General features: G+C 56.5%; 99 protein-coding genes, 3 tRNA genes and 1 pseudogene (2 of these 103 only partly in view). 48 read left to right on the top strand and 55 right to left on the bottom strand.

The features are described 5' to 3' along the window. Positions 1-82: the start of a lipocalin-like domain-containing protein gene (locus tag CPY64_RS12885; protein ID WP_042487112.1), read on the bottom strand. It extends 344 nt beyond the left edge of the window; the window shows 82 of its 426 coding nt (coding positions 1-82); it begins with the start codon at positions 80-82; its stop codon lies beyond the left edge, outside the window. Positions 83-201: 119 nt separating this feature from the next. Beyond that, on the bottom strand, positions 202-1,626 hold the full coding sequence (locus CPY64_RS12880) for an aminotransferase-like domain-containing protein (protein WP_042487115.1): 1,425 nt from the start codon (positions 1,624-1,626) through the stop codon (positions 202-204). 233 nt (positions 1,627-1,859) lie between these two features. Between CPY64_RS12880 and CPY64_RS12875 the strand changes: the two genes are divergently transcribed. The 3 genes from CPY64_RS12875 to CPY64_RS12865 are packed head-to-tail and all read left to right on the top strand — an operon-like array spanning position 1,860 to position 4,712. Further along, positions 1,860-3,512 carry a cbb3-type cytochrome c oxidase subunit I gene (locus CPY64_RS12875; RefSeq protein WP_042487118.1) on the top strand — a complete coding sequence of 551 codons (1,653 nt, stop codon included), beginning with the start codon at positions 1,860-1,862 and terminating at the stop codon, positions 3,510-3,512. Between the two features lie 4 nt (positions 3,513-3,516). Further along, positions 3,517-4,125 carry a cbb3-type cytochrome c oxidase subunit II gene (locus CPY64_RS12870; protein ID WP_042487120.1) on the top strand — a complete coding sequence of 203 codons (609 nt, stop codon included), beginning with the start codon at positions 3,517-3,519 and terminating at the stop codon, positions 4,123-4,125. Further along, positions 4,122-4,712: a c-type cytochrome gene (locus CPY64_RS12865; RefSeq protein WP_042487122.1), complete on the top strand. Its 591-nt coding sequence runs from the start codon at positions 4,122-4,124 to the stop codon at positions 4,710-4,712. The genes CPY64_RS12870 and CPY64_RS12865 overlap by 4 nt, the downstream gene beginning before the upstream one ends. 1,097 nt (positions 4,713-5,809) lie before the next feature. Here CPY64_RS12865 and CPY64_RS12855 read toward each other — a convergent pair. After that, positions 5,810-6,670 carry a DMT family transporter gene (locus CPY64_RS12855; protein ID WP_042487127.1) on the bottom strand — a complete coding sequence of 287 codons (861 nt, stop codon included), beginning with the start codon at positions 6,668-6,670 and terminating at the stop codon, positions 5,810-5,812. 677 nt (positions 6,671-7,347) lie between these two features. Here CPY64_RS12855 and CPY64_RS12850 point away from each other — a divergent pair. The 4 genes from CPY64_RS12850 to CPY64_RS12835 all read left to right on the top strand — a co-directional run bounded on the left by CPY64_RS12850 (position 7,348) and on the right by CPY64_RS12835 (position 10,410). Then, positions 7,348-7,830 (top strand): AmiS/UreI family transporter, encoded by a 483-nt coding sequence (locus CPY64_RS12850; protein ID WP_042487129.1) that lies wholly within the window; start codon positions 7,348-7,350, stop codon positions 7,828-7,830. A 132-nt stretch (positions 7,831-7,962) separates the two neighbouring features. Continuing rightward, entirely contained in the window at positions 7,963-9,117 is a 1,155-nt protein-coding gene (locus tag CPY64_RS12845; protein WP_226791378.1) for a transporter substrate-binding domain-containing protein, read from the top strand. 3 nt (positions 9,118-9,120) lie between these two features. After that, on the top strand, positions 9,121-9,810 hold the full coding sequence (locus CPY64_RS12840) for an ANTAR domain-containing response regulator (protein ID WP_052362995.1): 690 nt from the start codon (positions 9,121-9,123) through the stop codon (positions 9,808-9,810). 180 nt (positions 9,811-9,990) lie between these two features. Next, positions 9,991-10,410: a hypothetical protein gene (locus tag CPY64_RS12835; RefSeq protein ID WP_042487135.1), complete on the top strand. Its 420-nt coding sequence runs from the start codon at positions 9,991-9,993 to the stop codon at positions 10,408-10,410. Positions 10,411-10,412: 2 nt separating this feature from the next. Here the strand turns inward: CPY64_RS12835 and CPY64_RS12830 are convergent, their stop codons facing one another. Genes CPY64_RS12830 through CPY64_RS12820 form a run of 3 tightly spaced genes read right to left on the bottom strand, consistent with a single transcriptional unit; the run spans position 10,413 to position 16,029 of the window. After that, entirely contained in the window at positions 10,413-11,846 is a 1,434-nt protein-coding gene (locus tag CPY64_RS12830; protein WP_042487138.1) for an efflux transporter outer membrane subunit, read from the bottom strand. Further along, on the bottom strand, positions 11,843-14,959 hold the full coding sequence (locus CPY64_RS12825; protein ID WP_042487141.1) for a MexW/MexI family multidrug efflux RND transporter permease subunit: 3,117 nt from the start codon (positions 14,957-14,959) through the stop codon (positions 11,843-11,845). Before CPY64_RS12825 ends, CPY64_RS12830 begins: the two co-directional genes overlap by 4 nt. Continuing rightward, positions 14,956-16,029: an efflux RND transporter periplasmic adaptor subunit gene (locus tag CPY64_RS12820; protein ID WP_052362996.1), complete on the bottom strand. Its 1,074-nt coding sequence runs from the start codon at positions 16,027-16,029 to the stop codon at positions 14,956-14,958. Before CPY64_RS12820 ends, CPY64_RS12825 begins: the two co-directional genes overlap by 4 nt. Positions 16,030-16,310: 281 nt before the next feature. Between CPY64_RS12820 and soxR the strand changes: the two genes are divergently transcribed. Beyond that, complete coding sequence (gene soxR, locus CPY64_RS12815; RefSeq protein WP_026484650.1) at positions 16,311-16,787, top strand: redox-sensitive transcriptional activator SoxR; 477 nt, start codon at positions 16,311-16,313, stop codon at positions 16,785-16,787. Here soxR and CPY64_RS12810 read toward each other — a convergent pair. The 5 genes from CPY64_RS12810 to CPY64_RS12790 form a co-directional block, all read right to left on the bottom strand. Then, the gene (locus CPY64_RS12810; RefSeq protein WP_042487145.1) at positions 16,784-18,775 is read right to left on the bottom strand and encodes a BCCT family transporter; all 1,992 of its coding nucleotides are present in this window, start codon (positions 18,773-18,775) and stop codon (positions 16,784-16,786) included. The two genes, soxR and CPY64_RS12810, sit on opposite strands and share 4 nt — an antisense overlap. A gap of 85 nt (positions 18,776-18,860) precedes the next feature. Beyond that, positions 18,861-19,727, bottom strand: coding sequence for a pyridoxine/pyridoxal/pyridoxamine kinase (gene pdxK / locus CPY64_RS12805; RefSeq protein ID WP_042487148.1), 867 nt, complete (start codon positions 19,725-19,727; stop codon positions 18,861-18,863). Next, positions 19,724-20,446: a glutamine amidotransferase gene (locus CPY64_RS12800; RefSeq protein ID WP_026484647.1), complete on the bottom strand. Its 723-nt coding sequence runs from the start codon at positions 20,444-20,446 to the stop codon at positions 19,724-19,726. Before CPY64_RS12800 ends, pdxK begins: the two co-directional genes overlap by 4 nt. Positions 20,447-20,478: 32 nt before the next feature. Further along, positions 20,479-21,531 carry a 2Fe-2S iron-sulfur cluster-binding protein gene (locus tag CPY64_RS12795; RefSeq protein WP_042487151.1) on the bottom strand — a complete coding sequence of 351 codons (1,053 nt, stop codon included), beginning with the start codon at positions 21,529-21,531 and terminating at the stop codon, positions 20,479-20,481. Beyond that, positions 21,528-22,481 carry an AurF N-oxygenase family protein gene (locus CPY64_RS12790; RefSeq protein ID WP_042487153.1) on the bottom strand — a complete coding sequence of 318 codons (954 nt, stop codon included), beginning with the start codon at positions 22,479-22,481 and terminating at the stop codon, positions 21,528-21,530. The genes CPY64_RS12795 and CPY64_RS12790 overlap by 4 nt, the downstream gene beginning before the upstream one ends. 664 nt (positions 22,482-23,145) lie before the next feature. Between CPY64_RS12790 and CPY64_RS12785 the strand changes: the two genes are divergently transcribed. Then, entirely contained in the window at positions 23,146-24,441 is a 1,296-nt protein-coding gene (locus CPY64_RS12785) for a serine hydroxymethyltransferase (RefSeq protein WP_035275287.1), read from the top strand. A gap of 11 nt (positions 24,442-24,452) precedes the next feature. Here CPY64_RS12785 and pdxR read toward each other — a convergent pair whose 3' ends face one another. Then, entirely contained in the window at positions 24,453-25,958 is a 1,506-nt protein-coding gene (pdxR, locus tag CPY64_RS12780; RefSeq protein WP_042487158.1) for a MocR-like pyridoxine biosynthesis transcription factor PdxR, read from the bottom strand. A 125-nt stretch (positions 25,959-26,083) separates the two neighbouring features. On the opposite strand from pdxR, the gene serC reads away from it, so the two are divergent. Both serC and glyA read left to right on the top strand, forming a co-directional pair. After that, positions 26,084-27,166, top strand: coding sequence for a 3-phosphoserine/phosphohydroxythreonine transaminase (serC, locus tag CPY64_RS12775; RefSeq protein ID WP_042487159.1), 1,083 nt, complete (start codon positions 26,084-26,086; stop codon positions 27,164-27,166). A gap of 73 nt (positions 27,167-27,239) precedes the next feature. Beyond that, complete coding sequence (gene glyA, locus CPY64_RS12770; protein ID WP_042487161.1) at positions 27,240-28,529, top strand: serine hydroxymethyltransferase; 1,290 nt, start codon at positions 27,240-27,242, stop codon at positions 28,527-28,529. Between the two features lie 89 nt (positions 28,530-28,618). On the opposite strand, the gene queC is transcribed toward glyA, so the two are convergent. The 3 genes from queC to CPY64_RS12755 all read right to left on the bottom strand — a co-directional run bounded on the left by queC (position 28,619) and on the right by CPY64_RS12755 (position 30,941). Further along, complete coding sequence (queC, locus tag CPY64_RS12765) at positions 28,619-29,350, bottom strand: 7-cyano-7-deazaguanine synthase QueC (RefSeq protein WP_042487163.1); 732 nt, start codon at positions 29,348-29,350, stop codon at positions 28,619-28,621. Beyond that, on the bottom strand, positions 29,347-30,021 hold the full coding sequence (locus CPY64_RS12760) for a 7-cyano-7-deazaguanine/7-aminomethyl-7-deazaguanine transporter (protein ID WP_042487166.1): 675 nt from the start codon (positions 30,019-30,021) through the stop codon (positions 29,347-29,349). The genes queC and CPY64_RS12760 overlap by 4 nt, the downstream gene beginning before the upstream one ends. 254 nt (positions 30,022-30,275) lie before the next feature. Next, positions 30,276-30,941 (bottom strand): TetR/AcrR family transcriptional regulator, encoded by a 666-nt coding sequence (locus CPY64_RS12755; RefSeq protein ID WP_042487170.1) that lies wholly within the window; start codon positions 30,939-30,941, stop codon positions 30,276-30,278. Positions 30,942-31,412: 471 nt separating this feature from the next. Here CPY64_RS12755 and CPY64_RS12750 point away from each other — a divergent pair, with 471 nt between their 5' ends. The 11 genes from CPY64_RS12750 (at position 31,413) to CPY64_RS12700 (ending at position 46,641) form a co-directional block, all read left to right on the top strand. Next, on the top strand, positions 31,413-33,167 hold the full coding sequence (locus CPY64_RS12750; protein ID WP_042487173.1) for a PHA/PHB synthase family protein: 1,755 nt from the start codon (positions 31,413-31,415) through the stop codon (positions 33,165-33,167). Positions 33,168-33,303: 136 nt separating this feature from the next. Continuing rightward, entirely contained in the window at positions 33,304-34,809 is a 1,506-nt protein-coding gene (locus CPY64_RS12745; protein ID WP_080723811.1) for an efflux transporter outer membrane subunit, read from the top strand. Beyond that, the gene (locus CPY64_RS12740) at positions 34,806-35,885 is read left to right on the top strand and encodes an HlyD family secretion protein (RefSeq protein ID WP_042487176.1); all 1,080 of its coding nucleotides are present in this window, start codon (positions 34,806-34,808) and stop codon (positions 35,883-35,885) included. The genes CPY64_RS12745 and CPY64_RS12740 overlap by 4 nt, the downstream gene beginning before the upstream one ends. A 3-nt stretch (positions 35,886-35,888) precedes the next feature. Beyond that, on the top strand, positions 35,889-38,630 hold the full coding sequence (rbbA, locus tag CPY64_RS12735; RefSeq protein WP_042487179.1) for a ribosome-associated ATPase/putative transporter RbbA: 2,742 nt from the start codon (positions 35,889-35,891) through the stop codon (positions 38,628-38,630). A 1-nt stretch (position 38,631) separates the two neighbouring features. Next, complete coding sequence (locus CPY64_RS12730) at positions 38,632-39,756, top strand: ABC transporter permease (RefSeq protein ID WP_042487182.1); 1,125 nt, start codon at positions 38,632-38,634, stop codon at positions 39,754-39,756. 54 nt (positions 39,757-39,810) lie between these two features. Further along, positions 39,811-40,251, top strand: a complete 441-nt coding sequence (locus tag CPY64_RS12725) for a phasin family protein (RefSeq protein ID WP_373862643.1) — start codon at positions 39,811-39,813, stop codon at positions 40,249-40,251. A 5-nt stretch (positions 40,252-40,256) separates the two neighbouring features. After that, entirely contained in the window at positions 40,257-41,003 is a 747-nt protein-coding gene (gene phbB, locus CPY64_RS12720; RefSeq protein WP_042487188.1) for an acetoacetyl-CoA reductase, read from the top strand. A gap of 70 nt (positions 41,004-41,073) precedes the next feature. Then, on the top strand, positions 41,074-42,258 hold the full coding sequence (locus CPY64_RS12715) for an acetyl-CoA C-acetyltransferase (RefSeq protein ID WP_042487192.1): 1,185 nt from the start codon (positions 41,074-41,076) through the stop codon (positions 42,256-42,258). 28 nt (positions 42,259-42,286) lie between these two features. Further along, positions 42,287-44,986, top strand: a complete 2,700-nt coding sequence (locus tag CPY64_RS12710) for a DUF3141 domain-containing protein (protein ID WP_410171130.1) — start codon at positions 42,287-42,289, stop codon at positions 44,984-44,986. Between the two features lie 37 nt (positions 44,987-45,023). Further along, a complete protein-coding gene (locus tag CPY64_RS12705) occupies positions 45,024-45,776 on the top strand; it encodes an SDR family NAD(P)-dependent oxidoreductase (protein WP_042487196.1) in 753 nt (250 codons plus the stop codon). A gap of 112 nt (positions 45,777-45,888) precedes the next feature. Continuing rightward, on the top strand, positions 45,889-46,641 hold the full coding sequence (locus CPY64_RS12700; RefSeq protein ID WP_042487199.1) for an SDR family NAD(P)-dependent oxidoreductase: 753 nt from the start codon (positions 45,889-45,891) through the stop codon (positions 46,639-46,641). Positions 46,642-46,792: 151 nt separating this feature from the next. Here CPY64_RS12700 and CPY64_RS12695 read toward each other — a convergent pair whose 3' ends face one another. Further along, on the bottom strand, positions 46,793-47,989 hold the full coding sequence (locus CPY64_RS12695; protein WP_042487201.1) for an MFS transporter: 1,197 nt from the start codon (positions 47,987-47,989) through the stop codon (positions 46,793-46,795). 202 nt (positions 47,990-48,191) lie between these two features. On the opposite strand from CPY64_RS12695, the gene CPY64_RS12690 reads away from it, so the two are divergent. Beyond that, the gene (locus tag CPY64_RS12690) at positions 48,192-49,529 is read left to right on the top strand and encodes an aminotransferase-like domain-containing protein (protein ID WP_042487204.1); all 1,338 of its coding nucleotides are present in this window, start codon (positions 48,192-48,194) and stop codon (positions 49,527-49,529) included. Between the two features lie 719 nt (positions 49,530-50,248). Here CPY64_RS12690 and CPY64_RS12685 read toward each other — a convergent pair. The 14 genes from CPY64_RS12685 to hcaE all read right to left on the bottom strand — a co-directional run bounded on the left by CPY64_RS12685 (position 50,249) and on the right by hcaE (position 63,706). Then, on the bottom strand, positions 50,249-51,661 hold the full coding sequence (locus CPY64_RS12685; RefSeq protein WP_042487207.1) for an amidase: 1,413 nt from the start codon (positions 51,659-51,661) through the stop codon (positions 50,249-50,251). Then, positions 51,654-51,836: a hypothetical protein gene (locus tag CPY64_RS12680; protein ID WP_042487209.1), complete on the bottom strand. Its 183-nt coding sequence runs from the start codon at positions 51,834-51,836 to the stop codon at positions 51,654-51,656. Before CPY64_RS12680 ends, CPY64_RS12685 begins: the two co-directional genes overlap by 8 nt. Before the next feature lie 505 nt (positions 51,837-52,341). Continuing rightward, positions 52,342-52,959 carry a hypothetical protein gene (locus tag CPY64_RS12675; protein WP_042487212.1) on the bottom strand — a complete coding sequence of 206 codons (618 nt, stop codon included), beginning with the start codon at positions 52,957-52,959 and terminating at the stop codon, positions 52,342-52,344. Between the two features lie 331 nt (positions 52,960-53,290). Further along, positions 53,291-54,535, bottom strand: coding sequence for a 3-(3-hydroxy-phenyl)propionate transporter MhpT (gene mhpT, locus CPY64_RS12670; protein ID WP_042487215.1), 1,245 nt, complete (start codon positions 54,533-54,535; stop codon positions 53,291-53,293). Positions 54,536-54,674: 139 nt separating this feature from the next. Next, positions 54,675-55,709, bottom strand: coding sequence for a 4-hydroxy-2-oxovalerate aldolase (gene dmpG / locus CPY64_RS12665; RefSeq protein WP_042487218.1), 1,035 nt, complete (start codon positions 55,707-55,709; stop codon positions 54,675-54,677). A 17-nt stretch (positions 55,710-55,726) separates the two neighbouring features. Further along, positions 55,727-56,674, bottom strand: coding sequence for an acetaldehyde dehydrogenase (acetylating) (locus CPY64_RS12660; RefSeq protein ID WP_042487221.1), 948 nt, complete (start codon positions 56,672-56,674; stop codon positions 55,727-55,729). Positions 56,675-56,699: 25 nt separating this feature from the next. Next, the gene (gene mhpD, locus CPY64_RS12655; protein ID WP_042487224.1) at positions 56,700-57,497 is read right to left on the bottom strand and encodes a 2-keto-4-pentenoate hydratase; all 798 of its coding nucleotides are present in this window, start codon (positions 57,495-57,497) and stop codon (positions 56,700-56,702) included. Position 57,498: 1 nt separating this feature from the next. Next, positions 57,499-58,353, bottom strand: coding sequence for an alpha/beta fold hydrolase (locus tag CPY64_RS12650; RefSeq protein WP_042487227.1), 855 nt, complete (start codon positions 58,351-58,353; stop codon positions 57,499-57,501). Positions 58,354-58,385: 32 nt separating this feature from the next. Further along, complete coding sequence (locus CPY64_RS12645; RefSeq protein WP_042487230.1) at positions 58,386-59,333, bottom strand: 3-carboxyethylcatechol 2,3-dioxygenase; 948 nt, start codon at positions 59,331-59,333, stop codon at positions 58,386-58,388. A gap of 19 nt (positions 59,334-59,352) precedes the next feature. After that, positions 59,353-60,642: a 3-phenylpropionate/cinnamic acid dioxygenase ferredoxin--NAD(+) reductase subunit gene (hcaD, locus tag CPY64_RS12640; protein WP_042487231.1), complete on the bottom strand. Its 1,290-nt coding sequence runs from the start codon at positions 60,640-60,642 to the stop codon at positions 59,353-59,355. Further along, positions 60,642-61,457 carry a 3-phenylpropionate-dihydrodiol/cinnamic acid-dihydrodiol dehydrogenase gene (gene hcaB / locus CPY64_RS12635; protein ID WP_042487233.1) on the bottom strand — a complete coding sequence of 272 codons (816 nt, stop codon included), beginning with the start codon at positions 61,455-61,457 and terminating at the stop codon, positions 60,642-60,644. The genes hcaD and hcaB overlap by 1 nt, the downstream gene beginning before the upstream one ends. Next, a complete protein-coding gene (gene hcaC, locus CPY64_RS12630) occupies positions 61,454-61,774 on the bottom strand; it encodes a 3-phenylpropionate/cinnamic acid dioxygenase ferredoxin subunit (RefSeq protein WP_026484793.1) in 321 nt (106 codons plus the stop codon). Before hcaC ends, hcaB begins: the two co-directional genes overlap by 4 nt. Before the next feature lie 28 nt (positions 61,775-61,802). Continuing rightward, positions 61,803-62,351, bottom strand: coding sequence for a 3-phenylpropionate/cinnamic acid dioxygenase subunit beta (gene hcaF / locus CPY64_RS12625; protein WP_042487236.1), 549 nt, complete (start codon positions 62,349-62,351; stop codon positions 61,803-61,805). Then, positions 62,348-63,706, bottom strand: a complete 1,359-nt coding sequence (gene hcaE / locus CPY64_RS12620) for a 3-phenylpropionate/cinnamic acid dioxygenase subunit alpha (RefSeq protein WP_042487239.1) — start codon at positions 63,704-63,706, stop codon at positions 62,348-62,350. Before hcaE ends, hcaF begins: the two co-directional genes overlap by 4 nt. Before the next feature lie 386 nt (positions 63,707-64,092). Here hcaE and CPY64_RS12615 point away from each other — a divergent pair, with 386 nt between their 5' ends. Further along, positions 64,093-65,046 carry a LysR substrate-binding domain-containing protein gene (locus CPY64_RS12615; protein WP_042487243.1) on the top strand — a complete coding sequence of 318 codons (954 nt, stop codon included), beginning with the start codon at positions 64,093-64,095 and terminating at the stop codon, positions 65,044-65,046. Between the two features lie 91 nt (positions 65,047-65,137). Here CPY64_RS12615 and CPY64_RS12610 read toward each other — a convergent pair whose 3' ends face one another. From CPY64_RS12610 to CPY64_RS12595, 4 genes are read right to left on the bottom strand one after another with little or no spacing between them, the layout of a single operon-like run. Beyond that, entirely contained in the window at positions 65,138-65,443 is a 306-nt protein-coding gene (locus tag CPY64_RS12610) for an addiction module antidote protein (RefSeq protein ID WP_042487247.1), read from the bottom strand. 12 nt (positions 65,444-65,455) lie between these two features. Then, positions 65,456-65,746, bottom strand: coding sequence for a type II toxin-antitoxin system RelE/ParE family toxin (locus CPY64_RS12605; protein WP_042487248.1), 291 nt, complete (start codon positions 65,744-65,746; stop codon positions 65,456-65,458). Between the two features lie 49 nt (positions 65,747-65,795). Beyond that, positions 65,796-67,196, bottom strand: coding sequence for an ATP-dependent RNA helicase DbpA (gene dbpA / locus CPY64_RS12600; RefSeq protein ID WP_042487328.1), 1,401 nt, complete (start codon positions 67,194-67,196; stop codon positions 65,796-65,798). Between the two features lie 45 nt (positions 67,197-67,241). Next, positions 67,242-68,015 carry an IclR family transcriptional regulator gene (locus CPY64_RS12595; protein WP_042487251.1) on the bottom strand — a complete coding sequence of 258 codons (774 nt, stop codon included), beginning with the start codon at positions 68,013-68,015 and terminating at the stop codon, positions 67,242-67,244. A 316-nt stretch (positions 68,016-68,331) separates the two neighbouring features. Between CPY64_RS12595 and CPY64_RS12590 the strand changes: the two genes are divergently transcribed. From CPY64_RS12590 to CPY64_RS12545, 10 genes are all read left to right on the top strand, one after another. Further along, complete coding sequence (locus tag CPY64_RS12590) at positions 68,332-69,807, top strand: NAD-dependent succinate-semialdehyde dehydrogenase (RefSeq protein WP_042487254.1); 1,476 nt, start codon at positions 68,332-68,334, stop codon at positions 69,805-69,807. 100 nt (positions 69,808-69,907) lie between these two features. After that, complete coding sequence (locus tag CPY64_RS12585; RefSeq protein ID WP_042487257.1) at positions 69,908-71,206, top strand: ABC transporter substrate-binding protein; 1,299 nt, start codon at positions 69,908-69,910, stop codon at positions 71,204-71,206. A 173-nt stretch (positions 71,207-71,379) separates the two neighbouring features. Beyond that, positions 71,380-72,276: a branched-chain amino acid ABC transporter permease gene (locus tag CPY64_RS12580; protein ID WP_035272061.1), complete on the top strand. Its 897-nt coding sequence runs from the start codon at positions 71,380-71,382 to the stop codon at positions 72,274-72,276. After that, positions 72,273-73,259 carry a branched-chain amino acid ABC transporter permease gene (locus CPY64_RS12575; RefSeq protein ID WP_042487261.1) on the top strand — a complete coding sequence of 329 codons (987 nt, stop codon included), beginning with the start codon at positions 72,273-72,275 and terminating at the stop codon, positions 73,257-73,259. Before CPY64_RS12580 ends, CPY64_RS12575 begins: the two co-directional genes overlap by 4 nt. Continuing rightward, positions 73,256-74,005, top strand: a complete 750-nt coding sequence (locus CPY64_RS12570) for an ABC transporter ATP-binding protein (RefSeq protein ID WP_042487266.1) — start codon at positions 73,256-73,258, stop codon at positions 74,003-74,005. Before CPY64_RS12575 ends, CPY64_RS12570 begins: the two co-directional genes overlap by 4 nt. After that, positions 73,995-74,657, top strand: coding sequence for an ABC transporter ATP-binding protein (locus CPY64_RS12565; RefSeq protein WP_042487268.1), 663 nt, complete (start codon positions 73,995-73,997; stop codon positions 74,655-74,657). Before CPY64_RS12570 ends, CPY64_RS12565 begins: the two co-directional genes overlap by 11 nt. 11 nt (positions 74,658-74,668) lie before the next feature. Further along, positions 74,669-75,823, top strand: a complete 1,155-nt coding sequence (locus CPY64_RS12560; RefSeq protein WP_042487271.1) for an iron-containing alcohol dehydrogenase — start codon at positions 74,669-74,671, stop codon at positions 75,821-75,823. Between the two features lie 317 nt (positions 75,824-76,140). Next, on the top strand, positions 76,141-76,815 hold the full coding sequence (locus CPY64_RS12555) for a hypothetical protein (RefSeq protein WP_042487274.1): 675 nt from the start codon (positions 76,141-76,143) through the stop codon (positions 76,813-76,815). After that, positions 76,808-77,512 carry an RES family NAD+ phosphorylase gene (locus tag CPY64_RS12550; protein ID WP_042487277.1) on the top strand — a complete coding sequence of 235 codons (705 nt, stop codon included), beginning with the start codon at positions 76,808-76,810 and terminating at the stop codon, positions 77,510-77,512. The genes CPY64_RS12555 and CPY64_RS12550 overlap by 8 nt, the downstream gene beginning before the upstream one ends. 193 nt (positions 77,513-77,705) lie before the next feature. Continuing rightward, positions 77,706-79,457 (top strand): DUF4153 domain-containing protein, encoded by a 1,752-nt coding sequence (locus tag CPY64_RS12545; protein ID WP_080723813.1) that lies wholly within the window; start codon positions 77,706-77,708, stop codon positions 79,455-79,457. 51 nt (positions 79,458-79,508) lie between these two features. Here the strand turns inward: CPY64_RS12545 and CPY64_RS12540 are convergent, their stop codons facing one another. After that, positions 79,509-80,411, bottom strand: coding sequence for an alpha/beta hydrolase (locus tag CPY64_RS12540; protein ID WP_052362998.1), 903 nt, complete (start codon positions 80,409-80,411; stop codon positions 79,509-79,511). A gap of 481 nt (positions 80,412-80,892) precedes the next feature. Between CPY64_RS12540 and CPY64_RS12530 the strand changes: the two genes are divergently transcribed. The 4 genes from CPY64_RS12530 to CPY64_RS12515 all read left to right on the top strand — a co-directional run bounded on the left by CPY64_RS12530 (position 80,893) and on the right by CPY64_RS12515 (position 85,962). After that, positions 80,893-81,837: a helix-turn-helix transcriptional regulator gene (locus CPY64_RS12530; protein ID WP_042487333.1), complete on the top strand. Its 945-nt coding sequence runs from the start codon at positions 80,893-80,895 to the stop codon at positions 81,835-81,837. 147 nt (positions 81,838-81,984) lie between these two features. After that, the gene (locus CPY64_RS12525) at positions 81,985-83,160 is read left to right on the top strand and encodes a multidrug effflux MFS transporter (RefSeq protein ID WP_042487288.1); all 1,176 of its coding nucleotides are present in this window, start codon (positions 81,985-81,987) and stop codon (positions 83,158-83,160) included. Between the two features lie 106 nt (positions 83,161-83,266). Beyond that, positions 83,267-85,465, top strand: coding sequence for a TonB-dependent alcaligin siderophore receptor FauA (gene fauA / locus CPY64_RS12520; RefSeq protein ID WP_042487291.1), 2,199 nt, complete (start codon positions 83,267-83,269; stop codon positions 85,463-85,465). 236 nt (positions 85,466-85,701) lie between these two features. Next, entirely contained in the window at positions 85,702-85,962 is a 261-nt protein-coding gene (locus CPY64_RS12515) for a helix-turn-helix transcriptional regulator (protein WP_080723815.1), read from the top strand. Between the two features lie 131 nt (positions 85,963-86,093). Here CPY64_RS12515 and CPY64_RS12510 read toward each other — a convergent pair whose 3' ends face one another. Beyond that, positions 86,094-86,618, bottom strand: a complete 525-nt coding sequence (locus tag CPY64_RS12510; protein WP_042487293.1) for a DinB family protein — start codon at positions 86,616-86,618, stop codon at positions 86,094-86,096. 117 nt (positions 86,619-86,735) lie between these two features. After that, positions 86,736-87,974 carry an MFS transporter gene (locus CPY64_RS12505; RefSeq protein ID WP_226791508.1) on the bottom strand — a complete coding sequence of 413 codons (1,239 nt, stop codon included), beginning with the start codon at positions 87,972-87,974 and terminating at the stop codon, positions 86,736-86,738. Between the two features lie 301 nt (positions 87,975-88,275). Here CPY64_RS12505 and CPY64_RS12500 point away from each other — a divergent pair, with 301 nt between their 5' ends. The 4 genes from CPY64_RS12500 to CPY64_RS12485 are packed head-to-tail and all read left to right on the top strand — an operon-like array spanning position 88,276 to position 93,127. Next, the gene (locus CPY64_RS12500; RefSeq protein WP_042487299.1) at positions 88,276-88,875 is read left to right on the top strand and encodes a TetR/AcrR family transcriptional regulator; all 600 of its coding nucleotides are present in this window, start codon (positions 88,276-88,278) and stop codon (positions 88,873-88,875) included. After that, positions 88,872-90,524, top strand: a complete 1,653-nt coding sequence (locus CPY64_RS12495) for an MFS transporter (RefSeq protein ID WP_042487302.1) — start codon at positions 88,872-88,874, stop codon at positions 90,522-90,524. The genes CPY64_RS12500 and CPY64_RS12495 overlap by 4 nt, the downstream gene beginning before the upstream one ends. A 15-nt stretch (positions 90,525-90,539) precedes the next feature. Continuing rightward, the gene (locus CPY64_RS12490) at positions 90,540-91,721 is read left to right on the top strand and encodes an HlyD family secretion protein (RefSeq protein ID WP_042487305.1); all 1,182 of its coding nucleotides are present in this window, start codon (positions 90,540-90,542) and stop codon (positions 91,719-91,721) included. Positions 91,722-91,747: 26 nt separating this feature from the next. Continuing rightward, the gene (locus CPY64_RS12485; protein WP_226791377.1) at positions 91,748-93,127 is read left to right on the top strand and encodes an efflux transporter outer membrane subunit; all 1,380 of its coding nucleotides are present in this window, start codon (positions 91,748-91,750) and stop codon (positions 93,125-93,127) included. Positions 93,128-93,261: 134 nt separating this feature from the next. On the opposite strand, the gene CPY64_RS12480 is transcribed toward CPY64_RS12485, so the two are convergent. Further along, entirely contained in the window at positions 93,262-95,172 is a 1,911-nt protein-coding gene (locus tag CPY64_RS12480; protein ID WP_226791376.1) for an esterase/lipase family protein, read from the bottom strand. Between the two features lie 280 nt (positions 95,173-95,452). Here CPY64_RS12480 and CPY64_RS12475 point away from each other — a divergent pair, with 280 nt between their 5' ends. Further along, the gene (locus tag CPY64_RS12475; RefSeq protein ID WP_123794768.1) at positions 95,453-96,625 is read left to right on the top strand and encodes a hypothetical protein; all 1,173 of its coding nucleotides are present in this window, start codon (positions 95,453-95,455) and stop codon (positions 96,623-96,625) included. Between the two features lie 143 nt (positions 96,626-96,768). Here the strand turns inward: CPY64_RS12475 and CPY64_RS12470 are convergent. The 3 genes from CPY64_RS12470 to CPY64_RS12460 form a co-directional block, all read right to left on the bottom strand. Next, positions 96,769-96,844: transfer RNA gene (locus tag CPY64_RS12470), tRNA-Gly, on the bottom strand. 37 nt (positions 96,845-96,881) lie between these two features. Continuing rightward, positions 96,882-96,955 (bottom strand) — tRNA-Cys (locus tag CPY64_RS12465). Positions 96,956-96,997: 42 nt separating this feature from the next. Continuing rightward, positions 96,998-97,073, bottom strand: a tRNA-Gly gene (locus tag CPY64_RS12460). A 314-nt stretch (positions 97,074-97,387) separates the two neighbouring features. Between CPY64_RS12460 and murB the strand changes: the two genes are divergently transcribed. Continuing rightward, entirely contained in the window at positions 97,388-98,398 is a 1,011-nt protein-coding gene (gene murB, locus CPY64_RS12455) for a UDP-N-acetylmuramate dehydrogenase (protein ID WP_080723817.1), read from the top strand. On the opposite strand, the gene CPY64_RS12450 is transcribed toward murB, so the two are convergent. After that, a complete protein-coding gene (locus CPY64_RS12450) occupies positions 98,395-99,066 on the bottom strand; it encodes a GntR family transcriptional regulator (protein ID WP_042487314.1) in 672 nt (223 codons plus the stop codon). The genes murB and CPY64_RS12450 overlap by 4 nt on opposite strands. A 230-nt stretch (positions 99,067-99,296) precedes the next feature. Continuing rightward, the gene (locus CPY64_RS12445) at positions 99,297-100,265 is read right to left on the bottom strand and encodes an IS5 family transposase (RefSeq protein ID WP_054513305.1); all 969 of its coding nucleotides are present in this window, start codon (positions 100,263-100,265) and stop codon (positions 99,297-99,299) included. 241 nt (positions 100,266-100,506) lie between these two features. On the opposite strand from CPY64_RS12445, the gene CPY64_RS12440 reads away from it, so the two are divergent. Both CPY64_RS12440 and CPY64_RS12435 read left to right on the top strand, forming a co-directional pair. Next, positions 100,507-101,118 (top strand): DUF937 domain-containing protein, encoded by a 612-nt coding sequence (locus CPY64_RS12440; protein WP_042489548.1) that lies wholly within the window; start codon positions 100,507-100,509, stop codon positions 101,116-101,118. 51 nt (positions 101,119-101,169) lie between these two features. Then, entirely contained in the window at positions 101,170-101,706 is a 537-nt protein-coding gene (locus CPY64_RS12435; protein WP_042489547.1) for a DUF2058 domain-containing protein, read from the top strand. An 89-nt stretch (positions 101,707-101,795) separates the two neighbouring features. Here CPY64_RS12435 and CPY64_RS12430 read toward each other — a convergent pair whose 3' ends face one another. The 7 genes and pseudogenes from CPY64_RS12430 to CPY64_RS12400 form a co-directional block, all read right to left on the bottom strand. Beyond that, a complete protein-coding gene (locus CPY64_RS12430) occupies positions 101,796-102,920 on the bottom strand; it encodes a GGDEF domain-containing protein (RefSeq protein ID WP_042489545.1) in 1,125 nt (374 codons plus the stop codon). Beyond that, complete coding sequence (locus CPY64_RS12425) at positions 102,920-103,813, bottom strand: amino acid ABC transporter substrate-binding protein (protein ID WP_123794763.1); 894 nt, start codon at positions 103,811-103,813, stop codon at positions 102,920-102,922. Before CPY64_RS12425 ends, CPY64_RS12430 begins: the two co-directional genes overlap by 1 nt. Before the next feature lie 135 nt (positions 103,814-103,948). Next, entirely contained in the window at positions 103,949-104,266 is a 318-nt protein-coding gene (locus CPY64_RS12420) for a cupin domain-containing protein (RefSeq protein ID WP_042489543.1), read from the bottom strand. Positions 104,267-104,298: 32 nt separating this feature from the next. Further along, positions 104,299-105,000: pseudogene (locus CPY64_RS12415) on the bottom strand (IS5 family transposase); the annotation flags it as partial. A 377-nt stretch (positions 105,001-105,377) separates the two neighbouring features. Continuing rightward, positions 105,378-106,739, bottom strand: a complete 1,362-nt coding sequence (locus CPY64_RS12410) for an MFS transporter (protein ID WP_042488489.1) — start codon at positions 106,737-106,739, stop codon at positions 105,378-105,380. A 154-nt stretch (positions 106,740-106,893) separates the two neighbouring features. Next, on the bottom strand, positions 106,894-108,141 hold the full coding sequence (locus CPY64_RS12405; RefSeq protein ID WP_042488486.1) for an iron-containing alcohol dehydrogenase: 1,248 nt from the start codon (positions 108,139-108,141) through the stop codon (positions 106,894-106,896). Beyond that, positions 108,138-108,863 carry an alpha/beta fold hydrolase gene (locus CPY64_RS12400; protein WP_042488483.1) on the bottom strand — a complete coding sequence of 242 codons (726 nt, stop codon included), beginning with the start codon at positions 108,861-108,863 and terminating at the stop codon, positions 108,138-108,140. The genes CPY64_RS12405 and CPY64_RS12400 overlap by 4 nt, the downstream gene beginning before the upstream one ends. Before the next feature lie 136 nt (positions 108,864-108,999). Between CPY64_RS12400 and CPY64_RS12395 the strand changes: the two genes are divergently transcribed. Next, on the top strand, positions 109,000-109,722 hold the full coding sequence (locus tag CPY64_RS12395; protein WP_042488478.1) for a GntR family transcriptional regulator: 723 nt from the start codon (positions 109,000-109,002) through the stop codon (positions 109,720-109,722). Positions 109,723-109,742: 20 nt separating this feature from the next. On the opposite strand, the gene CPY64_RS12390 is transcribed toward CPY64_RS12395, so the two are convergent. The 3 genes from CPY64_RS12390 to CPY64_RS12380 all read right to left on the bottom strand — a co-directional run bounded on the left by CPY64_RS12390 (position 109,743) and on the right by CPY64_RS12380 (position 112,348). Further along, positions 109,743-110,558: a sterol desaturase family protein gene (locus tag CPY64_RS12390; RefSeq protein WP_042488474.1), complete on the bottom strand. Its 816-nt coding sequence runs from the start codon at positions 110,556-110,558 to the stop codon at positions 109,743-109,745. 472 nt (positions 110,559-111,030) lie between these two features. Continuing rightward, positions 111,031-111,822, bottom strand: coding sequence for a 4-hydroxy-tetrahydrodipicolinate reductase (gene dapB / locus CPY64_RS12385; protein WP_042488472.1), 792 nt, complete (start codon positions 111,820-111,822; stop codon positions 111,031-111,033). 25 nt (positions 111,823-111,847) lie between these two features. Continuing rightward, entirely contained in the window at positions 111,848-112,348 is a 501-nt protein-coding gene (locus CPY64_RS12380) for an outer membrane protein assembly factor BamE (RefSeq protein WP_196784070.1), read from the bottom strand. A 113-nt stretch (positions 112,349-112,461) separates the two neighbouring features. On the opposite strand from CPY64_RS12380, the gene fur reads away from it, so the two are divergent. Further along, on the top strand, positions 112,462-112,917 hold the full coding sequence (fur, locus tag CPY64_RS12375; RefSeq protein WP_042488469.1) for a ferric iron uptake transcriptional regulator: 456 nt from the start codon (positions 112,462-112,464) through the stop codon (positions 112,915-112,917). 176 nt (positions 112,918-113,093) lie between these two features. On the opposite strand, the gene recN is transcribed toward fur, so the two are convergent. After that, positions 113,094-114,743 carry a DNA repair protein RecN gene (recN, locus tag CPY64_RS12370; protein ID WP_042488466.1) on the bottom strand — a complete coding sequence of 550 codons (1,650 nt, stop codon included), beginning with the start codon at positions 114,741-114,743 and terminating at the stop codon, positions 113,094-113,096. A 6-nt stretch (positions 114,744-114,749) separates the two neighbouring features. Then, positions 114,750-115,343 carry the 3' portion of an NAD kinase gene (locus CPY64_RS12365; protein ID WP_042488463.1) on the bottom strand. Its footprint extends 306 nt past the window's final position, so the window shows 594 of its 900 coding nt (coding positions 307-900); its start codon lies beyond the right edge, outside the window; the stop codon is at positions 114,750-114,752.

Genomic DNA, 115,343 nt, shown 5'->3' with positions numbered 1-115,343 from the left:
TGGGTGAACCATCCTCCGGGACAAATTCAAAGGACTTCAGTTGCCAGACACCGATCAGCTTGCTACGTAAGGTATGGGCCATCAAAAACTCCTGAGCAGACAGTATTGTTGCGTGGTGTAACTGCGCAATCATGCTGTCTTTTCTTTTGTCATTCAATGACTTGCCGATTCTTATTTTCTATCGTCCGATTCTACGTGTCGTTACTTTTTAAGCAGCAATGGTCGGCATAAATTGCCCAGAATTTCCAGGGCCTGCTCACTGTGTTCCGTCCAGGGATGACCAAAGTTAAGGCGCAGACAATGGCTGTAGTTCTGGGTGGTTGAGAAGATGGTACCGGGCGCCAGACTGATGCCTTGAGACAGGGCCTGGCGATGCAATTCCAGGGTTTGCACGCTTTTTTCCAGCTCTACCCACAAGAAGTAGCCACCTTCGGGGCGGGTCGCCCGTGTGCCTGCGGGGAAGTGGCGTCCCAGGGCTTTGGAGAATTGTCCATACTGGTTTTTTAACTGGGTACGTAAACGGCGCAGGTGCTGGTCATACGCGCCTTTTTCCAGGTAGCTTGCCAGGGCTAGTTGAGTAGGGACGGGGGAAGTCAGGGTGGTGGTCAGTTTGGCCTGGGCGACTTCGCGTAAATAGCGTCCCGGCACAGCCCAGCCGATGCGATAGCCGGGTGCCAGGGTTTTGGAGAAAGAAGAGCAGTGCATCACCAGGCCCTGGCGGTCAAAGGCCTTGGCGGGGCGGGGGCGTTCTGTGTCGAAGTACAGCTCGCCGTAAACATCGTCCTCGATCAAGGGGATTTCATAGCGGGCCAGCAACCCGACCAATTGGGATTTTTTTGCGTCGGGCATCAGGCTGCCCAGTGGATTCTGGAAATTGGTCATCAGCCAGCAGGCTTTGGGGGCGTGCTGCTTGATGGCTTGCTCCAGCGCTTCCAGATCAATGCCTTCGCGCGGGTGGGTGGGCACTTCAAGAGCCTGCAGCTTCATGCGTTCCAGCGACTGCAGGGCGGCATAAAAGGTGGGCGACTCCACCAACACAATGTCACCTGGCTGAGTGACCGCGGCAAGACATAGGTTCAGTGCTTCCAGAGCTCCGTTGGTAATCACAATATCGTTGGCATTGATCGCCATGCCCTGAGCCAGATAACGCAAGGCAATCTGGCGGCGCAAGGGGGCGTGGCCTTGGGTCAGGTCATCCACGCTGGCCCAAGGATCCTGTTGTTTCAGACTGGCTGATAAAAATCGGCCCAGCCGCTCCAGAGGAAAGAGCAGTGGGCTGGGAAAGGCCGATCCCAGCGGTGCAACGGAACGCTCGGAGCTGGACTGCAGGATCGCCATGATCAGGTCGCTGTTGTTGACGCTGGTGGCTTGCAGAGGTGGCTGGGAGGCTGTGTCTGCTTCCAGCGTATGAGGAGCCAGACTGGAGCACACGTAATAGCCTGAACGCGGTCGAGCCTTGATCAGGCCTTGTGCTTCCAGTCGGTAATACGCCTGGAAAATCGTCGAGGCACTGATCTTGTGCTTATCCATCAATTGACGCACGGAGGGCATGCGCTCGCCCGCAGCGACGGTGCCATCCAGAATGGCCTGGGCCAGTTCCTTGGCCAGAGTCTCGTATAGTTTCATGCCGCTCTGTGCTCCATCTGATACGGTAATTTTAATAAATATGGTTTTTTTATTATCTGATGGGTATGTCTTCAAGCACAAGCAAGTCGCGATTTACGCGGCTTTCAAGTCAACTGATAGGGTTTTTTAAGCTTTAACTGATTCTTGGAATGCTCTGTACCGACAGGTAGCCTTGCCGGGTGTTTTCGTCCGTGCCCCTGTGGGCTGCGGGCCTATCTAATCAGAGGAATACCATGAACCCGACGGCGCTTTTGCTTGCCGCATTCATCCTGTCGATTGCCGGGCTTTTTGCCTTTATCTGGTCCCTGCGCAAGGGCCTGTTCGATGCTGACGTCAGTGGTGCACGCACTATTTTTCACAAGGGCGAAATCGGCCAGCCCGAAGAGCCTTCTGCCGGTGATGCCCAACGGCAAGCTCTGAGTCTGGCTGCTGCCGGTCACGTGGCAGAAAACCATGGTCAGCAGACCAGTGCCGTAGAAATGGAGGCGCGCGAGCAGGCTGACCGTTCCAGCTCCATGCCTGCTTTTTTGTTGATTGTCTGTGCGGTGGTCTGGCTGGTTGTAGCCTCGTTTGCAGGCTTGATCAGCTCCTTGAAATTGCACTGGCCCGAGTTTCTGGGGGATGTGTCCTGGTTGAGCTTCGGCCGTCTGCGCACGATTCACCTGAACGGTGTGGCGTATGGCTGGGCCCCTATGGGCTTGTTGGGTCTGACGATCTGGATGTTGCCGCGCTTGTTGCAAACCCCTTTGTTGGGTGGCCGTTTGGTGATGGTGGGCGGTCTGGTCTGGAACGCAGCGCTGGTTGCGGGGATGGGTGCTTTGGCCATCGGCTTGAACGCCGGTCTGGAGTGGCTGGAAATCCCCTGGCAAATCGGTGTGCTGTTCGCCTTTGGCGGCATGATGATCGGCATGCCGCTGGCTTTGATGCTCTCGCAACGCAAGGTCAAGCACCTGTATGTGTCGGTTTGGTACATCGGCGCGGCGCTGTTCTGGTTCCCGATTCTGTATCTGGTAGCCAAGGTTCCTGGCGTGCACTTCGGGGTGGAGCAAGCCACCATGAACTGGTGGTTCGGGCATAACGTACTGGGCCTGTTCTACACCCCCATGTCGATTGCCGCCATTTACTACTTCTTGCCCAAAGTCATCGGGCGGCCCGTGCGCTCCTACAACTTGTCGCTGCTGGGTTTCTGGACCTTGGCCTTCTTCTACGGACAGGTCGGTGCGCACCATTTGATTGGTGGCCCTATTCCCGAGTGGCTGATTACCTTGTCCATCGTGCAAAGCGTGATGATGGTGATTCCGGTGCTGGCCTTCTCGGCCAACCAGCACTTGACCTTGAAAGGTCATTTCAGTGCGCTGCGTCACTCGCCGGTTCTGCGTTTCATTGTCTTTGGCGCCATGATGTACACCGTCGCGTCCCTGCAAGGCTCTGCTGAAGCGCTGCGTTCGCTGAACTCCATTACTCATTTCACGCATTTCACCGTGGCTCACGCTCATCTGGGCATGTACGGCTTTGTGACCATGGTGATCTTTGGTGGCGTGTACTTTGCCTTGCCACGCATTCTGAACACCGCCTGGCCTCGTCCCGCCTTGATCTCCTGGCACTTCTGGTTGGTAGTGGCTGGCTTTGCTGTCTACATGATTACGCTCAGCATTGGTGGCGTGTTGCAAGGTTTGGCCCTGCTGGATCCTGCTCGTGGCTTTATGGAGTCGGTGGCGGTCACCATGCCGTGGCTGCAAGGTCGTTCCATTGGTGGCGCCATGATGACGCTGGGCCATCTGGTTTTTGCCCTGCACGTGTTGCTGATGATTGTGAAGTCGGGTGCGTTTGCCTTGACCGAGTCCCGCTCGGCTGCTGTGCGCCGTACCGCTGAGCTGGAGGTTTAAGGACATGGAAAACGAACTGAAGTTGATTATCGGGTCCATGGTGACCTTGTCCCTGGCAACGGCGGCCATGATTGTGGTGCCGTTTCTGCAGCTGAAAGACGAGCCTGCCCCGGAAGGTTTGTCGCCTTATACCAGTCAGGAAATACGGGGTCGGGCGGTGTATCGGGGCAATGGCTGCATTACTTGTCACACGCAGCAGCCCAGCACGACGGGCGCGGGTGTGGCCGATGCCAGCCGTGGTTGGGGGCGTGCTTCGGTCGCGGGGGATTATCACTACGACGATCCGCCTTTGCTGGGCACCATGCGCACGGGGCCTGATCTGTTCAATATTGGTGTGCGTCAGCCTAGTCAGGATTGGCATTTGGGGCACTTGTATGATCCGCGTGCTTACTCGCCGGGCAGCAATATGCCTCCCTATCGTTTTCTGTTTGAAGCCAAAAACCCGGATCAGGTACAGCCTGATGAGCGCGTCGTGAGTCTGCCGCCGGGTGTGGCACCGGAGGGCAAGGTGTTGGTAGCCCGTCCAGAGGCCTTGGATCTGGTGGTGTATTTGCAGTCACTCAAGCATGTGTATCCGATCTTGAGTGCGGATGCAGTGGGAGGTGAGGAATGAGTCGCCCTGTGCAAAGTCGTCAAAGCGAGAATGCGGATCCTCACGAGCAATACAACCCGGTTCCGCGAGTGGTGATTTTGGTGATTTTGGCCTTGCTGGCCTGGGCGGTGTATTACATCGTCTCCGCCCAGCCCAACAGCTCGCCGCGCTTAGGGGATCAGCGTCCTTTGGCGGTTCTGGCTCCTGCCCCTGGCAGTGCGTCTGCGGATGGCAAGCAGCTATATGCCAATGCCTGTATGGCGTGCCACCAGGCAAGCGGGCAAGGTTTGCCGGGGGTGTTTCCGCCTTTGGCTGACTCTGAATGGGTGAAGGGCGAATCCAAAGTGTTAGCTCAGTTGGTGCTGCATGGCATTAACGGGCCTATCACGGTGAAAGGGCAGCAATATCAGGGAGCGATGCCTGCTTTTGCGGAGCAGTTCAGTGATGCGGAGCTAGCTGCCGTGTTTAATTTCATTCGCCATGAGTGGGGGAATGAGGCCGAGGCGGTCACTCCCGAACTGGTTGCCGAGGCGCGTGCGGCTAGTGCTGATCGAAGCCAACCCTGGCAAGGGGAGAAGGAATTGCAGGACTGGATTGCGGCGCAGTGAGACGGCTGGGATTGGTTCTTCTGGAATTAATAATTAGAAGCACGTTTTGAAACGGTAGCACGCCGGGAACAGGCCCCCGGCTTTTGAACCGATATCTCGCCCGACCCCAGGGTTGGAGATGTCGGTTTTTTTTGTTTGGTGTCTCTGTGGGGACGCCGCTTGGGGGCCGGGTCCAGGGGGGTGGGCTTGACTACTTGCCGATGCTGCGCATCGGTGCCCTTGTCGATTCTGATATCCGGGCGCCCTGTGAACTCGCCCGGTGATTGGTCCCCCGGACCAATCACAAGCGTCGGGCTCAAGCAGCACAGGGCTTGCATCCCGGATATCAGAACCGCCTGCGGCAAGCAGTCTGAATCGCCCACCCCCCTGGACCCGGCCCCCAAGCGGCTCACAACGGAGAAATATAAAAAAAACCGATTTTGGACGGGAGAAAGTGCTGGTTGTAGAGAGGACAGGGGGCTGTGTTGCGTTTTTTGGCTTGGCGCTTGGTGGGCTTGGGTGTCTTGTCGGCCAAGTTGTTGAGATGGATTGAAGGGCTACTGCGACTGAGCGCAGTGAGGCTAGTTGAAAAAGCCCAAAAGTAATCATCAATGATGATCAGCATGCTTGCAGTACTTATACGTTGATGACTCGTATCTATCTGTATGTAGCGAGAACTCGTAAATCAGGGGCTTTTAGAGGGGGGCTTTGAGGGCTGCTGCTTAAAAATAGAGAGCTAGGCATTGAGATCTGTCTCTGAGCATCTGGATCTTGGAAGTAAACCGGCTTGAATCGTGGATATGCATCACTGTGAACCACTTGGGTCCCTCTGCAGGGATTGGGCGGATCAGAGTACTTGCCGCGGTCAGGAGATAGCGTAGGGATGCAAGCACCCTGTTGTTTGACCGGGGCGCTTGTGGTTCGTCCGGGGGACGAACCACCCCGGGAGTTCAGGGTGCGCCCGTAGCTATCTCCTGACAAGGGCACCGGTGCGCAGCACCGGCAAGTTCTCAGCCCAATCCCTGCAGAGGGCCCCAAGTGGTGGCTTCACGGAGACCGATCTCATCATTCAAAGACCGATTTAACTCTCTGTGAAACCCCACTTATAAAAAGCAGACTTACGCCGCTTTCTTCCGTAGTGTCAGCCACAGACCAGCCAAGATAGCCACCAGTCCCAACCCCGCGCGAGCCGCCAAGGTATTCCCTAGAATCAGGAAATCCAGCCCGGCTGTCACCACAGGAACCAGATAAAACAGGCTAGTGACATTGACCAGATTCCCGCTGCGAATCATGCGATACAGCAGCAACTGGGCCAGCACGGAAATCACCAGGCCAAGCCACACCACCGGTCCCCAAAAGCCCAGCGTGTTCTCCCAGCGGATTTCCTGTCCCAAACCCAGGGACACCAGAATAAACAAGACCAGAGACAAGGAGTATTGCAAGGGCATGCCCTGCAACGCCCCCACAGGCTGACGCTTTTGAACAATCGTCCCGACGGTAATGCTTAACAAAGCAGCAATCGCAAACACCAGACCCATTACGGACAAGCGGCTGACGATCAGGCTTTGATACACCACCAGAATCAGTCCTGTCAGCGATAGTGCAAAACCGGCCACACGGGTTAGGGAAAAACGCCGCTCGGTCAAAGCCAAAGTCAGAATTGGCTGTACCCCCAGAATCGTGGCCAGCAGACCAGGCGTGATCCCTTGGGCCAGAGTTTCAAAATAGAAAAACGAATACAGCCCGATCATCAGCAAACCGCTGATAGCCGGCAGCAGACGTTGCCCTTTGGGCGGTAGCCAGCCGCCATTGAAGTGCCCCAGCATAATCACCATAGGCAGGGCAATGGCAAAACGCAGAATCAGCATGGCCATAACCGAGCCATGATCCAAACCGATACGAGTGAAAATACCCGCGCTGCCCCAAAGCAGCACGAACAGGGCAATAGCACCCCCTTGGGCGCGAGAAGAAGAAATCATGATGTTCTTTATCTGTCTAAATAAATTAGGTTTGTCTGCAAAGACATTCCAGGCGCATCAAGAGCGCAGGAAAAGAAAAAGAGGTCTTAGGAGCAGACGCTGTAGACGCGTGTGTCGACGACGACGTCGGACACGACTGCGGCTTGATTGACGACGCCCGGGGCGACGACAGTCAACAGCAAGACAGATGGAGGAGAGCCCGCCCGCAGCGACGCGGCCCGCGACAGGGGCAGAGTGCTTGGCAAAGAAGATGCGGGGCGGTTCATGGAATAGGGATCAGATCGTTAAATCGATGGGCTACTGTAGCACAAAATATATTTAGGACGCCAATCGTCAGCCGCTAGGGTAATCGCTAGTACAGACGATCGTCCGGGCTATGTAAGAATTGCACCGATCGCGATTTCAGATCGCTGCGACATTTCCGAATAGACGCGACATCCGCTGCCAATGCTGCCAGCGCCGATGTTGGGCAAAAAGGCCCAGACCGGTTCATTACCTGAACCGGTCTGGGCCTTTTTGTTTGCCTGAAATAAATCCGACCTCGTAATTAGGGCGCGAACTATTCGGACCATGCCTCCCGGCAATAAGCCATCGCGATACACAGAGCTCACGCAGCGCCAGGAGGTTCCTGACGCCAGCCAGGCCGGAATCGTCACCTTGTTTTGGAGGCTTATGCCATGTTGGGTGTTGCGCTTTTCTTTATTGGGGCTGTGCTGATTGTGAATGGTGTGGGTTTGACTGGACGTATTGAAAGTCGGGACCTGGCCCCCTTTAACTTGCTGGTGGGGCTGTTGGCCCTGTTCATCAATTTGCTGGGCTTGCAGCGCGGCGAGCAAATGGCAGATTACTTTGCCGTCGCCGGTGGATTGCTGTTCGCCTTTACCTATCTGTATCTGGCTGTGGTGCAGTGGTATGGGCTGAAAGGAGCGGGCTTTGGCTGGTATTGCCTGTTTGTTGCCATCAGTGCCTTGGCCTTTGCCGGGTCTGCCAGCGATCCACGTTTGATCACCATGTGGCTCTTATGGTCCAGCCTGTGGTTTCTGTTTTTCCTGGCCTTGGGACTGGGACGGTCCTTGCGTATCTTGCCTGCGTATACCGTCTTGGTCGGGGCCTTGACCTGCTGGTTGCCCGGCACCCTGATCATGATGGATGCCTGGTAGTTTTCATAGGAGTGCAAGCGTGGTGGGGAGCCAGAGTAATGCCGTTTTTTGGAGTAACCTGATGCTCGCTCGTAGTGTTTACCGGCAGGTCTGTCGACCTGCGCCCCTACCATGCTAGACAGGAGATGGACTTTGGCTCACAACGAACCCGTACGCGTCGGCGTTCTTTATTCTGCAACCGGCATGACCTCTACCATTGGTCAGTCGCAGTGGCAGGGCACCAAGCTGGCGATTGAGGAAATCAACGAGGCCGGTGGCCTGCTCGGGCGCGAGCTGGTGGCGGTGTGCTATGACCCGGCGTCCAGGCCCGCTTGCTACGCTGAACAGGCCGAGCGGCTGATTGTGCAGGACCGCGTCAATGTGATCTTTGGCTGCTATATGTCCAGCAGCCGCAAGGCGGTGATCCCGATTGTGGAGAAGTGGAACAAGCTGCTGTTCTACCCCACCTTGTACGAGGGCTTCGAGTTTTCGGGCAATGTGATCTATACCGGTGCTGCCCCCAATCAGAACAGTGTGCAGCTGGCCCATTTCATGACCAGTAATTTTGGCGCGCGGGTCTATATGATTGGCTCGGACTATATCTACCCCTACGAGTCCAACCGCATCATGCGCGAGCTGGTCATGCAGCATCCTGATAGCCAAGTGCTGGGCGAGCACTATCTGCCTCTGGACGCCAGCGAGAGCGATTACAGCCGGATCATGGAAGATATACGCCAGAAGCAGCCGGACTTTATCTTCTCCACCGTGGTGGGGGACTCCACCGCCAATCTGTATCGAGCCTATGCCAATGCGGGCTTTAATCCGCAGACCATGCCTATTGCCAGCCTGACCACCTCCGAGGCCGAGGTCGCGCAGATGGGGGCCGATATTGCCTGTGGGCACTTCACCGCTGCACCGTATTTTCAATCTATCGAGTCAGAGGTCAATGCGCGTTGCCTGGCCAGTTTGCGCAAGCGTTTTGGGGCCGACTGCCACCCTAATCTGTGTTGGGAAGCGGCCTATTCACAGATGCATTTGTTCGCCAATGCGTATCGGCAGTCCGCCAGTGATGCGATCGGGGATTTGCTGCCCTACCTGCTAGGCAGTGAACTGGACGCGCCCCAGGGGCGGATCAAGATCGATCCCAATAATCACCACACTTGGCTTTATCCTCGGATTGGCCGCATCAATGCCGACGGCGAATTTGCGATTGTGCGCCAGGCAACGCGCCCGGTCTCGCCCGACCCGTATCTGGTCACCCATTCCTTGGGTGACTGGACTGCCAAGCTGGATACTTTGGAGACATAAAGCGTGGCCAACTCCTCTTCCTACGGTGATGAGCCGGCAAACAAGCCCTTGCGAGCGCGGAATCGTTTTCCGCATGCCACCTCGCCGCAGCTCAAGGAACTGCGGCAATTGACGATGGTGGTCATGCATCCGGACGATAGCGATGGCCGCTTGCTGACCCAGCAACTGCAGCGTATCGGGTGTTCGGTCCAGACGATCTGGCCGCCCACGCAAAACCTGCCTTCAGGAACGGATTTGGTGTTTCTGGCTGTGCAGCCTGATCTTTTGCACCTGCGCCTGGATTGGGTCTGCGAGGAGGATGCCCCCACAGTGATTGCCGTGGTCAATTATGAAAACCCCACGATAGTTTCCGCTGTGCTGGATTTGAATATTCAGGCGATCCTGCCTGCACCGATTCGTTCTTTTGGTTTGTTGTCCACGGTGGTACTGGCACGCAAATACCATAAGGAACTACGCCAGCAGCGTCGCCTGATCAGCAAGCTGCAGACCAAGCTGATGGGGCAGCGGCATGTGGCTCAGGCCAAGACGATCTTGATGCGTACCCATCAGGTGTCGGAGGATCAGGCCTATGATCTGATCCGCGAGCAGGCCATGAACAAACGCAGCACAATTGAAGATATTTCGATTGCCATTGTGAACGCCAGTGAGGTGCTGTCCCTGGGGCAGAAAGGCTCATCCTTGCTGGGGAACTAGCCATGTTTTCTGGCTGTTCTGATGGGCGGTGGGTAGCGAGAGCAGGCGGGGCATGGCGTGATGTGCTTGAAGTGATAGACATAGGCTGGCTTGATAAAGAAAAAGACAGAAACACTCCCTGTTTTCATTCCTCCTACAATAGTGTTTTTCTAGAGCACTCCGCTGTCAGGCGTAGAGATAATGAGCAATCAGGAGCATGAACCAGGCAGGCCGGTGACACAGGAGCAGCGCGCCGCCTGGGCACAGTTGAAAAAAGACCGTGATCAACTGAGCGAGCAAGTAGAGACTCTGGAGCGTGGTCACCAGGACTTGAGTAAATTTCTGCTCAAAGCCAAGCGCAATAACTGGATTGCCTGCACCTTGGTGGTGATTTTTACCGCTGCAGGCTGGCTGCTGGATGCTTCGGCCTGGCTGCGTTGGTATGTATTGCCGATTACGCTTTTCTGCTGCGCCTTGTTGTGGTTTGGCGGTAAGCTGTTGGAGCGGCTGATGCAAAGCAAGATTGCGAATCTATCCGAGTTTCTGCAACAGACGGACGCTCAAATAGAAAAGGGGCGGCCCATCTTTGAGACAGACCACCCCCAATCCCATCAAGCCTGAAATTACTCAGGGCTGCTTGGCGTCGCTATTCCCCAACCCAAGGCCTGATACAAGGCAATCACATTCAGGTACGAGCCGGTTTCGGCAATCGCCAGCTCTTGTCGGGTCTGGTTCAGGCTGCGCTGATTTTCCAGCACTTGCTGATAGGCTCCAGCCCCCACTTCATAACGCGTCAAGGCACGCTCATGGGCATTTTCCAGGTGTGACGCCGCTCGAGTCAGGCTAAGCAGGCTCTCCTGATGTTGAGTCAGCCTTTGCAAAGAGCCCTGAATTTCTTCCTGAGCTTGCAGCAGCACTTGTTGATAGTGCAGGCGTGATTCATCAGCCACGGCTTCCATGCCACGCAAGCGCGCTCTGGCATGACCCAGGCGCAGGGCAGGCCATTGCATGGCGGGTGATACATCGAAGGCGCGGGCAGCATGGCCCAGGTCGCTACCCCGCAGAGCAAAGAAGCCGATAAAGCCAGCCAGATCCAGACGGGGGTACAGCTCGGCGGTGGCGGCGGCCACTTCGTGCGAACTGGCCAGGATTTCCTGTCGAGCGGCACGTACGTCAGGCCGGTTGAACAGCATGGCGTTGACATCGCCCAAAGGCAGGGACGCCGCTAAAGGAGCTTTGGAGCTAGGCAGCGGTGTATCAATGATCTTGGCTTGTCCGCCGCTGAGCACCTGGATGCGCAAACGAGCCAGTTCCAGATCGCTGCGCAGTTGAGGCACCAGGGTTTTGGCTCGTTCCAGACCAGCCTGGGCATTGTCCAGATTCTCCGGCAGTTCCCGGCCCAGCGACACACCAGCCTGCACCAGCTTGATCGTATGTTCCCAACTGCGTACGTCGTCCTCAGCCAGCGCCAGTCGCCGTTGCAAACCCTGGGCTTGTACGTACTGACGTGCCAGTTCAGCCGCGATAGCCTGGCGAGTCAGATCCAGTTGGTCTGCACTGGCTTCGCTGCGAGCCTGGGCAGAACGGGCCAACTGTTCCAGACGACCGAACAGATCAATCTCCCACGTGGCCTGCATGCCCAGGCGCCAGTTTTCGCTGATGCCATGGTCAATGGAGCCATCGGGCGCGGCAAACTGTGAACCGCTACGGTTGTAGCTGGCGTGGGCCGTGACGGCCGGCAGGCGGTCGTGCTGGCGCTCGTCGATCAGGGCACGGGAGGCCCGCCAGCGGGCCTGTGCCTGGGCAATATCCAGGTTGTGATCCAGGGCCTTGGCAATCAGGGCGTCCAGTTGCGGGTCTTGCAGCAAGGTCCACCAGTTTTCGCGTTGCTCGGTGGTTTGAGCGAACTGACTGTTCCAGTTGGTGTCGACCAAGCTTGGGGCGGTGGGAATGGAGGTGTCCAGACCCACCGCACAACCGCTCAGGATCAGGCTGGGGATCACCAGTCGCAGAGCACGCGCCACAGGCGCTAGCCTGTTTGATAGTTGTGGCGTCATGATGAGTGTTCTCCAGTCGAAGGGCGCAGGGCCTGAGCCAAATCGCGCGCCCGCGGGGTGTCTGCTTGATGGGCGTGATCACGCGCCAGCAAGGTATACAAAGTCGGCAAGATAAACAGGGTGAATATTGTGCCGATCAACATGCCCGAGACCAGCACCACACCCAGGCCAAAGCGGCTGTTCGCACCCGCACCGGAGGCAAACAGAAGAGGCACCAGACCAAAGACCATGGCTCCGGTTGTCATCAGCACAGGGCGCAAACGAATGCGGGCGGCTTGCAAGATGGCTTCAGGCTTTTTCAAGCCCTCTTTGAATTGCAGTTCATTGGCAAACTCCACCATCAGAATGCCGTGCTTGCTGATCAGCCCGACCAGCGTTAACAGACCTATCTGGGTGTAGATGTTGAGCGTGCCAAACCCCAGGGCCAAAGGCAGCAGGGCGCCGCACAGGGACAAGGGCACCGTCACCAGAATGATGATGGGGTCCACCAGGCTTTCGTACTGCGCGGCCAGTACCAGATAAATCACCACCAGCGCGGCCAGGAAGGCCCACACCAGAGACTGACTTTCCTGGGTGAATTGGCGCGACTCGGATTGCCAGTCATGCGTAAAGCCTGCGGGCAATTGCCGGGCGATGTCGTCCAGATAGCCCACTGCTTGCCCCAGCGTTACGCCCGGAGCGGGAATGGCTTGCAACGTGGCCGAGTTTTGCTGGTTGAATTGGCGCAGGCTGTTCGGTTCCACTTCGCTGTGGATTTGAACCATGGTCGACAAGGGCACCAGCTCGCCATTGGCACTGCGTACAAACTGGCGTGTCAGGGCTTGAGCCGTCAGGCGCAGTTCACGCTGGCTTTGCGGAATGACGTCGTACGAGCGGCCATCCAGCGAGAAGCGGTTCAGGTAGTTCTCGCCCACCAGTACAGCCAAAGAGTCGGCAATATCACGCAGGCTGATGCCCATGCTGGCGGCTTTGCTGCGGTCAATTTCCACGCGGGAAACCGGCTTGTTGTAGTCCAGGTCGCTATCCACTACAACGAACAAGCCACTTTCACGGGCTTGCTGCTTCACCCATTCCATCGTGTCGTACACCGTGCGGTAGTCGCCGGGACTGCGCAGTACCAGTTGTACCGGCAGACCGCCGCTGGAACCGGGCAAGGGGGCAAGCTGGAAAGCAAAGATGCTGCTGCCGGGAATCGCGCTGACGCGTCCTTGCAGTTCGCCCTGTACGGCGCTGGCATCGCGGTCGCGCTTGCTCCAGTCCTTCAGGTTGATTCCGCCAAAGCTGGCGGCCGGGCCGTCTGTCCCCACAATCAACCAGGTGCTTTCGGTTTCGGCCACTTCACGATACGTGTCATCCAGCAGCTTGCCGTCGCGCTCGGCATAGGCCAGGTTGGCATTTTGCGGAGCTTTCACGGCTGTCAGCACGCTGGCCTGATCCTCAATGGGAGCCAGTTCGCTGTGCGTCATTTGATAGAGCACGGGCAGGCTGATAAAGACCAGCAAGGCGACCGCGCCGGTAATCCAGCGATGACGCAGGGAGCGGGCCAGCAAGTGGCCATAGCGGGCCGACAGACCACCAAAGAAGCTCTCTGCCATGTGAGCCACGCGGCCTTCATCTTGCTGGGAGGGCAGCAGCAAGGAACTCATCACTGGGGACAAGGTCAAGGCTACAACCCCGGATACCAGCACGGCACCGGCCAGGGTCAGGGCAAACTCCTTGAAGAGTGCCCCAGTCAGGCCACCCATCAGACCAATCGGGGCATAAACCGCAGCCAGCGTCAGCGTCATGGCGATTACAGGACCAGCCACTTCACGCGCGCCCAGCAGGGCGGCCACCACGGGCGAACGCCCGGCAGCAATATGACGGTGTACGTTTTCAACCACCACAATCGCGTCGTCCACGACCAGACCAATAGCCAGCACCATGGCCAGCAAGGTCAGCAAGTTGATGCTGAAGCCAAAGGCCAGCATCAAGGCCGCGGCTCCCAGCATGGACAAGGGAATGGTGGCCAGGGGAATCAACACGCTGCGGAACGAACCCAGGCACAGGTAAATCACCAGCACCACGATAATCATGGCTTCGGTCAGGGTCTTGAGTACCTCATCAATCGAGGCCTGGATGAAGCGGGCGGTTTCAAAAGCCAAGGCCACTTCTACGCCGGGTGGCAAGGTCGCCTCAATAGCGGGCAGGCGGTCACGAATGCCTTCCACAATGCGCAAGGGATTGCCGCCGGGAGTAGGGAACAAACCCAGGTGAATCGCGGGCAGACCATCCATCAAGGCGCTGGTTTCAGTTGCCGCTGCCCCCAGTTCTACCTTGCCTATGTCGCGCAGTCGTACCAACGAGGTGCCATCCTCACGCACGATCAGGTCCTGAAATTCGGCCACGCTGGTCAGGTCCGAGTTGAGTTGAATATTGCTCAAGACATGCTGGCCTTTGACCATGCCGGGAGCGGCCTGATAGTTGTTGGCGCGTACAGCCTGGGCAATATCGGCAGCAGTCAGGCCATAGCCAGCCATGCGGTCCGAATCCAGCCACAGTCGCATGGCCAGTTTTTGGCCGCCAAAGGTTTGGATTTTCGCCACGCCATCAATGGTGGAGAACATGGGCTCCACCACGCGGGACAAATAATCGTTTAGTTCCGGGATGGAGATCGACGTCGTGGAAAAGCCCACATAGGCCACGGCGGTGGAGTCCCCGGAGGAGCGTTCCACAACCGGGTCATACGCGCCTTCAGGCAGGCGATAGCGCACCTGGCTGACCTTGCTCATGACTTCGGTCAATGCCTGGGTAGAGTCGCGGTTCAGTTCCATGCGCAAGGTCACGACACTGCGGCTTTGCACGGAGTTGGAGGACAGATAATCCACCCCTTCCACCGAGGCCAGTGCCTGGGCGATCGGTTGGGTGACAAAGCCTTGCATCAGTTGTGCAGAGGCGCCGGGGTACTCGGTGGTAATCGTGATGGTGGAGTTCTCCAGCAGGGGATACTGCCGGATGGGCAGCTTGTCCAGGGAGAACAGACCCAACATCAGGAGCAAGGCGCTGACCACCAGGGCAAGTACCGGCCGACGAACGAACAAGTCGGTAAAGCCGGGACGGGAGGTGGTGTTCATACGGGCTCCTTGTCCTTGGCGGCCTGTACCGTGGAGCCGTCCTGAATCTTGATCTGACCGGCGCTGACAACCTGGTCGCCTTCTTTCAGGCCATCAATGATCTCGACACGCTCATCCCATTGCTCGCCGGTTTGTACCGCCACACGTTTGACCTGCCACAGACCCTGATCCGTGGGGGAGGCCACAAACACGGTCTGGCCGTAGGCGGTGTAGGTCAGTGCCGTCTCCGGTACGGTCAGCACAGGCGCCTCAGCCGGGCGCTTCAATTGAGCGCGGGCGTACATCCCCGCTTTCAGACGATTGTCGGGGTTGGGCAGCAGCGCTTGCAGGCGTATGGTGCGCGAATCGCCAATCAAGGGATCGATAGCGCTGATTTCAGCCTGGAAGTTCTCGCCCGGCCAGGCGTCCACCTGTACTTGCAGTGTCTGGCCGACCTTCAGATCCGGCAGGCTTTGCTCTGGCACGGTCAGGTTTACGCGCAATTGGCTGTCATCGACCAGGCTGGCAATGGGCTGGCCGGGTTGCAAGTAGTGGCCCTGGTGCAGGCTGGTGATGCCGATGCGGCCCGAGAAGGGGGCGGCAATCTGTTTCAAGGCCAGTTCAGCACGTTGATATTGCAGCTGAGCCTGGGCGACGGCGTGATCGGCCTGGGCTTGATCCAACTGTTCCTGGGTAGCGGCCTGCTGCTCTTTGAGCTTGCGCACCCGCGTGAGCTGAATGGCGGCCTGTTTGACCTGTGCCTGCTCGCGGCGCACGCTGGCTTGCTCCAGTTCGTCATTGAGCAAAACCAATGGCTGGCCTGCTTTGACGTGCTGTCCGGAGGTGAAATCAATCTTGCGAATACGGCCACTGGTCTCTGCGCTCAGCAACACTTGCTGCCAGGCTTCCAATGCACCGACCGCATGCAAAAGACGAGGAGCGGTCTGGAACTCCACACTGGCCAGTTCGACAACGGCAGGAGGATAGCCTCCCCCTGCCTGCGCTTCTTGCGAGGCTGGCAGCAAACGCCAGCCTATGGCCAATACGCCGGCCAAAACGGGAATCATGATCCAAGTACGACGCGAACTCATGCTGCTTGTCCTCCGCTTATCGAGGAGGGCCAAAGGGGCTGCTTGTTTGGCAGAGTCCACCCGAATCGCTGATCGCTTTGAGACCAGTCTTCAGGTTTGAAGTAGGTGGCTGACACAAGCAAGGCTTGCCGCAACCATGACAGCGGTCCGGCAAACAGAATCCAAATGAGGGGAGGCATGGCAGGTTCCTGTGACAACAAAGAGGCAGCCAACATGGCTTGCCTTAATTAGGTACCTGGACTATAAAACCTCAAGTTAACTTGAGGTCAAGGGGTGTCGAGATGGCAAAAACAGTGGATTTCAGTCGTGCTTTGACGGTGGGGGAAGTGGCCAAACGCAGTGGTGTACCCGTGTCCACCGTGCATTTTTATGAAGCCAAAGGCTTGATTGCCAGCACCCGCAACAGTGGTAACCAGCGTCGTTTTGATTCGGTGGTTTTACGCTACATTGCGATCATCAAAGTGGCGCAGCGTACCGGCATTCCTCTGGAAGAAATCCACGAGGCCTTGCGTGGTTTGCCACCGGGCAGCAAGCCATCCAGCAAACAATGGCGGGCCATGTCCAGTCGTTGGCAAGCCAGTTTGAATGATCGAATTGAGCAATTGACGCGATTGCGTGATGAGCTGACCCACTGTATTGGCTGTGGGTGCTTGTCCATGAGTGAATGTCCCTTGCGTAACCCGGCCGATATCCTGGGCCAGCAAGGGCCCGGCCCCCAGATTCTGGAAAGAAAGCTGGAGGCCGGATCAGAGGTTTAGGTTGGGTCGGGCGACTGCGCGTACAGGGCTGTCGCCTCGGAGGTGACCAGCGACTGATAGCGCTCGAAGTGGTTCAGGATGTCGTTGATGACCTGGCTGGAAGACAAGCCCATCAGGTCATAACCCCGACTGCCATCGGCAAAGACAGTGCGCACTTGCCATTCCTGAGGTCGAGCCTGCTCGTTGCGAGCAGCCGCTGCCGTAAAGCTGGCAACCCGACGTGCACGCAATTCCACGCCATAGACAAAGTTGCGCTGGTTGTCGGCCTGAATGGTCAGTTGCGCCGTATCCGGCTCGCCCGTTTCCAGGCTGACATTCAGGTTGCGTTTACTCAGCTCGTCTGCCACAGCCTGCAAGGCGGGAACCACGGTCTCACCCATGAAGCGACGGGCATCACGCTGGTTGGGCGTGTGCAGAATGGTCGAGAGGCGGCGGCGCCAGGACACTTCCGAACCCGGTGCCGGGCCGGACATGGGACCTTGACGACGCAATCGTGACATATCTGCCTTCATGCCTTTGAACAGCCCCAGAATCAACAAGAACATGATGATGGCAAAGGGCAGGGCACTGACTAGCGTCACGGTTTGCAAGGCAGTCAGACCACCGGCCAGCAAGAGCAGCGAGGCGGCGGTACCTTCAAGCGCGCACCAGTAAATGCGTTGCCAGACTGGAGCGTCTTCCACGCCGCCGGCGGCCAAGGTATCGATAACCAAAGAGCCCGAGTCAGCCGAGGTCACAAAGAAAATGGCGACCAGAATAATGGCCAGCGTCGAGGTCACATTGGACCAGGGCAGGTATTCCAGGAACTCGAACAGCGCCACGGATGCATTGGCGGCAGCGTCCTGAGCCAGTTGACCCGCGGCCACACCCATATCCAGGAAGATGGCGGTGTTGCCAAAAACGGTCATCCAGAAGAAGGTGAAGACGGTGGGCACCAGCAATACGCCCAGCACAAATTCACGCACGGTGCGACCACGCGAGATGCGGGCGATGAACATGCCGACAAAAGGCGACCATGCGATCCACCAGGCCCAGTAAAACAAGGTCCAGGCTTTCATCCAGCTTTGCCCGCGGAATGCTTGTGTACTAAATGAGCGTGCAAAGAAGTTATCGAGATAACCACCGATATTCTGTACAAAAGCATTCATCAAAAAGGCTGTGGGGCCCACGGCGAGCACAAACAGCATCAAGGCAATGGCAACCAGCAAATTCAGTTCGGACAGGCGGCGAATGCCAACATCCAGTCCACTGACAACAGATAAGGTAGCCAGTGAGGTAACCACCACAATCAGGACAATTTGCAGCCAGGTTTCCTGTGGCCAGCCAAATAAATGCTCCAGACCGGCATTGATTTGAAGCACACCCAAACCCATGGAGGTGGCAATACCAAATAGCGTGCCGCAAACGGCGAAAATATCCACGCTATCGCCAATCCAGCCTTCAATGCGCTTGCCAAATAAGGGATACAGGCCCGAGCGAATCGTTAACGGCAGGTTGTAGCGAAAGCAGAAATAGGCCAGCGACAAACCCACGACCGCATAGACGGCCCAGGCATGAACGCCCCAGTGAAAGAAGGTGATGATCTGCGCCTGATGGGCGGCTTCCACTGTGCTGGCCAGACCCGAGGGTGGGGCCGAGAAGTGTTGCAGTGGTTCGGCCACGGCAAAGAACATCAAACCAATACCCATACCGGCGGCAAATAGCATTGCCATCCAGGTGAGATACGGGTAGTCAGGTTCCGAGTCGTCCGGCCCTAATTTCAAGTTGCCGTAGCGGCTTAATGCCAGATAGACGACGGCAAAGAAAAACAAGGCCACAGCCAGGATATAGAACCAGCCGAAACTTTTGATGACCCAGTTTTGTAACTGCTCAAAAATAAGTGCGGCGTCTTTAGGGAAAATAATCCCGATCAGCAAAAAGACCAGGACGATAAAGGTAGATCCCCAGAACACCCGTGGATGTAGCGTGCTTTTAAAAGGCAGCCCCATGTCATGCTCCGTTTGTAACTAAGAGGGCACAGCTTAACGAGAACGACTGCCTGTTGAAAGGTTTGTTAGATTAAGAAATATTTGCTCAGGCTCGGAAAGGATCTATCGGCAAAATTAATTCCTGATGTCCGGCCTGTCGGGTCAACTCCAATTGAAGCAGCACACTGGCACTGGCTGTATGCACCGCCGAATGCAGGTCTGCACCCAAAATCAGGTGGGCCAGCAAGGTGGAGGCAAACAGGTCGCCGGTGCCTTTGGCGGCACAATCGACGCGAGGATGGCTAAGCAGGGTGTCGGCGCGGGGTTCTTTGCGCGACATTAATAATTTGATCTGGCCATCCTGCCAGGAGTCGGGAGCGGCGCTGGTAGCAATGACCCATTCGGTACGGCCATTTAGCAAGGCGTGCGCGGCGCTTGAACTGCCCTGGATGGTGTCGCAAGGCTGTTGGGACAGCAAGGACAGCTCGTAGTTATTGGGAGTCAGGCCCGTGGCCAGCGGCAGCAAGGTTTCGTGATAGGCGGGAATCAGCGCCGGGTCTACGTAGACTCCTACATCCAGATCGCCTATGACCGGGTCCACGATGACCAGAGTGTCCGGATGGTCTTGCAACAAGGCCTTCAGCCAGTTCGCAATGATGACGGCCTGATTGGCGCTGCCCAGATAACCGATCAGGACAGCGCGCACCTTGTCCAGCGCACCACGCAGCACCAGGTCATCCAGAAAGCCTTTCAGCCATTCATCGGGGACGGCACCGCCGTGCACGGTGGGGTATTGCGGGTTGTTGCTGAGCAACACGGTGGGAACGGCGGCGACTTTAAAGCCGTGCCTACGTAAGGTCGGGCCGGCAACATTGTTGCCCACCCGACCGTAGACCACTTGAGACTGAATCGAAACGACATCCACATGGTAGGGATGTCGTTCGCGATCAACAAACGTTACAGCAGTGTTCATGCAGCACAATCAGCGGAACTGGCTTGTTTAAGTTGGCTGAGCCAGTTGGTCAGGACCGTAGCAGCAGCGGCGTGCAGGCGTTTTTGTACCGCCATGGCTTCCAGACGCAGCATCTGCGGGTCGATATCCGCTTGTCCCAGTTCGTTGGCATGACCAACCAGCCAGCGTTCCAGCTTGCTGGTGTCGGCCTCCAGGTGAAATTGCAGACCCAATACCTGGCTTCCAAAGGAGAAGGCCTGGTTGGGGCCTACGTCCGTGCTGGCCAGGTGAATGGCTCCATCGGGAATGTCGAACTGATCCCCGTGCCAGTGCAGGACGGGAATGCCGCTGACGGCGGCCAGGGGCGATTCTTTGCCCGCTTCACTCAGTTTCAGGGGAGAGAAACCGATTTCTTTCACACCCAGCGGATACACATTGGCTCCCAGAGCACGAGCAATCAGTTGCGCGCCCAGGCAAATGCCCAGCAGGGGTTTTCCTGCCAGCAAGAACTTGTTGATCAGTTCCAGCTCATCGGACAGGAAGGGGTAAATCTTTTCGTCGTAGGCGCCGATTGGCCCGCCCAATACAACCAGCAGGTCAGCGTCCTGTTCACCCACATGGCGTAGTGACTCGACGGAAGGGTCAATATATTGAACTTGGTAGCCCTGTTCGATCAGAACAGGTTCCAGTGTGCCCAAGTCTTCAAAATGGATATGACGCAGTGCGATGACTTTCTTCATAAGAGTTTCTTTCAATCCAGATGGTAAGGATGTCAGCTCGTGGTACCGATGTCTACATTAATGGCACCCGACAGGGGGAAGGTGCAACACGCCAGCGCATGGCCCTGGGCCTTGTCCTGATCACTCAGGCAAAAGTCCGGTTCGGAGCGGTATTCGCCCTCCGATATCTGTACCCGGCAAGCGCCGCAAATGCCCGAACGGCATTGGCTGCGAATAGGCACATCGCCTGCTTCCAGCATTTCCAGCAGGCTGCTGCCCGGCTCAGGGTTGAGCGTTTGTCCGGTGCTGCGTACATTGATTTGCAAGGGGGCACTGCCTGCTTCAGGCAGGATTTCCACACCCGCTTTGGCCGGTGGGGAGAAGGCTTCAATCAACATGTGCGAGATGGGGTGCGCCTGAATGGTGTATTCGCGCAAGGCCTGGGCAAACCCATGGCTGCCGCAAATCACCACGGCCTGCGGGTCTTTCAATTGCTCCATATTCTCAAAAGAGGGGCGTCCCACTTTGAAATGAGCGCTTTCGCGGATTTTTTCCTGCGTGACAAACACCGTCAGTGTGAACCAGCTGGTGCCCAGGTCCAGCTGCAGCAGCTCGTGCAGGAAAGGAATGTCGGCAATACGGGCAATACTGAGCAGCAAATGTACTTGTGGTACAGGCAAGCCGTCCTGGGCTCGCGCCGCCAATTCACGCAGCAAGGCAATGGGCAGGGTAATGCCAATGCCGCCGGCGATCATGGCGATACGCTGGTAACCCACAATCGAGTCCACCGAGATCTCACCCGCCACATATTGCAGGGGCACACTCATGCCCTCGCGCAAGGTGGCATGCAGATGATCGGAGACGCTATTGCGGCCCGACCCTTTCACGGCAATTTCAATCAGGTCTGGATCGGCCACACGGGTGATCGAATACATACGCTGTTGAATGGTGCCGCCGGTATCGGGGTAGCTCAGGGCGACATGCTTGCCTGCCCGCAAGGCGCTCAGAAAATCAAAGTGGCCACTTTGCACTCGCAAGGTAAACACTTTGACGTTCCCGGCCTCGGGGCGAACGGTCTCGCAGCGCGCCTGAATCATGGCTGTCATTGCAGCGCCTCCTGCTGTTCGGCCTCGGGCTGGGCCTTGCCGGATTTGCTGTTCAAGCCAATGCGCTCGATCAGGCTTTCTACCGAGCCGGTGTACACACCAATTTCGTTGGAGTCGCCGGTGTCGTGCAAGATGTCGCGAGCGTTGGGGAAGTTCACCATGGAGAAGACCTTTTCCCAGGCACCCATTTCATTGTTGGCGAACATTTCCACGGTGCGCAAAATCACGGCACGCATGTGCTCGCGCTCTTTCTGGCTCAGGCCGTGAATGATGTCGGAGGCCACAAAGCTGAACACGCTGGAATGGCTCCACTCGTCCATGGCGTGAGTGCGGGTGACTTCATGGCACACGGTCTGGATGCTCTTGTCCTCGGCCATGGTCTTCAGATAGTCGGTAATCAGGGTCTCGGAGGCGCAGGCAATGGCAAAGCGGGTCAGGCGACGCTCGGATTCGGAGCTGCACTGGCTCAGGATGTCATTGCGCCACTGCACCAGGTTGAAATTGGTGAAATCCAGGGGCGTCAAACCACGCATGGAGTAGATGTAGTTGCAGGCCATGATCGACATGCGCGTGTGCAGGGCCTCGTCCAGCAAAGCCTGGGACATCACATCTTGCAGCAGATTGCGGTTGGCGCTTGGGGGCGGGGTCTTGATGATGTCTTCGCAAGAAGGGGTGACCACGTTGCATTCAACATAAATGGTCTTGAGGTTGTAAATGCCCCAAGCGTAGGACAAGCACTGCGATTTCAATTCTTCAGGTGCTTCCAGCCAGGCCTGATGCTCGCGGAACGGCAAGAGGCATTCGCTGAAGTCAGCCTTGTTGGGATCGAACGCCAGATTGTTGTAGTCCGGCAGCTCCTGATTCACGGCAGCCCGGTTTTTCCAAAGTACAGACAGCTTTTGCAGCATATTACGTACGGCGTCATCAGTTTCGTAGCTTTTGATTGTCATTTCAAACTTCCTTGCTGTTGATTGCGATCTGTTCGAAATGAACAGGTCGTTTCTTTATTCCACCCATCTTTATTTCCAAATGGAAATTCGCAGGCTTAAAAGGATTTGCCGATTCTTATGGACAAGGCCCAAAAAAATCCCGTTGCCGGGTTTCTCAAACCGTGGGGATCAGCGTGGTTGAACTGCCGTTAAAGCAATGGAGTTTCCTGTAGTCGTGGGAAAACTGAGGATGTTTTTATCGTGCGCAGATAGAGAAAGGTGATAATCTGCTTGAGCGTTTAGAAGTATGGGTCTTGAGTATTCGTTGGCTGCATTCTAATGATCCTATGACAATAAATGACAGACCATTTTTCGGCTATTTAACAGACCACTTAATAATAAAAATTTGAATCTTGTTTTAATTGTTGACAAGAATAATCGGGATTGGCTTTATAGCTTGGTTTCAGGTGATTTTTAATTCTTTATGCTTTGAATGTTTATTCAAATAACAATAATTAAAAGTGGTCTGGTGGATTTATTTTTAATGGACTGTTTGATAGGTCGATAAACAGAATAGGATGTTTATCTTTCGCCCTTGGAATCGTCATGCCAGGGCTGCACTTTTGCCTGTGTTTGAAAAGTCTGCACGGTGGCAACAGTAGCCAATTTCTAAACAGGAACTCCCATGAAGAGTCTTGCCGGTGGCGACACCCCCCACCTGCCTCTGGTGGGTTCGCAATTTCTACAGCAAAGCGATCGCAATCTTTGGGACATCATCGAAGCCGAACGGCGTCGCCAACAACACACCATTGAGCTGATCGCTTCCGAGAATTACCTGAGCCGCTCCGTTCTGGACGTGCAGGGCTCCTTGCTCAGCAACAAGCAGGCGCAAGGCTATCCTGGGCAACGGATTTACGGCGGGTGCGAACAAGCCGATCAAACTGAAGAGCTGGCCATCGAGCGGGCCAAGGCGGTTTTTGGGGCCTCCTATGCCAATGTGCAGGCGCACTCGGGCAGTCAGGCTAATCTGGCGGTGTATCTGGCCTTGCTCTCACCGGGCGACACGATTCTGGCGCTGGACCAAAGTGCGGGTGGGCACCTTAGCCATGGCTCGCATTTCAATGTGTCCGGACGCTGGTTTCAGACCTGCTCGTATGGGGTGGATCGTCAGACGCAATGGGTGGACATGGATGAAGTCCGCGCTCTGGCTCACAAGGAACGACCACGGCTGATCATTGCCGGAGGATCGTCTTATTCACGGACCCCGAATTTTGCCGAGTTCAGAAATATCGCCAACGAGGTCAATGCCTACCTGATGGTGGATTTGGCGCACAGTGCGGGACTGGTTGCTGCGGGGCTGATGGAGTCGCCCGTCAAGCATGCGCACGTTACGACTTTCTCCACGCATGGCACCTTGCGCGGTCCGCGTGGCGGGATCATCCTGAGCAATGAACCCAAGCTGGCCGAGCGCTTGAGCCAGGCGGTGTATCCAGGGCTGCAAGGCGGGCCTTTGCTGAACATTCTGGCGGCCAAGGCCGTGGCCTTGGGTGAGGCGATGAGTCCGTCCTATAAGGCCTATGCCCAGTCCGTCATCATCAATGCGCGCAGCTTGTGTCGTCGTTTGGCCGAAGGTGGGCTGACAGTGGTATCAGGCGGTACAGACTGTCATTTTGGTGTGGTGGATTTGCGCCCTTGGGACTTGTCCGGGCCTTTGGTGGAGCGGGTTCTGGCTCAGTTAGGCATTAGCTTGAGCAAGCACCGGGTGCCTTATGAGCAGGTCACTGGTGCGTACTCGGGGGTGCGTGTGGGCAGCGCCGCCTGTACCACGCGCGGTTTGGGCGAGGACGATTTCAAGGAAATCGGCGACATGATTCTGGCCTTGCTGGGCGGGGTGCGCAGTGGTTCGCGCAATCCCCGCACCGAGAATGCCATTCTGGAAGGGGTTGCCGACTTGAACCGGCGATTCCCCTTGATGTACTGATTTTTCCTGACCTAGCCTTTGCCCTGGCGGAGTGCGTTGGCCAGACGCAACATGGCGGATTCGATCTCGTAGGCGGTCAGGGATGCATAGCCCAGCAACCAGCCCTGTTGTTTTTCCTCACCAATGTACAGACGGCTCAAACCTGGCAGTTGAACGCCCGCACTCAAAGCGCGGCGCAGCGTGTGTTCTTCTGACCAGCCCGGCTCCAGAAAGCAGGGAATCTGCAAACCACCTTCAGGTCGAGCTGCACGGACTATGCCTTGCAAGTGCTGCTCGATGGCTTCCAGCATGATTTCTCGTCGCCCGGCATACAGTTTGCGCATGGCGCGAATATGAGAGTTGTAATGCCCGTCTTCCATAAAGCGCGCCAGCGTCAGTTGCAGGATTTGCGGTGTATGGCCATCCATGATGCTGCGGGCTTGGGTAAAGGGTTTGACCAGCTCGGGCGGCAAGGCCATATAGCCCATGCGCAGGCCCGGATACAGGGTTTTGCTGAAGGTGCCCAGGTAGATGGTGCGCTGGTATTTATCCAGACCTTGCACACATGCCGTGGGTAGCCCGTCGTAATGAAATTCGCTGTCGTAGTCGTCTTCCATAATCCAGCGGCCATTTTCTGCTGCCCAGTGTATGAGTTCCAGACGACGCTCCAGGGACATGGTAGCCCCGGTGGGATACTGGTGCGAGGGCGTTACATAAATACAGTTTGCGCCGCTGCGATCTTCATTGAGCAAATCGGTGCGCAAACCTTGTTCGTCTACACCAATCGGTACCACACGGGCCTCGGCCGCTTCAAAGGCTTTGCGGGCGCCGAAGTAGCCGGGGTTCTCGACCAGAATGGGTTTGCCAGCATCGACCAGCAATTGCGCACACAGGAACAGGGCTTGGCGCGTGCTGCTCAGAATCAAAATTTGATCGGCAGAGACTTTCGCACCACGCTCCAGATTCAGGTACACGGCAATCGCTTTACGCAGGGACTCGGTGCCTTGCGGGTCGCCATGCAGCAGGATGTTGGCCCGGTAGTCTTTCATGGCCTGACGTTGCAGGCGCTCCCACACATCGGTGGGGAAGTTGCGGGTTTCTGGCAAACCCGTGGCAAAGGCCTTGATGGTCTGTTGATCGGCAATGCCGCCACTTTCAAACACGGCGCGACCCCGGCGGCTTAAACCCGTGCCGGGTTCCATCACGCTGCGTTTCAGATCCTGGGCTTTGATGCGACGGTAGGCACTGCCGCGCAGCTCCGTGCCGACCGATTCAGAAACATAGCTGCCTGAGCCTTCACGTCGCACGATAAAGCCGTCGCGATGCAGCTGAACATAGGCGTTTTCAACCGTATCGCGGGCCATGCTCAGAGATTTGGCCAGGGAGCGTGTGGCAGGCAGCTTGACCCCGGGACCCAGGGCGCCATCCAGAATCAATGCCCGCAAGGCACGCTGAATGCGCTGGTGAAGATCCAGGGATTGAAGTTCGTCATCGTTAAGACGCATCTTCAAGGTGTCCAGTTCAAACGAACGCGTCATGCGGTCTGCTCCAGAGAATATTAATGGTCTGACTAATCAGACCATTGTGCTCGTAGACTTGATTGTCATTGCCGAAATAGGGGGGCCTGTTCCGGCGTTCAGGTTTGTACAGGATCTCAGCAAGTATGTCCCGACCCTTTAATTTCAGCGCAGGGCCCAGCGCCTTGCCAATGGATGTTCTATTGCAAATACGTGATGAGCTGCTTGATTTTGCGGGCACAGGGGTGTCCGTGATGGAAATCAGCCATCGTTCCCAGCCTTTCATGGATTTTGCCCATCGTACCGACGCCGCTGTGCGTCGTGTCCTGGCTGTTCCATCGGATTATCACGTCTTGCTCCTGCAAGGGGGTTCGTACCTGCAGTTTTCTCAAATACCGATGAACTTGTTTCATCGAACAAACACAGCGGACTATATACATACGGGTTTATGGTCGGAACAAGCAGCTAATGCTGCCAGGCAATATGGGAATGCCAGAATCATAGCCAGCTCTTATGAAACTGGATTTGATCGTATTCCCGAGATTAATGAATCTAATATTAATCGGGATGCGGCTTATTTGCATTACACGGAAAATGAAACCGCACAGGGCTTGCAATTTTCAAAACCGCCCAAGTCGCCTATTCCATTAGTCTGTGATGCCTGCTCCAGCCTGATGTCAAAACCGCTTGATATCTCGTCTCACGCTTTGGTTTACGCCTCAGCCCAGAAGAATATGGGAATTGCCGGTGTCACGCTGGTATTGCTTGATCCCGCTATTTTAGACAAGCCTTTGGCTAGTACGCCACAAGCTTTGGATTTTTCCATTCAGGCAAAAAAACAATCACTATTAAATACGCCATCTACCTTTTCCTGGTATGTGCTGGGTTTGATGCTGGAATGGATTGAGCGCGTTGGTGGAATAGAAGTATTGCACAAAATAAATAAGAAAAAATCGCAAGTGCTCTATGAGCTTATTGATGGTAGTGATGGTTTTTATATCAATAATGTTTTACCTGATTATCGATCCATCAATAATGTTCCATTTCATATTGCTGAAACTAATTTAGATAATTTATTTGCCGAAGAAGCGCAAAAGAATGGCTTTCACGGCTTGAAGGGCCATCAATCAACGGGGGGCTTGCGCGCCAGCATCTACAACGCCGTCACCTTGGATGCGGTACAGGCGCTGGCAGAGTTCATGCGTGAGTTCAAGCGCACGCACGGTTAGGGCGTGCGCCTGCTTTGCAACGCGGCCAAGCAGGTAGCCGCGACGTGGATAGAAATTTTTTTAAGGAAAAGCGATGTACGACAACACACTCAGCCTGGCTGAATTCGACAAGGAATTGGCTCAGGCCATTCAGGGCGAAGAAAGCCGTCAGGAAGATCACGTAGAACTGATTGCATCAGAAAACTACGCCAGCCCTTTGGTTATGCAGGTTCAGAACTCCGTGTTTACCAACAAATACGCCGAGGGTTACCCGGACAAGCGTTACTACGCCGGTTGCGAGTTTGTGGACGTGGCCGAACGTCTGGCTATCGAGCGCCTGAAAGCCGTGTTCGATTGCGACTACGCCAACGTGCAGCCTCACGCCGGAGCGCAGGCCAATACTGCTGTGTTCCTGGCTTTGCTTAAACCGGGCGATACGGTGATGGGGATGAACCTCGCTCAGGGCGGGCACCTGACACACGGCAACCCCATCAATATTTCCGGGCGTCTCTACAATATTGTTCCTTACGGGGTGGATATCCAAACCGGGCTGATCGATTACGACGAGATGGAACGTATCGCTGTCGAGACCAAGCCCAAAATGTTGATTGGTGGCTTCTCCGCCTATTCGCGTGTGAAGGATTGGGCGCGCATGCGTCAGATAGCCGACAAAGTGGGTGCCTGGTTCTGGGTTGATATGGCCCACGTGGCGGGCCTGGTGGCGGCGGGTGAGTACCCCAGCCCCTTGCCATACGCGCATGTGGTCACCAGCACGACACACAAAACCCTGCGCGGTCCACGCGGTGGCGTGATCATGGCTAAAGGGCAAAGCGACGATTTCTACAAGCGCCTTAACTCCGCGGTTTTCCCTGGCGTGCAAGGTGGCCCCCTGATGCACTTGATTGCGGCCAAAGCCATTGCTTTCAAAGAGGCTCTGCAGCCGGAATTCCGTACCTATCAGCAAAACGTGGTCCGTAATGCCCGCGCCATGGCGGCGGTATTGATGCAGCGTGGCCATAACATCGTCTCAGGCGGGACCGATAACCACATGATGCTGATCAACTTGTCGGCCAAACCCTACACCGGGCAAGAGGCCAGTGATGCCTTGGCAGATGCCTACATCACCGTAAACAAGAACTCGGTGCCCAACGATCCGCGCTCGCCCATGGTGACCTCGGGTATCCGTATCGGAACGCCCGCCGTGACGACACGCGGCTTTACGGTGGCGGACTGCGAGCAGCTGGCGCATTACTTGTGTGATGTGCTCGATGCCTATGAGGCTGGCACCCTGGATACGATCAAGCACGAGATCCGTGAAAAAATCGTGACCTTGTGTCGAAGCTATCCCGTGTATCAAGTGCAGACGGAGCCAGCACAGCTGTAATTCAAAGAAAAAGCCCAGGTGTTTTAACGTTTGGGCTTTTCTGTATTCATTCTGCTTGAAACGCAGGGCTGCCTTATTGAATATAGGCGTTATGGGTGGCGTGTTGCCTCGCCTTGCGCTTGCCAGTCTGTATATCCCCGGGCCCGCAGTTCACAAGCAGGGCATTGCCCACAGCCATATCCCCAGTCATGCAGGGTTTCCCGCTCGTTCTGGTAGCAGGTATGGCTGTCTTCCTGGATCAGCTTCACTAAAGCATCCGAGCCCAACTGGTGGGCCAGTTCCCAGGTATCTGCTTTATCCAGCCACATCAGTGGGGTTTCCACGGTCAGTGGACGCTCGATCCCCAGGCTCAATGCCACTTGCAGTGCTTTGAGCGTGTTGTCACGGCAATCCGGGTAGCCGGAATAGTCGGTTTCAGACATGCCGCCAACCAGCGTATCCAGTCCCCGACGGTAGGCCAGGGCGCCAGCCAGAGTAAAGAACAGCAGGTTTCGACCCGGCACAAAGGTATTGGGCAGACCGTCCTCTTGCATGGCGATCGTCATGGACTCGGTCATGGCGCTGCCGCCTATCTGAGCCAGGACGCTGGCATCGAGCACATGGTCTTGCCCCAGGCGTTCAGCCCAATGCGGGAATTGCTGGCAGAGTTTTTCTCGGAGCGTCTGGCGACACTGCAATTCCGAATGGTTGCGCTGGCCGTAGTCAAAGCCCACGGTTTCCACAAAGGCAAAGCGGTCCAAGGCCCAGGCCAGGCAAGTGGCTGAATCCTGTCCGCCCGAAAATAAAACCAGTGCCCGGCGGCGGGGAGTGTGCGGTTTCATGCTTTGGCCTGTGCAGTGCTCAGGGCGCGGCGCTTCATGGTGCTGATCAGGGAGTTGAGCAGCACGCCGTACATGGGCACAAACAGCAGCAGGCTGACGCCCAGTTTGATGACGTAATCGACAACGGCGATCTCGCCCCAGTGCTCGGCCATGAAGGGGTTGCTGCTGCGCCAGAAGGCGATGCCGAAAAAGGCCAGCGTATCCAGCGCCTGGCCAAAGACGGAAGCCGCGGCCGGAGCAATCCACCATTGCTTGTAGTCGCGACGGATACGATCAAACACCTGCACGTCCAGCAACTGCCCCAGGACGTAGGCGGCAAAACTGGCCAAGGCAATACGGAATACAAAACTGTTGAATTCGCCCAGTGCCTGCAAGCCATTGAACTGGCCTTCATTAAAGAGTACTGAGACTACATAAGAGGCGATCAGGGCCGGGAACATGGCGCGGGTAATCACGCGCCGCGCTTCGGACTTGCCCATCAAGCGCACGGTCAGGTCGGTAGCCAGAAAAACAAAGGGAAAGCTGAAGGCTCCCCAGGTGCTATGGAAGCCGAACAGTTCAATGGGAAGTTGAACCAGGTAATTGCTGGCAATCACAATAAAAATGTGAAAGGCAATCAGAAGTCGCAAATAGAACGACAGCCGTGAAGACGGCACGGTAGGCAGAGTCATGTCTGGACCTTTTTGGTGGATGGGGTGAGGGAACCCATTGAAAATGGACTGCAACCGACTATTGTACGGGCAGTTGCGGTTCGAGGGAATGATTGACGGGCACAAGTGTAGCGCGCCGCAGCACTGCGCTTATACGTCTGCCTTGATGAGGCTTATGGCACATCAGAGGGGGAGGGGCCTTGTAGAGGCTCAAACAAGCTCGCTTGCCAACGTAAACGAGCTTGTGCGGCCTCTATCTGAATGAACAGTGCTTATCAGGCAGATGTAGGTTGCAGACACTCTATCAGCAAGCGTTTGTGTAACTGGTGCACTTGTTCAAAGGGCACGGGCGAGTTCTGTGGACCCAGAACCAGCAAGACCATCAACCACATCAGGGAAGGGGAGGCGGCCAGGATGTAGTCGGACGAGCTGACGTCGGGGCGGATGAGACCTCGCTGTATGCCCAGATCGAAAAACGCCTGATTGGCCGTGTAGTTCTGGCTCAGGAGTTGTTTGCCCCAATAATGGGCCAGATCCGGCACGCGGCCGCTTTCTGTCATCAAGAGCCTGAACATGGCTTGCACGTCCGGGTTGGACAGGCGTTCATACAACTGGTGCAGGTACTCATCCACGATACAGGACAGAGTGTCTGCCTCGGAAGTATCGGACAGCTCAAAGGTATTGCCATCGGGTGGTAGCAGTGTGCTGTGGAGCATGTCCTCGAACACTTCATCTTTGCTGCTGTAGTGCGCGTAAATTCCGGACTTGGAGATACCGGCGCGTGCGGCGATGCGTTCCAGCGAGGTACCCAGAAAACCCCGGTGTGAAAATTCTTCAAAAGCGGCTTTCAGAATTTCACGTTTTCGCTCGGCCGACGGCAGGTAACGTCGCTTGTTTGTGCTTTCGTTTTTTGGAGGTTTATTTTGGTGCGTGTCTGTCATGTCATCCTGTGTGGATGGGCAAGATATGGGGCTTGCAGTATATCAGGCCGCTTGTCTGGGGCTGATGGCAAGCCATGTTGGCTGCGGTTTGAGGGCTTGACGCGGCGCTGTGCTTGTTTTGTCACATGGCTGGAGAAATAATAGTTCTGCTATGTGTTTGAGTTACCTCTTGTTTCACTGAATTGCAGCATCTTTGTTTTTTTTTAAAAGCCTTTCCTTTTCAAGGAAGCTTTATTTGTTTTTTGGCTGTTTTTCATTTCCCTATTTCATATCAAGCACGGTATAACAACGAATGCAACTTGGGCGGACGGTTTTTTATCTGTCATGAACTTGATCTACCGCAAAGGTTTTTTATCGCTCTTTGTTAAAAGGCCTGCATGCAAAAAGTTTAGATGTAAACTGGTGTATTATTAAAAAGACTAAGCAGTCGTATCTGCTTTTTTCTTGATATGTACTTTTTGCGGAGTGGCAATGGTTAGCAGGCAGTCCCTTGATCAGACTGAGCAGTTAGACGCATCCGCACGAGCCGCCTGGGCTCGTATCTGGAGTTCCATCTCCCCCGAATCGCAGTTTCTTGCCTGGATGGACTGGATACGCCATCTGGCCCTTAGTCCCGGCAAACAAGAGCAGCTACGACAGTTGGCCCAAAATCAGTGGGAACAGCTGTTTCGCGAATGGAGCGAAGAGCTGGCTGCATCAGCGCAGCTGTCCTCGCAACGCTCAGAACAAGCCCCCGCCCCTGCCTATACCGACCGTCGTTTTTCCGATCCCGCCTGGGATCGTTGGCCTTTTAATTTGCTGCGCCAAACCTATAAGGCACAGCAACAGTGGTGGCAAAGCGCCACGGAAGGTGTGGCCGGTGTTGAACCCCATCATCAAAAGCTGATTGCCTTCGGTGCCGAGCAATGGCTGAACATGCTCAGCCCCAGCAACTTCGCCTGGACCAACCCTCTGGTGTGGGATAAAACCCTTGCAGAACAAGGGGATAACTTCAGCCGTGGCCTGGAAAACTGGCAGCAGGATATGCAGGCCCAGTTTGCAGGCGAACCGCCCGTAGGCACAGAGGATTTCGTGGTAGGTAAAGATGTTGCCGTCACGCCGGGCAAGGTGGTGCTGCGCAACGAGCTGGTTGAACTGATTCAGTACACACCCGCCACCAAGCAGGTTCATCCCGAGCCTGTCCTGATCGTGCCGGCCTGGATCATGAAATACTACATTCTGGATCTGTCCGAGCAAAACTCCCTGATCAAATACCTGGTGGATCAAGGCCATACGGTGTTTTGCCTGTCCTGGAAAAACCCGCTAGCCGAAGACCATGCCTTCGGCATGGACGACTACATTCGCCTGGGCTGGAAGGCCAGCCTGGATGCGGTCAACGCCATTGTCCCCGGCCAGAAAATCCACGCGACCGGCTATTGCCTGGGCGGTACCTTGCTGGCCATTGCGGCTGCCGCGATGGCACGTGATGGTGACGACAGGCTTGCTTCCCTGACTTTCTTTGCGGCTCAAACCGACTTTTCCGAGCCGGGCGATCTGTCCCTGTTCATTGACGAAAGCCAGGTCAGCTTGCTGGAAGCCCAGATGGCCGACGAGGGTTACTTGCGCGCCAATCAGATGGAAGCGGCTTTTCAAATGCTGCGCTCCGCTGATTTATTGTGGGCGCCCATGGTCAATAAATATTTATTAGGCGAACGTCGTCCTTTAAATGATTTGATGGCATGGAATGCCGATGCTACGCGTATGCCCGCCACCATGCATTCGCAATATTTGCGTCGCATGTATTTGAATAATGATTTAAGTCAAAACCGTTATCCGGTTGAAGGCCGTATCGTTTCTCTGGCGCAGGTTAATTTGCCTGTTTTTTGCGTTGGCACGGTTTCCGATCACGTTGCACCTTGGCGTTCTGTTTACAAGCTGCATTATCTGGTGCCTTCCGAGATCACCTTTGTATTGACCACCGGCGGGCATAACGCCGGCATTGTCAGCACGCCGGGTCATCCGCGTCGCAAATACCAGATACATACCCGTGCAGCCGGTACCGCCCCCGTTCTGGTGGACGACTGGCAAGCGCAAGCGGCCTCGCATCAGGGTTCCTGGTGGCCCGCGTGGACTGAGTGGTTGAAAGCGCGCTCGGGTGCGGAGGTCAAACCACCGCAAATGGGTGCGGCCAAACAGGGCTACGCCCCCGTTTGCCCGGCACCCGGTCAATACGTATTAGTGAAATAAGCAGTCAGCTTGTACAGGCCCGCCAAGCAGTGGGCTTGCCACTCTGTTTTATGTCGGCAACAGGCGCAAAGCCTGTCGCTGACGTGCTGTTTTGCCTTGACGGCAGTTCTCCTTTTTCTCATTAGGCATTTTTCCAATGGCCCCACAGACCTACGATTTGAGTATCAAGCACCGAAGCGCTGCGCGTCGCCCTCATTTCGCGCTGGCTGCCTTGCTGCTTGCCCTGGCGGGTTGTGCCTCGATGGCACCCGATTACGAACAGCCCGCTTCCCCCGTTCCACAAGCCTACCCGGACCTGTCCGCGGGTCAGGCCAATGCGGTGCGAGCGCGTGATCTGGGCTGGCGTGAATACTTTAAAGATCCGGTTCTGAGCAAGCTCATTGAGACTGCGCTGGAAAATAACCGCGATATGCGGGTGGCGGTGTTACGGGTGGACGAAGCCCGTGCCATGTTGAATTTGCAGCGCAGCGAACGCTTTCCTGAGTTCACTTTGAATGGTCAGACTGCACGTTCGCGTGTGCCCGGTGATATGAACCCCAGCGGCCAGGCCGTGACGGGTGGCGATTACCGTGCCCAGGTCGGCCTGACCAGTTGGGAGCTGGATTTGTGGGGCCGTGTACGTAGCCTGGAAGATGCCGCCTTGCAAGGTTGGCTGGCTACCGAGGCAGGCCGACAAGCCGTGCATGTGGCTTTGGTCTCGCAAGTGGCCAATAACTATATTGTGGTGCGCGAGCTGGACGAGCGTGTGCGGATTGCCCGCAAAAGCGTAGAGACTCGCCAGGAGTCCTACCGCATTTTCTCCCGTCGCTATGAAGTAGGCGCAACGTCCAAGCTGGATGTGACGCAAGTGCAAACCTTGCTGACGCAGGCCCAGTCCATGCTGGCCCAGCTGGAACAGCAACGTGCGGTGCAACTGCATGCTCTACAACAGCTGCTGGGCGCCGATCCGGGTGTGTCCCCAACAGGCGCGCCTTTGAATGAAAACATCATGCTGGCCGAGCTGGCGCCCGGCTTGCCGTCGGATTTGATGGTCTGGCGTCCTGACATTATTGCGGCTGAACACAAGCTGCGTGCTGCCAACGCCAACATCGGTGCAGCCCGTGCCGCCTTCTTCCCCCGCATTGCCTTGACCGGCAATTTTGGTACCGCCAGCGCCGAGCTGGATGGTCTGTTTGACTCCGGCAGCAAAGCCTGGATGTTCGCTCCTACGATTTCCCTGCCTATCTTTGATGGTGGCCGTCGCAGCGCCAATCTGGATGTCTCTTACGTGCGTCGTGACATGCGTATCGCGGAGTACGAGAAAGCCATTCAAACGGCCTTCCGTGAAGTGTCGGATGCCTTGTCGACTCGCCATTGGTTAAGCCAGCAGCTGGAAGTTCAACTGGTGGCCCGTGGCGCCCAGACCGAGCGCGCCCGGCTGGCGCAGATGCGTTACGACAACGGTTCGGCTGCCTATCTGGAAGTGCTGGATGCGCAGCGTGACTTGCTGGATGTGGAGCAGCAAGTGGTGCAAACGCGCCGTGCGCTCCTGGCCAGCCAGATTGCCATGTACAGCGCCCTGGGCGGTGGGCTGGACCCCGCCGAGCCCCTGACCAACACCCATACCTCCTCTAATTCGGATCCATCCTCGAGCCAGCTATGAGCAAACAATCTTCTTTGAAAAAAAATCTTGTTCCTGTCCTAATCGTTGCCGGGGTTCTGGGCCTGGGCTGGTGGGCATGGCAGAAAATGTCCAACACCGGCCCTGGCGATGGCTTTGTCAGCGGCAATGGCCGTATCGAGGCGACCGAGATTGATATCTCCACCAAATTTGCCGGACGTATCCAGAGCATTGCCGCTCACGAGGGTGACTTTGTGAAAGAAGGCGAAGTGCTGGCCATCATGCAGCAGGACAGCCTTGAAGCGGCTCGTGATGAAGCGGTGGCCGGTTTGCGTCAGGCTGAAAACAATGTGGCGGCTTCTCAGGCTCAAGTGGCCTTGCGCGAAAGCGATGCCATCGCTGCCAAAGCCTTGATTGGTCAGCGTGAGTCGGAACTGGATGCGGCTCAACGTCGTCTGGCCCGTTCTACTACCTTGTCCAAAGAAGGTGCGGCTTCGGCTCAGGAACTGGATGATGACCGTGCCCGTGTGCGGGGTGCTCAGGCTGCCGTTGCCGCTACCAAGGCTCAGGCCAATGCCGCAGAAGCCGCCATTAATGCTGCCAAGGCTCAGTTGATTGGTGCCCAGTCTGCCGTGGAAGCCGCCAAGGCGGCTGTGGCTCGTATCGAAGCCGACTTGCGCGACAGTGAGCTGGTCAGCCCCCGCGATGGCCGTGTGCAATTCCGTGTTGCCCAACCCGGTGAAGTGCTGGGTGCCGGTGGCCGTGTGCTGAATGTGCTGGACCTGTCCGATGTATACATGACCTTCTTCCTGCCTAGCGAAGTGGCCGGCAAGGTGGCCTTGGGTACGGAGGTGCGACTGGTTCTGGATGCCATTCCTGATATGCCGGTTCCAGCAACTGTGTCTTTTGTGGCCAGCTCCGCCCAGTTCACCCCCAAGAGTGTGGAAACGGCTTCGGAGCGTCAAAAGCTGATGTTTCGCGTCAAGGCTCAGATCGCCCCCGAGCTGCTGAAAAAGCACCTGGAGCAAGTCAAGACCGGCTTGCCCGGCGTGGCCTGGGTCAAGCTGGACCCCAATGCCAGCTGGCCTGAGTCGCTGACTTCTACCTTGACGGAGTAAACCATGCCCAAGCAGCAAGCGGCGGCCGTTGCTCGCGTTGTTGAGCTGAGTCAGCGTTATGGCGACACGCTCGCACTGGATCGTTTAAGCCTGGATGTTCCTGCCGCTTGCATGGTCGGACTGATTGGTCCTGACGGCGTGGGCAAGTCCAGCTTGCTGTCCCTGCTGGCCGGTGCCCGCGTGATTCAGGAAGGCCGTATTGAAGTGCTGGGTGGCGATATGGCGGAAAAAAGCCATCGCGACCAGATTTGTCCGCGCATTGCCTACATGCCTCAAGGCTTGGGCAAGAACTTGTACCCCACCTTGTCGGTGGAAGAAAACCTGCAGTTTTTTGGCCGTCTGTTCGGGCATGATGCTGCCGAGCGCCGTCGTCGAATTGACGATCTGACGCGTAGCACGGGTCTGCATCCTTTTCTGACACGGCCCGCAGGCAAGTTATCAGGCGGTATGAAGCAAAAGCTGGGTCTGTGCTGCGCATTGATTCACGATCCGGATTTTTTGCTGCTGGATGAACCGACGACAGGCGTAGACCCCTTGGCCCGTAAGCAGTTCTGGGACTTGATCGAGCGCATTCGTATCGAACGCCCCAGCATGAGCGTGATCGTGGCCACCGCCTATATGGACGAAGCCCAACGCTTTGATTGGTTGGTCGCCATGGATGACGGCAAGATTCTGGCAACGGGTTCGCCTAACGAGTTGCTGGAACGCACGGAGAGCAAGAGTCTGGAGCAGGCTTTTATCCGCCTTTTGCCTGAGGACAAGCGCCAAGGCCATAAGGCCGTAGAAATCCCTCCGCTGGATGTGGATGCAGACGATATCGCCATTGAAGCCGAAGGGCTGACGATTCGTTTTGGCGACTTTACCGCCGTGGACAATGTGTCCTTCCGTATTCGTCGTGGCGAGATTTTTGGCTTTCTGGGATCAAATGGTTGCGGCAAGTCCACCACCATGAAGATGCTGACCGGCTTGCTGCCCGCATCCGAGGGTCAGGCCTGGCTGTTCGGCCACGAGGTGAATCCCAAAGATATTGATACCCGCCGTCGCGTGGGCTATATGTCGCAGGCTTTCTCCCTGTACAGCGAGCTGACGGTTCGACAAAACCTGGTGCTGCACGCCCAGTTGTTCCACGTCCCCGAGGACGAGGTGGAGGGCCGGGTAGCTGAAATGGTGGAACGCTTTGAACTGGGCCAGATTCTGGACCGCCTGCCCGATGCCATTCCTCTGGGCATGCGTCAGCGTTTGTCCTTGGCCGTGGCCATGGTGCACAAGCCAGAGCTGCTGATTCTGGACGAGCCGACCTCCGGGGTGGACCCGGTGGCGCGCGATAACTTCTGGCGTTTGCTGATCGAGCTGTCCCGCCGCGACAAGGTCACGATTTTCATTTCCACCCACTTCATGAACGAGGCGGAGCGTTGTGACCGCATGTCCATGATGCACGCCGGCAAGGTGCTCGATAGCGACACGCCTGCCAATCTGGTGAAAAAGCGGGGTGCCGCGAATCTGGAAGAAGCCTTTATCGGCTATTTGCTGGAAGCCAGTGGTCCGGAACCTGAAGTGGAGCCCGCTACAGAACAAGTCGTCGCAGCCCAAGGGCAGGAGCATAGCGACAAGCGCGATCGCTTTAGCCTGCAACGTTTGTTGAGCTACACCTGGCGCGAAGCGCTGGAACTGCGCCGCGATCCGGTGCGTGCCACCTTGGCCTTGGCCGGCTCCTTGATTCTGCTGTTCGTGATGGGCTTTGGTATTACGCTGGACGTAGAGGATTTGCGCTACGCCGTGCTGGACCGTGACCAAACCAGCATCAGCCAGAACTACGCCTTGAACCTGTCCGGTTCACGCTATTTTCTGGAGCAGCCTCCGTTGACGGACTATCAGGATCTGGATAACAGGATGCGGCGCGGCAAGATCGCGCTGGCCATTGAGATTCCCCCCGGTTTCGGGCGCGATGTTCTACGTGGCAGCAATCCTGAAATTGCCGCCTGGGTAGATGGCTCCATGCCTACCCGTGCCGAGACTATCCAGGGTTATGTGAAAGCCATGCACCAGCAATGGCTGGTGACACAGGCCAAGGAACGCTTGGGGGCGGGGGCCCTGGTGGTACCGGCCAGTATCCAGGACCGTTACCGCTACAACCCGGACGTCAAGAGCTTGCCGGCCATGGTTCCCGCCGTGATTCCGGTGCTCTTGCTGATGCTGCCGGCCATGCTGACGGCGCTATCGGTGGTGCGCGAGAAAGAACTGGGTTCCATCATCAATCTGTACGTCACGCCGGTGACGCGTGTGGAGTTCTTGCTGGGCAAGCAGATTCCCTACATTGGCCTGGCGATGATCAACTTTCTATGCATGTGTTTGCTGGCGATCACGGTTTTTGATGTTCCGATCAAGGGTAGCTTCCTGACCCTTAGCCTGGCCACCTTGATGTTCTGTGTGATTTCAACCGGCATGGGCCTGGTTGCGTCTACCGTCACCAAGAGTCAGATCGCTGCCATGTTCTTTGCCATGATCGGCACCATGCTGCCTGCCACACAACTGTCTGGTTTGTTGAACCCGGTGTCCTCCATGGAAGGAATCAGCCGCTGGGCGGGCGAGATCTACCCGGCCACGCATATGTTCAACATCAGCCGCGGTGTGTTCAACAAGGCCTTGGCTTTCTCGGACTTGCATGGTGCCTTGTTCGCTTTGTTGTTGGCGATTCCGGTGGTCCTGGGCGCGGCAGTCATGCTGCTGAAAAAGCAGGAGAAGTGAGATGAGAAAACTCAAGAATGTACTGTTGTTGGGGCGCAAGGAACTATGGAGTCTGGCCCGCGACCCCATGATGCTGCTGCTCATCGTGTATGTGTTTTCGGTCTCGATCTACACCTCGGCAACGGCTCAGCCCGAAACCCTGAACAATGCGCCCATTGCGATTGTGGATCAGGACCAAAGCCCCTTGTCGGCCCGGATCAGCTCGGCCTTTTATCCGCCGGAATTCATTCATCCGCGCATGATCGAGTACGGAGAAATGGACTCGGGCATGGATACCGGAGAGTTTACGTTTGTGCTGAACATTCCGCCTGGTTTCCAGCGTGATGTGCTGGCTGGACGTAGTCCCGAAGTGCAGTTGAACATTGATGCCACCCGCATGAGTCAGGCCTTTACCGGCAATAACTACATCCAGCAGGTGGTCATGGGCGAGGTCAACGAGTTCGTGCGGCGTTACCGCAGTGTGGACACCTTGCCGGTGGATCTGGCCTTGCGCGTGCGCTTTAACCCCACGCTGGAAAAAGCCTGGTTTGGCAGTATTGCCGAGGTCATCAACTCGGTGGCGATGCTGTCCATCATCCTGACCGGCGCCGCCCTGATTCGGGAGCGCGAGCATGGCACGATCGAACACTTGCTGGTGATGCCTGTCACGCCAGGCGAGATCATGGCGTCCAAGGTAACGGCCATGGGGCTGGTCGTGCTGGTGGCGACGGCGGCTTCGCTGAACTTTGTGGTGCGGGGCCTGTTGGGCGTACCGATTGAAGGCTCCATCCTGCTGTTCTTGTGCGGCGCGGTGTTGTGCTTGTTTGCCATGACTTCCATGGGGATTTATCTGGCCACCTTGTCGCGCAGCATGCCGCAATTCGGTTTGCTTCTGATGCTGACCTTGCTGCCCATGAACTTGCTCTCGGGTGGACGCACCCCCCGCGAAAGCATGCCTGAAATTGTTCAGAACCTGATGCAGCTGGCTCCCACCACGCACTTTGTGTCCTTGGGTCAGGCCATTTTGTTCCGTGGCGCAGGGATTGAAACCGTATGGCAACCCTTTTTAGCCCTGCTGGTGATCGGGACAGCGTTGTTCCTTCTGTCACTGCGGCGTTTTCGTAACACCATCTCTCAGATGGCTTGATGGACTGGGCCCCGTCAGGGGGCACTTTTTTCCTTTAAGGAGATTTCGATGAGCATGGAAACACTTCCCCTGGATCTGTACAAGGCCAATGTCGAGTTGCAATTGCGTATCACCCGCCTGCTGCAGGAAGGTGGTCATCGCTGGCTGGAATCCGTACAGAAAAGCAATTTGCGCAGCATGGAGCAGACCACGGCTGAAATCGAGGGCTTGCTGCAAACCGGCAACTGGCAATCCTTGGCCACCTTGCCCGCCGACACGTTCTGGCGCTTGTTCCAGTATGGGGTCAACGACAGCCAGACCATCAATCAATTGGCGATTCAGAACCAGACCGAGTTCACCTCCGGTTTGCAGCAAGCGCTGGAAGCCTGGCAAAAGTCGGTGATGGCGGTCGTCAGTGACACCAGTGCAGCCGTGCCTATGATGGATATTTTCAAGCAGTGGGGCGCACCTTGGGCAAATGCTGCCAGCGCCTCTGACACTAAAAAGGGAGCATGAGCAGTATGTCTACGGTTAAACGCACGGCGTTGGTGACAGGTGGGATGGGCGGTCTGGGTCAAGAGATTGCCCGTGCCCTGCATGATGCGGGCCACGAAGTCCTGGTGACTCACTCGCGCAGTGAGGCCGATGCCCAGGTCTGGCTAAAAGAGCAGGCCGATGCAGGTTACGTGTTCCAGGGCTATCACGTTGACGTGGCCGATTTCGAGTCGTGCCAGCAAATGGCGCAAGCCATCGAGAAGGATGGCCTGCAGGTCGACATCCTGATCAATAACGCCGGTATCACGCGCGACGGTACGTTCCGCAAGCTCAGCAAAGACAAGTGGGACGATGTGCTGCGCGTCAATCTGGACTCGGTGTTCAACGTGACCAAGCCCTTTATCGACGGCATGCTGGAGCGTACCTGGGGCCGGATCATCAACATCTCGTCCATCAATGGCAGCAAGGGCCAGTTCGGCCAAACCAATTACTCGGCCGCCAAGGCAGGGATGCACGGCTTTACCAAGGCGCTGGCTCAGGAAGTGGCGCGCAAGGGCGTGACGGTAAACACGATTTCCCCCGGTTATCTGGCCACGAAAATGGTCATGGCCGTGCCTGAAGATGTGCGTAACAGCATTATCGCGGGCATTCCTGTTGGCCGTTTGGGCAAGCCCGAGGAAATTGCCGCTCTGGTGACTTTTATCGCCAGCGAAGCAGCTGGATTTATGACAGGTAGTAATGTCGCCATGAATGGCGGCCAGCATATGTATTAAGCCCGACCCGGTTCGGCTGCTGCCTGTATGGGCCCGCTTGTCGGGCCTGCGACTTATGAAAGGAATGGATATGCACAAAGATATCGCCATTGTTGCTGCGACTCGTAGTCCCATCGGCCGTTTTCAAGGAGGGCTGTCTACGGTGCCCGCCCACGATTTGAGCGCACAACTGATTCGTGCCGTGCTCCAGAGTACGGGCGTTGCAGCCGAACAGATTGATGAAGTTATTTTGGGCCAGATTCTGACCGCCGGCGCTGGTCAGAACCCGGCCCGTCAGGCCGCCGTGAACGCCGGCCTGCCTTATGAAGTTCCCTCCATGTCCCTGAACAAGCTGTGCGGCTCGGGTTTGAAAGCCGTGCATCTGGCGGCGCAGGCTATCGCATTGGGCGATGCCGATCTGGTGCTGGCCGGTGGTCAGGAAAGCATGAGTCTGGCTCCCTTTGTCGTGCACAAGGCACGTACCGGCCTGGGTCTGGGCCACGCCATGATGGACGACACCTTGCTGCGTGACGGCCTGACCGACGCTTTCCATAACTACCACATGGGTATCACGGCAGAAAACCTGGCCGAGCGTTACGGCATCACCCGTGAACAGCAGGATGCGTTTGCGGTGGAGTCCCAGCGTAAAGCGGTCGCGGCCATGGAAGCAGGGCGCTTCAAGGACGAGATCACCCCGATCGACGTGCCCCAGCGCAAGGGCGACCCAGTCCGTGTCGAGGCCGACGAGCAGCCACGTGCACAAACCACCCTGGAATCCTTGGCCAAGCTGCGTCCTGCCTTCAAGAAAGAGGGCACGGTTACAGCGGGCAATGCATCTACCATTAACGATGGCGCTGCCGTGCTATTGCTGGCCAGTGCAGAAAAAGCCAAGGAACTGGGCCTGCCCGTTCTGGCCTGGATTCGTGGCTGGGCGAGCACGGGCGTAGACCCGGCCATCATGGGTATTGGTCCTGTCTCGGCCAGCCGCAAGGTCTTGAAGAAGGTAGGTTGGGAACTGGATCAACTGGACCTGATCGAAGCCAATGAAGCCTTTGCCGCCCAGTCTCTGGCGGTAGCCAAAGACTTGCAGTGGGATATGAACAAGGTCAACGTCAATGGCGGTGCCATTGCTTTGGGTCATCCTATTGGTGCTTCCGGGGCGCGCGTGCTGGTGACGCTGGTTCATGAAATGCGTCGCCGTGGAACCCAGAAAGGTCTGGCCACTTTGTGCATTGGCGGTGGTCAAGGCGTAGCGATTGCTATTGAGGCCGCTTGAACAGATAGCTGATTGAAGGGAGAAGATGATGACAGATAAGTCTCGTGACGACAGCACGGCTTGGTCCCCTTGGATGATGAATCCCTGGAACCTGGGTCAGACCGTCTCCTCGTACCTGGTGGACGCCTGGCAGCGCGCCATTCTGTATGCCGATATCGAGCGTCAGGTCGGGGATCAGTACCAGGCCCAACGCAAAGTTGAGGTGCCGAATGTGCTGAACTTTCCGGCTGAACTGGTCATGTCGGGTCTGAGTCTTCCCCGACCCGTTAACTATCTGATGGTGCGCATTCTGGCACCGGAAGATCAGCCTACCGATCCCGGCAAACGTCCTTTCCTGGTGGTAGACCCCAGGGCAGGGCACGGACCGGGGATCGGTGGCTTCAAGTCCGACAGTGAAATCGGTGCTGCGCTGCAAGCCGGGCACCCTTGTTACTTTGTTGGCTTTCTACCGGACCCCGTCCCCGGCCAGACCGTCGAGGATGTGATGCGTGCCCATGCTGCCTTTGTCAGCAAAGCGGCAGAGCTGCATCCGGAAAGTCAGGGCAAGCCGGTGGTGATTGGCAATTGTCAGGCGGGCTGGCAGGTCATGATGGCCGCCGCCGTCTGGCCGGAGCTGTTTGGCCCGCTGATTCTGGCTGGTGCACCTGTGTCTTACTGGGCTGGTCGCAACCCCATGCGTTATGCCGGTGGTTTGCTGGGCGGCAGCTGGTTGACTGCCATGACCAGCGACCTGGGCAATGGCCGTTTTGACGGCGCGTGGCTGGTCAAGAATTTCGAGAATCTGGACCCGGCCAATACCTTGTGGACCAAGCAGTACAACGTGTATGCCAAGGCGGACACCGAGGCCGAACGCTATATCGGCTTCGAGAAGTACTGGGGTGGTTATGTATTCCTGAACGATGTAGAAATGCAGTACATCGTGGACAATCTGTTTATCGGCAACAAGTTGTCTACGGCTCAGTTGATGACCTCGGACGGTATCCGCATCGACCTGCGCAATATCCGCTCGCCTATTGTGGTGTTCAGCTCCTTTGGCGACAACATCACGCCGCCTGCACAGGCTTTGGGCTGGATCACCGATCTGTATCTGGACGACGATGATGTACGCAGTCACGACCAGACCATTGTGTTCACAACCCATGATCGTATCGGGCACTTGGGTATTTTTGTGTCCGGCAGTGTGGGCAGCAAAGAGCACCGTAAGTTTGCCAGCACCATTGATCAAATTGATCTGCTGCCTGCTGGCATTTATCGGGCCACGGTTGAAGAAACACCTGATGACGACACCTTGCTGAATGACCCGTATTTGATGTCGGTGCGTCAAAGCAGCCTGGCTGAAATTACGGAGATTGTGCAGCCTGATCCCGAGTCTGATCGCCGCTTTGCTGCCGCTGCTCGTCTGTCGGAGATCAATCTGGCTTTTTACAAGAGCACCTTGCAGCCTTGGGTAAAAGCTTTGTCTACGCCTTATACCGCCGCGCTGCTGGAAGCATTGCATCCCATGCGCTTGTCTTACGAGTCCTGGACCAGCGCCCACCCCTGGGCCGCCACGATTCACCAATGGGCCGAGAATATCGCGCAGCAGCGCCAGACTGTGGACGAAGATAATCTGTTCCTGGAAGCGCAGGAGAATTTCTCCCAGGCCATGGAACGGGCCTTGAATAATTACCGTGACCGTCGCGACAGCATCTACCAGATCTGGTTCGACACGGTATACGGCTCGCCCTTGCTGATGGCGCTGGCGGGCCACGCTCCGGGGGATTCTGCGCCGGCACGCCCGCATCCTGGCAGCTCCCCCGAGCATCTGGCTTTTGTGCGTCAGCAAATGCACAGACTGGACGGTTTGTTGAACGAAGGCGGTTTGCTGGAGGCAGCACTGCGCGGTTTGTTCCATATTGCCAAGCAGCGCAACAGCGTGGACGAGCGTTATCACCATGCCGCCATGCGCTTGCGCGAGCAGTACGATGCTGGCAAGTTTGATATTGAAAAAATGCGCGCTGCGATTCGCGAGCAGGCCTTGGTGCTGGCGCATCATGGTCATAAAGCTGTGGAAGCGATTCCGCACTTGTTGAGCAAACATACGCCAGAGGAAATCCGTCTGGTGGCGTCCCTGATCAAGAAACTGATCAGCGCCATTGATGAGCAGGATGCGGCTCCCGAGGCCGTGGTCAAGGCGTCGGAAGAAGTGTTGGGCTTGTTCGAGGCGGCCGCCAAACAGCAGGAGCAGGGCGGGAAGTCGAGCAGTGCAGACACCCAGCCCGTTGCTAAAACAGCAAGCAAGGTTGCAACGAAAGCCGCTGTTAAAACGACGCCAGCAGTGGCTAGTAAGTCGACCGCTCCTGCTTCAGTAAAGCCAACGACGGCCCAGCCGGTAAAGAAAACGGCTGCGAAATCGACGGGTACATCGTCAACAGGCACGAGCGCTAAAACAGCTGCAACAGCGCCAGTGAAACCAGCCGCCAAGCCAGCGACTAAACCGCTTGCCCAAACCACGGCAGGTATTGCAGCTCAAGCGGCAGCCAAGCCCACAGCTGAAAAGCCTGTAACTGACAAGCCTGCTGCTCGTTCCGTGGGTGATACCAAGGTCGGTGCCGCTGCAAAAGTAGAGGCGGCCAAACCCCAGGCCAAGTCTGCAATGAGTTCGTCACCAGCATCCGGGCAGGGCAAGGCTCCCACCAAGCCTGCCAGCACAGGCGCCGCTTCCAGGACTCGTCAGCGCAAGTCTTGAGACTTGGCTTCAGTGAATTTTTGAAGGAGTTTTCAGCATGAAGTATTCATTTTCCGGCCACTCTGTTTTGGTAACGGGCGCTGCCTCGGGTATCGGTGCCGCAACGGCTCGCCTGCTGGCGGCCAATGGCCTGTCGGTTGTTGTGTCGGACGTACAGGCCGACGCAGTTCAAGCCGTGGTCAAGGAAATTGAGCAGGCCGGTGGCAAGGCCGTGGCGAACGTGGCTGATGTTACTCAGCCCGATCAGTTGAAAGCCGCTGTCGATTGCGCCATCGAGCATTTCGGTGCCTTGCACTTTGCCGTCAATAACGCGGGTGTGGGCGGGGATTCCGGCCCGGCAGGCGAGATGGATCTGGACGGCTGGCGTCGTCTGATCGACATCAACCTGAACGGTGTGGCTTATGGCCTTCGTTATCAGATTCCCGCCATTCTGGCCGCAGGCGGGGGCGCTATCGTCAATATGTCGTCCATCATGGGCCTGGTGGCCAACCCCACTTTGCCTGGCTACAACGCCGCCAAACACGGGGTGATTGGCCTGAGCCGTTCTGCTGCGCTGGAATATTCCGCTAAAGGCATACGCATCAACACCATCCATCCCGGTTATGTGGATACCCCGATTCTGTCGGGCTTTGATGATGCTGCCCGTGCAGCGTTGGTAGCCCAACACCCGATTGGGCGTTTGGGCCATGCCGATGAAATTGCCCACGCTATTGCCTTCCTGCTCTCGGAGGGCGCCAGCTTCATGACGGGCGCCTGCATGGTGGCCGATGGGGGTTACACCTCTCGTTAAGTTGGGGGATTACATCGCTGCAAGAACAAAATCAGTATTTTCATTCAAGACTAGCCAGCGAAAATCCGGGCCCCCACTTTGAGCGGGGCCTATTTTTTTAAGGGGTTCCACGATGAAGTATTCATTCTCTGGTCACTCTGCGCTGGTTACCGGCGCTACCTCGGGTATTGGTGCTGCAACAGCCCGCTTGCTGGCTGCGAATGGCTTGTCTGTGGTGGTATCGGGTCGAAATCGAAGTGCGCTGGACGAGGTGGTCAAGGATATTGAAAAAGCCGGTGGCAAGGCCGTTGCGAAAGTAACGGACGTGACTAAGCCAGATCAGGTGAAGGAACTGGTTGATTGCGCCATCGAGAACTTCGGTGCCCTGCATTTTGCGGTGAATAATGCAGGCATTCTGGGTGGTTCCAAGCCCGTTGGCGAGCTGGATCTGGACGATTGGCACAGTCTGATCGATACCAATCTGAATGGTGTGGCTTACGGTTTGCGCTATCAGATTCCGGCAATTTTGGCGGCCGGTGGTGGGGCGGTTGTGAATATGTCGTCCATCATGGGGCTGGTCTCCAATGCGCGCTTGCCCGGTTACAACGCGGCCAAACATGGGGTGGTGGGATTGAGTCGTGCGGCGGCGCTGGAGTATTCCTCCAAGGGCCTACGCATCAATACGATTCACCCCGGCTATGTGGATACGCCCATCCTGTCTGATTATGACGAGGCAGCACGTGCCGATCTGGTGACTCAGCATCCAATTGGTCGCCTGGGGCATTCTGACGAGATTGCTCATACCATCGCCTTTCTGCTCTCGGAAGGGGCCAGCTTCATGACAGGTGCGTGCCTGGTAGCCGATGGGGGCTATACCGCCAGGTAAGCGATCGTGGAGGTGGCTTTGTTGATTTGATGGTTGAAGCCACCCCCGCAGGTTTGTGCTTAAAGAAGTTCTGATGCCTGTGCTCGATTTTTATGCGAATACCGGCATCTTCTTATTTCACGCCAATGGTTTTGATCGTACGAGTCCAGCTCTAGGCTTCATTAACTTTCTGGGGCTGGATATACAGCACGGCCATGATCAACAGTGCCAGGCAGATAATAGCGGACAGAATATTGGTACCACTCCAGCCTGCAAAGCTGAACAGAAAGGCCGGTGCGAACGCCCCCAGTGTGGCGCAGATGGATACACCCAGATCATTCAAGCCCTGTACCTCCAAAAATTGCGGTTTGCCTTCGAGGGATTCCGTCAGCAAGGCGCTGCCACCCACATAAGTGAAGTTCCAGCCTAAGCCCAGAATCAATAGCGAAAGGGTGAGCATCGTGTAGCTGTGACCAACAATATTGACCAGGCTGCTCACGAGCAAAAGCAGGATGCCGGTGATGGCAATGGTTTTCAGGCCAAATTTCTGGATCAGAATGCCGGTAAAGAAAGAAGGGGCGAACATGGCCAGCACATGCCATTGAATCGCGGTGCTGATGTCTGAAAAATGCACATGAAGATGGGACATGTGCATGGACGCCTGAATCATCAGCAAGTTCATGATGCCGTAGCCAATCGCGGCGATGCAGATGGCAATAGCCAGCGTCTTGTTATGCAGCACCAGGCCCAAGGTCTGGCCACGATTGGTTTTCTGGCGCGCCGCAGGCCGAGCTGGCCGCACTTCCTTGATGCACAGATTCAGGATGAAGGAGATCACAGCCAGCAAAGCGAAGGCGGCGTAGCAGGCGGCGAACTCGGGCCCGAAACTGCTGGTTTTCAAACTCCGTATCAGCAAGGGGCCTGTTACGGCGGCAATTACCCCTCCGGCTACCACCAGGGAGATAGCACGCGGTTTGAGCGTGCTGCCAAGTCCGTCGGTAGCGGCAAAGCGGTTGAAGTTGGCAAAGGCAATGTAAATGCCCAGCAAGGCATGCGATGCCACCAGCCAGGAAAACTGTTTCAGTTCGATTGCCCAGTAACCGACCACACCCGAGGCGGCCAAGGGCAGGCTGGCCAGCAAAAAGGATTTTTTCCGGCCTATGGCGGCCATCAGCCTGGAGGCCGGCAGTGTGAACAGCATCACAAACAGGAACTGAAAACCGTAGGGCACGGTGGATAGCCACGGTTCGGGAGCCAGACTGCCACCGACCAGGGCCGCCATGGTGACGGACATGACGGCGGTGGTCAGGTTGATGGATTGGGCCAGGAAATAAAGGTAGGTTCGAAACGGCAGGCGGGTGGCTGTCATGGTGCTACACGGTGATGAAGCTTGGGGTGGAAGGTTGCGCGAATACAAGCCTTGTTGTTGAGAGCAGGGCAATGCAAACACAGCAAATGAAAAGCAGTCGGGACGATTTTGGAGTGTCACGACGCCCTTGTCTCGAACAGTCGGTGTACTATCCTGAAAACTGTTAGTTAATTTTTTCTAACAGTGACTGGAGGCGGGCAGCATGGATTTTTACGAACGTCTGAAGAAAGCCATTCTTCAGGCTGAATGGGCGGTGGGGCAGCAACTGCCTTCCATTCGCAAGATGATGGCGACAGAGAACTTGAGCCATCACACCGTGGTTAGTGCTTACACCCGTCTGGTTGGCGAGGGGATGCTGGAGGCTTTGCAAGGTCGCGGTTATTTTGTGGCGCGCTGGTCGGGTTTGGGGGAGCATTTGCCCTTGTCCCCGTCCGAGGTGACGACGGACCCCTTGCTCAAAATCTTGCAGGCCAAGCCCGAGCAGTGCAAGTTGGGCTGCGGTTGGTTGCCTGTTCCTTGGCGGGACACGGATGCCTTGGCCAAGGCCATACGCAAGACGGCGCGTTCGGGGCGCAGTGGTCTGGTGGAGTATGGCGATATTCAGGGCTATCTGCCTTTGCGCAAGCAACTGTCCATGTTGCTGCGGCAATCGACCTTGATCGAGGTCTCTCCTCAGCAGATTGTGACGACTCTGGGGGCGACTCAAGCGCTGGATCTGATTGCGCGGACTGTGATTGTTCCGGGCGACCATGTTTTGGTGGATGAACCCTGTAATGGCAATTTGATCAAGTTGATTCGCTTGTGTGGTGGCGTGCCGATCGGGGTGCCGCGTCTGGCGGATGGGCCGGATGTAGGGGCTTTGGCGCAGATCTTGGGCAGGCACAAGGTGCGGGCTTTTTTCTGCAATAGCACCTTTCATAATCCGACCGGGGCGGGTTTGAGTCCCAAGGTGGCCTTTGCCGTGGTCAAGCTGGCGGTGGAGCACGATTTCCTGATTGTTGAGGATGATGTGTACGGGGACTTTTTCCCTGGCGTGCGGCAGACGTTTGCGGGGCTGGGGGATTTGGAGCATGTGGTTTATATAGGCAGTTTTTCCAAGTCCTTGTCGGCCTCCTTGCGGATTGGCTATATCGCCTGCGGGTTGCAGTTGCTGGAGCCCTTGATTCGGCTAAAGCTCTTGACCAGTGTGGCTGTGCCGGGATTTTGCGAGCGTTTCGTCAATACGATTCTGGCGGATGGCACGTATGCGAAACATACGCAGGCGATTCAGCGGCAATTGATGACGCATCAGCAAATTGCGCAGAAAGCGCTGATGGAATACGGTTGGGTATTTGATGTGCCGGCGCAGGGCGGGATGTTCTTGTGGGTCGGGCATCCGGATATGCCGGATTTGACGGCTTATATAGAGAGGCTGGAGCAGCAGGGGATCTTGCTGATGCCGGGATCGTCGTTTGCGGTAGACAAGGATTTCAAGGACAGGATGCGCTTGAATGTGGCGCATTTGACTCAGGAGGTGATGCCTTGTTTGGGGTGGGTGTAAAAGGTTGCGCTGATTGACTTGGCTTCGTTTTGCTTTGCTCGGTTTAGATTGCTTTCTTGTCTGATACGCCTCGGGCGGGTAGCAGGGGGCTCGTTCTGAAAGACGCCATTCAGGTTCGCCCCAGGGCTGAGCGGCTGAGTCCTTGCCGACGCTGCGCGTCGGTCCCCTTGGCAATTGCAGGATACGGGCGCGCCCTTCACTTGCCCGGTGATGTGTCCCCCGGACACATCACAAGCGTCGGGCGCGAACAGAAGGGCGCTTGCACCCCGTATCCCGCAATCGCCCGCGGCAAGAACTCTGACTCGCCGCTCAGCCCTGGGGCGAACCCGAATGGCTTATTGAAAGAACATAGAGTCCCTCTGTGTTTACGATTTTGATGGCTTTGGCTTTGGCTTTGGCTTTGGCTTTGGCCTGGTTGGGGATTGCTTGTGTTGGTCTTTGTCTTTGCTTGGTTTGGTCGGATGTGGGGTATCGGGCCAGTTCGTGTGGGGTCAAACTGTCTGAGTCCACTTAAGTGACTGAGCAGGCAAGGAGTCGCCTGACGTGTTTGGCGTTCAGCGTGGGATGCTGAAAGATGACGATAGATCAGAGCTGTATTTTTGTTGTTTTCGGTAGCGGGGTCCGAGCTGTAGAGATTGCTTCTTTTCTCCGCTTTTCTAAAGAAAGCCCCTGTCCGCTAACAGCAGACAGGGGCTTGTTCCTGTGGGGCTTGGTTTAGCTTACGGTTTCAGGACGGGGTGGTGTCCTGCCAGTGGTTTCATGTTTTCCACGGCGTAGGCTACGTTCAGAATGCGAGCTTCTTCAAATGCGGGGCCGATGATTTGCAGGCCTACGGGCATGCCTTCGGAGATGCCGGCTGGCACGGTGACGGCGGGCAGGCCGGTCAGGTTGCTGGGGCCGGTAAAGCGGATGCCTTCGTCGATGAAGTCCAGGGTTTTGCCGTTGATGTTGACGGTATCGGTGCCGATATTGGGTACCTGGCAAGGCAGGGTGGGGGCGATGATGACGTCTACGTCGTTGAAGGTGGCGGTAAATTGCTGTTTCAGTGCACGGCGTACTTGCTGGGCTTGCAGGTAGTCGATGCCGCTGAACAGTTCTCCCAGCTCAAACAGGAAGCGGATGTCGCCGCCGAAGTCGTCGGGGCGTTTGATCAGGTCCTGGTGGTGGATGGTGGCAGCTTCGGTCAAGCTGACGGCCAGCTCGGCCCATTCGGAGTAGCGCAGGGCGGGGACTTTCAGCGGGATGATTTTGGCGCCCTGTTTTTCCAGGTCGGCCAGGCGGTCGCGGATTACTTTTTCGATTCCGGCGTCCACGTTCTTGAAGAAGTAGTCTTCGATGATGCCGATGCGCAGTCCTTTAACGTTGTCATTCAGTGCGCTCAGGTAGGAACCGACGGGAACGTTGGCGCATGTGGGGTCGCGGCCATCAAAGCCGGCGATCACTTCCAGCATGGCGGCGGCGTCAGCGACGGTCTTGGACATGGGGCCTACGTGGTCCAGGGTCCAGGCCAGGGGGTAGACGCCGAATTTGCTGACGCGGCCATGGGTGGGTTTCAGGCCGACGATGCCGCATGCGGCCGATGGGATACGGATGGAACCGGCCGTGTCGGTGCCCAGGGTGTTGTAGGAGCTGTGGGAGGCCACCGCTGCACCCGATCCACCGCTGGAGCCACCGGGGACGCGGTCGGCATTCCAGGGATTATGGACGGCGCCAAAGTGTGGGTTGTTGTTGTCGATACCCCAGGCGTATTCGTGCATGTTCAGCTTGCCGGTGAAGATCACCCCGGCATCGCGCAGCTTGGTAGCCACGGTGGCGTCATCTTTGGAGACAAAGTCCTTGTGGATTTTGGAGGCCATGGTGGTGACCTCGTTCGCAAAGTAAATATTGTCTTTCAGGGCCAGCGGAACACCGTGGAAAACGCCTTTGTACTTTCCGGCCATGATGTCCTGTTCCGCTTGTTTGGCGCTTTTGCGGGCCTGCTCAGCGGTAACAGAAATGTAGGCGTTGGTTTGCTTGTTGGATTGCTCGATGTAGCTCAGCAGGTTGTCGGTCACTTCAACGGGGGAGACGGCTTTGCTGCGCAGCTTGTCGGCCAGATCGATGACGCTCAGTTCAAGCAGGTCTTTATTCATGGTGGTCGCCTCCGGCCAGGTGTTTGATTGCTACGTCGGCATCGTCAATGGCGATGCCTTCCAGATTGCCTTTCATGGCCTGGATTTCGCGCCATTTGACTTCCAGGTTCTCCAGGTGCTCGGGGCTGGGATGTATCCCTTTCGCCGCCAAGGCGTCTTTCACACTTACCGTCATTTGTCTTCTCCTTGTGGTGGTCATAAAACAGGCATGCATAAATCGCGCGCACAAAAAAAGCCCCACCCCTGGTGACAGGGAGTGAGGCTTTATTGCCTGCATGTCGCTGGCAACTTTGGCAGCGCATGCATCTGTTTTGGCAGACAAAGTTGTCTGCCTAATTAATCTACAAAATATGCCTTCTGAAAAATACTAGGGTTTTCCAGCGCTTGGGATGACGGCAGTGCACACAGGCTTGGCGGGCCTTTGGCCGCGGACCGAGCCTCCATGTTTACCCTGCATGGATGGTTTGCCAGCAGGTTTTTCGGATTATTCCTAGACCTGCACGGCGCCCGGAATCTTACGATTTGAAACATCGTTTACCGGCTTCACCGCCCAGTACGTACGTCTTCCTAATAAAATCGAGGCAGACATCAGGCCAGGAACTTTGGAGGCCGCTGCCACTTTTGTCATCCTGTACCCCTGATTCCAGGGAATAAAAAAGGAGCCAGTCTGGCTCCCTTTTTTACTGGTTGGCTGGACTTTCCTGCCAGCGCAAATAGGCATTGCGGGTCTGGGCAGAAACGGATTCCAGTACCTTTTGATGTGTCACTTTATGGCGCGCCAGTAAACGAGTATCCGCCACCGTGCGGGACTTGCAGAACCAATGGCAGCTGTGTTGAAACAGGTACAGCTCTGCGGACAGATGAAAGGCCCGGCTCTTGGGGTCCAGTTGCTGCGGGTTGTCCACCATATGGCGTAGCCCGCCGGCATGAATTTGCAAGAGCTGGCGGAAATCCCGTGTCATTGACGGGATGATACGTTCTGCGTAGGGCACACAGAAGGGCAGCATGCCCACTCGGGTGCTTTCAGCCGGTTCCTTTTGCAGCAGATCGGCCAGGGATTGAATCTGCGTGGCGACTGCGTTTTCGGTCTGGGCAAACATCTTCAGCACCTGCAGTTGGCGTGAAGGGTCCTGCTCGCCAATCGCGCGGGTATAGCCTTCTGTCAGCGTTTCCATATGGCGTTCCAGCTGGAAGCTGCTCAAGTGGCGACCCAGCAAGATAATGCGCCCGCGCTGATATCGTGCTCGCACAAAGTGCAAGGCAATGGCGGCGGCCAGAAGAAGTAGTACTGTGTCCATCGTCCGTGTTTCCGTACAGGGCCAGGCATTTTATTGTTTTCCGCTGCAGCGTCATGCCTGACCATAAAAAATCGGCTGCGAAATAGCAGCCGGCCATTGTATCCCGTCATTCTTTATTCTTGTTTTCATTCTCATTGAGGATTTCTAGCGTAATGGATGAGATACGCAGGGTTGGGCTTGCTGAAAACAGCAGATGACAACAGACAAGCACAGACGCGCCGAGAGGCGCGTCTGTGCTTATGCACTTGCTCTTGGCGTATTAGTGAGCAAGCAGGGCAAGGGGCATCGTGTGTGAGCGGACTGGAAGGCCGATCCGCACAATGGCTTGCGTTCAGGCCTTCGTCGCAACTGGCAAGCCTGGGCGGTCTGATGATTGTATTTGTCCTTGATGGATCTGACGCACCACCAGCAGCATGCACAAGGCCGAAACAACGATGCAGGGAATAGCCGAACTGATGACGCCCGCGGCCCCGTATCCCTGGCTGAGCAACATACCTGCAATGGTTGGGCCCAGAGTCGCGCCAATGCGGCCAACGGCTGCGGCTGTGCCAACGCCAGTGGCGCGTACGGCCGTGGGGTAAACAATACCGCCAAAGGCATACAACACACCCTGGCAACCGATCACAAATGCACCCGTCAGGGCTGCGGCCCAATACATCTGCTCCAGGCCCGCCGCGCCGTTCAGGCTTAACAAGCCAGCCAGAATACCGCCGTACATCAGCGCAATGACCAGGGCCTTCTTCCAGCGGTCTGTCAGATAGCCCAGCAAGACGGTGCCCACGGTTGCGCTGACCATGAACCAGAATTGCGCAGTGCTGCCTTGCTTGCGGCTAAAGCCCAGTTCCTGGAACAGGGACGGCAACCAGCTCAGCATCAGATACACCACCATCAGCGTGAAGAAGTAGCTGACCCACAAGAGCAGGGTACGGGTGGCCAAACCATTTCTGAACAGATCCTGGAAGCGTCCCTGGACGATGGTCCGGCTCTGGCGTGCCTGCAGAAACTCGCGTGATTCGGGCAAGAACCACACCATGACAGGAATGACGAGCAGGGGCAGCAAGCCGCCCAGGTAGAAGATGTTTTTCCAGTTCTCGCCAAAGTTGGAGGCGGCCACCAGTGACAGGATGGCTGCACCCACAGGCATGCCCGCATACATCATCCCAACGGCGCGTGCCCGATGTTCTGGCTTGACCGACTCGGCGGCTAGAGTGATCAGGTTGGGCATGGCTGCGCCCAGCCCAGCACCAGCCAGAAAGCGCACCATCAACAGAATGGCCAGGCTGTTGACCCAGGCGGTGAACAAGGTAAACAGGGCAAAGATGGCGACCGAGGCAATCAGTACGGCCTTGCGACCGTATTTATCGGCCCAGCGCCCGCCCATCAGTGAACCGGGCAGCAGGCCCAGAATGCCTGCACTTAGAAAATAGCCCTGATAGGTTTTATCCAGTCCAAACTCCGCCGCCACGCCTTTAACGGCAATGCCGGCGGCCTGAATGTCCATGCCTTCGATAACAGCGATCAGAAAGCAGATCGCCACGGTAATGACCGCGTGTCTGCGGCCGTGGGTTTGTGTCATTGCAATGTCTCCTCGGTTGACCGGGACGTTTTTTATTGCTTCTGCGACCTGCCCGCCCCGAATTCAGGGCGCAGAAATCCGCTCACCGCGCGCTAAAGCGGCGGTGAGTCGGGGTAGAGCTTTTTTTGAATTTTTGGAATCAGGCCGTCGCGGCTTGTCGTTGCAGCAAGTCCAGAGCCACGTCCACGATCATGTCTTCCTGGCCGCCCACCATGCGGCGTTTGCCCAGTTCGACCAGAATGTCCACGGTTTTCAGACCGTATTTCTGGGCGGCCACTTCGCTGTGACGCAAGAAGCTGCTGTAGACGCCTGCATAGCCCAGGGCCAGGGTTTCGCGGTCTACGCGCACCGGGCGATCCTGCAAGGGGCGCACAATATCGTCCGCTGCATCCATCAGGGTGTACAGATCCGTGCCATGGTTCCAGCCCATGCGTGCGGCGGCAGCAATAAACACTTCCAGCGGAGCATTGCCGGCTCCAGCACCCATGCCCGACAGGCTGGCATCGATGCGGTCGCAGCCTTCTTCCACGGCCACAATGCTGTTGGCTACACCCAGGGATAGGTTGTGGTGGGCGTGAATGCCGGTTTCGGTTTCGGGCTTGAGCACATCCTTGAAGGCGCGGAAACGGTCGCGCACATCATTCATGTTCAAGGCCCCGCCCGAGTCGACCACATAGCAGCAGGTCGCCCCGTAGCTTTCCATCAGCTTGGCTTGTTCAGCCAAATGTTGAGGCGTGGTCATGTGGCTCATCATCAGAAAGCCCACCGTATCCATGCCCAGATTGCGGGCATATTCGATGTACTGCTTGCTGACGTCGGCCTCGGTACAGTGCGTGGCCACCCGCACAATGCGGGCACCGGCGTCATAAGCGGCTTTCAGATCGTGGATGGTGCCAATGCCTGGCAGCAGCAAGGTGGCAATCCTGGCATGGGTAATGACCGAGGCCACGGCCTCAATCCATTCAAGATCGGTGTGTGCGCCAAAACCGTAGTTGAAGCTGGAGCCACACAGCCCGTCGCCGTGGGCCACCTCGATGGAATCGACCTTGGCCTGATCCAGGGCACGGGCAATATCCATGGCGTTTTGCAGGCTGTATTGATGACGTACCGCGTGGCTGCCGTCGCGCAGGGTCACGTCGGAAATAAAGAGCTTCTTGTTGGGATCGTGTGCCATTGTGATGTCCTTGCGTGTCATGCGGTTTGCGTCAGCAGGCGGGTTTGGGCCAGACGCTCGGCGCAGGCCAGCGCGGCACTGGTCATGATGTCCAGGTTGCCAGCATAGGCAGGCAGATAGTGTGCGGCGCCTTCCACCTCGATGAACACCGAAGTTTTCAGGCCGGAGCGCCATCCCAGACCGGGCACATTGATGGGCTTGTCCTTGGGGATCACATCGAACTGCACTTTTTGCTTGAGGCGATAGCCGGGCACGTAGGCCTGAACCTTGTCGGCCATGCGCTGGATGGACTGCTCGATTTCCGCTTCCTGGCCCGGATCGCTGAGGGTGTAGACGGTATCGCGCATCAGCAAAGGCGGCTCGGCCGGGTTGAGCACAATGATGGCCTTGCCCACGGTGGCACCGCCTACGACCTGCATGGCTTTGCTGGTGGTCTCAGTAAACTCGTCAATATTGGCGCGGGTGCCCGGACCGGCGGATTTGGACGAGATCGAGGCAATGATCTCGGCATAGTGCACGGGAGTGACCTGCGAGACCGCCGCAATGATAGGGACGGTGGCCTGCCCACCGCAGGTGACCATATTGATGTTGGGCGCGTCCAGATTGTCGTCCAGGTTCACGACCGGGATGGTGTAGGGGCCGATAGCCGCAGGAGTCAGGTCAATGACCTGGATGCCATGCTCTTGCAGGACGGCATTGTGACGGGCGTGGGCACCGGCGCTGGTCGCATCAAACACAATGCGAATGTCCTTGAAGTTGGGCAGCTTCAACAGCCCATCCAGTCCTTCGTGGGTGGTGGGCACGCCCAGGCGGGCCGCACGGGCCAGACCATCAGAGGCCGGGTCGATGCCGACCATTGCGCCCATTTTCAGGTGTTTGCTTTGGCGCATCACCTTGATCATCAGGTCGGTGCCGATATTGCCCGAGCCTATGATGGCGACGGCAATGCCGTTGGGGTTTGTCATGTGTGTTACTCCGTACAAAGAGGACTTAGCCTGCGCTGAAGGTGACGGATACCGAGCCTATGCCTTCGATCACGGCTTCACAGTGATCACCGGGAGCAACGGGTGCCATCGGGCCTAGTGCACCGGTCAGAATCAGATCGCCGGCCCGTAGCGGTTCGCCCAGTTTGGCCATGGTGCGGGCCAGCCAGGCGGCGGCATTAAAGGGGTGGCCCAGGCATTCGGCACCGCTGCCACTGGAGGCCAGTTCCCCATTGCGATGCAGGCTCATGCGGGCATTGCGCAGGTCCAGGCCGTCCAGGCGACGAGCAGGGCCGCCCAGCACGTACAGGCCGCTGGAGGCGTTGTCGGCCACGGTATCCACAAAGCGGATATCCCAGTTGGCAATGCGGCTGCCCACGATCTCCAAAGAGGGCATGACCCAGCCCACTGCTGCGGCGACATCGCCAAAGCTGGTGTCGGCATGGGGCAGGTCGCGCTCCAGTACCAGGGCAATTTCGGCTTCAATCTTGGGTTGCAGGACACGCTCGACAGGGACGGTTTCGCCATCGCCATAGGCCATGTCGGCAAACAGCGCGCCAAAGTCGGGTTGCGACACGCCCAGTTGCTGCTGGACCTTTGGGTTGGTCAGGCCAATCTTGCGGCCTGTCAGGCGACGGCCTTGGGCAAGCCCACGGGCAATATTGATGCGCTGGATGGTGTAGGCCGCCTCGGCATTGTCTTCACCAATCAGGCTGCGAATCGGGTCTATGGCCTGATTGCTGCTCTCGGCCTGGCGCAGACGGCTGGCCAGGGTATCGAGCAGATCGCTGGATGCCTTGTTCATCTCAACGCTCCAGGAAGTCCAGAACCAGCTGGTTGAATTTCTCGGCATGTTCCCACTGCGCCCAGTGACCGCACTGGTTGTAGACATGCAGCTCGGAGTTGGGAATGCCAGCCAGCAGACGCAGGCCGGTATCGAAAGGCACAACCCGGTCCTGACGGCCCCAGATGATCAGGGTAGGGGCGGTAATGCCGGGCAGACGTGGGCTGAAATCGGGGAACTGGCGGGGATTGGCTTCCAGGGACTTCAGGAAGTTTTCCAGGTGGTCCTTGCGGCTGAGCATATTGTTCAGACGGGCTTGCAGCAGCTCTTCGGTCAGCACGCTGGCGTCGAATACGAACACATTGTTAAAGCGCTTCAGGTTTTCCAGCGTGGGTTCGCGGTACAGACCGTTCAGCAGCTTGATGCCTTCGCTGGGCATAGGGGTAAACAGGCTCATGCCACCTGTGCCGCCACCCATCAGGACCAGCTTGGCCACGCGCTCGGGCCAGGTCAGGGCAAAGGCAACCGAGCTATGGCCGCCCATGGAATTGCCCAGCATGTGGATTTTGTCTATGCCCAGTTGGTCAATAATGCTTTTCACCACACGGGCGTTCAGGTCGGAGCGTGAACCGCCGTTGACGATGGAATCGCTCTTGCCCCAGCCAGGACAGTCGATCAGCAGGACGCGGTAACCGGCCTGGGTCAGCGGTTCAATATTGCGATTGAAGTTGGCCCAGCCGGTGGCACCGGGGCCCGAGCCGTGCAGCATGACAACCGTCTGTTCGCCCTGACCCAGATCGTTGTAGTGGATGCGCAGTTCCTTGCCTTCCTCGACCACGGTCGCGAAACGGCTGTAATCAGATTCATTCAGACTCATGACAATCTCCTGATGTTTTGTTGTGGTGGATTTCAGTTCTTGCTGGGATGGGCAGACAAGCCACCAAAACCGGCAATCCACTCGGGAATTTCGCGGTAGTAGCGATGGCCTGCTTCGTACGGGCCATAGGCTGACAGCCCGGCAAAGGCGGCTACCCAGGTTTTGACTTCGTGGGCGCTTCGGCCTGCCAGGGCGGACACGTCGTCGTTGGCGACCTCATCGAGCTGGGCATAGCCCTGCGTTTGCAGCAGATCCAGAAAGTTCTGGTCCCATTCGGGGTTGAGCGGATGCAGAACAGAAGGGTCCTGGGTGAAGGCTCTGCCAGCATCGATCGTGCGTTGTGTGCGGGCGGCACGGGCTTCGGGCGACAGCGTGTAGCCTTCGCCGTCCAGCGAGCGTCGTACGGCATCGGGGGCTTCGGCGTAGACGGGGACGGGAGGTTGATGCGACAAGCCGCCCGAACCGATCCACAGCACGCGCTTGCCAGTGGAGCGGGCCCATTGGCCGATGGCCTCGCCCAGCAAACGGGCGCGCTTGAAGGTTGGCAAGGGCGCGGCAACCGAGTTGATGAAAACCGGAATGACCGGATACTGGTCCAGACTGCCCACCAGGTGCTCCAGCGGGTAGGCGGCACCATGATCCAGCTGCATATCGTGTGAAATGGCCACGTCCACGCCGCTATTGATTACATGGGTGGCGCATTGTGTGGCCAGCTCGAAAGGCACGTCCAGGCGTCCGGCCAGGCTGTCAAAATCACCAATGGCATGTGCGCCCGTGCCGATGCAAAAGCTGGGCATGACGTTGTAGAAAAAACCGTTGAAGTGATCGGGGGTGAACAGCACGATCAGGTCAGGTTTGAATGCCGCAATGCGTTCGCGGGCGGCTTTCTGTACTGCAAAGACCTCGTCCAGTACGTTTTGTGCCGGATCGTGATGCCCCAGCAAAGGCGTGTGTGAAAGACACTCCAGGTGTGCCAGCATGTCAGTCTCCTGATTCTGATTATGGGTGTGCGGGTACCGCTGCTTCGCCAGCCAAGGCAGCGGTTTGGCTGTTTGTTGTCTGCGCGACTTGTTTGGCCAGATTGCGCAGGTTCTGGGCGGTGTCGTTCCATACTTCCAGCGGCAGGACGGCCCGGTGTTCAATCAGCTCTTTAAGCGGGCGCATATCGCGGCCCTGATTGACGGTGATGGCACCGCAAATGGCCCCTTCAGGGTCCAGACCAATCAGGACAAAGGGAGGCGTGTCCAGCTTGCCGCGCAAGATCCAATGGGCAGCGGCCATGTCTCCGGCGAATTGAATGTTCAGATCGCATTGGTCTGTCCAGAACCAGGCCGGGCAGGCTTGGACAGGTTCCTGATTCAGCATGCGGCAAACAGCCATGCAGGCCTGACGGTTGGCGTTCTCCCAGGTCTCCTGTCGTTGCCAGCGGCCATCCAGACCAATTTGCACGGTGGTATCACCGGCGGCATAAATGGCAGGCTGGGAACTGCGGCCGTGCTCATCAATCACAATCGCACCCTGTTCGGTGTGCAGTCCGGCGCTATCGGCCAAACGGGTATCAATGGTCACACCGACACCGTAAATCAGCAGATCACCTTGCAGTTGCTGGCCATTGTTCAGTGTCAGCGCCACTTTCTGTTCTTCGTCCAGGCGGGCCTTGCTGACCTGTGTGCCCAGGTGAAAGCACACGCCGCGAGCTTCATGCACGGTTTGCAGATACTGGCTGAGGACTTCCGGCGCGTTGCGCGACATGATGCGGCTGGCCGGATCGATCAGTTCCACCGTGGCACCCAAAGCGACCAGGCTGGATGCTAGTTCCAGGCCGATGACACCGGCACCGACCACCAGCACATGACTGCCAGGCTTGAGCTGGGCACGGATGCGGTTGGCATCGTCCAGAGTACGCAGAACATGCGATACCGCACCCAGCGCGTCCAGTTCGGGCAAGCGTCGCGCTTGTGCGCCCGTTGCCAGCAAGAGGCTGTCGTAGCGCAGGGTTTCGCCGTTGGACAGCGTGACGCAGCCTTGTTGAGCGTCAATCGCTTCGGCACGGATACCCAATTTCAGGCTGATGTTCTGCTCGCTGTAAAAGCTGGCCGGATGCAGGGTCAGCTGCACATTGTCCGGGTCCAGCAAGGCGTCTTTGGACAGGGGCGGGCGTTCGTAAGGCAGGTGGGGTTCCTCACCGACCAGGGTGATCTGTCCGGCAAAGTCACGGCGGCGCAGTTCAGCGGCAGCCGTGGCACCGGCCTGTCCCCCACCAATAATCACAATATGAGGTGTCTGCATCACAGCTCCAGTCCACCGGCCACATTGCGTATGCCGCGTATTCCCAGCCCCGCGTCGGCATTGATCATGACGCCGGTCAGAGTCTGGTTGTTCTGGCGCGAGGCCAGCAGCACAAAGGGGCCGGTAAATTCTTCAGGTTCGGGAAAGAATTGCAGGGGCAGGATCGCTTTGATGGCATCTGGTGAACGCGAATCCATGATGCGCGTATCTTGCTGCCCCAAGGCTTGCGGGCCTCGCAAATCGGTTTTCATGCCGCAAGGCCCCACGCCGTTGACACGGACTTTAGGCGCCAGCTCAAAAGCCAGTTCGCGAATCAGACCGACCGCGGCATGTTTGCTGGCGGTATAAAGCGGGCCACCGCCTTCGGCGTAAAAGGCCGAATTGCTCAAGGTGAAAATCATGCTGCCGCAGGATTTGACCAGTTCGGCGGCGGCGGCCTTGGCACCGAGCAGATAGCCTTTGACGTTGATGGCAAACAGCTCGTCAAAGCCTTTGTCCAACTGTTCCATGCTGGTATTGATCAGCCTTGCACCATGGTCCCAGACCGCAGCATTGCCAATAAAGCAGTCCAGCTTGCCAAAGCGGGCCACCGTGGCCTTCACGGCGTTCTGGTTGTCGGCTGCGCTGCACACATCACCCTGGATGGCCAGCACCTGGCCGTCGAACTTCTGTTCCAGATCGGCACATTTTTCTGCCGAGCGCTCCAGCACGGCCACGGATGCGCCTTCCTTTAAAAAGCGCTCTACCAATGCCAGACCCAGGCCTGAACCGCCGCCAGTGATCAAGGCGACTTCGTTTTGCAGCCAGCCATTCATGCCTGGGCCTCCAGATCGATATAGACCATGCCTTCGCTGATGATCACCGGATAGGTGCGTAGCGCCTCGGTCGCGGGCTGGCACAGGGCAGCGCCCGTTTTCAGACAGAAACGGGCAGCGTGCAGCGGGCACTCCACGGTGCCGTCGTCCTCGATATAGCCTTCGGACATGGACGCGTTGCCATGAGTGCAACGGTCGTCAGTCGCATAGAAGGTGCCATCAATATTGAACAGGGCAATCTGGCGGTCGGGAGTGTCTATCTTCAGTGCCTCGCCATCGGCCAGGGCACCGGTTTCACATGCGGTAATGCGTGTCATATCAATCAACATCGGAAAGTGAGCAGGGTCAGAACAGAACGCTCAGGTTGTGGGATGTAATGACGACTTGATCCAGAACGATCTCGCGTTCATACAGTTCCCAACCAAAGCGGTTGTCTGCGCGGCGTACATAATCCAGGCGCTTGCCGGCGTACCAGGTCTCGTCCTTTTCTTTCTGGGCGCGGTACAGGATGTAGTTGCTGCGTATCTCGTAACCCTGGCCGTCGGCGGAGGGGCGGATACGCAGGTTGCTGACAAAGTGGCGGGTGCGCGAAGGTGGTTCCTCCGCCCAGGCCATGCCGGTTTCCAGACGAGCAACGCGGCGTTCCAGCTGGAACTTGTTGTCGTTGAAAATCCAGGTGGTCGGCGGTTGTACGCTGCGGCGGCGATCACGAGTTTGCGCATTGCTGGTGCTGCGCATGTGGTAGTGGATGTCCTCGGACAGCAGATCCAGCCAATCGCGAAATTGCCAGTCGTCCAGCAGTTCGGCTTCCATGTACAGGAAGTCGGCAATTTCATGATGCAGCTGCATATCGACGATGGCTGTTTGGGTTGGTTCTTCAATGACGGCGCTCATTTCACCAGCTCCTCTTCGTAGACGCGGCTGCGCTCCAACACTTCATCCCAGGTCTCGGAAACCATCAGGTCGGCCCAGTACTTGTACAGACCGCGAGCGGCTGTTTCGGAGAAAATGTAGTTGGTCACGCCCGGTACGCCGTCGCTGCGCAGACCTTCATTACCCAAGCCCATTTCCATGCACAACTGAGTGCCACGGGCGCGTTTGCCACGCAGGATTTTCTGAATTTCAGCCCAGTTCTCGGAGTCGTCCTGCTCCAGGAAACCGGCGGGGCCGAAGGCGCGGGTGGCGCTGCGTTCAAAGGCGGCCTTCACATCGTCGGGAGCGGCGGCATCGGCAATACAAAATGCCCAGACTTCCACCTGGTTCGGGCCACGTGGATGCCAGACGCGCAGCGTCGCCGTGCCGTTCAGCCAGCTCAGTGTGGGGAACATATTGTTGTGGCCGGCCAGACGCAGGGCACGCACTTCGCCCAGGCGCTCGTGGGCTTCGGCATAGGTGTCGCGAAAGTACTGCGAAACTTCGCCATCTACCCACACGTTGGCATCGGGCTGCTCGGTAAAGAAGAAGCCACTGCCATGGCCGCGTTGGCCATATTGAACAGCGTCCTTGGCGGTTTCCCAGACCGGGCGTGCGGTTTGACCGGCGCCCAGTGCCTTGTCCTCGTCACCGGGCTTCTGGCCCAGCACTTGCACGGCAGACGCGTGCGAGAACAGGGCGTGGTATTGGTCAGACGCGAACTGCTCGGCGGGGAATTTCCAGTTGCATTCAATGGTCCATTTCTGAACACCACCGATGATTTCGGTGCCGCCTTCGCGCCGGTCCAGCACACCGTCCAGGTACCAGGCAATGTCGCCCATGTACTCTTCCAGATCAGGAGCGGTGGCGTCCCAATTGCCAAAGACCAGGCCTTTGTATACTTTGACGCGGGTCACTTCCTGCAGACCCCACTTTTCCTTGCACAAGCCTTGCGGATAGGCGCGCGGTTCCAGCGGTACATCCACCAGATCGCCGTTGGTGCCATAACTCCAGCCGTGGTAGGGACAGGTAAAGGCTTTGGTATTGCCCGAGTCGGCGTAGGACACGCGCATTGAACGGTGTCGGCATTGGTTCAGGAAGGCCTTGATCGAGCCGTCTTTTTGACGGACCACGATAATCGGGTCTTCGCCCATATAGGTATTGAAGAAGTCTCCCGCTTTGGGAATCTGGCTGGTGTGACACAAAAACAGCCAGGTGCGGCCAAAGATGCGTTCCAGCTCCAGCTCATAAATATCCGGGTCGGTGTAAATGGAAGGGGTAACGCGTCCATTACGTGCATCGACCAAGGCTTCGATTTTTTCAGGGTTGATTCCCATCGCTTGCTCCTCGCTATTGCAATGCGTGCTTTTGCAAAACAGGTTTTTGTCGCCAACGGCAAAATGTAGAAGCTTGAAATGAATCCGACCAATACTTGCTTTAGATCGGGTGATCGGCAAACCCGATAAGTCCGCTTTAAAACCCTGGTATGGATAGGGCTTAAGTCTGAAGCCAAGGATTGATGCGGCTTTACAGAGACCTAGGGTTTACGAGAGCTTCAATTGCTGCGCTGCAGCAATGAGAATCGCAGCTGCTTTTGAAGTCTTGGTAGCAGCGACAATAGTGCTTACAAGAACGGCCTTTTCAGGTGAGATACCGCAGGCCCAGCCAGATGCTGTTCGGGTCCGAGCCGGACAGAGGGCGACTAATTTGACAGGAGACAAACTTGGAATTGCGACACTTGCGTTACTTCGTTGCAGTCGCGGAAGAGTTGAATTTCACCCGTGCTGCCGAGCGGCTTTACACCTCTCAACCCTCCCTGAGCGAGCAGATCCGTAATCTGGAGGAAGAGATTGGCTATCCCTTGCTGAACCGAACTCGTCGCAAAGTCGAGCTGACGGAAGCCGGGGCTGTTTTCCTGGATGATGCCCGCGAGATTCTGCAAAAAGTGGACGAGGCGGTGATACGTGCCGGCAAGGCGGCGTCGCAAGCCAGGGAAGTGCTGACAATAGGTTTTGTGCCAGCGGCAGAAGTCCGTATTTTTCCGGCAGTCTTGCCTGCTTTCCGTGCTGCTTTTCCGCAGGTGGATGTGGTGCTGCGCAGTCTGACGTCCAACGAGCAGGAAGGGGCCATGGCTCGAGGGGAACTGGATCTGGGTTTTATGCGCGGTCCGGTGCGGGCGACCAATGTTTGTAGCGAGGTGGTGCTGGATGAGCCCTTGCGGGTTTATCTGCCTAAAGGCCATCGCCTGGAAGCGTATAGCCTGATCCCGCCCGCGCGCTTGAACCGCCTGCCCATGATTGCAGTGGACCGCTCGTACGGCCGTTCCATGCACGATGTGCTGGCTCGCTATCTGGCCCACCACAAGGTAGTGCCCGAGCACACCTATAACTCGGCCAACCCCTTGATGAGCATTAATCTGGTGGCGGCCGGTTTGGGCTACACCTTGCTGCCGACTTATGCGGAATACTTCATGCCCAAGAATGTGGTGTCGCGGCCCTTGATCGGCGGTGGCCCGCGCTGCGAATTGTTGATGGCCTACCCAAGAGAGACCGGCAGCATGAGTGAAGCCGCTGCCAGCCTGATAGAACGCATACGTGAGCTGGCACGCTGGCATGGTTCGGGACCTTCAGCGGCCAGTCATTTGAAACAGGCGCCCAGCAAAATAGCCTGTATGTAGGAAGAACAAGAGTTTCTTGTTTGAACCTGAAGGGCGGACGGAGAAATGACGCTTGTACCAGCTATGTTTGGGCTGGTACAGGCGTGTGGGGTTAGGAGTTGTGGGGAGCAAGCTGCGGTTGCAGTTTGATTCCCAAAGCGTGCATGACTTTCAGAATGGTGCCAAAGCTTGGATTGCCTTCGCCAGACAGGGCTTTGTACAGGCTTTCACGTCCCAAGCCTGTTTCTTTGGCCAGTTGGCTCATGCCTTTAGCGCGAGCAATATTTCCTAATGCTTTTGCAATGAAAGCGGCATCGTCGCCCGCTTCTTCCATGCAGGCTTCCAGGTAGAGCACCATGTCTTCCTCTGTTTGGAGGTATTCGGCACTATCCCATTTGCGTAATTTGATGGTTCCCATGATGATCGCCCCTTATAGTTGCCGCGCGATTTCCAGCGCAGTTTTAATATCTTTATTCTGGGTAGATTTATTGCCATCCGCCAATAAGATCACGATCTCCAGTTCACGTTGTACAAAGTACACACGGTAGCCAGGTCCGTAGTGAATACGCATTTCGGGGACTCCTTCGCCGACAGGCTCGCAGTCTCCAAAGTTGCCATCTTCAGCTCGGTCAATACGAACCTGAATCCGTCTAGCGGCCTGCTTGTCGCGCAGACCGCCAAACCAGTGATCGAAGGTATCGATGGTGTGGATAGTCTTCATGGACTGATCGTATAAAACAGGATACAGTCAGTCAAATACTGCTTGGTATTTACTTATCTTCCACAAAACGCATACGGAAGCGACGGCCCTTGATATTGGCGTTGGCGATGCGGTCAAAGTATTGACGCGCAATCCGGCGGTCCAGGGCTACGTAGGAACGGGCGTCGGTAATCGCAATCTTGCCTACCTGGTCGCCTTTCAGGCCTACATCGCGGGTCAGGGCACCGAGCAGGTCGCCGGGGCGCAGCTTGTCTTTTTTGCCGCCCTGAATTTCCAGCGTCATCATGGGGGCGCGCAGCGGCTCTTTGGATTGAGAGCGCAAGCCTTTCAAGTTGCCCCATTTCACTTCACGGCCCTGAAAGTCTTCAATTAGCTTGACCCAGCGCAGCTCGTTGCGCGAGACCAGATTCAAGGCCAGGCCTTTCTGATCACCACGGCCAACACGGCCTACGCGGTGGATATGCACTTCGCTGTCCTTGGTGACGTCCACGTTGATGACCGCACCCAGGTTCTGGATATCCAGACCACGAGAGGCCACATCAGTCGCCACCAGTACGGCGCAGCTTTGATTGGAAAACTGCACCAGAATTTCGTCGCGATCCCGCTGCTCCAGATCGCCGGTCAATGCCAGAGCCTGGATGCCTTCGGATTGCAGTTCTTCCACTACTTCCTGACAACGCATTTTGGTGTTGCAGAAAATCAGGGTAGAGGTGGGGCGGAAGTGCTCCAGCAGTGTTACCACGGCAGACAAGCGCTGCTCGGGGTGAACTTCGTAAAAAATCTGTTCGATCTGGCTGGCATCGTGCAGCGCTTCCACTTTGACTTCTGCGGGGTTTTTCAGAAAGCGGGCGCTGAGCTTGCGGATGTTTTCCGGGTAGGTGGCCGAAAACAGCAGAGTTTGACGACGGGGTGGGCAGTGCGAGGCAATGGCCACGATGTCGTCGTGAAAGCCCATATCCACCATGCGGTCGGCCTCGTCCAGCACCAGGGTTTTCAGGGCGGACAAGTCCAGATTACCGCGCTCCAGATGATCCTGAATTCGGCCCGGAGTTCCCACCACCACGTGAGCGCCATTGCGCAAGGCTTCTGTTTGTGGGCGCGAGGGCACGCCACCACACAGCGTCAGCATGCGCACGTTAGGAATCTGGCGGGCCAGACGACGCAGCTCGGTGGTGACCTGGTCAGCCAGCTCGCGCGTGGGACAGATCACCAGGGCTTGCGGTGTCAGTTTGCTGGGGTTGAGGGTTTGCAACAGACCCAGGCCAAACGCGGCAGTTTTGCCGCTGCCAGTCTTGGCTTGGGCAATCAGGTCGCGGCCTTGCAGAATCAAGGGCAGGCTCTGTTCCTGAATGGCCGTCATTTTTTCAAAACCCAGGCTATCCAGGGTTTCAAGCAAGGCGGGCAGAAGGGGAAGGGTACTGAAAGAGGTATGGGGCACGATGGGTGACATCAAAAAGGACTGCAAAATAAAGGATTTAGCGACAGTTTACCGGTATCAGGCCTTACGTGATGCACCCAAACGCTCCGAGAGGCGATTAGCCAGCTTGCGCATGGCCTCACCGGCACGGCGCTGAGCTGCTTCATCCGCTTCCTGGGTCAGCAAACTGACGGCCACCCCGGCCACGGCGGCGCGGTTATTGGAATCAAACACGGCGGCTCCAAAGCAGTGCATGCCGTCGCGCACGCCACAGGCATCCACGGAGTACCCCAGGCGCTGCACATCGTTCAGCTCCATCATCAACTCATCCTTGTTGCGTGGACCATGCACGGTGAGCGGCTCGGGCCAGGGATGGTTCAAGGCCTGCTCCAGCTCCGATCCCGGCAAGGTGCTGAGCATGGCCTTGCCCGTTGCCGTATAGACCGCTGGCAAACGCATCCCGGCGCGAAACGTGAAACCCAGTGGGCGCGTTCCGTTGCGGCAGGCTATGTAGACCACATCCTCACCATCCAGAATGGACAGGGTAATGGTCTCTTCAGGCAGGACGCGCATATCGTCCCAGGCCGCAAAGAACTCTTGTGTCAGGTCCAGTTGGGACAGGAAGGCATTGGCCCAACCCATCACGTGTGTGCCCAGGGTGAAACTGCCATTTTCCAGCTTACGAATCAGGTGCAGATCCAGCAAGGTGGTGCACAGACCATAGAGGGAGCTTTTGGGCATGCCCAGGCGTTTGACCAGGTCCGTAAATGACAGGGGCTCCGGTGAGGCCGCCAATTCGTCCAGTACGGTGACTGCACGTACTACAGCCGGAACCAGTTTCTTCTCTTCCACTACGACTAACTCCATAACAACACACAGGAAGTCCATAAGCCCCGGGGGGCTGAACTCTGGAAACAGGGGTAAGGGTCCGTCAGTACCGCTTGACGCATCACTCGGGCGAGCCGACCGGACCAGACGCACAGGTCCTGAATTAGGCCAGATTTGCCGCTTTGATGCCAGCGTTCCATTGTGCCCTCAAACACCCCAAAACAAAAAATACGGCGACTGATCTTCTACGGGTAAACCCGTAAGCCGATTCGTTGACGTCGCGTTTTTTCGGCTCCTATAATTCTATCAAGTTCACTATAAGAGAAACAGGTTCAGCATAATGAACAATATCGCGGCATCATTGATTAGCAAACTGAAGGATCCCAGCCTGGCAAAAGATCAGTCCTGGACCGCTCAGGGTTGGGTCAGCGCAGGTGATGGCAATACATTTGCCGTTCTTAATCCTGCTACGGGCGAGTGCCTGGCCAATGTCGCCAGCCTGGCCACGAAAGAAATTGAAGCGGTCATCAGCGATGCTGAAGTGGCTCAGCGCGAATGGAAGGCTCGCAGTGGGCACGAGCGTGCCAAGTTGTTGCGCGCCTGGTTCGATGCCTTGGTTGCCAACGCAGACGATCTGGCCACCATCATGACCATGGAGCAGGGCAAGCCCTGGGCCGAGGCGCGTGGTGAAGTGCTGTACGCCGCTTCCTTTGTGGAATGGTTCAGCGAAGAAGCCAAGCGCGTATATGGCGACGTGGTCGGACACCCCCAGGCGGATAAACGCATTGTGGTGGTCAAGCAGCCCGTTGGTGTGTGTGCGGCCATCACTCCCTGGAACTTCCCTGCGGCCATGATTACCCGCAAGGTGGCTCCTGCTCTGGCCGCCGGTTGCAGCATTATTGTTCGTCCTGCCGACCTGACTCCCCTGACCGCTGTCGCGCTGGCCGTACTGGCCGAGCGCGTCGGTATCCCCGCTGGCGTGTTCCAGCTGGTGACCGGTCAATCTCGTGTGGTGGGTGCTGCCCTGACGGAAAGCCCCATTGTGCGCAAGCTGTCCTTTACCGGCTCGACCGAAGTGGGTCGTTTGCTGATGGCGCAATGTGCTCCCACCATCAAGCGCCTGTCCCTGGAACTGGGTGGCAACGCACCGTTCATCGTGTTTGACGATGCTGACCTGGATGCCGCCATTGAAGGCGCCATGGCCTCCAAGTACCGCAACAGCGGCCAGACTTGCGTGTGTGCCAACCGCTTCCTGGTGCAAGACGGTATTTACGATCGCTTTGCCAAGGCATTAAGCGAACGTGTTGCGGCCCTGAAAGTGGGCAACGGCATGGAAGAGGGCGTGGAACAAGGTCCGCTGATCGAACAAAAAGCCGTCAACCGTCTACGCGAATTGATTGATGATGCCGTCGAGCACGGTGCCAGCGTTCTGCAAGGTGGCCAGCCTCATCCTCTGGGCGGTACGTACTTCTCACCCACCGTGTTGGGTGATGCAACACCGGCCATGCGCGTGGCTCGTGAAGAATTGTTTGGCCCTGTGGCGCCTTTGTTCCGCTTCAAGGATGAAGCCGAAGCGATCGCGATGGCCAATGACACCGAATATGGTCTTGCTGCCTACCTGTTCACCCGCGACAACGCACGTGCCTGGCGCATGGGCGAAGCGCTGGAATACGGCATGGTCGGCGTCAATACCGGTTTGATTTCCAACGAAGTGGCTCCGTTTGGTGGCGTCAAGCAATCCGGTCTGGGTCGCGAAGGCTCCCGTTACGGAATCGATGAATACCTGGAAATCAAATACATGTGCCAGCAGCTGTAAGTTGATACATGCCCGCGCCCAGCGCAGCGAAGGGGGCCGCTCTTATAGAGAGAGCGCCCCATCAGCAGAACCCCACAATAAGCTAAATAAAGGAGACGCTATGTCTATCCTGTCTGCAACCCCACGAAAATTGACTTTGGCCCTGACACTGGCCACCGCTGGCATCATGGCTAGCACGACTGCCACCGCTGATGATGTCAAACCCATCAAGATTGGTGTGGTGACTTTCTTGTCCGGCGCTGCTTCCGGTCCGTTTGGCGTGCCTGCCAAGAACGCCGCTGAACTGACGGCTGCCCAATTGAATGAAGGTAAAGTACCTGCCCCTTACAACACCAAGGGTCTGGGTGGCGCACCGATTGAACTGGTCTTTATCGACGAGAACGGCGGCACGGCCAAACAGGTTAGCGAATACCGCAACCTGGTTCAGCAACAGAACGTGGACATCGTGGTTGGCTACATCTCCTCGGGCGATTGCCTGGCCGTCGCCCCCGTTGCTGAAGAGCTGAAAAAACTGACGCTGATTTTCGACTGCGGCACACCGCGCCTGTTTGAAGATGCCAGCTACAAATACGTGTTCCGTCCTGTGGCCCACGCCACCATGGACAACGTGGCGGCTGCCCGCTTTGTGCTGGAGCGCAACCCCGAGCTGAAAAGCTACGCTGGTATCAACCAGAACTACGCCTGGGGCCAGGACGCCTGGCACGACTTTGAAGGCACGCTGCAAGCCCTCAAACCCGGTGTAGAAGCCAAGACTTCGCAAATGCCTAAACTGGGCGCCGGTCAGTACAACGCTGAAATCTCGTCCTTGATGGCCGCCCGTCCTGAAGTGATTCACTCCAGCTTCTGGGGTGGCGATCTGGAAGGCTTCGTGGTGCAGGCTCTGCCACGTGGTCTGTTCCGCAACACCCTGACCGTGCTGACCGCTGGTGAAACCGCGACACACCGTGCCAACAACCAGATTCCTACCGGCACCATCATCGGTGCTCGCGGCCCACACGCTGCTTTCGCTCCTGACAATGAATTGAACCGTTGGTTGCGTGCCAGCTACCGCGAGCAATTCAATGCCGATCCTAGCTACCCATCCTACAAGATGACGCAAACCCTGCTGGGTCTGAAAGCCGCTTACGAAAAAGCCCAGGCTGCCAACGAAGGCAAAGCGCCTTCCACCGAACAAGTGATCAGCGCCTTTGAGCACCTGACTTTCGAGAGCCCATCGGGTGACGTGACCATGTCCCTGGGTAAAGGTCACCAGGCTGTTCAAGGTACGACCTTGGGCGTGGTGAAAAACGATAAAGGCGTGATCAGCTACACCGACTTGCGTCACTTCAAACCCGAAGAAGTCACTCCTCCCGAAGGCGTGAAGTCCATCGACTGGATCAAGGGCGGTTTGAAGCACTAAGTTGAGCAAGCGTCCCGCAAGGGACGCTGCCCTGAAAATCCGGGCATGCAAGATCTTGTTTTGCATGTCCGGTTTTTACCGCTAGGCCACTCCCAGGTAAAAGCTTCTCCCATAAGGGGAAGCGCGCCGAAGGCGTGGTGGCATTTTTTATTCCATTTCCACAGAAACCGACTATGTCTCTTCTTTCTGCTGCCCTAATAGATGGCATCATGTACGCCGCCTGGCTGTTTCTGGTCGCGGTCGGACTCACGCTGATCTATGGTGTGATGAAGATCCTGAACATGGCCCACGGCAGCCTCTATACCATTGGCGCCTATACCGCCGTCACCATGGTGACGCAGTGGCTCTCTACCGATCAAAGCCCTTATGGCAGCTATCTGATGCTGATCCTGGCCGCGGTTATTGCCGGTCTGGTCCTGGGGCTTGTCATTGAATATGGCTTGCTGCGCTTCTTCTACCAGGAAGAACCTGTTGTCTCTTTGCTGATTACCTATGCGGTCTTCCTGATTCTGGAAGATACCGTCAAGCTGGTCTGGGGCGTGGATCCTTATGTGATCGCCGAACCTTACGGTCTGTTGGGTAACGTCGAATTCGGCGACCTGTTCTACCCCACCTACAGCTTTGTGATTGTTGTTGCTGCCATTCTGGCTGGCCTGTTCCTGACCTTGTTCCTGAAGTATTCGCGTCAGGGCCGCATCCTGCTGGCCGTGATTCATGACCGCGAAGTCAGCCAGGCCATGGGCATTAACGTGCAACGCTACTTCCTGCTGACCTTTATTGCAGGCGCCACGCTGGCCGCCCTGGGTGGTGCGCTGACCGCTCCTACGATTTCTGTTGCTCCCGGCATGGGTGTCGAGGTCATTGTGATGGCCTTCGCCGTGGTCGTGATCGGTGGTCTGGGTTCCTTGCCCGGTGCCGCTCTCGGTGCCGTGATCGTTGGCCTGGTGCGCTCCTTTGCCGTGCATTACTGGCCCGAAATCGAACTTTTCTCCATCTACGCGGTAATGGCACTGGTGTTGGCCGTCCGTCCTAAAGGATTGTTTGCTGCTGCCGAGGCCCGAAAGATATGAACAAGACCAACATTACGCTTAAGCAGGGCATGATTGCCCTGGTCATTACGGTGGCCGCCCTGATTGTGGGCTTTGGCTTGCCATCCTGGCAGTTCCTGATCACGGTGGCATTGGCCAAGGGCCTGGTTGCCCTGGGCGTGGTGCTCCTGCTGCGCTCGGGCCTGGCTTCCTTTGGCCAGGGTCTGTACTACTGCATCGGCGCCTATGGTGTCGGTATGGCCATGAACTACCTGGACTGGCGTGAAACCCTCATCCTGCTGCCATTTGCCGCTGCGTGCGCGGCGCTGCTGGCCTGGGTGCTGGGTTTCCTGTTGGCTCGCTACCGCGATATTTTCTTTGCCATGCTCAGCCTGGCTCTGTCCATGATCATGTACGGCCTGCTGGTGCGTAACCCCAGCCTGGGCGGCAGTGACGGCTTTAACGTGCACGCGCCTTCCTTCATGTGGGGGGCCTTTGCTGAAACCCTGTCGCGTCCCGGCGTGTTTGTCCTGACCGTGGTGCTGGTGGGTTTTGTGCTGTGGGCCATGCAAGGCTTTCTGCGCAGCCGTGCTGGTCGTCTGGGACCAGCAATCAAGGACAATGAAATCCGCGTTGAATACCTGGGTGCTTCGGCTTATCGCAATATTCATCTGAGCTACGTGCTGGCTGCGGCTCTGGCCGGTCTGGGCGGTGCCCTGTCCTCGCTGAGCATCGGTCACGTGGACCCTGAACTGGCGTTCTGGACCACCTCGGGCGAGTTCATCTTTATTGCTGTGCTGGGCGGTACCCGCAATGCTTACGCGCCTTTCCTGGGTGCCTTGAGCCTGGAACTGATCCGCACACTGGCCTACCAATATGCCCCTAACACCTGGCAGATTGTCATGGGTGTCAGCATGTTGGCCCTGATTGTGTTCTTGCCCGGTGGCCTGATCAGTATTCTGAACCGTCGCAATGCGGCTGCTACCTCCAACGATTCCTCTTCACCGACAGGGGCCCGCTCATGAGTCAGTCTCCCTTGATTTCCGCTAAAGGTTTGTGCAAGCAGTTTGGCGCTGTCCACGCTGCACGCGATATGACCGTTGATATCCATGCGCAAACCATTACGGGCCTGATCGGTACCAATGGCGCAGGTAAAACCACTTTCGTGAACATGTTGACCGGCTACATGAAGCCGGACTCCGGCAATATCTTTTTTGCCGGTCGCGAGATCACGGGTTTGCCACCACGGGAAGTGACCCGTATGGGTATCGCCCGTTCTTTCCAGATTCCGCAGCTGTTTACCTCGCTGAACGCCCTGGAAAACGTGGAAATTGCCTTGGGCGTGGCCAAGCAGCCCTTGTCCGAAGCCAGTGCGATTCTGGAGCGTTTCGGCCTGAGCGCCTTCGCCCAGTCCCAGGCAGGCACCTTGCCCGAAGGGATTCGCAAGCTGCTGGACATTGCGCTGGCCATGGTGGCCCAGCCTAAAGTGCTGTTGCTGGACGAGCCCACCAGTGGCGTGGCCAGTGACGAGAAATTTGAAGTGATGGACCGTGTCATGAAAGTGGTCCGTGATGCGGGCGTGACGGTTCTGTTTGTGGAGCACGATATGGAAATCGTGCGTCGCTACAGCGATCGTGTGCTGGCTTTCTACGACGGCACCATTTTGGCCAACGGCACGCCAGACGAAGTGCTGGCCCATGAGCAGGTCCGTGAATACATCATCGGCGAGCCGGTGGGACGCAATAAACAGGAGGCCGAGAATGCTGCTTGATGTCAAAAATCTGGATGTACGTATTGGCCCCACCAGCATCCTGCGCCAGGTAAACCTGCAAGTGCGCCAAGGCCAGATCGTGGGTCTGGCCGGTCGTAATGGCGCGGGTAAAACCACGCTGATGCGTACCGTGATGGGCTTGCTGGCCGTGGACAATGGCTCGGTCATGTTTGATGGTCAGGAACTGGCCAAGATGCCTGCGTACCGTCGCACCAGCCTGGGTATGGGTTTTGCCCCCGAGGATCGCAAACTGATCCCCGAGCTGAGCGTGGAAGAGAACATCCGCCTACCCGCCTGGGCCCTGAAATCCCAGGATATTGAAGAGCGTCTGGAACGTGTCTGGCGCATCATCCCTGAATTGAAAGTATTCGGCCCACGCCGCGCCCTGCAACTGTCGGGTGGTCAGCAGAAGCTGGTCGCGATTGGCCGTGCCTTGATGACTGCCGACAAGCTGCTTTTGCTGGACGAGCCTTTTGAAGGTGTCGCTCCTGCGCTGTCCAAGCGTATTGCAGAAGTGGTGGGCGAGTTGAGCAAAGAGGGCTTCAGTGCCTTGTTGTCCGGTGCTGACTTGCAGCACGCGGGCAATGTGATTGATTACACCTACCGGATGGACCGCGGCCGTATCGAAGTACCGCAGCCCGCCATACCATAAGGAGCAAGCCCATGTCGGCATTCGAGTTCAGAACCACCCCCGCTATTTATGTTGAAAGCGGAGCCGCTGCCCGGCTCGGTCAGATCCTGCGCAAGCGTTACTCGCAAGAGCGCGTTTGTCTGGTGACCGACCGATTCCTGCACGAAAGCGGCTTGCTGGATCCTGCCCTGGCCGATCTGAAAGCCAACGGCTGGACCGTGCAAGTGATTGACGATGTTATTGCCGATCCTCCAGAGCACATCGTTTTGCAGGCAACTGAGCGCGCTCGTCAGGCCAAGACGGAAATCGTCGTCGGCCTGGGTGGCGGTTCGTCCATGGACGTGGCCAAATTGTTGGCCGTCCTGCTGGCATCCGACCAGCCCCTGCAAGAGATGTACGGCATTGATAATGTGCGCGGCTCGCGCCTGCCCTTGGTGCAGATCCCGACCACGGCGGGAACAGGCTCGGAAGTGACGCCTATTTCCATCGTGACCACCGGCGAAACCACCAAATCCGGCGTGGTGGCTCCCGAGCTGTACGCAGACCTGGCCATTCTGGACTCGGAACTGACATTGGGCCTGCCTCCCCGTATTACGGCGGCGACCGGTATTGATGCCATGGTGCACGCCATCGAAGCCTACACCAGCCGCATCCTGAAAAACCCGCTCTCGGACAACCTGGCCAAACAAGCCTTGCGTCTGATTGGTGGCAAGCTGGTGCACGTTTGTCGTAACGGCAAGGATGCCGCCGCACGTCAGGACATCCTGCTGGGTGCGACCTTGGCTGGCCAGGCCTTTGCGAACGCCCCCGTGGGTGCTGTACACGCCTTGGCTTACCCGATCGGTGGTATTTTCCACGTGCCACATGGCTTGTCGAACTCGCTGGTGCTGCCACACGTTCTGCGCTTCAACGCTCCGGCCGCCGCTCCGCTGTATGCCGAACTGGCTGAAGTGCTGATCCCCGGCATCCAGGGTGATGAGACCTCCAAGACCGAAGCCTTCATCAACTTCATGGAACAGATCGCCATTGATACCGGCATCGAGCGTCAACTGCGCGAAGTCGGCATCAAGGAAAGCGACCTGCGCCGTATGGCCCAGGAAGCCATGAAACAAACCCGTCTGCTGGGCAACAACCCCCGCGACGTGACCGAAGACGACGCCTTCGCTATTTACAGCGCTGCGTTCTGATAGACCGCTAACAGCGGAAACCTTTTTGCCTGAGTCTGGTGCTGTGCCGGCTCAGGCCTTTTTTTTGCCTGCGAAATGGTGGTAGCGACGTTAATAGAGAGAGGGAGTGGAAGTTAGGGGGAGTAGCTGTGAGCTATGACACTTCGGTTTCCGCTTTGGTAGGCGGCAGGATAACGGTGCTGTGTCTGCTTGATGAGTGTCAGAACGAACGAGCAGGTCGTACTTTGGGATGGGCTGATTGTACTAGTCGTGATTTTTTAGGTTATCAGGGTTATGGTATTATTAATCATCATAAATAACCTTCAAGGAGTATATCCATGAGCGTCCTGGTAAGTAGTCCCAGTGTCTCGACCTTGGTGGGTACGCCCAAAGAGGTTAAGGCTCGCTTGGGCCGTTCGCAGGCCGAGCAGGTGCTGGTGCTGGCTTTCGATCACATCAAGCCTGCCGCTTTCAAGGCTTTGGCCGAGAATTTCACCAATGTGGCCTCGTCCATGTTCGAGGTCTTGCAGGAGCGGCAGGACAAGGAGTCGCTGGAGCGTCTGGCTGAAGTGCTGGTGCCCCGCACGCCACCATCGCCCCGTCTGCTGAAAGAAGCCGCCATGCTGGTTCAGGCCCGCACTGCGGTGCTGGAAAGCGGGGATTGGCTTAGTGCTGCTGATGTGGCGCAACTGGCGGGCTTAAGCACCCGTAACCCTAGCGCCCAGCCTAATAAGTGGAAGAAGCAGGGGCAGATTTTTGCCATCAATCATGGTGGCGCGGATTACTTTCCTGGCTATGGCCTGGACCCGGCTACCAGCTTCCGTCCTGCCAAACCATTGGCTCAGGTTCTGGAGATTCTGGCCGGGCATAAAGATAGCTGGGGCATGGCCTACTGGTTCATGTCCAGCAACAGCTTTTTGGGTGGTAAGCGGCCGCAGGACTTGTTGATGTCTGCACCGGAAAAGGTCATTGCCGCTGCTCAAGACGAAGTACAAGCCGTGGTTCATGGCTAAGCCAGCGTCGCCCGCGGCCGCTGATAAAAAGCACATTCCACAGGAGGGGGGATCGGCAATCTCCGCTCCAGGTGGTGAGCTGCGTTTGACCTTGATGGAGTGGCCCAAAGGGCAGTTATTGCATCGCGTTCATCAAGATAAATATTTGGCGACCCAGTTCAACCCAGGTACGCAGGGCAATGCGCGTTTCAGTCCAATTCAGGATGAGAAGGGCAGGGCCATTCCCACCTTGTACGGCGGCACCAGCCGCGATTGTGCCATGATGGAAACCGTCTTTCATGACGTTCCGCACGCCGCTAGCTTTAAAAGTTATGACAAGAAAAAGCTGCTGGGGCAGGTGCATTCCACCGTGCTGCTGAATGCGCCTTTGGTTCTTGTCGATCTGGCCAGTGTCCCGCTAAGGAAACTGGGTGTGACACGCAAGCAACTGATCGACACCGAAAAAGATCAGTATCCGGCAACCCGTTTGTGGGCTGCTGCGATTTATCGGCAATGTCCGCAGGCCCAAGGCTTGTGCTGGGTGTCCCGGCAGGATGATTCGGCACGGGCCGTGATGCTCTTTGGGGACCGCATTGCCAAAAGCGCCTTGAAGCCTCAAGGCCCATCCCACAGCTTGAGCGAAGACCCGGCCAGCTACGATGCCGTGCTGGATCTGGCTGAACGGATCGGGGTGCTGATCGTTCCAGGTCGCGGGTAAGCCGCCCATATTTCAGACCTAACGTCTGCTTACAAGAGCAGTTCTGTCCGGGACAGAGAGTGGGCCCTTCAGCGTACTAAACTAGCCGGGCTTCGCAGGGCATGACATGGCTTATCACCCTATGTCCTGACGCCGTCAGCAATGGTGTTCTTCCATCTGCTGTCATTGTTGAATCGATTGCTTTTTACTCTCCATGACCGCGATCTCACTTTCTTCCTTACAAAACCGGCGGACGCTGACTTTATGTCTGGCCGGTGCAGTGCTGGGCCTGCTTGAATGGGTGGCCTTCAGCAATCTGATGATGGCGCCCGCGCCGCGTGAGCATATCTGGGTGTCTTTGCTGTTGGCGGTGGGAATCTTTGGTGTGGCCTCTTTCACCTTGCTGATGCACATTTCTGTGCGCAAGGCCTTGCTGGTGTCCCTGGGTTTGGGGGTGGCTAGTGCAGCGCTGATCTTGCAGGCGCAAGGGGGATATGCAGAGGTCGCCCTTTTTTGGCGAGCCCCGCAGATGTGGGTGGCAATGGGGCTGCTGGCGACCGTTACTCTGCCGTTTCTTGCCATTCTGGTAGAGCACCCACGGGACTGGGCTGATTACCGTCGCTTGTTCGAGCTTAGCTGGTCCATGGTGTGTTCCTGGGCGGTGGCCTTGTTCTTCTGCGGCCTGGCTTGGGGCGTGCTGATGGCGTGCCATATGCTGCTCAGCTTTGTCGGCATTCCCCTTTTGGGGGATGTGCTGCTGGAGCCTACGGTTGCGGCTGTGGTGTCAGGTGCTTTGGTAGGAGCAGGTCTGGCGCTTGCTTCGGACTCGGATGGCGGCTATCTGTCTCCGATTCTCTTGCTGAAGCTGCTGCGTTTGCTGACCCCGGTTTTGCTGGTGGTGATGGTGGTGTTCATCGTGGCCTTGCCCTGGCGCACGGGTGAAGGTCTGCCACTGGCCGCCTTGTGTGTGGCGGCCGTTCTGGGGGCCTCGACTCTGGTGTCTTCTGTTGTTGCGGACGAGGACACGAATGCCAGCGCCACACCGTTGTTGCGCGCTTCGGCCCGTTTGCTGGGCTTTGTCATGCCCGTGCTGGCAGGCGTTGCCTTGTGGGCGATAGGGGAGCGAGTTGCTCAATATGGTTGGACCCCAATTCGTGTTCTGGTAACGACGGCAGCGCTGGTGGCGGCGGGCTATGGTTTGAGCTACTTCTGGGCTTCCTGCCACCCTCAAAACTGGATGGCGCGAGTACGTCGCTCCAATGTGGGGATGGCGTTGGTTCTGATTGTGCTGGCCATTATCTGGCTGCTGCGCATTGGCTCTCCCGAAGCGATTTCGGCGGCTTCGCAAGTGGCTCGGCTGGAGGCCGGTACCTTAAGCGCGGATGACTTCCCGGATACGGAAATGAGAATGTATTGGGGGCTGCCAGGGCAGAGGGCCATGGACTATGTGGTCGAGAAAAACCTGTTGCTTGGCAGGTCCGAGGAAGGGTCTGAAGAAGCTGTGCCGGATCAGGAGCTGGAAGTCTGGAACATAGGTGAGGACAAAGCGCGGCAGATGCTCTTGAGCTCCTTGCCCAGCTCTCCGGCTGATCATCCTTTGCGTCAGTCTTTTATCGAAACCTATCCAGGCTGGGATATTGCTTATCTGGCCAAGGCTTGCGAGACTCGAACGCCGGGTGACCATGCCGGTTGCTTGCTGGTATTTGTGGATTTGTTGCCGGGCGAAACTGGAGACGAAGCAATTGTTCTGTCGGTCAACAATCCCATGAATATGGGTGCTGTGTTTGTGCAGACAGCAGAAGGGGGCTGGGAGAAGGCGACAGGTTTTACGCCGGGCTTGTCTCTGGACAATATGGGCGACGTTATTGATGGCATTCATGCCAAGGGAGCGGTGATTGAACCCGCTCCTTTCAATGTATTGACCTTGCCCGATGGCGGCTTTGTGGGGGCGGCTCAGCGCCCTTGATGGCAGGGCGCTGAGGTGGTGTTCAGAGGTGATGCTTTCGGTTCGAAGGCATCACGGCTGGGCCGCAATTCGCAGGGCGGGTTTCAAGGAGGCGGCCAGCATCTGCCCGTGGTTCAGCTCGCTGAAGTTCTCGTAGCTGACGTTCAGCCCGGCCTCTTGCAAATGCTTGGCCATATCCTGTGTGGACCATTGTGCCGCGGCATTACTCATGGATGTACTGCGGCGCTGTCCGCCGACCATGATGGCGATCTGCTTGTCCTTGGCCCGCGTCGTATCAAACGCCTGAGCCGTCTTGACCAGAATCCCGTCGTACCACCACAGGGAAGGGTCACCGGCTACGTAACGCTGGTACAGATCCGGGTGGGTGAACAGCGTATGCAAGGTGAACAGGCCGCCATAAGAGTGGCCCCACAGGGTCTGGCGGGAGCGATCAATAGGCTCGCGTTCTTCCACGGCTGGCTTGATGTGCGTTTCTATATAGTCCAGAAAAATATCCGCACCGCCCCCTGAACGACCCCGTACTTCCACCGGCTTGCTGACGCCGTTTTCCGTGACCGGAGGCGTGTAGTCGAAGGAGCGGGCAATCACATCGTGACGCGCTTCGGTGTCGTAGCCAATGGCAACCAGTACCGGCGCAGACAGGGCGCTGATGGCTTTCAGGTCGTCCACGTCAATACTGGCCATGGCGGCATTGCCATCCACCATATAAATCACCGGATGACCGCGTGCGGGGGCGGGGCGGTTCGGGGTACCTATCTGTATTTTGTAGTGCCGCTTGCCGTCTTCCGAGGACATGATCAGCGTCTCGAAGCGGTACAGGCTTTGTTGCTGGTCCACGATGGTGGGACCCACTGATTCGTTCCAGGGGCGGGTAGTTTGTTGGGCTTGGGCGGGAAGTGTGCAGGCCAGGCAGAGCGTGGCGGCACTGAGCAGAAAGCGGGGCAGGGAGGTCATTATCAAATTGTAGGGCGATAAGGTAAGTTGATAATGATTATTATTACATCCTACGGCCTCTGTAGTGACGAATCAATTTATACAGCTGGTAAGCCGCGATGCTACTAAAGAGCAACGCGGGGACAGACCAGACTGCTCCTCCACTGATCAGGTTGCTACCATCAGGCCCATAGCAGCTTGAAGAAGCGGCTTGAATGCAGTCGCGATACTGGTAATAGCGTTCGTAAAATAGCCACCAGAAAAAGAGAGCAGCGATGGTATGGATCATAAATTTCATGCTGGTTCAGCGTACAGAGACAGGCTTGCCTGCCAGTCTATCCTGCTAGCGCAGGTTTCATGACGGTAAGGGTAGAAATATGAAGCCGCCATATAATTGAGAATGTATGCTATTCTCATGTGGCCTATTTCACCTTTTCCCACCATCCGCGCCATTAAAGAATTATTTGCGGACCTGGCTCGGGCTGCTTGCTCCCACACTCCTATGATCAGATTTACGGTATCGGATTTTGACCGACTCGGTAGTCCGACGGGTTTTCGCTATTGCTTGCCGGATTACAACGGTCCCAAGCAGGACATGGAGCAGGTTTGTATTGCCGAAGGGCGGGTGCAGGAATACGAGGTCCGGCCCGGCATGAAGATGGTGCTTTCAGATATCATCACTCACCACCAATACGAGGCGACCTCTTTGGCCGCGCCGCAGTTCTCGGCCATCGTCATATTGCAGGGACGGGCGCAGACTCAGCTCGCCAGCCAAAATACGGTCGGCATGATGGCCCAAACTGGGGCCACCCTTGCACATGCCGACGCGGTGGCCATGACAGGAACTCATCCTGCTGGGCAGCGTCTGCGTGGCTTAAACATCACTGTACATAAGCCTGACAGCTTGGCTGACTCGCCGTTGGGGGAGATGCTGGCCAACGTCATGGGTTCTTCGCGGATACGATTGCAGCGCTGGGCGGTGCCCCCGCATTTGTTGACCGCGATCGATCAGTTGATAGACAGTCCCTGGCAGGGCACCTTGCACAATCTGTTGTTGGAGGGAGTCAGCTTGCAAGTGCTGGCGCATGCGCTGGATGGCCTGGCCCGAGAAACAGAAAGCGATTCTCCCGTCTCCGCACGCGACCGACAATTGCTGGAACGCGTCAGAGAGCGCCTCTACCATTCGCCCGGCGAGGATCACACCTTGGCAGATCTGGCCAAACTGGCCTGCATGAGTCCCAGCACCTTACGGGTGAAGTTTCAGGCGGTCTATCAATGCTCGGTATTTGCTTGGCTGCGTGAGCGCAGGCTGGAACTGGCCCGAGAGTATCTGGCGCAAGGCTGGAGCGTACAGCAGGCGGCCCATTATGTAGGCTATCGCCATGCCACCAACTTCGCCACGGCATTCCGTGAGCGCTACGGTATCTCACCCAGCGAGTTGAACTAGGCTGTCCCGTCATTGCCCAAAGCTCTTCAGGCATTGCGCATTCCCTGACGACGATTACGTCGGTCATGCTGAAAGACCCTGCCCCTTGGGGGCCGCTTCTTTTTGTATGTGACTGTGCCGCCTTTCCTGCTTCCGCCGTATCCCTTGATGGTTTTGATGTTGGGCCTGCTCGCCTGCGTGGCACCGGCCACCATTGATGCCTATTTACCTGCATTTAGCGCTCTGGAACAGGAGTTCAGTGTGCCGCCACAAAGCGTGCAGCAGACTCTGGGCGTGTACATGTCTGCCTATGCGGCCATGTTGTTATTACACGGTACCTTGTCAGATGCCTGGGGCCGCAAGCCGGTGGTGTTGGCCTCACTGCTGGTTTATGTGGCAGGTTCAGTGATGGCCGCCGTGGCACCCAGTTTCTCCTTCTTGTTGGCGGGCCGTGTCCTGCAAGGCTTGTCTGCCGGAGCGGGTCTGGTGATCGGGCAGGCCATGGTGCGTGACTGCTATGAGGGGCAGCAGGCGCAGCGCACATTTTCTTATATCGTGCTGGTGTTCAATGTCTCGCCTGCGCTGGCACCGATTGTGGGCGGGCAGTTGATCGCCCATCTGGGCTGGCGCTCCGTGTTCTGGATGCTGGCCGTATTGGCCGCGCTGGCTGCTTGCCTGTGCGCCCTGCGCCTGCCAGAGACCCTGCCGACGTCCAGACGGCAGCCTCTTGTCTGGGCGCAGTTGCGGGTCGAGCTATGGATTTTGTTGCGCAACATCCCTTTTATGGGGATGAGCCTGGCTTTGAGCTTGTTGATCGGTGCCCAGGCATTTCTGATTGGTGCCGCGCCTGATTTCATCACCCATACCTTGAAGCTGCCTGAGACGGCGTTTGCCGCCTTGTTCGTGCCCTTGGTGATTGGGGCCAGCGCGGGAGCCTTGGCCTCAGCTCAGCTTGCCCGCCGTTGGGAAGCGCGCAAGATGATTACTTGTGCCTATGGCTTGATGCTGGGGAGTTGTCTGGTCTATGTGGCCTACCTGGCCCGTGTTGCGGAGCCCGCACTGCCGTGGGCGGTCGGGTTGCCGGCATTGTTTGCCGCCGGGCTGGCCATACTGTTTCCCGTGATGACCATGCAGGTCTTGGCGCAGGTTCCCGCACGCTCGGGGCTGGCGGCTTCCTTGCTGGGGTTTTGTCAGATGGCTACCTTTTCCCTGGTCAGTGGCTGGTGCGTGCCTTGGGTCTACGGGCAGCCTGTGCGTATGGCGGCCGCGATGCTGTTGGCCGTATTTGCCAGCCTTGCAGCCTGGCTTTGGCTGCAAAAGCGTGCAGATCGGGCCGTTTCATAGGCAGGACTGATGTTTGGCATAGCGTTTTTGCGTTTATGAATACATCGCTACGAAGCATGAAGATGATAATTATTCGCATCTAAAACCTTTGCTGAGATCCACCTTCATGTCTGCCGTTTCTTCCAGCTCTGCTCGCCTGCGAGTGCGTTTGCTGACACCTCTTACTCGTTCCGCCATGTTGCTGGCGGCGACGGGCAGCCCGGTCTGGGCGCAGGACAAGGCTCCTGATCAATCCCCTGTGGAGCTTTCCACGATTACGGTCAAAGGCAATCGAGATCCGGGAGTGACCGAAACCAGCCAGTCCTACACCACCAAGGCAATGAGCACGGCCACGGGTTTGTCACTGTCCATTCGTGAAACACCGCAATCGGTCAGCGTGGTGACCCGCCAGATGATGGAAGATCGCGGTATGCAGACAACGGCCGATGCCCTGCAAAGCGCACCGGGTATTTCTGTGACGCGCAGCGATACCAACCGTTATTCCTTTTCTTCGCGTGGTTTTGGTATCGATAACTATCAGTTTGATGGCTGGACCCAGCCGGTGCTCTCGCCCTGGGCCTTTGGTGAAAGCAATCTGGACCTGGTGGTGTTTGATCGGGTTGAAGTGGTACGCGGTGCGACAGGTTTGATGACGGGGGCGGGTAGCCCATCGGCTTCGGTCAACTATGTACGCAAGCGTCCCTTGCGTGATTTTGCGGTATCGGGGGGCGTGGACGTAGGTAGCTGGGACTTTGCCCGTGGCTATGCTGATGTTTCCACGCCCATTACCGAAGATGGACGTATTCGCGGACGTATTGTGGGGGCTTATGGCAAGGCCAATAGCTACACCAGTTTGCAGGACACGAAGACGCGCACCTTGTATGGCGTGATTACGGCTGACCTGATGCCCGGCATGGAGTTGACCGGTGGAGTGGCCTATCAGTCCAGCTCGAACAATGGTTTTGGCAGTGGTTTTCCGCTGTTCTATAGCGATGGTTCGCGTACAGACTTCAAGCGCTCTGTTTCCAACAATACGGACTGGTCGCGCATCGAGAATGACACCACCACAGGCTTTCTGGATTTAAGCCATCAGTTTGCCAATGACTTGAAGCTGCGTCTGACTTATAACCAGTCACACACCGATGCGTCCATGAAGCAGATTTTCCGGGGCGGCTACCCGGATCGGGAAACCGGCTTGGGTACTGCCAACTCCTATTCCTATTACAAAGGGGATGTACGTCGCAAAGCATTCAACGCCTCCTTGTCCGGCCCCTTCGAGCTGTTCGGTAAAGAGCATGAGTTCTCTTTGGGCTGGATGATGTCCCAGGACCGCGTCTCCTTCCCGCAGTATCGCGCCCTGGCACCTTTGCCGGATGCGGGCAGTTTTTATCAGCCGGGTCGCGTGCCCGAACCCGTGTGGTCAGGCGAGCCCTCCCAGGCGGATGACATGAACAACAGACAGTCCGGTGCCTATGCCGTGGGGCGTTTCGCCTTGATGGATAATCTGCGCTTGATGGTAGGTGGACGCTTGAGCAACTGGGAAACTGACCAGACCTACTTTGGAGCCAAGCGTCAGTATCGCAACCGCAATGAGTTCATCCCTTATGCCGGCCTGATCTACGACTTTGACGATACCTACACGGCTTACGCCAGCTATACGGAAATCTTCAAACCGCAGAACGCCCGTAACGAACAGGGTGATCTTCTGGCTCCCATCACGGGTAAAAGCTACGAGCTGGGCTTGAAGGCCGCCTGGCTGGATGGGCGCTTGAATGGGGCGGTCTCCGTGTTCCAGACCCGCCAGGACAATCTGGCCGAAGCCACGGGCAATAACGTGATCGGCGCGCCACCCAATACCCCCGCCTATCGACCCGTGTCGGGAGCGAAGGTAGAAGGTATCGAGCTGGAACTGGGCGGGGAGTTGATGCCTGGCTGGAATCTGGCCAGCAGCTTGACGACCTTCACAGCCAAGGATGCACAGGGCAAGCCCATCAACACCAGCAAGCCACGGACCTTGTTCAAGCTCTACACCACCTATCGCTTGCAGGGCGATTGGCAAGGGCTGACCGTGGGTGGCGGCATCGATTGGCAAAACCGCATGTACCAGGATGCGACCGCACCGGGCCGTAAAGCGGTCAAGGTAGAGCAGGGCAGCTATGCCATCGTCAACCTGATGGCGCGCTATGACTTCAACAAGCGCATGTCCGCCACGCTGAACGTGAACAACCTGTTCGACAAGAAGTACTACTCGCAGATCGGGTTTTATAACCAGGGCTGGTATGGGGCGCCCCAGAACGTGATGCTGTCCTTGCGGGCGCAGTATTAAGAGGGGAAGGCTGTAGTGCCTGAGATAAGCACAGGCTGACGTAAACCAAAATACGCTTTCACCCTCTATTTTGTAGCCCCAGAGCCTCAAAATAGTGCTTGATTCTATATTTTGAGGCCCTGGGGCTACATTTTTTAGTCTGTCTCTGTAGTCCTCAGATGTGGGTTATTGTCATCTTGTGTCCCTTGGGATACATTTTTAGCTTGATACCAAAAAATTGAGGCCTGGGGGATACAGTGACTACATTAGCGGATGTTGCTGATTTGTTGCGCAGCGTGCGCCGAGAAGCTGGTTTGAGCCAAGAGGCCTTGGCACAACGAGCCGGTGTTTCACGTACAACGGTTGCCCGTATGGAAACGTTGGCCAAAGGAGATATGAGCGTTTCTGTCCTATTGCGTTTGTTGGAAGCGGCTGGTTATGGCATAAAACCAGTAAAAAAAGGATTCTCTCGAACGGTAGAGGATATTTTGGCAGAGCAAAGGGACGGTGAGATCTGATGAAACTGGATGTGCAGGTATGTGGCAGAGCCGTAGCCCAGCTGTATCGGGAGCGTGATGAGTACGTACTGGCTTATTTGCCTGATACTGATCCGGCGGATTTTGTCAGTTTGACGATGCGTGATCAGTGTTCAGGACACCAAAGCCAATAAATCAGTCACCCCAATATCGACGCCCGCCTGATACAACAAGGTGCTGGCCTGACCACGATGGTGAGTCTGGTGATTAAAAAAGTGCGTCACCAAAAGCGCAAAATCCTTCTCCATGCCTTGGCCCGCCATATTGCTATAGCGTAGCGTTTGGCCCAGCTGTTCCACTGTCAGTGTGGCTGCCCAATCAATAATGATCTGGTCCAGCTTGCGGCGGTACTGACCCAGTTCCGCCAAGGTGCCGAATAGCTGCTGTTCCAGTGCATGTGGCTTGGCAAACACCCCGATTTCTTTGCGCAAGGCGTGGACATCAGGATGCTGGGCAAAGCGATGTAGCCAGACGGTGTCCCCAACCGCAATGTGCATCATGGTCTTGAACAGCGAACCAAAGAAGGCCCCACGTTCCTGATGCAAGTCCTGTGCAGAAAGACTCGCAGCTGCATCGTAAAGACGTTGGTTCATCTGGCTGTTGTACGAGGCCATGCGGATGGCGGTTTGGGGTGTCATGGAAAGATCGTCCAGGCAGCGTGATGAGCTTGTGAAAAGTGCTGGGGATACGTATCACCAGCATCTTATGCAGTCGTACAACATAGAGTAAACGGTTTGCAGAACGACTTCCGTTTTTTACGTTCTCGGATAGGTTTCACGTACGCTCAAAGAACTGAGCAAGCCCAGCAAGCTGATGATGACAGCCAAAGACAAGCCGCCTATGTAAGCTGCGTCAGTGGACAGAGAAAGGGATAGAAGATGTGAAACCAGCCATCCATACAAGGATTGAATAATGGCTGTGACTAAAAATACCCCCATGTTCACATAAGCAATTGCGGATCCCGTGATATTGGCCGGCACACTTTCTTTGACCGCAGCAAAACAGACGACCACCTGTACACCGCTGGACAGGCCTATCAGAGCAAAGCACAGATACGCGGTGTACAAGCCGGGGCTGGGGATAAGCATCAAGCACAGCCAGGCTAGTGTGTTGAGAAAGGCGGATACCCAGATAAACAGCTTTCTGGTTTGGAGCTGATCGGAAATCTTTCCAAAAAAAAGAGACGAGAAACCGTAGATCAGTAAAGCAACCGTGATGATCATGGACGCATCCAGGACGGAGATGCCCATCGCACGAGTAAATAAATGCGTGCCCCATAGTCCTGAAAAGGCATAAAACGTGCCATTTGTGCCAGAGATGGCCAGCATGATCAGGGCTAGTTGCTTGTTGGAGACAATAGAGGGCCAAGTGCCGGCAGGGGGCTGATGAACTGTTTTGCTGGTTTTAGGTATCTCGGTAGCCCCAGCGTCTGGAGCACGCCATAAGCAAAAAATCAGAACAGCGAGAACAAGAGTGACCGCACCGACGCCAATAAAGCCCTGCCTCCAACTGACATAGCCCAGGATGAGTAAAGAGGGAGCCTCAGAGAACACAGCCCCCAAGGTGCCAATCAACATTGTCAGTCCGGTGATCAACCCGAACTTGCTGCCATGGAACCAGATGGCATTGTTCTTCATGATGGCCACAAAGACTAAGGACATTCCCAGTCCTACAAGACCGGGCCCCAAAAGTGCCATTCCATAGTTCTGGGCGCTGCCCAAAATGATGGTTCCCAGCCCGGACAGCAAGGTTCCGACCACGGCGGGAATCCGGATTCCATAACGATCAACCACCATGCCTGCGGGGACTTGCATCAGGGTGTAGACCCAGAAATGCAGGGCCGCAATGCTCCCCACAACTGCCAGACCTAGTTCCAGACTGTCGGCTATGTGGGAAGAAAACGTGGCGGGGGAAAAGCGATTGAAAAAGCCGATGAAAAATGCGCAGGATAGCAGGACGTAGCTGATGATTTTTGTTCTCTGATACTTGAACATGCCATGGCTTTGAGCGTGTTTATGCGTGTTTTCTCGCATTCATAAAGTCTTTTTGAAGCGGGCAAATGAATCCTCATGGTAACGTCCGGCGCCTTGGCTGTTGGGTGACTAACTAACTTGAGCAGGTAACGTTTTGTATGTTCAGAGGGGGATACCCAGTTTTGTTAGTTCCAGATATGCCTTCAAAACGAGTTTCATCGCACTGATTGCCGCCTTTATTTCATATATGGAATATCGTTTCTTACAGCTTTTTTAGCTTAACGCCTTTTTAAGCGGACAAAACTGTCCGTATAATTTCGGAATGAAAAACCGGAATTTACCTAATCGTTCTGATGCCTTGGAACGTCGGGAACTGTTGCTGGATGCGGCCAATACGGTCTTTAGCAAGTGTGGTGTCACGGCTCCTTTGGATCAGGTCGTGTCGCAGGCGGGGGTGGGGCGGGCAACGCTGTATCGCAATTTCCCCGATCGGGCTGCCTTGATGGAGGCGCTGCTGATACGGGCAGCCGACCGGATTGAAGAGCGCTTTTTAAGCAAGCGCAAAGGCAATCCCCAGGACTTCAAGGTCTTGATGCAGGTACTGGCAGGGTTCGCGCTGGAGTCGGCTCCCATGTCGGATTACTGGAAGGCGATTGACCCCAATCACCCCACCATTGTGGGGGTGCGCGCACGGTTGGTTGATCTGGCGCGCGAACCCTTGGCAATGGGGCAGGCCGCCGGGCAGTGCAACCCGGCGTTGCAGCCCACCGATATTCCCTTGTTGATTGGCATGCTGGCCGCCAGCTTGCGGGGGCGCACGGACAAGGAAAGGCTGCTGTTTGTAAAACGCTCGTTGAAGTTCTTGTGTGAAGGCGTGTTGTTGCAGGTCGACCGTAATGCTCCTGATTGGGAGCCTGAATGAGTCAGTACATCAAGCCGCATCCACATTGGGAAGACCATGAAAAGCCCTTCATGCCGGGCTCGCCATCGGCCCCTCACCACGAATCGCATATACGCGTGGCCTATGGTCTGGTCGCGATTCTGGTTGGTTTGACAGGCGGTTTGGGCAATGCTTTGGTGTCGGTGAATTTGCCGACCCTGCAAGGGGAATTGGGATTGACGCCTTCCGAGGCTGCCTGGTTACCTGCTGCCTATGCCATGGTCAATATCACCGCCAATCTGCTGGTGTTCAAGTTCAGGCAGCAATATGGCATGCGCCTGTTTGCCGAGATCGGTCTGGGTTTGTATGCCGTTCTGGCCTTGCTGCACTTGTCCATTAATAGTGCTGAATCACTGATTTTTCTGCGTGGTGCCAGTGGGTTTTCTGGTGCGGCAGCCAGCACCCTGGGCGTCTTGTACATGCTGCAAGCTTTCCCCAGACGCCTGTTAGGCAAGGCTTTGGTGCTGGGGGTAAGTATTACGCAAATGGCTACGCCCTTGGCCTGGGTGCTGTCGCCGTCCTTGATAGAGCTGGGGAATTGGCACGGCCTGTACAGCTTTGAAGCGGGCATGGCCTTGTGTTCCTTTGCGGCCGTGGTGCTGCTGAAGTTGCCCCCCGGCTATCAGATCAAGGCGTTTGAAAAACTGGACTTCCTGGCCTTCGCCTTGTTCGCACCGGCTGCCGGTTTGCTGATTGCGTTTTTGACGCAAGGCTACATCCGCTGGTGGTTCAACGACACAAGCCTGGCCTGGATGGCGATGGCGTCCTTGTTCCTGTTCACCGTCTGTTCGTTTCTGGAGTATCACCGCGTCAATCCTTTGCTGAAGGTGCGCTGGCTGGCGCAGGGCTCGACCATTTACTTTGCCGTTGGCGCCATGATTCTGCGCTTCATCACAACCGAGCAGAATTACGGCATGGTCAATATGTTGCGCTCTTTGGGCATGGGCTCGGAGCAGATGCAGCCTTTGTTCTGGGTGGTGTTCGTGGGCATTGTGTGCGGTATTGTGCTCAGTGCCGTGACCTTTGGGCCCAAGACGATCCTGGTACAGGTGTTTGCCGCGATTTTGCTGATTGGCGTCTCCAGCTTCATGGATTTTGGGCGTACCAGTCTGGACCGCCCGCAGGATTTTTTCTATAGCCAGTTTGTGCTGTCCGTTGGCGCGGGCATGTTCATGGGGCCCTTGGTGATGATTGGCTTCAAACAAGCCTTCAAGTATGGCCCCGACCATATCGTGACTTTTATTGTGCTGCTCAATGTCACTCAGACTCTGGGCGGCTTGATGGGCACTGCCACGTTGAGCACGTTTCAGCAGCAGCGCCAGCAGCATCATTACGCGGCCATTGTCAGCCATGTGAATGTGGCTGAGCCTTTGGTGGCCAATCGCCTGAAACAGCAGCAACAGGCTGTAGGGTCAACGGTGACCGATCCGATGTTGAGGGCGGCGACGGGCACGGCCCAGCTGGCGCAGATTGCTCGCCGCGAGGCCAGCGTCCGGGCTTACAACGATGTTTTTCTGTTGATTGGCATTCTGGCGACGGGCTTTCTGTTGTGGCCCGTGTTGCTGGCCGCTGGCCCGGCTATTCAGTCCAGACGAGCGCAAGCCGCTGCTGGTACTTCTTCGAATTCTTAAACCTAGTCCGTATTTATGAGTCAAGACACTTCATCTGAAAATCAGGATCGCAATAGTGAGCTTGCCGCGCCGACAGACTCGGATAACGATGGCAAGCTGGGTCCAAGCAATGCTCCTTCTACACCTCCCAAGGTCATCAAGCCCAGCAAACGCAGTGTGATTGCGATGGCGTTTGTGTTGCTGGCTGGTGCGCTGTTGATCTTGTGGGCATGGAATCTGGGGCCCTTCAACACCACTCGCGTCACCACTGACAACGCTTATGTACGAGGGCAAATGACGGTGCTGGCGCCACAGGTAAGCGGTTATGTGTCCGAAGTCCTGGTACAGGACTTTGAACGAGTCAAGGCAGGCCAGCCCTTGGTGCGTATCGACGACCGCATCTATAAAGAAAAACTGAACCAGGCACAGGCCCAGCTGGATGCGGCTTTGGCGGAACTGGCGAACCTGGATCAAGCCCAGGCACAAAACCGTGCCAGTCTGGATGCTCGCAAGGCGGCTCTGGTGTCCGCTCAGGCTGAAGCCCGACGTTCCGAGGCAGATCGAAATCGGGCCAGGGAATTGGCAAACAAGGGGTCGATTTCGGTACGAGAGCGAGATCAGGCGGTGGCGACCGCCGAGCTGGGGCGCGGCAATATGCTGCAAGCCAAGGCGAACATTGCGATTGCCGAAGAAACCATCAAGTCCACCGAGGTGGCTCGGGCGACCTTGCAGGCCAAGGTGAAATCCGCTGAAGCCGCCTTGGGTTTGGCTCGCATCGATATGGATAATACCGTGGTGACCGCGCCTGCAGCCGGTCAGGTCAGCGAAGCATCCGTGCGTCAGGGGCAGTATGTGACGGCAGGTTCGCAGCTGCTGTTTCTGGTGCCGGATACTCGGTGGGTGGTGGCAAATTTCAAGGAAACGCAGACGGCGGGTATTCATGTGGGCCAGCTGGCACGATTTACCGTGGATGGTCTGGACGGCGCAGAGTTTCAGGGCCACGTAGAGCGCATTGCCCCGGCCACGGGCTCCGAGTTTTCCGTGCTGCGTGCGGATAATGCCAGTGGCAACTTCACCAAGGTTGTTCAGCGCCTTCCCGTGCGGATTGCTATCGAGGCGGATCAGCCGGATATGGAGCGTTTGCGTCCCGGCATGTCCGTGATTGCCAAGGTGGACACGTCAGACAAGTCTGATCCGCAAAACCAGGAGCATGAATAATGATCCTGTCAGCAAGAACGTATGGCATGGCTTTATTAAGTGGGGCAGTGCTGTTGTCTGGCTGCATGCCTGCCTACCGAGCCGCACCCGAGCAGGCGCAGGTCTCCACGCCATCCGGTTGGATAGGCACTTCCTCTGAAGGTACCGTTGTTGATTCGGCCTGGTGGAAAGCCTTTGACGATCCCGGTTTGAGTGCCGCTGTAGAAGCCGCCCTGGCACGTAATAACGATATCTTGAGTGCCGCGACTCGCATCGAACAGGCCAGGGCAGCCGTGCAGCTGGCGGATTCGTCCTTGGGGCCCTCCTTGTCTTTTGACACGGGCGCACATGCTGAGCGGGCGCTGGGGCCAAGCGGTATGGCAATCAGCCGTGCTGTGCAGCCTGCCGTGCAATTGAATTGGGAGCTGGATTTATGGGGGCGTTTGAGTTCGCAGGCGAAAGCGGCTGAACTCAAACTGTCTGCCACGCAGGCGGATTACGACGCGATTGCCTTGAGTGTGGCCTCCGAGACAGCCCGTACCTATATTGCCTTGTTGGGTTTGAACGCGCAGTTGCAACAAGCCAAGGCCACTTCTACATCCCGGACGGAAGCCTTGCGCCTGGCGCAGGAAAAGTTTGAGGCGGGCTATATCTCTCAGCTGGAATTGACTCAGGCCCAGTCCGAGCTGGAAGCGGTAGAGCAGCATATTCCGCAGCTGGAATTGGCGATTAGCCGTCATCACAACGCCTTGCGCCTTTTGTCCGGGGAGTTGCCTGCGGCTTATGAGCAGAACGCCCCTTCAACCCTGTCGGCGTTGGTACTGCCTGCGCCGGGGGCGGGTTTGCCTTCCGAATTGCTCCGTCGCCGCCCTGATATTGCGCGAGCTGAGCTGGGTTTGGCTTCCAGAGACGCGTCCCTGGCAGCCAGCCGGGCTGCTTTTCTGCCACAGGTTTCCTTGTCGGCACGGGCTGGGGCTTTATACGTCAGTGCCTTGAGTTATGACCCGACCAAGATCTGGAGTCTGGGTGGCAGCATTCTGGCCCCTATTTTTGATCGTGGCCGTTTGCAGGCGCAGTTTGACTCAGCCACTGCCCAGCGTGACGAGGCAGCTTTTGCGTATCGCGGCGTCGTGTTGACGGCTTTCTCGGAAGTAGAAAATGCCTTGGCGGGTCAAGGTCGCTTTGCGGAAGAATTAAGCCACGTAACGGCGCGTCGGGATGTCTTGAAGCGTTCCTTGGAACACGCCCGCAATCGCTATGAAGCTGGTTATGCCTCTTATCTTGAACAGCTGGATGCGCAGCGTAATCTGTACGAGGCAGAAAACCAGGTCATCGCCGTACGGGAAAGCCAGTTGCAGAATATGGTGGATCTGTACAAGGCGCTGGGCGGTGGTTGGGATTATGAAAAGGCGATGAAGCGGGAGTAACTTGAACGGGACGGTAGAGGGGCTCCGTCAGGTGGGGTACGTGTGTTCTTGGGATGATGCCAGAGACCTGAACCTCGGCCTGCGTTATCAGTAGCAACAGCAAGGAACAACTCCGCCTTCCTTCCTGCTCTTTGCTACTGTTCCCGCAAAATCCGCCGAATTTCCAGAATCGCCTCGGGCGTCTCCTGCACGCTGTGGGAGAACGGAATCACCAGCTCTGACGTCGCGCCAGGCAGATGAGAGCTTTGATACGGCACCAGCCCGTCGTCCGAGTACAAGAGGTCTTTCTTGGGCGTGTCATTGGCAATAATGCTGTGATACCGCACTTGCGTGGAGATCGGCATTTTGGAGGTGATCTGCATAAATGGATCGCTGTCGCGCAGGCTTTCCACGCCATTGGGCAGGATCAGCATCTCATCTTTGGCGGGCGTATTGCCAACAGCCACCTGGCTAAGCTTGTTGAGCTGCGTCACCACCGTAACTGGCAAGGTAATCAGTGCCGCTGCCAGGCGTGAAATACGATTTCCTGCAAACGGCGTGCCCTTGTGAGGCGCAGCAATAAAGATGGCTGTCGTCACGCCGGGCAGGGGAGAGAAGTGCACCACATTGCCAAACTCCTGATTCATTTTGGCAATGCTGACATCATCCATTTGATAGCGATCGCGGGCCGCGTCTTCCAGCAGATTATCGGACGAGGACACCAGCAAACGTCCCAGTACACCGCCCATGCTATGACCGATCACCACAATATTGTTCGAGGCGATAGCCTTCCTGTCCGGGTCAAAATGCCGGAAGGTTTCTGTCAGGGCTTTGCGAATCTCGGCATTGTTGTAGGGCAGGGGCAGATTGGTTGGATAGTAGACCTGCCATATCTGATAACGAACCCGTAATTCCTCATCGCCCAGCACCTCATTGGCGACGTTAATCCAGGCTTCCGGGCTGCTGGCCAGGCCGTGCAGCATGATGATGACGCGGCGATTCGGGTCATAGGGTTGCAGCAGGAACACATGCGGGGATTCAATACCACCGTCCCGTCCCAGGACGGTGCGCAAAGCCTGGGTCGAGAAGTCCGAGCGCGCCAGCCATAGACCGTAGGCAGAGGTGTAATTGGCCGCCAAGGGCACTTGCACGTCTTTTAGTCGGACGCTGGTTTGCTGGTACGGATCGTAGCCAATAATGGTGGCGTCGCGGGTTTGCAGAACCTGGGACAGGGTTTCGCCGGGGAAAGTAATAATCCCCGTCACTGCCTGGAAGGGCGGCTCGCTATAGGTGCTCTGAAAGCTGTTTGGCGTGACATCCTTTGACTCGTTCACGACCACCATCTCGGCTCCAAAACCGTCGCGCCGATAAATGCTGCGCACCCCGCGGAATGTTAATTGAGAGGCCGGAATCAGCTCATGGGGCTGAGGAGCGGTGGCATCGCGTACCTGGGACAGATCGCCACGAATACGCCATTGGCCAATCGCTATGGTTTTCTGGAAGGCGTAGCTGGTGTCGTGGTACTTGGCGAACAGCAACATGGTTGCCTGTTGTACCGCGTAGTTGTAATAGTCGCGCACCTGGGTCTGGCGATCCTCGAAGGCCCGGTCTCCAGGCCTGCGATCCGTGAAGAACAGGTAGGCGTAGGCATAGCGGGCGCTTTGCAGATAGGCATCGAACAGTTCGACCGAGAAGTCCGGCCGGGCATTGCGACGCCCCTGCAAGCGCAAGGCCTCTTGCGTCCAGATCTCGGCCAGGGTGGCCATGCGCTGCTCGGTGTCCAGGTTCCATAGCTCGGTCAGCCTGGAGGAGCAGTGGGGAATGTCTTTAGCGCATTGCTCGGGCGCGATAGCCAGACTGGTCAGCGTATCGCGTGCAGAGGCGCTGAGCTTGTTGGTAGTCAGAATATCGCCACGGCGCTGGGCAATGTAATCCTCGGTGCTGACGGTGGCGATTTTGACGCCGGCGCAGCCGGTGAGAACCAATAATAGTAGAGCAAAAGCCGCATGTTTGTATGTTCCCGGTAGCCGGCCATGCAAGACACGAGACTTATCGCGAGTGGGCATGGCGTTGGAGAGCTTTGAATAAAGCAGTTCTATCGATTCGGGAGTAAGCGAAACCATTATGTTTGAGAGTAAAGAGGTAAGGCGTCTGTGTAAGCTGAGCCGGGTAACGAGCTTGTCGACCCACACTGGATTGGCGCAAATTTACCATGCCCCGATGGAATATAGGGTCGCGATGTAAATCGTTATAGCTATTTGATTTCTTGGTTTTTGGATGGGATTTGTTGTGTTTGTTTATTTTTAGGTTTATGTTTTATATTTTTTAATTTTAATCTTTAATTTTATGTCGATTTCTACTGAAATGAAGGATTCTAAAGATATTGATTTGTCTTCAGAGAATCAGGGGGCTTATGTTAAGCGTGCTAACAATGAATTTATAAGCGAAATAAAGAAAATATGGAAGTGGGTTTCTGAAAACCCTGTCATTAGTGGGGCTGTTATTCTTTCTTTCGGTGGCCTGACTATTTTGAGTTACTTGCTTCCGCTCGGTTTTATTCCTGATTTCGAATTAACCGCTGTTTTAGGGCTATTGTTTCTAGCGGCATTCTTAGGATTGCTCCAACTATCAGTTATTGCTGGTAGTTTGATGATGCCATCCATGCTGGGAAAGCAGCTTCTAGCTGATATCGGAGATGATGGGAAATCAATTAATGTTATGGCAGCAATTCTTATAAGTTTGCTGATTTGGATTGGTCTGTTTTCAATTGATATTTTTCTTCAAATGTCTTTGTATGGTTTGGTTTTTTTGGCTTCATTAGGTTCTAATCTTATTTTTTATTCTTTTGGAAAGAAGAAACTCAGGAGGCTAAATTCTTATCTTTTCTTTTTCGTTGTCCAGGGAGGAAGTTTTTTCCTGGCGGTTTTGATTTTTACTGCAGGTGGGCAGACTGGGTTGGCTGGGGAAGCGGAGTGGGTGCAATGGTTTAGTTTAATAGTTTGGTGCGTTTTTGTTAGTATTGCTAATCTTATATTGCTTCGAGAGCGGGATGTTGCGGTTGGTTTAATTTTAGCTACGGGTGCTTTATTGATTTGGGTTTTAATCTGGTTGACCCAGAGTTTCTCCTATATGAACGGGATAACTATTCGGAAACTACGTTTGGGCGATATCACTGGTTCGACAATTACCGTCGCGGAAGGGGCGGCAAGCGCTATACAAGCGGCTTGCCTTGTACGCCATTTACCTGGTGGGTGTAAGGAGCAGGAAATACAGCGTGGTACTACTACAGCTTATGTTTATGAAAATGTAACGATTCTTTCTCGTCTTGGTAATCAGTATTATCTTCAGCTTTGCCGGCCCGAAGATGATGTTTGGCCTTGTGGCAATGCAAGTGGTCTTCGTGTTGCTATAGAGAAGAAAGATGTGATGGGCTGGTCTACGAAAGAACCTGAAAATAGAAGGTTGACATTAGAGAAGGGCACTCAATCAGAAGAGGTTCGTACTGATGAAGAGACCTAATTCATTTTGTTTTGTTACTTCTATTTGAACAATTAATAGCAGCCATTTGTGACGTGCAATAAAGTTAGATTTTGGAATTCTTTTATTTCTTCTAACTAAGATCACAAAAAAAAGCCCAAACCGAAGTTTGGGCTTTTTAAATTTGGAGCGGGAGACGAGTCTCGAACTCGCGACCTCAACCTTGGCAAGGTTGCGCTCTACCAACTGAGCTACTCCCGCATTTTTTACTGCACTACCGACTTGTGACCAGAATTACTGGAGGCGCAAGCCGGAATCGAACCGACCTAGACGGATTTGCAATCCGCTGCATAACCACTCTGCCATTGCGCCGTGGTCGATTAAAAAGGGAAGCCTAGGCTTCCCTTAGGAATCTGGAGCGGGAGACGAGTCTCGAACTCGCGACCTCAACCTTGGCAAGGTTGCGCTCTACCAACTGAGCTACTCCCGCATTTTGCTGTGCAGATTGAATCTGTTTTCAGCGCTTTACTTATTAGCTATTGCTTATTAAGTAAAGAAAGCTAGTTTAGAGTGGCTATCTTTGTTTGTCAAGTGTTTTTGATATTTTGCTTAAGCTTTTTATCAATACTGCCTAACAAACCAGCCTGCTTCAAACTGCTTTTTGCTGCGAAACTGACGCTGCGCTAAGCAAGAACGTAACTATAGACTGCAGGAATTAAGCTTGTCAATAGATTCTGTAAATTTTTCCGGAAAACAGGCTGTCCGAGCTATGCTTACTGCTTTCTTTGATCGTGGGACAAGGCCGTGGACAGGCAGCGTAATGTGGATTTGAGCTCGTGTAATACCTTGGGTTTGGGCAGCCGCGCGCGTGACCTGCTGGTGTATGACGATGTTACCCAGCTGCCTGCCTTGCAAGCGTTGGTGGAGCAGGGGGAGCGTATCTTTGTGCTGGGTGGTGGCAGCAATGTGGTACTGGCCGAGCAAGTGGATGCCCTGGTGATCAAGGTGGAAAGCAAAGGGATCTGTTTACTGCAAGAGCGGGACGATGCCTATATTGTGGAGGCGCAGGCGGGCGAGTGCTGGCATGACTTTGTGCAGCATTGCTTGAATCAGGGCTGGCCCGGCCTGGAAAACCTGGCTTTGATTCCCGGTACGGTAGGTGCTGCGCCTGTACAAAATATTGGCGCTTATGGCCTGGAGCTGGAGCAGCGGGTGCACAGCGTGCTGGCCTGGAGCTTTAAAGAAGGCAAAGAGGTGGAGCTGTCTGCGGCCGAGTGTGGCTTTGCCTATAGAGACAGCCGCTTCAAGCACGATCCGGCGGGTAGCTGGTTGATTCTGGCGGTGCGTTTTGCATTGCCGCGTCAGTGGACGCCGGTGCTGGAATATCCCGATCTTAATAAGCAGGCTCATCTGGCGGGCGAGCCAGACCCGCAACGCATTTTTGATGCAGTCTGCGAGATTCGCCGTCAAAAATTGCCTGACCCTCATGTCTTGGGTAATGCGGGTAGTTTCTTCAAAAATCCCCTTGTGCAGACCGAGCAGCGTGATGTCTTGAAGCAGCAATGGCCCAATCTGGTTTCTTATGAAGTTGGGCAAGGGCAGTGCAAATTAGCGGCAGGCTGGTTGATTGACCAGTGTGGCTGGAAAGGCAAGCGGGATGGAACGGTGGGGGTGCATGACCGTCAGGCTTTGGTATTGGTGAATCATGGCGGCGGGACTGCACATGATATTGAGCGCCTGGCCCAGGCGATTCGGGGCTCTGTTCGAGAGCGTTTCGGCGTGGAGCTGGAACAAGAGCCCGTTGTTGTGAGTTAAGCGTCGACCGCGCCCCACCATCGCAGGGTTTGTGCCAGATGGTGGCGTACGGCTTGCATGGCTGCTTCGGGGTTTCCTGCCTGTAGCGTATCCAGAATCTGCAAATGTTCCTTCATGGCGGGCACAATGCGTTCGGGTAAGGGGCGGCGTGAGTGCTGCAGCACGTTGATGCGATCACAGTTTTCTTCGTAAATCGTCATGGCCGAGCGGTTCTGCAGCGCTTGAGCCAGATAGCGATGCAAGGCCCAGTCCACTTCCATGGCCTGAATCTGCAATGCGGTGGTGACGAGGCCGCTTTGTGCCTGCTCCAGAATCTTCTCGTGTTTGTCCCGCAAGCTCTCCAATGCGGGCTGCTTCGCACAGCTAGCCAGTATCCTGGCCCCCTCCTGATCAAAGACACAGCGCAGCTGAAAGCATTCCCGTAGCGCTTCCGTGGTTGCCTCCAGAACCAGCACTCCCCGCTTGGGCAGGATAGACACCAGCCCGGCAGCCGCCGCGCGCTTGACCGCTTCACGCACTGGAGCCAGTGGGAAGTCGCTTAATTTCATCAGTTCTGCCATCGACACCATCTGCCCCGCACGTACCTGCCCTGTAGCCAATAAATGACGAAATGCCTGGAAAGCCTGGGTGGCTAGCAAAGTGTCATCAGAGGAGGAGGGAATACTCATTTAGCGTCTCCGGTTTGTACTGGTAGGGGCTTTTATCTGATTTTCTTATGTTTGGTATTTCAAATTATATATATTTTGAAATGCTAGGGACGGTCTGATCAATCAGCCAGCCGACCCAAATTCCCCACTGGTTGTCGCCTGATTTCAGAAAATCAGAAAAAAACGTCCAAAATCCCGATTTTCCGTTGTGTTTTCGCTCAGAATAGCCCTTTTCCGGGCCTTTTGATGTCCTATGGGCGCACCTCTGCCATCAAATGTCGTCGCGCCATCCACAGATTGCTCAACGTGAACAGCGTCAGCAACTGCGCGGTGTTTTTCGCCAGCCCCCTATACCTCACCTTCGTGTAGCCGAACTGCCGTTTGATCACCCGAAACGGATGCTCCACCTTGGCCCGCAGGCTGGCCTTGGTGTATTCATAGGCGTCTTGCAACGATTGCACCGTCTTGCTCAATCTCTTGCGCAGGCTCGGGCGCAACGCAATATGCCACTGCACATCGCGCCCCTGGTGCTCTTCGCGCTTGCCCACACCTTGATAGCCCGCATCACCCAAGACCAGTTCTTCCTCACCGTGCAGCAGCCCATCGACCTGCGTCACATCCGCCACGTTGGCCGCGGTACCTACCATCGAATGCACCAGGCCCGTATGCAGATCGACCCCAATGTGCGCCTTCATGCCGAAGAAATAGTTATTGCCTTTCTTGGTCTGGTGCATCTCGGGGTCCCGCGCGCCCTGGGCGTTCTTCGTCGAGCTGGGCGCATCGATGATCGTCGCGTCCACAATCGTTCCCCGGCGCACCATCAGCCCATAGTCTTGCAGCAGCAGGTTCACGCCTTCGAACATTTCTTCGGCAATGTTGTGCTTCTCAAGCAGGTGACGAAAGTTCAGAATCGTCGTCTCGTCCGGCGCACGACCACCGGGCAGCTTGGCGAACTGGCGCATCGAAAAACTGTCGTACAACGCCTCTTCCATCGCCGGGTCGCTCAGGTTGAACCATTGCTGCATGAAGTGAATCCGCAGCATCGCCTCAATGGGATACGGCTGGCGACCCACCTTGCCTTCTTGCGGGTAGTGCTTGGCAATCTCACCGGCCAGGTAATCCCACGGCACCGTGCGATCCATCTCGTTCAAGAACTTCTCACGGCGTGTCTGCTTGCGCTTACCGGCAAATTCCGCTTCAGAAAAACTCAGTTGGCTCATGATGAACAGACTCGTGAGGGTGTGACAGACGAAGTTTACCGTTGCGCGGGGGAATTGTTCAGAGATTCCTTAAAGGCCTATTGTGGAACCTTGAAGGCGGCCGGGCTATGGCGATCATCTGGCCGCAATAGCGGAAGGTCCGTTCAGGCCTGACAGTTGTTTGCACTGTGAAAGCCTGGCATTTCGTATGATTCAGCCTGGACTCTTTCCCTGTCACCGCCATTGCTTAAGGACGCCGGCCATGAACGACCTCACTTCGCTTTCCAGAGAACTTCTCGCGCAACTAGAGGGCGCACCCATGCAGCAGCTGTCGAAGCAGCTCAATACCGACACGGCGCAAACCTCGTCGGCCGTCAACGCAGCACTGCCATTGCTGTTTTCGGCACTGGGCCGAAACGCTCAGCAAGGCGGTGCCGATTCCCTGATGCAGGCTTTGCAGCGCGATCATGCGGGCAATGGCGGTGTCGGGCAGTTGTTGAGCGGCTTGCTGGGTGGGGGCCAAAGCGGTAACCGTGATGGCGCCGCCATATTGGGCCATATATTTGGTCAGGGGCAGCAAGAACGCGTCGAAACAGGCCTGGGACAGGCGACCGGAATCGGCAACCACAGCGGCGATCTGCTGAAATTGCTGGCGCCCATTGTGATGAGCTTCCTCGCGCAGCGAGTACAGGCAAACCACCTTGACGCCGATGCATTGGGCCGTACACTGAACCAGGAGCGCCAGCAGGCACAGCAGCAGGGTGGCGCAGTGGGTGGTTTGATAGGTAATCTGTTGGATCAGGACGGTGACGGTCAACTCGGCCTGAATGATCTTGTAAAACTCGGCAGTTCTTTGTTTGGCGCCAAGCGCTAACTCGCCCCCGGCGCGCTGATTCACAGATACGATTTTTTCAGGACAATGCAGATGGTTTCGTTGCAAGAGCAGCTCTTGAAGGCAAAGTTGGTCGATCAGAAAAAGATCAAACGAGCCAACCAGGACAAAAGTCAGCAGAAGAAAATACAACGCCGCACTGGCGTGCAGGAATTGGACGAGTCTCGTCAGGCTGCGCTGGAAGCCCAGCAAAAGCAACGTGAAACGGTGCGCGAACTTAATGCACAGCGTGATGCTGAAGCTCAGAAGAAAGCCATCCAGGCGCAGATTCAGCAGATGATCCAGCAAAGCCGTCAGGGCAGGGGCGGTGGCGATATCGCTTACAACTACACCTACGGCAGCAAGATCGAACGCATTTATGTGTCGGCAGCGGTAAGAGACCAATTGGCGGCCGGGCAGCTGGTTATCGTCAAGCCCGCTGATACCGCCGAACTGGTTCCCCGGGTTGTGGCCGATAAAATCGCCGAACGCGACCCCGATATCGTCGTTCGGGTCAAAAAAACCGAATCACGGCCGGCCGAAGACGACCCGTATGCGGAATACAAGATTCCCGATGATCTGATGTGGTGAGAATTGAAGGTTCTTTCAAACCAATAACCGGCCGGAATACCGACCGTTGATTGTTAGCCCTGCTGCACGCCAGAGTCGTTCTACATCTGTCATTTAGTCATTTTTACCCGATACATTTCAGCATCTGCCTGCGCCAGCAGGGCGGTGGTGGTGCTGCCCTCCGGTCCAAACCGGGTCCATCCGATACTGCAGGCAATCTCTATCGTGTTTCCTTGCCAGTCAAGTGTTTCACTCATGGCCTGCTCGATGCGTTTCACCAGCGCGTTGATGTTGTCAGGCTCTGGAGACGACGGGATATCGCTGGTGACGATGACGAATTCGTCGCCTCCCAGCCTGGCAACGATGTCGGTGCTGCGCACACAGGCCAGCAGGCGTTGGGCAACCGTACGCAGCACCTCATCTCCGGCGGCGTGGCCCAACGAGTCATTGATAGGTTTGAATTTGTCCAGATCAAGCAGAAGTACATGGCCTTGAGACCCCTTGCGCTCGACTTGAAGGATGGTGCGGTTCAGATATTCTTCCAGCAGCAGGCGGTTGGCTAGTCCGGTCAACGGGTCGTGCCTCGCCTGACGGCGCAGATCATGCAACTGAGTGTTGTAAGTTTGGGTGACCTCGCTCAATTCTTCGGTCCAGTCGTCCGGGATGGGGGTCAGAGGCCGGTGTTCACGCATGGCTTGGCGCAACGTTGATAGCGGGGACCCTATCGTTCGGTTGACGGTCCAGAGCACGCTGGCCAGTACTGCTGCCAGCATCGATAAAAAGACGGCCAGTTGCGGCACCAGGCTGCGGGAAGCAGCGGTAAAAATTGAAATGGGATGAAATGCGATGCGCAACTCACCCAAGTCGTGAACACGGCCTGTTTCGTCGGTATATCGCAGTGTGGTCGTCAATGTGTCTTTGTCGCCAGGTTCAGGCGCGACGCCGGCTTGTATCGGCTGCTGTGCACACTGATCCAGCGCACTCACCCCCAGTACCTCAGGTTGCAGAATCATGGCATGGATGATGCCGCCGGCGGTCAGACTGTTGCAATCCCATAAGGGTTTGATCAGGACATGAGCGAATGTGTCCAGAGTTTTATTGCGTTGGTTACCGGCTTCAGTGATCTGATTCTGATAGTAAAGCGCTGCTGTCAAGAAGGCGGCCAGAATATAGGCTACCGCCAGAAATGGAAACAACTGCTGCAAGAACCGTGTGTAAAGTTTTCGGGAAGGCATCACGATATTGTTTTCTTGAGCAGCAGGTGGCGGTAACGCTGCGGCACGATGTCGGGCCCGTAAAAAGGGTTATCCAGGTCAATGACAGTGCGCTTTTCCCATGAGCCGGCGGGGGGCATCTGGCGCATCTGGTTCCAGATCGACTCGAATTCGCCGTTGTCGCAAATCAGGTCGAAGCCGTGTTGCAGGGCTTCATACAGCTCATCAGCGCTGGGGTGGGGCGATACCCAGACGAAGCGATACCAGGGGTAACGGAGCAATAACGACGTTTCCAGTCTGAGTTGTTGGCGATGCTGACGAAAATGCGGCAAGAAATAACTCAGGGACTCTTCCAGCCCCAATGGAAACAGGTCAATCACTCCTGTCTTCATCTGTTCTGCGAACTCGCCGTTACGCCAGGCCTGAACCTCGCGCGTAGTGATACCAGCGGCACGGTAGACCTCTGCATCCCACCAGCCTGCGCCCTGCCCGATCGTCAATTTCCGCAGGTCGTCGAGATTCCGGATATGGCGCAAAGTCTTTTCCTGGCTGTCCAGGACAAACGATGTACGCCACCCCAGCAGCCCGCGCTCAAGAGGCACCGGAATCATTCTCAAGTCTCCCCGTCGCACCATGTCCAGTCGAGCGGGAGACGCAGGAAGGAGATTGATGTGGATACGTCCGGCCGTTGTTTCGTGAAGATTGCGTGCTTCAGAGGCGTGTGGTGCATTGGCTAGCGAGGCTCGAAACCCGGCGGCCTTCAAAGCGCCATGCAGTAGGGCGATGCAATGTGCCAATGAGGGTTCGGTCTGCACGCTGAAAACAGGAGCAGAGGCAGCGTACACAGAGGGGAGGCAGGCGCCGGCCATTATGCCCAACAGGCTGCGGCGATAGGGCGAGAATGAAGTGTCCATACTTTGGAGCCTACTTGTTGCGGAATCAGTTCGGGCCGACCCAATCATAGTGCATCAACAGGGGCGGAGCACAGGAGCTTTACGATCCTTGTTCTCCTGCCCAGGCGTTCATCAAAGCACAAAGTATTCAATCCATTAGCGGTGGACGGCCAGCCAGATTGTGGGGCCCTCCGGTGCCGTCGAATCTACGCGATGCCTGAGGCCGGCGGGTATCCAGTAGTGGTCGCCCGGCTCCAGCAGAACCAGGGTGTCGCGGCCTTCAACTTGAAGTGACGCTTTGCCCTGCAAAACCATGACCCATTCGTCTTTGTCCTGTTCGTACCAGAAGCCGGGTGGGCTTGCCTGCCCGTAAGACACAATGCGCTCAATGCGCAGGCCGGGAACGTTCAGCAGATCGTCGAACGTTTCATTGCTGGTGCCAGCAGGTATGGCTGTAAAGAGATTCTTGAGCATTATCGAGCACTGAAGGTAGGGGCCTGCGTCAATTTGTTTCGATGTTCTTCGCGCTTGCCCACACCTTGATAGCCCGCATCACCCAAGACCAGTTCTTCCTCACCGTGCAGCAGCCCATCGACCTGCGTCACATCCGCCACGTTGGCCGCGGTACCTACCATCGAATGCACCAGGCCCGTATGCAGATCGACCCCAATGTGCGCCTTCATGCCGAAGAAATAGTTATTGCCTTTCTTGGTCTGGTGCATCTCGGGGTCCCGCGCGCCCTGGGCGTTCTTCGTCGAGCTGGGCGCATCGATGATCGTCGCGTCCACAATCGTTCCCCGGCGCACCATCAGCCCATAGTCTTGCAGCAGCAGGTTCACGCCTTCGAACATTTCTTCGGCAATGTTGTGCTTCTCAAGCAGGTGACGAAAGTTCAGAATCGTCGTCTCGTCCGGCGCACGACCACCGGGCAGCTTGGCGAACTGGCGCATCGAAAAACTGTCGTACAACGCCTCTTCCATCGCCGGGTCGCTCAGGTTGAACCATTGCTGCATGAAGTGAATCCGCAGCATCGTCTCAATGGGATACGGCTGGCGACCCACCTTGCCTTCTTGCGGGTAGTGCTTGGCAATCTCACCGGCCAGGTAATCCCACGGCACCGTGCGATCCATCTCGTTCAAGAACTTCTCACGGCGTGTCTGCTTGCGCTTACCGGCAAATTCCGCTTCAGAAAAACTCAGTTGGCTCATGATGAACAGACTCGTGAGGGTGTGACAGACGAAGTTTACCGTTGCGCGGGGGAATTGTTCAGAGATTCCCTAGAAGAGATTGTAGTTTCCAGGCCTGCTCTTGAATGAAATGCGAATTATGGAAACACCTGGCCAGTAAAAATACGGGTTTGTATACCGGGTTTGGCCTGAGTATGTAGTTGCCGTTTGGAAAAACGGTGTTTTCGCCGATTGTGATTAATCAGGGCCTGGATAAGTCGGCTCAGGCAAATTGGACTCAGCATGCTATTGGCAAGCTGGCTTAGCTTTTTAGAAGTACAAACCCCGTGTCGGTTGATGCAACCGGCACGGGGTTGTACTGGATTTTATATAAACCAATCATCAATTGAATCAGTGTCTTAAGCCGAAACTTCCTCCAGCGAACGCCCCTTGGTTTCCACGCCCAGAGCGATCACCACCAAAGCAGCAATGGAGAAGGAAATAGCGCCTAAGGTGAAAACGCCTGAATGCCCGGTCCAGGGCAGGATAAAGCCCACCAGCAACGGTCCGAACAAGGAACCCAGTCGGCCAATGGAAGAGGCAAAGCCGGCGCCTGTGCTGCGTGTGCGTGTGGGGTACAGCTCGGGGGTGTAGGCATACAAAACCGACCACATGCCAAACATGAAGAACTGCATGCACAAACCAGCGCCAATCAGTTGAGCAACAGGCGCCTGACTGGTGGCGACGTGGCCATAGATAAAGGCACAGCCGGCGCTACCGAACAGCATCAAGACCATGGTTGCCTTGCGACCCCATTTCTCCAGCAACCAGGCCGAGAAGATGAAGCCTGGGATACCGGCCAAAGAAATATAAATGGTGTAGGTAACGGACTTGGTGACTTCATATCCGGCTTGTTGCAGCAGTGCGCCCAGCCAGGTGGTCAGACCGTAGTAGCCCAGCAAGGAGAAGAACCACAGCATCCACAACATCAGGGTGCGACGGGCGTATTGGCCTTGCCAAAGCTGGGCAAACAGCGCGCCACGTTTCAGCTTCTCGCAAGGGGTGGGAGGCAGGGGGGAGGGCAGAGCCTGGCCGCCGTTGGCCTGAATAACTTTGTGTTCAAAAGCCGTTGTGACCTGTTCGGCGCGGTCGTTGTGGCCTGCCTCTTCCAGCCAGCGGGGGGATTCAGGAACCCAGCGGCGAATCACAAACACAAACAGGGCTGGAATAGACAGGGCGATGAAGATTCCGCGCCAGCCTATATAGTCCAGACTCAGATATGTCAGAATCCCGGCGCTGATAAAGCCCAGCGGCCAGAAGCCTTCCAGAATCGCAATATATCGACCGCGACTTTTAGCGGGCACAATCTCCGAGACCATGGCCAGACCGATGGGAAACTCCATCCCCATGCCAAACCCCAGCAGCACCCGAAACGCCATCAACTGCTCGACGTTTTGGGACAGGCCACAGGCCAGGCTGCCTACGCCCCAAAAAATCATGCTCCATTGAAAGACGGGTTTGCGCCCGTACTTGTCTGCCAGCATGCCCGCAATGGCAGCTCCCAAAAACATGCCTAAAAAGCTGGAGCTGGCCAGCATCCCCGCCTGCGCGGTGCTGAGCCCCATTTCTGCTTTGATGGAACCTAAAACAAAAGTCATGATGCCCAGGTCCATGGAATCAAAGAACCAGGCGGTCGCGATAATACCGAACAGCATGCGTTGATAGCGTGTCATGGGTAATCGCTCCAGGCGATTGGCCACATTGGGGGATACGGCTGTCATTGGTGTCTCCTGTTGGTCCGCTCTTGTGGCGGGTTTTATGTATAAGTGACCTGCCGTCAGGTCAAGGCAGGCTTTTTTCTTTTACTGATATATTACATGGATACTAGTGGTATCTATTTTAAGATTAAATAATGGTATGTACTTAGCTGACTAATTAATTGTGGGTGATTGCTCCGGCTAAAGTGCCTTCAAAAGCGTGTTGAATAATGCGTTGATAGGCGCTGGCGCAGTCTGCAACCGGGAAGGCTTTGGCAAGACGGCTCACTTGCAGGGCATCGCTCAACAAGCGCTCCAGCTGATGCTCCTGCACGCCGCATTGGCTCAGGTCAGAGGGGATGTCCAACAGCTCCACCAGCGAACGCACATGGGCGGGCAGCGCCAGCAAGGTGTCCTCTGGTTTGCCAGCCGGTATGCCCAGTAGTTGGGCGACTTCCAGCAGTTCGGTGGCACGGGTTTCGCGCAGTTCGTCCAGAACGTAGGGCAGCAGTACGGCATTGGTAGTGCCGTGGGATTGATGCGTCAAACCTGCCAGTGCGTAGGCAATACCATGCACCGCGTTCAGGCCCGCCGTGCCGTAGGACAGGGCCGCATAGTAGCTGGCGCTGGCCATGCCATCACGGGCTTCAGTGTCCGTGCCGTCGCGATAGGCTCGCAGCATGTACTGGCCGCACAGGCGTATGGACTCGCGCGCAAACATCATGGTCAGGCTGGATCGGCCGCTATAACCAGGGTCCGGGCTGCCGCCCCGATCAAACAGGCTGGCGTCCTGAGTCACGAAGGATTCAATTGCGTGGGTCAGGGCATCAATACCGGCGTCGGCAGTGACGCGCGGTGGGCAGCTATCGCTGAGTTCCGGATCGATAACCGCAATGGCGGGGCGCAGCGCATTGTCCATGACGGCGATTTTGGTGGCATTGTCGGGGTCGACCAGAATGGCTCCCGGTGTTGCTTCTGATCCTGTGCCGGAGGTGGTGGGCAAGGCGATCAAGGGCAGGGGCTGGGTGTGTGCTGGCCAGGTGCCGCTGTAGGCGCGTATGGACTCCCCGGTGGGGACGGTCAGACACAATGCTTTGGCCAGATCTATATTGCTGCCGCCGCCCAAAGCCAGTACGAAATCTATAGGGTGATCCGCTAGGTGGGCACGTACTTGTAGTGTGGCCTGATCGCATAAAGTGGTGGAAGGATCTGGCTCGCCACCATCAAAAACCACGACCTCAATCCCCAACTCTCTACAGGCGGCGATGTGGTCCTGAACCCAGGTAGTTTGAATGGTGAAAAAGCGGTCGGTAACCAATAAGCCGCGACGCCAGCCCAAGTGCGCAATCAAGGCAGGCAGTTCATGGCGGCAGCCGCGTCCCATCAAGGTGCGGGGCGGTGGGCAAAAGAAAACATGTTTGTTCATACGGAAGTCCTTGCGGTGTGTAGGGAGCAGAAGGGGTCTATCAATGAGGCGATCAGTTCAGTGTGCGAGCCCAGAATGCTGTGGCCCGCATCAGGCAGGCTGTGCAAGGTGGCTTGCGGCAGTGCCTGCGCCAACTGGTGGGCGTGTTCAATGGGGCAGTCCTGATCCTGCTCGCCATGGATGATCAAAGAGGGGAGGGAAATACGGGGTAGCTGTGCGTACAGGTCGTGATGCCGATTCGCCAGCCAGGTCCAGGCCACGTCCTGATGACCGGCGGCTTCCAGCAGGCCCAGGCGCCGCTCTCGTTCTGCAATTTCTTGCAGCAAGGCAGGCGTGTCCTGGGCCTTGAACCATTGGGTCTGATTCAGGCTGGCTGTGCCCGATAACAACACCAGGGCTTTCGGTAGTGGGGCCTGTTCATCCAGCAGCGTCAGACAGGTTTGCAGCACGATCGAGACGCCCAGGCTCCAGCCTGCCAGGGCATAAGGGGTGTGTTCGGGCAGGGCTTGAATGCTGGCGCGCAGATCGTGCACAAAGCCGTCCAGCCCGTAATCTTCCTGGCTGGAACCATGAAATGCGTCGCCTCGGCCTCGTAAGTCCGGGGTGTGCCAGGACATCAAACCCGAGCTGGCTTGGGCCACGGGCAACCAGCTGCGATGGGTGCCCTGAATCCCATGCACGGCAATGATGGCCGCTTGTTTTGAATCGCAGGCAATGCTCATGTGGCTTCCTGGAGTAGATAAATACAACTAAGATATGAGGCTGTTGCCCAGCTCCGGCCGTGTACTTGCAAGGCCAGGGCAGGCGTCAGAGTTGGGGTGTCAGCAGCAAACGCTGCGTTTTAAAGGCAGGCTTAGCATGGTCACAAGCAAGCGGAAGGTAGCGGGAAAAGGGCAGGCTCACGATGAGGCCTTGGATATCAAGGCCTTGACGGAACCCAAGCCCAAACTTACGGACATTGCTTACGAGCGTTTGGAAGAAGCCATCATTACCTTGAAGTTGCCGCCGGGCAGCATTGTGTCCGAGCTGACTTTGAGCCAGATGTTCGAGATTGGCCGCACGCCGATTCGGGAGGCCATTCAACGGCTGGCACGCGAACATTTGATGCTGGTCTTGCCGCAGCGCGGGCTGTTGATTCCAGAGCTGGACATGCCCAAGCAGTTGCGGCTGATCGAGACGCGACGGGAGATCGAACGTCTGATCTGCCGTAGTGCGGCCAAACGGGCGACACGAGATCAGCGCGAGCAATTCAAGAGCTTGCATGATGCTTTCCTGGAAGCCGCCACCCAGAACGATGAAGTCAGTTTTATCCGGGCAGATCGACGGTTGAATGAGCTGGAAATCGAGGCGGCTCGCAATGAGTTTGCCGAGGCAGCGATGCGTCTGACCCATGGTCTGTCTCGCCGTTTCTGGTTCTGCCACTATCAGCAAAATCCGGATTTGACGCAGATGGGCAGACTGCATGCCAACTTGGCCATGTCCATTGCCGGGGGCGATATGGACCAGGCGGGTCAAAGCCTGGACCTTTTGATGGACTACATTGAAGAACTCGCCCGCACCACTCTGATTTCCAGCCTGTAAATACAGAGTCAGGGTCTTGGCTAGGCCAGGCCCCGCTCCAGGGCGTGGGCCTCTTCTTGTTTCAGGGCCGGGCCGTCCGTGGTGTCGCCAGTATCCTCAAAGCGGAAGCGGCGGATGATGGGCTTGAGTTCTTCCTTGACGTGCTTTTCGCTATAGCCATTGAACAGGTGGCCAAGCAGGCCGCGACGCAGATCCGTGGTGCCCATGGCCCAGTCCGCAATGGGGAAAGTCAGGTTCATGTTGTACTTCATCATGATGCCCTGATTGTGGTGGGCCGTATGGTGGCGGCGAATGGTGTTGATGAAGGGCATATTGCGCACGAAGCTGTTCTCATGCACGTGACAGCAGTAGTGAAAGGCCTCGTACACCAGGTACTGCGCCACCATGGTCATGAACACAAAATAGCCTGCATTGGGGTTGATGATGGTGGCAGCCAGCCAGCCCAGAATCCCGCCGCCTACGCCCAGCGTTGCCAGAACGCGCCAGGGGAAAAACACAATCCGGAACTCCTTGCTGGAATCAATCGTGGCTTCGTTGTCGGTGAAGTACTGATGATGCTGGCGGGTGTGGCGTTCGTAGATTTCCCGCAAACCAATGATGTTGATGCGTCGGTGCATCACATAACGGTGCATGGCCCATTCAACAAAATTACCCGCCAGAAAAACGGGAATCACAATCAGCCATTCCCAACCTACCGGACCTAGCTGGGTGATGCTGTAGTAAATCGCTGCCAGACCCACGATGTAGGTCACAACAACGTGAACAATGCCGTTGTAGGCGGGGCTGATATTGGATTTGTAGTCCTCTCGGAACTTGCGTTGGCGTTCGCTCATCATGTCGGTTGTCTCCTGCGGAAAAGGTTTATTCTTTAAATATCCAACTGACATATTAGTGATATTTTTTTCTGCGTCAAGCAGGGAAAACAGGGGGGGAGGAAATGTGGCAAGGGGGCGACTTAAGGGGTGAAGCCGCTGTAGCGCTGGGTGGAGCAGTTTTCAGGCCAGGCTCAGGACTGGCTGTGCAGTTTTACTGGCGAGCTTGGAGCTGCTTTTTTTTTGCGGTGAGGCGAGGCGGGAGGAGGCAGGACGGGACACACTGGACCCAGGCTGGGGCAGGAGATGAAGGGACAGGTAAAGGAAAAAACAAGGTAAAGGGCAGGGACACAGGCAAAGAAATAGGTGCTGGCCAGATCAATCCAGCGCAGCCACTTTCGGCAAGTAGTCCAACAGGAGGAGGCTTTGTTAAGCGGAGATAAAAAAAGCCGGCTCGAAAGCCGGCTTTTGATCAGAGCGTTTGCAAGTCAGGAACTTACAGGCCCAGCACGTCCTGCATGTTGTACAGGCCAGTGCTTTTATCGCCCAGGAAGCGGGCGGCACGCAGGCTGCCATTGGCATAACCGGCACGGCTGCTGGAGCGGTGCGAGATCTCGATGCGTTCGCCTTCACCGCAGAAAAATACGGTGTGGTCGCCCACAATGTCGCCACCACGGACTACGGAGAAACCAATGCGGCCATCCTGACGAGCGCCGGTGTGACCGTGACGAGCCCAGTCAGCGACATCATTCAGAGATTCGCCCCAGGTTTTGGCGATAGCTTCACCCATGGCCAGGGCAGTGCCTGATGGCGCATCCACTTTGTTGCGGTGGTGAGCTTCAAACACCTCGGCGTCGTAGCCCTGGTTCAGCAAGGCCGCCGCCATTTCAATCAGCTTCAACGTGGCGTTGACGCCCACGCTCATGTTCGGAGCGAAGACAATCGCAATCTCGCGGCCAGCGGCCAGAATCTGTTGTTTCTCTGCTTCGGAAAAGCCAGTAGTGCCAATGACCAGACGGGTGCCGTGCTGCATGCAGGCGTCCAGATGGGCCATGGTGCCTTCAGGACGGGTGAAGTCGATCAGGCAATCAGCCTGGGCCAGGGCACTCAGGTCGTCCGTAACTTTGATACCTGTGTCTTTACCCAGAAAGGCTCCTGCGTCCTGACCAATGGCTTTGGAGCCGCTGTGGTCCAAGGCCGCGGCCAGTGTCAGGTCGGTACTGTTCAAAACAGCTTCAATCAGCATACGGCCCATACGGCCGTCTGCGCCAGCAATGGCAATGCGCATGTATCCAGTGTCCTTAACGTAAAGCTTAAAGCGTGGGCTGGTTGCCGCTCACGCTGGGCGTTGGGGCGGCTTGGTCGGCGTCAGCTGGGGGCGGGGTGTGTTTCTTGCCTGTGTCGCTGCGCTCGAAGGGTTGGCGGTCAGGTTGCTCGTCGCCTTCCCAGCGAACCAGAGTGTCGCCTTCAAACCAGACAGTGAAGGTGCGCTGCTCGCTCTTTCCGTAGCCAGGCTTGTTCAGGTAAGGATAGTCCCAACGGTCGGCGTGGAAAATGTCCTGCAAGGTGGGCGAACCTAGTAGGTAGCGTACCTGCTCGCGAGTCATCCCCGATTGCAGGCGGGCCACTTGCTCGGCAGTGATCCAGTTCCCCTGCTGAATGTCGGCGCGGTATGGGAAGCCCCATTTAGAGGATCCGCAGGCGCTCAGGGCGGCGGCAGCCAGGCTGGCTGCGAGTATGGCGCGGATGACAGGAGTGAATGAATTGGCCTTCTTCTGCACGAAATGCCCCAGTAGGAATAAAATCGTTATCATATAAGGGTTTAGGAAAAAGCGCATGAATTGCGCATTGAACCGCCTCAAGACGAGCTGGTTTTCAACCAGAACGGACTTGAGATCCATCCCCATCAAGATGCGATAATTTAGCCATGAACGATCAAAATGAACTGAAGAACATGGGGCTTAAGGCGACTTTTCCGCGCCTGAAGATTCTGGATATTTTTCGCCGCTCCGATCAGGACGGTCAACGCCACCTGAGCGCTGAAGACGTATACCGTCTGCTCATTGCCGAAGAGGTCGATATTGGTTTGGCCACGGTTTACCGTGTGTTGACCCAGTTCGAACAGGCCGGCATTTTGGTGCGCAGCCAGTTTGATGGCGGCAAGGCCGTTTTTGAACTGAATGATGGCGATCACCACGATCACCTGATTTGCACCAACTGCGGCGTTGTTGAAGAGTTTACCGACAGCAATATCGAAGCCCGCCAGCACCAGGTCGCCAAAGACCACGGTTTTGTGCTGGAGAGTCATACGATGCTGCTGTACGGCATTTGCCCCAAGTGCTCGGAAGCGGGCAAGCAGGCCAAGCCCGTTTTGCGTAGTTAATCCTGTTGTAGCTGGCCCGCAGGCGCGGGATCTGATGATTGGGGGGCAGGATAGCCAGGGCGGCATCCTGAAAATTCAAAGAACAGTCAGATCCAGGCCACCGGGCCTCACAACTGGATACAAAAAACCACCAGCCGCCACAGGCGCTGGTGGTTTAGCTTGCGTTTCAAAAGCGTTTATTGCTGACGTGCCAGCATTTCCCGCGCATGTTCACGCGTAGTTTGCGTAATTTCCAGACCACCCAGCATACGGGCGATTTCGTCCACGCGTTCGTCTTGCGTCAAAGGACGGATAGAGGAAAAAGTCTGGCCTTGCTCAGTCGTTTTCTCGACCTTCAAGTGATGGTTGCCACAGGCTGCCACTTGGGGCAGGTGGGTCACGCATAGAACCTGATGGCGTGCGCCCAGCTCTTGCAGCAAACGTCCCACTACTTCGGCCACGGCGCCGCCCACACCTGTATCCACTTCATCAAAAATCAGGGTAGGTACACGAGCCGCCTGGCTGGCGATAACCGATAGCGCCAGGGAAATTCGCGCCAGCTCACCACCAGAAGCCACTTTAGCCAGTGGACGAGGTGTGACGCCTTCATGACCCGCCACCAGAAACTCCACTTGTTCCACGCCGTGAACTTGAGGCGCGCACGCGGTCAGGGCGACCTCGAAGCGACCGCCTTGCATGGCCATGGATTGCATTGCCTGACTAACCTGTTTGCTCAGTTGCACACTGGTTTTGCGTCGTGCCGTGCTTAGCTTGCCGCTAAGTTCCTGATAGTGTTTTTCCGCTTGTCGGGCTTTGGCTTGCAAGGCTTCCAGATCAAAAGACTGCTGTAATTGTGCCAACTGTTCCTGCCAGGTTTCCAGCAGGCTGGGCAGTTCTTCGGGCTCCACTTTCAACTTGCGTGCGGCACTGAAAATGGCCGAAACCCGTTCTTCTGCCTGCGCCAGGCGTTCGGGGTCCAGTTCCATATCGCTCAAGTAACTGTTCAGGTCCGAAGCCGCTTCGGTGACAGCAATTTGTGCGGACTCCAGCGCATCCACAATCGCTTGCAGGCCAGGGTCATGGCGCAGCAGGGCACTCATTTCGTGGCTGGCTTTGCCCAGTAGTTGCTGTACCGAGGTTTCCTCGCCATCCAGAGCGGTCAGGGCCAGCGCACTGCCATCAATCAGGGCTTGGGCATGGGACAGGCGGGTGTGTTCCTGTTGCAGCTGGTCCCACTCGCCTGCACGCAGATTCAGGCTGGACAACTCGTTGATCTGCCATTCCAGACGTTCCTGCTCGCGCTTGCCTTGCTCCGCACTTTGGCTGGCTTGTTCGACGGCTTTGCGGGCCTGGCTCAATTGCTGCCAGGACTGGGCTACCTGGCGCGCCAGGGGCAAATGACCGCCTTGGCTATCGAGCAGATCGTACTGGCTTTGAGGGTTCATCAGGCTTTGATGAGCGTGTTGGCCGTGAATGTCCACCAGCAGTTCGCCCAGCTCGCGCAGCTGGGTCAAGGTTGCTGCGCTGCCGTTGATGTAGCTGCGGTTGCGACCTTGCTGGTCGATCAGGCGACGCAAGATCAGCTCGTCCGAGACATCGAAGTCACGCTCGCTCAGCCAGCCCTGAATGTCTTGTTCGCAATCGAAGTGTGCACTGACTTCGGTGCGAGCACAGCCTTCGCGGATGGCTTTGGCATCGCCACGTGCCCCCAGAACCAGGGAAAGCGCGTCAATCAGGATGGATTTACCAGCGCCGGTCTCCCCGGAAAAAACCGTGAAGCCGGTGTCGAAATCAATCGTGGCTTGATCCACGATGACAAAGTCTCGAACGTGCAGGGTACGGAGCATAGGGGTTTATTCGTTTTCGTCGTTAGGCAAAGGGATATGGTTCCAGCCCAGCTTCTGACGCAGGGTGGAGAAAAAGCTGTAGCCCTTGGGATGGATAAAGCGAATGGTGTCCTGGGAGCGACGCACATCAATGCGGTCTCCCTGCTGACAGTCGGACCAGGTTTGCATGTCAAAGTGCACGCTGCCACCCGATTCCACCCGGCCCAGCGCCGTAATGGTCAGGTTCAGGGTGCCTGTGTCAGGCAGCACAATAGGGCGGTTCGACAGGGTTTGCGGTGCTACGGGCACCAGCAAAAAGGCTTTCAGGGAAGGGTGCAGCAGGGGACCGCTGGCAGCCAGCGCATAAGCGGTCGAACCCGTGGGAGTGGAGATAATCAGGCCGTCGGAACGCTGGCGGTACATGAATACGCCATCGAGCTCGACGCGCAGCTCGATCATGCCACCGCGACCGGCGCGGTTGATGACCACATCGTTCAGGGCCACGCCTGAATAAAGCACTTGCCCGTCACGCACCACACGGCCTTCCAGCATGGAGCGCTCTTCAACGTCATACTCGCCTTTGAGCACGCTAAGCAAGGCTTCGTTGGCGTCATTCAAGGG

The organism is Alcaligenes faecalis, from assembly GCF_002443155.1.
GTDB lineage: Bacteria > Pseudomonadota > Gammaproteobacteria > Burkholderiales > Burkholderiaceae_B > Alcaligenes > Alcaligenes faecalis.
The sequence above is the reverse complement of the archived record's forward strand: the minus strand, read 5'-3'. Positions and strand labels throughout refer to the sequence as shown.

Bases quoted from the DNA above. Each gene is read 5' to 3' on its own strand.
- CPY64_RS12880 (WP_042487115.1), bottom strand. From the start codon at position 1,626: ATGAAACTATACGAGACTCTGGCCAAGGAACTGGCCCAGGCCATTCTG.
- CPY64_RS12875 (WP_042487118.1), top strand. From the start codon at position 1,860: ATGAACCCGACGGCGCTTTTGCTTGCCGCATTCATCCTGTCGATTGCC.
- CPY64_RS12870 (WP_042487120.1), top strand. From the start codon at position 3,517: ATGGAAAACGAACTGAAGTTGATTATCGGGTCCATGGTGACCTTGTCC.
- CPY64_RS12865 (WP_042487122.1), top strand. From the start codon at position 4,122: ATGAGTCGCCCTGTGCAAAGTCGTCAAAGCGAGAATGCGGATCCTCAC.
- CPY64_RS12855 (WP_042487127.1), bottom strand. From the start codon at position 6,670: ATGATTTCTTCTTCTCGCGCCCAAGGGGGTGCTATTGCCCTGTTCGTG.
- CPY64_RS12850 (WP_042487129.1), top strand. From the start codon at position 7,348: ATGTTGGGTGTTGCGCTTTTCTTTATTGGGGCTGTGCTGATTGTGAAT.
- CPY64_RS12835 (WP_042487135.1), top strand. From the start codon at position 9,991: ATGAGCAATCAGGAGCATGAACCAGGCAGGCCGGTGACACAGGAGCAG.
- CPY64_RS12830 (WP_042487138.1), bottom strand. From the start codon at position 11,846: ATGACGCCACAACTATCAAACAGGCTAGCGCCTGTGGCGCGTGCTCTG.
- CPY64_RS12825 (WP_042487141.1), bottom strand. From the start codon at position 14,959: ATGAACACCACCTCCCGTCCCGGCTTTACCGACTTGTTCGTTCGTCGG.
- CPY64_RS12820 (WP_052362996.1), bottom strand. From the start codon at position 16,029: ATGAGTTCGCGTCGTACTTGGATCATGATTCCCGTTTTGGCCGGCGTA.
- soxR (WP_026484650.1), top strand. From the start codon at position 16,311: ATGGCAAAAACAGTGGATTTCAGTCGTGCTTTGACGGTGGGGGAAGTG.
- CPY64_RS12810 (WP_042487145.1), bottom strand. From the start codon at position 18,775: ATGGGGCTGCCTTTTAAAAGCACGCTACATCCACGGGTGTTCTGGGGA.
- pdxK (WP_042487148.1), bottom strand. From the start codon at position 19,727: ATGAACACTGCTGTAACGTTTGTTGATCGCGAACGACATCCCTACCAT.
- CPY64_RS12800 (WP_026484647.1), bottom strand. From the start codon at position 20,446: ATGAAGAAAGTCATCGCACTGCGTCATATCCATTTTGAAGACTTGGGC.
- CPY64_RS12795 (WP_042487151.1), bottom strand. From the start codon at position 21,531: ATGACAGCCATGATTCAGGCGCGCTGCGAGACCGTTCGCCCCGAGGCC.
- CPY64_RS12790 (WP_042487153.1), bottom strand. From the start codon at position 22,481: ATGACAATCAAAAGCTACGAAACTGATGACGCCGTACGTAATATGCTG.
- CPY64_RS12785 (WP_035275287.1), top strand. From the start codon at position 23,146: ATGAAGAGTCTTGCCGGTGGCGACACCCCCCACCTGCCTCTGGTGGGT.
- pdxR (WP_042487158.1), bottom strand. From the start codon at position 25,958: ATGACGCGTTCGTTTGAACTGGACACCTTGAAGATGCGTCTTAACGAT.
- serC (WP_042487159.1), top strand. From the start codon at position 26,084: ATGTCCCGACCCTTTAATTTCAGCGCAGGGCCCAGCGCCTTGCCAATG.
- glyA (WP_042487161.1), top strand. From the start codon at position 27,240: ATGTACGACAACACACTCAGCCTGGCTGAATTCGACAAGGAATTGGCT.
- queC (WP_042487163.1), bottom strand. From the start codon at position 29,350: ATGAAACCGCACACTCCCCGCCGCCGGGCACTGGTTTTATTTTCGGGC.
- CPY64_RS12760 (WP_042487166.1), bottom strand. From the start codon at position 30,021: ATGACTCTGCCTACCGTGCCGTCTTCACGGCTGTCGTTCTATTTGCGA.
- CPY64_RS12755 (WP_042487170.1), bottom strand. From the start codon at position 30,941: ATGACAGACACGCACCAAAATAAACCTCCAAAAAACGAAAGCACAAAC.
- CPY64_RS12750 (WP_042487173.1), top strand. From the start codon at position 31,413: ATGGTTAGCAGGCAGTCCCTTGATCAGACTGAGCAGTTAGACGCATCC.
- CPY64_RS12745 (WP_080723811.1), top strand. From the start codon at position 33,304: ATGGCCCCACAGACCTACGATTTGAGTATCAAGCACCGAAGCGCTGCG.
- CPY64_RS12740 (WP_042487176.1), top strand. From the start codon at position 34,806: ATGAGCAAACAATCTTCTTTGAAAAAAAATCTTGTTCCTGTCCTAATC.
- rbbA (WP_042487179.1), top strand. From the start codon at position 35,889: ATGCCCAAGCAGCAAGCGGCGGCCGTTGCTCGCGTTGTTGAGCTGAGT.
- CPY64_RS12730 (WP_042487182.1), top strand. From the start codon at position 38,632: ATGAGAAAACTCAAGAATGTACTGTTGTTGGGGCGCAAGGAACTATGG.
- CPY64_RS12725 (WP_373862643.1), top strand. From the start codon at position 39,811: ATGGAAACACTTCCCCTGGATCTGTACAAGGCCAATGTCGAGTTGCAA.
- phbB (WP_042487188.1), top strand. From the start codon at position 40,257: ATGTCTACGGTTAAACGCACGGCGTTGGTGACAGGTGGGATGGGCGGT.
- CPY64_RS12715 (WP_042487192.1), top strand. From the start codon at position 41,074: ATGCACAAAGATATCGCCATTGTTGCTGCGACTCGTAGTCCCATCGGC.
- CPY64_RS12710 (WP_410171130.1), top strand. From the start codon at position 42,287: ATGACAGATAAGTCTCGTGACGACAGCACGGCTTGGTCCCCTTGGATG.
- CPY64_RS12705 (WP_042487196.1), top strand. From the start codon at position 45,024: ATGAAGTATTCATTTTCCGGCCACTCTGTTTTGGTAACGGGCGCTGCC.
- CPY64_RS12700 (WP_042487199.1), top strand. From the start codon at position 45,889: ATGAAGTATTCATTCTCTGGTCACTCTGCGCTGGTTACCGGCGCTACC.
- CPY64_RS12695 (WP_042487201.1), bottom strand. From the start codon at position 47,989: ATGACAGCCACCCGCCTGCCGTTTCGAACCTACCTTTATTTCCTGGCC.
- CPY64_RS12690 (WP_042487204.1), top strand. From the start codon at position 48,192: ATGGATTTTTACGAACGTCTGAAGAAAGCCATTCTTCAGGCTGAATGG.
- CPY64_RS12685 (WP_042487207.1), bottom strand. From the start codon at position 51,661: ATGAATAAAGACCTGCTTGAACTGAGCGTCATCGATCTGGCCGACAAG.
- CPY64_RS12680 (WP_042487209.1), bottom strand. From the start codon at position 51,836: ATGACGGTAAGTGTGAAAGACGCCTTGGCGGCGAAAGGGATACATCCC.
- CPY64_RS12675 (WP_042487212.1), bottom strand. From the start codon at position 52,959: ATGGACACAGTACTACTTCTTCTGGCCGCCGCCATTGCCTTGCACTTT.
- mhpT (WP_042487215.1), bottom strand. From the start codon at position 54,535: ATGACACAAACCCACGGCCGCAGACACGCGGTCATTACCGTGGCGATC.
- dmpG (WP_042487218.1), bottom strand. From the start codon at position 55,709: ATGGCACACGATCCCAACAAGAAGCTCTTTATTTCCGACGTGACCCTG.
- CPY64_RS12660 (WP_042487221.1), bottom strand. From the start codon at position 56,674: ATGACAAACCCCAACGGCATTGCCGTCGCCATCATAGGCTCGGGCAAT.
- mhpD (WP_042487224.1), bottom strand. From the start codon at position 57,497: ATGAACAAGGCATCCAGCGATCTGCTCGATACCCTGGCCAGCCGTCTG.
- CPY64_RS12650 (WP_042487227.1), bottom strand. From the start codon at position 58,353: ATGAGTCTGAATGAATCTGATTACAGCCGTTTCGCGACCGTGGTCGAG.
- CPY64_RS12645 (WP_042487230.1), bottom strand. From the start codon at position 59,333: ATGCTGGCACACCTGGAGTGTCTTTCACACACGCCTTTGCTGGGGCAT.
- hcaD (WP_042487231.1), bottom strand. From the start codon at position 60,642: ATGCAGACACCTCATATTGTGATTATTGGTGGGGGACAGGCCGGTGCC.
- hcaB (WP_042487233.1), bottom strand. From the start codon at position 61,457: ATGAATGGCTGGCTGCAAAACGAAGTCGCCTTGATCACTGGCGGCGGT.
- hcaC (WP_026484793.1), bottom strand. From the start codon at position 61,774: ATGACACGCATTACCGCATGTGAAACCGGTGCCCTGGCCGATGGCGAG.
- hcaF (WP_042487236.1), bottom strand. From the start codon at position 62,351: ATGAGCGCCGTCATTGAAGAACCAACCCAAACAGCCATCGTCGATATG.
- hcaE (WP_042487239.1), bottom strand. From the start codon at position 63,706: ATGGGAATCAACCCTGAAAAAATCGAAGCCTTGGTCGATGCACGTAAT.
- CPY64_RS12610 (WP_042487247.1), bottom strand. From the start codon at position 65,443: ATGGGAACCATCAAATTACGCAAATGGGATAGTGCCGAATACCTCCAA.
- CPY64_RS12605 (WP_042487248.1), bottom strand. From the start codon at position 65,746: ATGAAGACTATCCACACCATCGATACCTTCGATCACTGGTTTGGCGGT.
- dbpA (WP_042487328.1), bottom strand. From the start codon at position 67,196: ATGTCACCCATCGTGCCCCATACCTCTTTCAGTACCCTTCCCCTTCTG.
- CPY64_RS12590 (WP_042487254.1), top strand. From the start codon at position 68,332: ATGAACAATATCGCGGCATCATTGATTAGCAAACTGAAGGATCCCAGC.
- CPY64_RS12585 (WP_042487257.1), top strand. From the start codon at position 69,908: ATGTCTATCCTGTCTGCAACCCCACGAAAATTGACTTTGGCCCTGACA.
- CPY64_RS12580 (WP_035272061.1), top strand. From the start codon at position 71,380: ATGTCTCTTCTTTCTGCTGCCCTAATAGATGGCATCATGTACGCCGCC.
- CPY64_RS12575 (WP_042487261.1), top strand. From the start codon at position 72,273: ATGAACAAGACCAACATTACGCTTAAGCAGGGCATGATTGCCCTGGTC.
- CPY64_RS12570 (WP_042487266.1), top strand. From the start codon at position 73,256: ATGAGTCAGTCTCCCTTGATTTCCGCTAAAGGTTTGTGCAAGCAGTTT.
- CPY64_RS12565 (WP_042487268.1), top strand. From the start codon at position 73,995: ATGCTGCTTGATGTCAAAAATCTGGATGTACGTATTGGCCCCACCAGC.
- CPY64_RS12560 (WP_042487271.1), top strand. From the start codon at position 74,669: ATGTCGGCATTCGAGTTCAGAACCACCCCCGCTATTTATGTTGAAAGC.
- CPY64_RS12555 (WP_042487274.1), top strand. From the start codon at position 76,141: ATGAGCGTCCTGGTAAGTAGTCCCAGTGTCTCGACCTTGGTGGGTACG.
- CPY64_RS12550 (WP_042487277.1), top strand. From the start codon at position 76,808: ATGGCTAAGCCAGCGTCGCCCGCGGCCGCTGATAAAAAGCACATTCCA.
- CPY64_RS12545 (WP_080723813.1), top strand. From the start codon at position 77,706: ATGACCGCGATCTCACTTTCTTCCTTACAAAACCGGCGGACGCTGACT.
- CPY64_RS12540 (WP_052362998.1), bottom strand. From the start codon at position 80,411: ATGACCTCCCTGCCCCGCTTTCTGCTCAGTGCCGCCACGCTCTGCCTG.
- CPY64_RS12530 (WP_042487333.1), top strand. From the start codon at position 80,893: ATGATCAGATTTACGGTATCGGATTTTGACCGACTCGGTAGTCCGACG.
- CPY64_RS12525 (WP_042487288.1), top strand. From the start codon at position 81,985: ATGGTTTTGATGTTGGGCCTGCTCGCCTGCGTGGCACCGGCCACCATT.
- fauA (WP_042487291.1), top strand. From the start codon at position 83,267: ATGTCTGCCGTTTCTTCCAGCTCTGCTCGCCTGCGAGTGCGTTTGCTG.
- CPY64_RS12510 (WP_042487293.1), bottom strand. From the start codon at position 86,618: ATGACACCCCAAACCGCCATCCGCATGGCCTCGTACAACAGCCAGATG.
- CPY64_RS12505 (WP_226791508.1), bottom strand. From the start codon at position 87,974: ATGTTCAAGTATCAGAGAACAAAAATCATCAGCTACGTCCTGCTATCC.
- CPY64_RS12500 (WP_042487299.1), top strand. From the start codon at position 88,276: ATGAAAAACCGGAATTTACCTAATCGTTCTGATGCCTTGGAACGTCGG.
- CPY64_RS12495 (WP_042487302.1), top strand. From the start codon at position 88,872: ATGAGTCAGTACATCAAGCCGCATCCACATTGGGAAGACCATGAAAAG.
- CPY64_RS12490 (WP_042487305.1), top strand. From the start codon at position 90,540: ATGAGTCAAGACACTTCATCTGAAAATCAGGATCGCAATAGTGAGCTT.
- CPY64_RS12485 (WP_226791377.1), top strand. From the start codon at position 91,748: ATGGCTTTATTAAGTGGGGCAGTGCTGTTGTCTGGCTGCATGCCTGCC.
- CPY64_RS12480 (WP_226791376.1), bottom strand. From the start codon at position 95,172: ATGCCCACTCGCGATAAGTCTCGTGTCTTGCATGGCCGGCTACCGGGA.
- CPY64_RS12475 (WP_123794768.1), top strand. From the start codon at position 95,453: ATGTCGATTTCTACTGAAATGAAGGATTCTAAAGATATTGATTTGTCT.
- CPY64_RS12450 (WP_042487314.1), bottom strand. From the start codon at position 99,066: ATGAGTATTCCCTCCTCCTCTGATGACACTTTGCTAGCCACCCAGGCT.
- CPY64_RS12445 (WP_054513305.1), bottom strand. From the start codon at position 100,265: ATGAGCCAACTGAGTTTTTCTGAAGCGGAATTTGCCGGTAAGCGCAAG.
- CPY64_RS12440 (WP_042489548.1), top strand. From the start codon at position 100,507: ATGAACGACCTCACTTCGCTTTCCAGAGAACTTCTCGCGCAACTAGAG.
- CPY64_RS12435 (WP_042489547.1), top strand. From the start codon at position 101,170: ATGGTTTCGTTGCAAGAGCAGCTCTTGAAGGCAAAGTTGGTCGATCAG.
- CPY64_RS12430 (WP_042489545.1), bottom strand. From the start codon at position 102,920: ATGCCTTCCCGAAAACTTTACACACGGTTCTTGCAGCAGTTGTTTCCA.
- CPY64_RS12425 (WP_123794763.1), bottom strand. From the start codon at position 103,813: ATGGACACTTCATTCTCGCCCTATCGCCGCAGCCTGTTGGGCATAATG.
- CPY64_RS12420 (WP_042489543.1), bottom strand. From the start codon at position 104,266: ATGCTCAAGAATCTCTTTACAGCCATACCTGCTGGCACCAGCAATGAA.
- CPY64_RS12410 (WP_042488489.1), bottom strand. From the start codon at position 106,739: ATGACAGCCGTATCCCCCAATGTGGCCAATCGCCTGGAGCGATTACCC.
- CPY64_RS12405 (WP_042488486.1), bottom strand. From the start codon at position 108,141: ATGAACAAACATGTTTTCTTTTGCCCACCGCCCCGCACCTTGATGGGA.
- CPY64_RS12400 (WP_042488483.1), bottom strand. From the start codon at position 108,863: ATGAGCATTGCCTGCGATTCAAAACAAGCGGCCATCATTGCCGTGCAT.
- CPY64_RS12395 (WP_042488478.1), top strand. From the start codon at position 109,000: ATGGTCACAAGCAAGCGGAAGGTAGCGGGAAAAGGGCAGGCTCACGAT.
- CPY64_RS12390 (WP_042488474.1), bottom strand. From the start codon at position 110,558: ATGATGAGCGAACGCCAACGCAAGTTCCGAGAGGACTACAAATCCAAT.
- dapB (WP_042488472.1), bottom strand. From the start codon at position 111,822: ATGCGCATTGCCATTGCTGGCGCAGACGGCCGTATGGGCCGTATGCTG.
- CPY64_RS12380 (WP_196784070.1), bottom strand. From the start codon at position 112,348: ATGATAACGATTTTATTCCTACTGGGGCATTTCGTGCAGAAGAAGGCC.
- fur (WP_042488469.1), top strand. From the start codon at position 112,462: ATGAACGATCAAAATGAACTGAAGAACATGGGGCTTAAGGCGACTTTT.
- recN (WP_042488466.1), bottom strand. From the start codon at position 114,743: ATGCTCCGTACCCTGCACGTTCGAGACTTTGTCATCGTGGATCAAGCC.